At 38.9% G+C, this 88,391-nt stretch carries 92 protein-coding genes, 4 pseudogenes and 1 riboswitch; of the genes and pseudogenes, 51 read left to right on the top strand and 45 right to left on the bottom strand.

Features of this window, described 5'->3' with window-relative positions:
- The first annotated feature begins 305 nt into the window (after positions 1–305).
- The 9 genes from D0466_RS20365 to D0466_RS20325 all read left to right on the top strand — a co-directional run bounded on the left by D0466_RS20365 (position 306) and on the right by D0466_RS20325 (position 6,794).
- Positions 306–875 carry a DeoR family transcriptional regulator gene (locus D0466_RS20365; RefSeq protein WP_117324339.1) on the top strand — a complete coding sequence of 190 codons (570 nt, stop codon included), beginning with the start codon at positions 306–308 and terminating at the stop codon, positions 873–875.
- Between the two features lies 1 nt (position 876).
- Positions 877–2,568, top strand: a complete 1,692-nt coding sequence (locus D0466_RS20360) for a copper resistance protein CopC (RefSeq protein WP_158555979.1) — start codon at positions 877–879, stop codon at positions 2,566–2,568.
- Positions 2,569–2,590: 22 nt separating this feature from the next.
- The gene (locus tag D0466_RS20355; protein WP_117324348.1) at positions 2,591–3,235 is read left to right on the top strand and encodes a YcnI family copper-binding membrane protein; all 645 of its coding nucleotides are present in this window, start codon (positions 2,591–2,593) and stop codon (positions 3,233–3,235) included.
- Between the two features lie 173 nt (positions 3,236–3,408).
- On the top strand, positions 3,409–3,714 hold the full coding sequence (locus D0466_RS20350) for a hypothetical protein (RefSeq protein ID WP_117324337.1): 306 nt from the start codon (positions 3,409–3,411) through the stop codon (positions 3,712–3,714).
- A gap of 435 nt (positions 3,715–4,149) precedes the next feature.
- Positions 4,150–4,494: a PadR family transcriptional regulator gene (locus D0466_RS20345; protein ID WP_117324336.1), complete on the top strand. Its 345-nt coding sequence runs from the start codon at positions 4,150–4,152 to the stop codon at positions 4,492–4,494.
- Positions 4,491–4,832 carry a DUF1048 domain-containing protein gene (locus D0466_RS20340; protein ID WP_117324335.1) on the top strand — a complete coding sequence of 114 codons (342 nt, stop codon included), beginning with the start codon at positions 4,491–4,493 and terminating at the stop codon, positions 4,830–4,832. Before D0466_RS20345 ends, D0466_RS20340 begins: the two co-directional genes overlap by 4 nt.
- Positions 4,833–5,093: 261 nt before the next feature.
- The gene (locus D0466_RS20335) at positions 5,094–5,735 is read left to right on the top strand and encodes a DUF1835 domain-containing protein (RefSeq protein WP_117324334.1); all 642 of its coding nucleotides are present in this window, start codon (positions 5,094–5,096) and stop codon (positions 5,733–5,735) included.
- A complete protein-coding gene (locus tag D0466_RS20330) occupies positions 5,732–6,121 on the top strand; it encodes a DUF3658 domain-containing protein (protein WP_117324333.1) in 390 nt (129 codons plus the stop codon). Before D0466_RS20335 ends, D0466_RS20330 begins: the two co-directional genes overlap by 4 nt.
- Positions 6,122–6,392: 271 nt before the next feature.
- A complete protein-coding gene (locus D0466_RS20325) occupies positions 6,393–6,794 on the top strand; it encodes a hypothetical protein (protein ID WP_117324332.1) in 402 nt (133 codons plus the stop codon).
- A gap of 101 nt (positions 6,795–6,895) precedes the next feature.
- On the opposite strand, the gene D0466_RS20320 is transcribed toward D0466_RS20325, so the two are convergent.
- Both D0466_RS20320 and D0466_RS20310 read right to left on the bottom strand, forming a co-directional pair.
- Positions 6,896–7,723, bottom strand: a complete 828-nt coding sequence (locus tag D0466_RS20320; RefSeq protein WP_117324331.1) for a tyrosine-type recombinase/integrase — start codon at positions 7,721–7,723, stop codon at positions 6,896–6,898.
- A 662-nt stretch (positions 7,724–8,385) separates the two neighbouring features.
- The gene (locus D0466_RS20310) at positions 8,386–9,918 is read right to left on the bottom strand and encodes a multicopper oxidase family protein (protein WP_117324347.1); all 1,533 of its coding nucleotides are present in this window, start codon (positions 9,916–9,918) and stop codon (positions 8,386–8,388) included.
- Positions 9,919–10,625: 707 nt separating this feature from the next.
- Between D0466_RS20310 and D0466_RS23185 the strand changes: the two genes are divergently transcribed.
- Complete coding sequence (locus D0466_RS23185; RefSeq protein ID WP_233522762.1) at positions 10,626–11,207, top strand: pyridoxal phosphate-dependent decarboxylase family protein; 582 nt, start codon at positions 10,626–10,628, stop codon at positions 11,205–11,207.
- A gap of 614 nt (positions 11,208–11,821) precedes the next feature.
- Here the strand turns inward: D0466_RS23185 and D0466_RS20300 are convergent.
- Both D0466_RS20300 and D0466_RS20295 read right to left on the bottom strand, forming a co-directional pair.
- Positions 11,822–12,385 (bottom strand): cysteine hydrolase family protein, encoded by a 564-nt coding sequence (locus D0466_RS20300; RefSeq protein WP_117324329.1) that lies wholly within the window; start codon positions 12,383–12,385, stop codon positions 11,822–11,824.
- A gap of 387 nt (positions 12,386–12,772) precedes the next feature.
- Entirely contained in the window at positions 12,773–13,417 is a 645-nt protein-coding gene (locus tag D0466_RS20295) for a cupin domain-containing protein (protein ID WP_117324328.1), read from the bottom strand.
- Between the two features lie 802 nt (positions 13,418–14,219).
- Here D0466_RS20295 and D0466_RS20285 point away from each other — a divergent pair.
- The 7 genes from D0466_RS20285 to D0466_RS20265 all read left to right on the top strand — a co-directional run bounded on the left by D0466_RS20285 (position 14,220) and on the right by D0466_RS20265 (position 19,543).
- The gene (locus D0466_RS20285; RefSeq protein WP_117324326.1) at positions 14,220–15,083 is read left to right on the top strand and encodes a PhzF family phenazine biosynthesis protein; all 864 of its coding nucleotides are present in this window, start codon (positions 14,220–14,222) and stop codon (positions 15,081–15,083) included.
- A 395-nt stretch (positions 15,084–15,478) separates the two neighbouring features.
- Positions 15,479–16,459: a DNA/RNA non-specific endonuclease gene (locus D0466_RS20280; RefSeq protein WP_117324325.1), complete on the top strand. Its 981-nt coding sequence runs from the start codon at positions 15,479–15,481 to the stop codon at positions 16,457–16,459.
- A 161-nt stretch (positions 16,460–16,620) separates the two neighbouring features.
- Positions 16,621–16,779 (top strand): hypothetical protein, encoded by a 159-nt coding sequence (locus D0466_RS22395; RefSeq protein ID WP_158555978.1) that lies wholly within the window; start codon positions 16,621–16,623, stop codon positions 16,777–16,779.
- Between the two features lie 138 nt (positions 16,780–16,917).
- Positions 16,918–17,763: a methyl-accepting chemotaxis protein gene (locus tag D0466_RS20275; RefSeq protein WP_233522761.1), complete on the top strand. Its 846-nt coding sequence runs from the start codon at positions 16,918–16,920 to the stop codon at positions 17,761–17,763.
- A gap of 705 nt (positions 17,764–18,468) precedes the next feature.
- Positions 18,469–18,639 (top strand): hypothetical protein, encoded by a 171-nt coding sequence (locus D0466_RS22640; RefSeq protein ID WP_199484600.1) that lies wholly within the window; start codon positions 18,469–18,471, stop codon positions 18,637–18,639.
- Entirely contained in the window at positions 18,600–18,902 is a 303-nt protein-coding gene (locus D0466_RS23745; RefSeq protein WP_199484601.1) for a GNAT family N-acetyltransferase, read from the top strand. Before D0466_RS22640 ends, D0466_RS23745 begins: the two co-directional genes overlap by 40 nt.
- A gap of 203 nt (positions 18,903–19,105) precedes the next feature.
- Positions 19,106–19,543 (top strand): VOC family protein, encoded by a 438-nt coding sequence (locus D0466_RS20265; RefSeq protein ID WP_117324324.1) that lies wholly within the window; start codon positions 19,106–19,108, stop codon positions 19,541–19,543.
- Between the two features lie 202 nt (positions 19,544–19,745).
- Here D0466_RS20265 and D0466_RS20260 read toward each other — a convergent pair whose 3' ends face one another.
- Positions 19,746–20,240 carry an STAS domain-containing protein gene (locus tag D0466_RS20260; RefSeq protein WP_325048748.1) on the bottom strand — a complete coding sequence of 165 codons (495 nt, stop codon included), beginning with the start codon at positions 20,238–20,240 and terminating at the stop codon, positions 19,746–19,748.
- Between the two features lie 279 nt (positions 20,241–20,519).
- On the opposite strand from D0466_RS20260, the gene D0466_RS20255 reads away from it, so the two are divergent.
- The 11 genes and pseudogenes from D0466_RS20255 (at position 20,520) to D0466_RS20210 (ending at position 29,283) form a co-directional block, all read left to right on the top strand.
- A complete protein-coding gene (locus D0466_RS20255; RefSeq protein ID WP_117324322.1) occupies positions 20,520–21,092 on the top strand; it encodes an HNH endonuclease in 573 nt (190 codons plus the stop codon).
- Positions 21,093–21,097: 5 nt separating this feature from the next.
- The gene (locus tag D0466_RS20250) at positions 21,098–21,319 is read left to right on the top strand and encodes a hypothetical protein (protein ID WP_142919959.1); all 222 of its coding nucleotides are present in this window, start codon (positions 21,098–21,100) and stop codon (positions 21,317–21,319) included.
- 54 nt (positions 21,320–21,373) lie between these two features.
- Positions 21,374–22,057, top strand: a pseudogene (locus D0466_RS23740) (flavoprotein); the annotation flags it as partial.
- Positions 22,047–23,369 carry an MFS transporter gene (locus tag D0466_RS20240; RefSeq protein ID WP_233522758.1) on the top strand — a complete coding sequence of 441 codons (1,323 nt, stop codon included), beginning with the start codon at positions 22,047–22,049 and terminating at the stop codon, positions 23,367–23,369. The pseudogene D0466_RS23740 and the gene D0466_RS20240, both read left to right, overlap by 11 nt.
- A gap of 735 nt (positions 23,370–24,104) precedes the next feature.
- Positions 24,105–24,185, top strand: a pseudogene (locus D0466_RS23735) (YHYH domain-containing protein); the annotation flags it as partial.
- Positions 24,186–24,203: 18 nt separating this feature from the next.
- Positions 24,204–24,515 (top strand): hypothetical protein, encoded by a 312-nt coding sequence (locus tag D0466_RS20235; RefSeq protein ID WP_233522757.1) that lies wholly within the window; start codon positions 24,204–24,206, stop codon positions 24,513–24,515.
- A 6-nt stretch (positions 24,516–24,521) separates the two neighbouring features.
- Positions 24,522–24,902 (top strand): FliH/SctL family protein, encoded by a 381-nt coding sequence (locus tag D0466_RS20230; RefSeq protein ID WP_117324319.1) that lies wholly within the window; start codon positions 24,522–24,524, stop codon positions 24,900–24,902.
- Positions 24,903–25,478: 576 nt separating this feature from the next.
- The gene (locus D0466_RS20225; protein ID WP_117324318.1) at positions 25,479–27,170 is read left to right on the top strand and encodes a methyl-accepting chemotaxis protein; all 1,692 of its coding nucleotides are present in this window, start codon (positions 25,479–25,481) and stop codon (positions 27,168–27,170) included.
- Positions 27,171–27,841: 671 nt separating this feature from the next.
- Positions 27,842–28,285 (top strand): YaiI/YqxD family protein, encoded by a 444-nt coding sequence (locus D0466_RS20220; protein ID WP_117324317.1) that lies wholly within the window; start codon positions 27,842–27,844, stop codon positions 28,283–28,285.
- Positions 28,286–28,320: 35 nt separating this feature from the next.
- On the top strand, positions 28,321–28,512 hold the full coding sequence (locus tag D0466_RS20215) for a hypothetical protein (protein ID WP_048008527.1): 192 nt from the start codon (positions 28,321–28,323) through the stop codon (positions 28,510–28,512).
- Positions 28,513–28,914: 402 nt separating this feature from the next.
- Positions 28,915–29,283 (top strand): nuclease-related domain-containing protein, encoded by a 369-nt coding sequence (locus D0466_RS20210; RefSeq protein ID WP_117324316.1) that lies wholly within the window; start codon positions 28,915–28,917, stop codon positions 29,281–29,283.
- Here the strand turns inward: D0466_RS20210 and D0466_RS20205 are convergent.
- The 13 genes from D0466_RS20205 to D0466_RS20145 form a co-directional block, all read right to left on the bottom strand.
- The gene (locus tag D0466_RS20205) at positions 29,204–29,521 is read right to left on the bottom strand and encodes a site-specific integrase (RefSeq protein WP_117324315.1); all 318 of its coding nucleotides are present in this window, start codon (positions 29,519–29,521) and stop codon (positions 29,204–29,206) included. The two genes, D0466_RS20210 and D0466_RS20205, sit on opposite strands and share 80 nt — an antisense overlap.
- A 511-nt stretch (positions 29,522–30,032) precedes the next feature.
- Positions 30,033–31,040, bottom strand: a complete 1,008-nt coding sequence (locus tag D0466_RS20200) for an ABC transporter substrate-binding protein (protein WP_117324314.1) — start codon at positions 31,038–31,040, stop codon at positions 30,033–30,035.
- Positions 31,037–31,789 (bottom strand): ABC transporter permease, encoded by a 753-nt coding sequence (locus tag D0466_RS20195; RefSeq protein WP_117324313.1) that lies wholly within the window; start codon positions 31,787–31,789, stop codon positions 31,037–31,039. The genes D0466_RS20200 and D0466_RS20195 overlap by 4 nt, the downstream gene beginning before the upstream one ends.
- A complete protein-coding gene (locus D0466_RS20190; RefSeq protein WP_117324312.1) occupies positions 31,786–32,556 on the bottom strand; it encodes an ABC transporter ATP-binding protein in 771 nt (256 codons plus the stop codon). The genes D0466_RS20195 and D0466_RS20190 overlap by 4 nt, the downstream gene beginning before the upstream one ends.
- 63 nt (positions 32,557–32,619) lie before the next feature.
- Complete coding sequence (locus D0466_RS20185; protein ID WP_117324311.1) at positions 32,620–33,900, bottom strand: acetylornithine deacetylase; 1,281 nt, start codon at positions 33,898–33,900, stop codon at positions 32,620–32,622.
- Between the two features lie 101 nt (positions 33,901–34,001).
- A riboswitch (TPP riboswitch) is annotated at positions 34,002–34,106 on the bottom strand.
- A 91-nt stretch (positions 34,107–34,197) separates the two neighbouring features.
- Positions 34,198–35,337, bottom strand: coding sequence for an acyl-CoA dehydrogenase family protein (locus D0466_RS20180; RefSeq protein ID WP_117324310.1), 1,140 nt, complete (start codon positions 35,335–35,337; stop codon positions 34,198–34,200).
- 59 nt (positions 35,338–35,396) lie between these two features.
- The gene (locus tag D0466_RS20175; protein WP_117324309.1) at positions 35,397–36,317 is read right to left on the bottom strand and encodes an MBL fold metallo-hydrolase; all 921 of its coding nucleotides are present in this window, start codon (positions 36,315–36,317) and stop codon (positions 35,397–35,399) included.
- A 13-nt stretch (positions 36,318–36,330) separates the two neighbouring features.
- Complete coding sequence (locus tag D0466_RS20170; RefSeq protein ID WP_117324308.1) at positions 36,331–37,095, bottom strand: PadR family transcriptional regulator; 765 nt, start codon at positions 37,093–37,095, stop codon at positions 36,331–36,333.
- A 426-nt stretch (positions 37,096–37,521) separates the two neighbouring features.
- The gene (locus tag D0466_RS20165) at positions 37,522–37,872 is read right to left on the bottom strand and encodes a hypothetical protein (protein ID WP_142919957.1); all 351 of its coding nucleotides are present in this window, start codon (positions 37,870–37,872) and stop codon (positions 37,522–37,524) included.
- A gap of 593 nt (positions 37,873–38,465) precedes the next feature.
- Positions 38,466–39,212, bottom strand: coding sequence for a type I methionyl aminopeptidase (gene map / locus D0466_RS20160; RefSeq protein ID WP_117324306.1), 747 nt, complete (start codon positions 39,210–39,212; stop codon positions 38,466–38,468).
- Positions 39,213–39,771: 559 nt separating this feature from the next.
- On the bottom strand, positions 39,772–42,993 hold the full coding sequence (locus tag D0466_RS20155) for a DEAD/DEAH box helicase (RefSeq protein ID WP_407675657.1): 3,222 nt from the start codon (positions 42,991–42,993) through the stop codon (positions 39,772–39,774).
- Between the two features lie 294 nt (positions 42,994–43,287).
- Positions 43,288–44,052, bottom strand: a complete 765-nt coding sequence (locus tag D0466_RS20150; protein WP_117324305.1) for a SurA N-terminal domain-containing protein — start codon at positions 44,050–44,052, stop codon at positions 43,288–43,290.
- 438 nt (positions 44,053–44,490) lie between these two features.
- The gene (locus tag D0466_RS20145) at positions 44,491–45,492 is read right to left on the bottom strand and encodes an LLM class flavin-dependent oxidoreductase (RefSeq protein WP_117324304.1); all 1,002 of its coding nucleotides are present in this window, start codon (positions 45,490–45,492) and stop codon (positions 44,491–44,493) included.
- A gap of 206 nt (positions 45,493–45,698) precedes the next feature.
- On the opposite strand from D0466_RS20145, the gene D0466_RS23165 reads away from it, so the two are divergent.
- Complete coding sequence (locus D0466_RS23165; protein ID WP_233522755.1) at positions 45,699–45,899, top strand: hypothetical protein; 201 nt, start codon at positions 45,699–45,701, stop codon at positions 45,897–45,899.
- Between the two features lie 63 nt (positions 45,900–45,962).
- Here the strand turns inward: D0466_RS23165 and D0466_RS20135 are convergent, their stop codons facing one another.
- Positions 45,963–46,052, bottom strand: coding sequence for a DUF1572 family protein (locus D0466_RS20135; RefSeq protein ID WP_233522766.1), 90 nt, complete (start codon positions 46,050–46,052; stop codon positions 45,963–45,965).
- Between the two features lie 285 nt (positions 46,053–46,337).
- Here D0466_RS20135 and D0466_RS20130 point away from each other — a divergent pair, with 285 nt between their 5' ends.
- Positions 46,338–47,234: an oxidoreductase gene (locus D0466_RS20130; protein ID WP_117324303.1), complete on the top strand. Its 897-nt coding sequence runs from the start codon at positions 46,338–46,340 to the stop codon at positions 47,232–47,234.
- A 570-nt stretch (positions 47,235–47,804) separates the two neighbouring features.
- Here the strand turns inward: D0466_RS20130 and D0466_RS20125 are convergent.
- A complete protein-coding gene (locus D0466_RS20125; protein ID WP_117324302.1) occupies positions 47,805–48,638 on the bottom strand; it encodes a LysR family transcriptional regulator in 834 nt (277 codons plus the stop codon).
- Between the two features lie 116 nt (positions 48,639–48,754).
- Between D0466_RS20125 and D0466_RS20120 the strand changes: the two genes are divergently transcribed.
- The gene (locus D0466_RS20120; RefSeq protein ID WP_117324301.1) at positions 48,755–49,735 is read left to right on the top strand and encodes a threonine ammonia-lyase; all 981 of its coding nucleotides are present in this window, start codon (positions 48,755–48,757) and stop codon (positions 49,733–49,735) included.
- Positions 49,736–50,417: 682 nt separating this feature from the next.
- On the opposite strand, the gene D0466_RS20115 is transcribed toward D0466_RS20120, so the two are convergent.
- From D0466_RS20115 to D0466_RS20095, 6 genes are all read right to left on the bottom strand, one after another.
- Positions 50,418–50,696, bottom strand: coding sequence for a DUF2188 domain-containing protein (locus D0466_RS20115; protein WP_117324300.1), 279 nt, complete (start codon positions 50,694–50,696; stop codon positions 50,418–50,420).
- 195 nt (positions 50,697–50,891) lie between these two features.
- Complete coding sequence (locus D0466_RS20110; RefSeq protein WP_117324299.1) at positions 50,892–51,902, bottom strand: phosphotransferase enzyme family protein; 1,011 nt, start codon at positions 51,900–51,902, stop codon at positions 50,892–50,894.
- A gap of 256 nt (positions 51,903–52,158) precedes the next feature.
- Positions 52,159–52,809, bottom strand: coding sequence for an RNA polymerase sporulation sigma factor SigH (sigH, locus tag D0466_RS20105; protein ID WP_233522753.1), 651 nt, complete (start codon positions 52,807–52,809; stop codon positions 52,159–52,161).
- Between the two features lie 312 nt (positions 52,810–53,121).
- Entirely contained in the window at positions 53,122–53,931 is an 810-nt protein-coding gene (locus tag D0466_RS20100) for an Fpg/Nei family DNA glycosylase (protein WP_117324298.1), read from the bottom strand.
- A gap of 150 nt (positions 53,932–54,081) precedes the next feature.
- A complete protein-coding gene (locus D0466_RS23505) occupies positions 54,082–54,273 on the bottom strand; it encodes a hypothetical protein (RefSeq protein ID WP_325048747.1) in 192 nt (63 codons plus the stop codon).
- On the bottom strand, positions 54,270–55,565 hold the full coding sequence (locus D0466_RS20095) for an alkaline phosphatase family protein (RefSeq protein WP_325048746.1): 1,296 nt from the start codon (positions 55,563–55,565) through the stop codon (positions 54,270–54,272). Before D0466_RS20095 ends, D0466_RS23505 begins: the two co-directional genes overlap by 4 nt.
- A gap of 251 nt (positions 55,566–55,816) precedes the next feature.
- Between D0466_RS20095 and D0466_RS20090 the strand changes: the two genes are divergently transcribed.
- From D0466_RS20090 to D0466_RS20080, 3 genes are read left to right on the top strand one after another with little or no spacing between them, the layout of a single operon-like run.
- Positions 55,817–56,551, top strand: coding sequence for an endonuclease/exonuclease/phosphatase family protein (locus tag D0466_RS20090; protein WP_117324297.1), 735 nt, complete (start codon positions 55,817–55,819; stop codon positions 56,549–56,551).
- Positions 56,552–56,605: 54 nt separating this feature from the next.
- Positions 56,606–56,812, top strand: a complete 207-nt coding sequence (locus tag D0466_RS20085; RefSeq protein WP_117324296.1) for a hypothetical protein — start codon at positions 56,606–56,608, stop codon at positions 56,810–56,812.
- Positions 56,813–57,112 carry a glycosyltransferase family protein gene (locus D0466_RS20080; protein ID WP_117324295.1) on the top strand — a complete coding sequence of 100 codons (300 nt, stop codon included), beginning with the start codon at positions 56,813–56,815 and terminating at the stop codon, positions 57,110–57,112.
- A 1,590-nt stretch (positions 57,113–58,702) separates the two neighbouring features.
- On the opposite strand, the gene glsA is transcribed toward D0466_RS20080, so the two are convergent.
- The 4 genes from glsA to D0466_RS20055 form a co-directional block, all read right to left on the bottom strand.
- Positions 58,703–59,653, bottom strand: a complete 951-nt coding sequence (glsA, locus tag D0466_RS20075) for a glutaminase A (RefSeq protein WP_233522751.1) — start codon at positions 59,651–59,653, stop codon at positions 58,703–58,705.
- A gap of 415 nt (positions 59,654–60,068) precedes the next feature.
- Complete coding sequence (locus D0466_RS20065; RefSeq protein WP_117324292.1) at positions 60,069–60,281, bottom strand: hypothetical protein; 213 nt, start codon at positions 60,279–60,281, stop codon at positions 60,069–60,071.
- Between the two features lie 121 nt (positions 60,282–60,402).
- Positions 60,403–60,744, bottom strand: coding sequence for a hypothetical protein (locus D0466_RS20060; protein WP_117324291.1), 342 nt, complete (start codon positions 60,742–60,744; stop codon positions 60,403–60,405).
- A 315-nt stretch (positions 60,745–61,059) separates the two neighbouring features.
- Positions 61,060–62,241, bottom strand: coding sequence for an iron-containing alcohol dehydrogenase (locus D0466_RS20055; RefSeq protein WP_117324290.1), 1,182 nt, complete (start codon positions 62,239–62,241; stop codon positions 61,060–61,062).
- Positions 62,242–62,590: 349 nt separating this feature from the next.
- On the opposite strand from D0466_RS20055, the gene D0466_RS20050 reads away from it, so the two are divergent.
- Positions 62,591–63,217 (top strand): LysE family translocator, encoded by a 627-nt coding sequence (locus D0466_RS20050; protein ID WP_117324289.1) that lies wholly within the window; start codon positions 62,591–62,593, stop codon positions 63,215–63,217.
- A gap of 43 nt (positions 63,218–63,260) precedes the next feature.
- Here D0466_RS20050 and D0466_RS20045 read toward each other — a convergent pair whose 3' ends face one another.
- A complete protein-coding gene (locus D0466_RS20045; protein ID WP_117324288.1) occupies positions 63,261–64,598 on the bottom strand; it encodes an amino acid permease in 1,338 nt (445 codons plus the stop codon).
- Between the two features lie 306 nt (positions 64,599–64,904).
- Positions 64,905–65,402: a metallophosphoesterase family protein gene (locus D0466_RS20040; RefSeq protein WP_117324287.1), complete on the bottom strand. Its 498-nt coding sequence runs from the start codon at positions 65,400–65,402 to the stop codon at positions 64,905–64,907.
- Positions 65,403–65,544: 142 nt separating this feature from the next.
- Between D0466_RS20040 and D0466_RS20035 the strand changes: the two genes are divergently transcribed.
- The 4 genes and pseudogenes from D0466_RS20035 to D0466_RS20030 form a co-directional block, all read left to right on the top strand.
- Complete coding sequence (locus D0466_RS20035) at positions 65,545–66,615, top strand: DUF3900 domain-containing protein (RefSeq protein WP_117324286.1); 1,071 nt, start codon at positions 65,545–65,547, stop codon at positions 66,613–66,615.
- A gap of 152 nt (positions 66,616–66,767) precedes the next feature.
- A complete protein-coding gene (locus tag D0466_RS22635; protein WP_199484598.1) occupies positions 66,768–66,899 on the top strand; it encodes a WGxxGxxG-CTERM domain-containing protein in 132 nt (43 codons plus the stop codon).
- A 430-nt stretch (positions 66,900–67,329) separates the two neighbouring features.
- Positions 67,330–67,503, top strand: coding sequence for a hypothetical protein (locus D0466_RS22390; RefSeq protein WP_158555977.1), 174 nt, complete (start codon positions 67,330–67,332; stop codon positions 67,501–67,503).
- A gap of 16 nt (positions 67,504–67,519) precedes the next feature.
- Positions 67,520–67,938: pseudogene (locus tag D0466_RS20030) on the top strand (DUF2238 domain-containing protein); the annotation flags it as partial.
- A 7-nt stretch (positions 67,939–67,945) separates the two neighbouring features.
- On the opposite strand, the pseudogene D0466_RS23160 reads toward D0466_RS20030, so the two are convergent.
- Positions 67,946–68,195: pseudogene (locus tag D0466_RS23160) on the bottom strand (IS3 family transposase); the annotation flags it as partial.
- 292 nt (positions 68,196–68,487) lie between these two features.
- Here D0466_RS23160 and cspC point away from each other — a divergent pair.
- Positions 68,488–68,688: a cold shock protein CspC gene (gene cspC / locus D0466_RS20025; protein ID WP_092097212.1), complete on the top strand. Its 201-nt coding sequence runs from the start codon at positions 68,488–68,490 to the stop codon at positions 68,686–68,688.
- A 748-nt stretch (positions 68,689–69,436) separates the two neighbouring features.
- Here the strand turns inward: cspC and D0466_RS20020 are convergent.
- Positions 69,437–69,565: a DUF2187 family protein gene (locus tag D0466_RS20020; protein ID WP_117324285.1), complete on the bottom strand. Its 129-nt coding sequence runs from the start codon at positions 69,563–69,565 to the stop codon at positions 69,437–69,439.
- Between the two features lie 212 nt (positions 69,566–69,777).
- On the opposite strand from D0466_RS20020, the gene D0466_RS20015 reads away from it, so the two are divergent.
- From D0466_RS20015 to D0466_RS19995, 5 genes are all read left to right on the top strand, one after another.
- On the top strand, positions 69,778–70,032 hold the full coding sequence (locus D0466_RS20015; RefSeq protein WP_117324284.1) for a hypothetical protein: 255 nt from the start codon (positions 69,778–69,780) through the stop codon (positions 70,030–70,032).
- A 407-nt stretch (positions 70,033–70,439) separates the two neighbouring features.
- Entirely contained in the window at positions 70,440–70,616 is a 177-nt protein-coding gene (locus D0466_RS20010) for a DUF3900 domain-containing protein (RefSeq protein ID WP_117324283.1), read from the top strand.
- Between the two features lie 163 nt (positions 70,617–70,779).
- On the top strand, positions 70,780–71,973 hold the full coding sequence (locus D0466_RS20005; protein ID WP_117324282.1) for a nucleoside transporter C-terminal domain-containing protein: 1,194 nt from the start codon (positions 70,780–70,782) through the stop codon (positions 71,971–71,973).
- 340 nt (positions 71,974–72,313) lie between these two features.
- On the top strand, positions 72,314–72,514 hold the full coding sequence (locus D0466_RS20000) for a hypothetical protein (protein WP_117324281.1): 201 nt from the start codon (positions 72,314–72,316) through the stop codon (positions 72,512–72,514).
- Positions 72,511–72,864 carry a hypothetical protein gene (locus tag D0466_RS19995; RefSeq protein WP_117324280.1) on the top strand — a complete coding sequence of 118 codons (354 nt, stop codon included), beginning with the start codon at positions 72,511–72,513 and terminating at the stop codon, positions 72,862–72,864. The genes D0466_RS20000 and D0466_RS19995 overlap by 4 nt, the downstream gene beginning before the upstream one ends.
- A gap of 176 nt (positions 72,865–73,040) precedes the next feature.
- On the opposite strand, the gene D0466_RS19990 is transcribed toward D0466_RS19995, so the two are convergent.
- The 3 genes from D0466_RS19990 to D0466_RS19980 all read right to left on the bottom strand — a co-directional run bounded on the left by D0466_RS19990 (position 73,041) and on the right by D0466_RS19980 (position 74,967).
- On the bottom strand, positions 73,041–73,376 hold the full coding sequence (locus D0466_RS19990) for a L,D-transpeptidase (RefSeq protein ID WP_117324279.1): 336 nt from the start codon (positions 73,374–73,376) through the stop codon (positions 73,041–73,043).
- Positions 73,377–73,768: 392 nt separating this feature from the next.
- Positions 73,769–73,990, bottom strand: coding sequence for a hypothetical protein (locus D0466_RS19985; protein WP_117324278.1), 222 nt, complete (start codon positions 73,988–73,990; stop codon positions 73,769–73,771).
- A gap of 215 nt (positions 73,991–74,205) precedes the next feature.
- Entirely contained in the window at positions 74,206–74,967 is a 762-nt protein-coding gene (locus tag D0466_RS19980) for a hypothetical protein (RefSeq protein ID WP_117324277.1), read from the bottom strand.
- A 185-nt stretch (positions 74,968–75,152) separates the two neighbouring features.
- Here D0466_RS19980 and D0466_RS19975 point away from each other — a divergent pair, with 185 nt between their 5' ends.
- A complete protein-coding gene (locus tag D0466_RS19975; RefSeq protein WP_117324276.1) occupies positions 75,153–75,632 on the top strand; it encodes a YndM family protein in 480 nt (159 codons plus the stop codon).
- 587 nt (positions 75,633–76,219) lie between these two features.
- Here D0466_RS19975 and D0466_RS22630 read toward each other — a convergent pair.
- From D0466_RS22630 to D0466_RS22385, 5 genes are all read right to left on the bottom strand, one after another.
- Positions 76,220–76,393 (bottom strand): hypothetical protein, encoded by a 174-nt coding sequence (locus tag D0466_RS22630; protein WP_199484597.1) that lies wholly within the window; start codon positions 76,391–76,393, stop codon positions 76,220–76,222.
- A 267-nt stretch (positions 76,394–76,660) separates the two neighbouring features.
- The gene (locus tag D0466_RS19960) at positions 76,661–78,748 is read right to left on the bottom strand and encodes a PQQ-dependent dehydrogenase, methanol/ethanol family (RefSeq protein ID WP_233522765.1); all 2,088 of its coding nucleotides are present in this window, start codon (positions 78,746–78,748) and stop codon (positions 76,661–76,663) included.
- 479 nt (positions 78,749–79,227) lie between these two features.
- The gene (locus D0466_RS19955; protein WP_117324341.1) at positions 79,228–79,983 is read right to left on the bottom strand and encodes an MBL fold metallo-hydrolase; all 756 of its coding nucleotides are present in this window, start codon (positions 79,981–79,983) and stop codon (positions 79,228–79,230) included.
- 192 nt (positions 79,984–80,175) lie between these two features.
- Positions 80,176–81,444, bottom strand: a complete 1,269-nt coding sequence (locus tag D0466_RS19950; protein ID WP_117324272.1) for a helix-turn-helix transcriptional regulator — start codon at positions 81,442–81,444, stop codon at positions 80,176–80,178.
- Positions 81,445–81,806: 362 nt separating this feature from the next.
- Complete coding sequence (locus tag D0466_RS22385; RefSeq protein WP_158555976.1) at positions 81,807–81,971, bottom strand: hypothetical protein; 165 nt, start codon at positions 81,969–81,971, stop codon at positions 81,807–81,809.
- Between the two features lie 535 nt (positions 81,972–82,506).
- On the opposite strand from D0466_RS22385, the gene D0466_RS19945 reads away from it, so the two are divergent.
- Positions 82,507–83,130: a TVP38/TMEM64 family protein gene (locus tag D0466_RS19945; RefSeq protein WP_117324271.1), complete on the top strand. Its 624-nt coding sequence runs from the start codon at positions 82,507–82,509 to the stop codon at positions 83,128–83,130.
- A 63-nt stretch (positions 83,131–83,193) separates the two neighbouring features.
- Here D0466_RS19945 and D0466_RS19940 read toward each other — a convergent pair whose 3' ends face one another.
- A complete protein-coding gene (locus D0466_RS19940; RefSeq protein ID WP_117324270.1) occupies positions 83,194–83,481 on the bottom strand; it encodes a DUF3219 family protein in 288 nt (95 codons plus the stop codon).
- A 217-nt stretch (positions 83,482–83,698) separates the two neighbouring features.
- Between D0466_RS19940 and D0466_RS22380 the strand changes: the two genes are divergently transcribed.
- From D0466_RS22380 to D0466_RS19925, 4 genes are all read left to right on the top strand, one after another.
- The gene (locus tag D0466_RS22380; protein ID WP_158555975.1) at positions 83,699–83,845 is read left to right on the top strand and encodes a hypothetical protein; all 147 of its coding nucleotides are present in this window, start codon (positions 83,699–83,701) and stop codon (positions 83,843–83,845) included.
- 202 nt (positions 83,846–84,047) lie between these two features.
- Entirely contained in the window at positions 84,048–84,287 is a 240-nt protein-coding gene (locus D0466_RS19935) for a hypothetical protein (protein WP_117324269.1), read from the top strand.
- Positions 84,288–84,317: 30 nt separating this feature from the next.
- Positions 84,318–84,587, top strand: a complete 270-nt coding sequence (locus D0466_RS19930) for a hypothetical protein (protein WP_117324268.1) — start codon at positions 84,318–84,320, stop codon at positions 84,585–84,587.
- 177 nt (positions 84,588–84,764) lie between these two features.
- Complete coding sequence (locus D0466_RS19925) at positions 84,765–86,681, top strand: AMP-binding protein (protein WP_117324340.1); 1,917 nt, start codon at positions 84,765–84,767, stop codon at positions 86,679–86,681.
- Positions 86,682–87,444: 763 nt separating this feature from the next.
- Here D0466_RS19925 and D0466_RS23730 read toward each other — a convergent pair.
- Both D0466_RS23730 and D0466_RS19915 read right to left on the bottom strand, forming a co-directional pair.
- Complete coding sequence (locus D0466_RS23730) at positions 87,445–87,678, bottom strand: tyrosine-type recombinase/integrase (RefSeq protein ID WP_407675658.1); 234 nt, start codon at positions 87,676–87,678, stop codon at positions 87,445–87,447.
- An 8-nt stretch (positions 87,679–87,686) separates the two neighbouring features.
- Positions 87,687–87,965 carry a tyrosine-type recombinase/integrase gene (locus tag D0466_RS19915; RefSeq protein WP_158555974.1) on the bottom strand — a complete coding sequence of 93 codons (279 nt, stop codon included), beginning with the start codon at positions 87,963–87,965 and terminating at the stop codon, positions 87,687–87,689.
- Positions 87,966–88,391 lie beyond the last annotated feature (426 nt).

The following is an 88,391-nucleotide window of genomic DNA, read 5'->3' as shown; positions in this document are numbered from 1 at the left end:
CAAGATACCTAAAATCGCTGCCAGAAAGACTAATACATTCATAATCCCGCCCTCTTTTGATTAATGAAGAAGATGGAGGTATAAAGGAACATGTACCTATTCCTGAATAAAAGTGTTGCGGGGATATTTGTTTTGTATCCAACCATGGTCAACTCAGAATCTATATTTCAAAGGCATGATGAATGTTAATAAATTGTTGTTGTTCACCATACTTTCACATTTTATAACATAATATATGTTGCATTGTGATCTTTAAGAGGAGTAAAATTAAGAGCAAAAGAGGAGGATGAGGAAGGAGGAAAAACATGCTTCCAATCGAAAGGCAGCAACTTATACAGACATGGATTGAAGAAGAAGGTTCCTTGCGGGTTTCGGAATTAAGCAAGCGTTTAAATGTATCCGAAATGACGGTGTACCGTGACATCAAACCTTTAGTGGAGCAAAATAAAATCATCAAGACGTCTAGTGGCATTATTCAAGCTCCGGTTAAAACGGCTTCGTTCAATGCGTGTGTGTACTGCATGAAAGAAGCCCATAGCCGTCATACGGTACAAATCATTGGTCTTGAGAAGACGGTGGAACAGGCGTGTTGTCTCCATTGCGGATTATTGTATTATGCTGAAAACGAGGCGAATGTAAGCCATCTTCTATGCAATGACTTTTTGTACGATACGACAATGAGTGCTACGACTGGCACTTTCCTCATAGGGGCGGATTTGCATATAAATTGCTGCCATCCCCAGGTGGTTGCTTTTAGCACAGTGGTACAGGCTGAGAAATTCCAGAAAGGATTCGGCGGAGACTTGTACACATTATCCGAAGCCATGAATGCCCTTCTGCGAAAAACGGATTGTGGCTGTTCCTGTTCTCTATAACATGGTAAAAGTAAATGATTCACTAAAGAAATTTGGTTTTGTTGTACTATTAGTGTACCTATTTACATTAGTTCCCAAAGTGGCATGGGCACATGCCTATCTTGTCAGTTCAAACCCTGCAGAAAATGAAACATTGACCGAGCCGCCATCCAAAGTAACCCTGCAATTCAGTGAGTCCATTCAATCCGGCTTCCATTCGATTGTACTGGTGGATTCATCAGGAGACCAAATCATGCTATCCGACTCGATTGGCAAGGATGCCTCCATCCTGGAAGCCCCCATCACAGAGGAATTGGCTGCTGGAATCTATTACATGCAATGGAAGGTGATTTCGGCCGATGGACACCCCATACATGGAGCGATTCCGTTCAATGTGGAAGCAGCACAAAAAGGAACAGATCCAGTTCCGGTGGAAGAACCAGGTTCAAATCCAGATTCCAATCCAGTTCCAGCAGCCACAGGTGGCGATAACCCAACGTTCGATGTAATTGCCCTTCGATGGTTGCTATACATGGGGTTGTCCTTGTTTATCGGGGTCATCGTTTGTAACCTGTTCATCATACAGGGTCCACCACAACAGCAAGCCAAAAGCATGCGGGTGATATGGGCATCCTTAATTGCTATAAGCATCGCCTTGCTCCTGAACTTGCCGCTCCAAACCACACTTTATGCGGGCGTATCGTGGTCAGAAGCCTTTACTCTTTCTTTGCTTAAGGAGACAGCCGAACAAACGACTGTTGGAACGGTGTGGGTCTTTCAGCTGCTCTTATTAGTGATCTTGTGGCTGTTTGCTTGGATGGCGACACTTATCCGCTCCGAAATATCGGTGCGGAATTGGAGCCTACCGCTTCTGGCATCGGTAGGCCTTCTTGTCAGCAAAGCGTTCACAAGCCATGCGGCAGGGTCGGAAAACCCAATCCTTGCGGTCACGATGGATTTCCTCCACTTATTGGCCAGTTCCGTTTGGGTGGGAGGATTGTTCACCGTGGTGTTCCTTTTGCCAAGAGGCGACCTGGATTCTACAAATGAAAGGCAGGATTACTGGAAGTCTTTACACCGATTCTCCTTATGGGCGATGATAGCAGTGGCAATCATCCTGTTAACAGGAATTTATGGAAGTCTGCTGTATGTTCCTACCTGGTATTCCCTGTTCCATTCCCCTTACGGGAAAGTCCTGCTGGGGAAAATCCTGCTATTTTCCCTTATGGTGATGCTCGGAGCCTTTCACTTTTTGAGAACCAGGAAAAAAGGCAACACAGGAATTCACCGTACGGCGTGGTTCGAACTGGCCTTAGGGATCAGTGTCCTGATTATCGTGACCATCCTTACCAATCTACCGACAGCCGCTTCGTCACCCGGCCCATTTAAGGTCACCCAAAAAGTACAGGGCGGTCATTCTGTAACGCTGGAAATAAGCCCGAATGTCGCAGGCCACAATACCTTTCAGATCGATGTAAGGAACACTGAGGGAGAAACGGTCACGGACATTGAACAGGTCACCCTGAGTTTGAATCATATGGACATGGAGATGGAGGAAAACACGGTTATTGTGACCAAGAAATCGCCTGGTCACTTTCAAACAGAAGGCTTGTATATGAACATGAATGGAAAGTGGAGACTATCTGTTCATGTGCTAACAAGTTCATTGGATAGTTATGGTGTTGAGTTCCACCCTACCGTGGGTACAAAATAATACATTAGAGGTGTTTTAAATGATGAAAATACTATGGAAGAAATGGTCTGTCGGCTTTACTGCAATTGCTGCCGCCCTATTCCTTTACGCAGGAGCTGCGAGTGCACACGTTACTGTCATTCCCGGAGAATCGGCACCTGGAGCCTGGGAAACGTATATGATGAAAGTGCCGGTTGAAAAAAATGTGAATACAGTCAAGGTAGCGTTGAAGGTGCCGGATGGTGTGGAGGTCATGTCTTACCAGCCTGTGCCAGGATGGGAAGTTACCCAGCAAAAAGATGGTTCTGGCAAGACTACCACAATCACCTGGACAGCAACCGGGGACGGAATTGCGGCAGGACAGTTTCAGCAATTTTCTTTTGTAGGGAAGAATCCTGAAAAGGAAACAGAGGCAGCATGGGATGCTTTTCAATACTATAAAGACGGTTCCATTGTAGAGTGGACTGGCGATGAAAGTTCGGATACACCTCATTCCATCACAAAGATCACTTCATCCACTGATAAACCTGAAGGTCAAACTCACAATGAACAAGAAACTACAGACAAGAACACAGAAACAAAGTCAGATTCAGGAGAATCTGGATCCAATGCGATGGTACTCACTACATCAATAGTAGCATTGGTTGTTTCCATTCTTGCTTTGATCTTGTCATTGAGGAAAAAGTAACATTAAACAACCCCTGTCTGATATTTTGTCTTATCAAGTAGGGGTTTTTTCTTGTTCCTCTAAAGGGGCAGGTTAGTTGAACAACTTAGCTCTGAAAAATCCAGATTTTTGAAACAAATAATAAGTATAAATCGTAAAATAATTATAGTATCTATGTTTTAGGAGGTCAGAAAATGCTTGTGATTTCCTTAGTTTTAATGGTTTTAGGTGTAGTAATTATATATGTTGGTTTTTCTGTCACTCGAAAAGGAAAGACATCATTCATTGCAGGAAATAATGAATTGTTTTTTCCGAAAAATGAAAAGAAATTAGCTGGGCGGATAGGATTAGTAATAATGTTATTTGGCGTGGAAACATTTTTATTCCCAGCCATATATCATTTTTTAGATGGAGTAGAGGGAGACCATTTTGCAGTATTAGCAGTTCTTCATATTTTGTGTGTGTTTATTTTAATGATAGCAGACCAAATGGAGAGGTAAAGTATAAGTTCTTATTCAACTATCAGGTGCGTTGACCTAGGAAGGATTAACGGACTTTTTTGTTGCTCTTATTGTGCTAATGGGCAGGTTAGCTTAAGTACATTTCTTCACAAACTTATTGATAAGCCTATCCCTAAAATAACAAACGCATCAAATTAATTGAGGCTCAATTCGAGACTGTTTGGATTACTAATCACCATCTTGGTCACTTTAATATGTAAATTAAGTCCACTAAAATTTAGCGAGGACTAAGCTGTCAAACACCTCTGAAGCAGTAAAAATGGGCTTTTTTTACAAAAAGTTTTATTGACAAGTGATGCTACTTAGCGATACTATATACCAGTATTCGGTAATAACGAATATCTGTATCACAAAACACCTGTGATACAGAGTACTGAAATAAATATAAGTGAAATACAAATGGAGGAAAAATACTTGGAAAATATCACGGAAATGCTGAAAGGGGTGCTTGAGGGTTGTGTACTTGAGATCATCAGCCGTGGCGAAACCTACGGCTATGAAATCACGCAACAGCTGCGAGAACTTGGCTTCACTGATGTGGTTGAAGGCACAGTTTATACGATTACGATGCGGCTTGAGAAAAACAATTTGGTGGACATTGAGAAAAAGCCATCCACTATGGGACCGCCTAGAAAATTTTACACCCTCAATGCGGCAGGTAAAGAGCAACTTAAAATCTTTTGGAAAAAGTGGGAATTCGTCTCAAGTAAAATTAACGAACTCAAAACTAATAAAATCAAAAGGAGAGAAGTAAAATGAATATTTTTGAAAAAATTATCGGAAGTCTGGATGACAAGCGGGAATGGAGGGAGATGGAGGCACGTGTGAAGGCACTTCCAAGTGAGTACTGCAATGCTTACAAAGCTATTCAAAAATATATGTGGACTGCTGGTGGTGGTCCCACCGACTGGAAGGACAGCAGCCGTATCTTTGTCGGCATTCTCGACCTCTTCGAGGAAGGAGCAGCAGAAGGCAAGAAAGTCACTGACCTTACGGGCGAGGACGTGGCTGCTTTCTGCGACGACCTAGTGAAGGATGAGCAAACTTGGAAGGACAAGTATCGCAAGAAGTTGAACGATACCATTGGTCGTGGTTAACGGCGAAATCCTAGTGAATTTTCGCCTAGCATCGACACTAACGATTTAACGAGTTGTTCGAAGCAACTATGTACTAACTTTTGTGAAAGAATGTACTTAAAGTAACGGGTACTTGAGTTTAAGAAGGATTGCTGCTGCAATCCATTTTTCTTATTCAACTAAAGGGCAGGTTAGTTTAAGAGTATTTGGAGAAAATATCTTCAAAAAGAACATTTTTTATTTATGATTAATACTTTTAAATGATTTAGAAGGAGTATTTAGATGGATATTCTCGACGATATAAAGAATAAAGTAAAGGACTTGCCAGAACAGGAAGTAAGGTCATACTTGCAATTTATTCTTTATAGGATTGCATTGTTAGAGGATAAAGAGAATTCTTTAGTTGAGTTGGCAAAAGATCTTAAAGAAATCTTTAATGAAATTCTCTATCCAAAAGTTACAGACCCAGATCCATTTGGAAAAGGTAATTACAAAAAAGTTCATATACAAGTTGGATACCCATTTTTAAGACAGCCATTAAAAGAATTAAACTTACTTGAAGAAGAGTTTATTATTGCTTTCCACGATAATTTTTCTATTGCTCCTATATACAGTTTAGATTCCGAAAAGGGTCAAACAGATAGAATCGATTGGTTAAAAAACAACCTTACTAATGAATATGAAGTTGAATTTTATAAAGAAAGTTTTCCGAGAGTAATTGCTCAATTATCATCAATTCCAGAAAATGTTCCAATTCACATATGGGTATCTGAAAATGCACATGAACATACAGCTCTTCTTTTTACAATGTATTTGTTGCGGGAACAAAAAATCAATATTTCAATCATTGATACTGCAAAATTGTATAGAGAATTGTATAAAAAAAGGCTAAGAGGTATGTACCCGTATTTTCGGGTGAAATAATTGAAGAAGAATTACAAACCATTTATAAATATAGCCAAGAAAACAAGCAGATTTTATCAGACATAGAGCGTAAGCATTTTGAAAAAGAGTGGTTAGACCTCTCAAACAATTTCGGTACTTTAAGAATATGGGAAAACGGAGAAATAAAAGTAGTAGCTGAAAACTACTACGATGATTTTATAATTGAAAAAGCTAAGAAGCTGATTGGGAAGAAAAAGGGGTTTCTTATGTGTGCAAGATTAGTCGGTGAAGTTTATGGACATATTCTTCAATATATCGGTGACAGCTTTTTGGAATATAGGGTTAGGAAATTAATTGAAAAGGGAATTTTTGAATATAAAGGTAGCCTAGAAGCAATGCGTTATTACAGTATTAAATTTAAGTAAATGTTCTGCTGGAGGGAAGCACTAAAAATGCTTCTCTTTTTTGTGGTAAATTCATAACAACTTAAAATAGTATGTGAAGAAATGTACTTAAACTAACGGGGGCGTTAGCTGAAGATATGAGCTGTCTATAAGGCAGCTTTTTCTTATGGCACTAACGTTGCAGTTTAGTGAAAGAAGACGTTAGGTGAACCATTAACATTGATATTATTCAAGGTGATACTTATGATGGGTGCTTTAATAAGAATATTGTATTTTTGAAAGGGATTTTTCAATGACAGCTCATTATTTTATCGCTACATTAAAACCAATTCCTGAATACCACACAAGTGAAAATAATTATCCATATCTAAATGGTGAAGCGTATAAGGAAAGTTTGTCGTTTACCCTCCCTTATGTTTATGAACTTGGAGGTGAAGATATTGAATTTATTACATTCTTAGATTCATTTATGGAAATAGGGGATGTTGTAGAACTATATATATTTGAGGAAGGACGACTGGGTTATCCCTTATCACATAATTATCCAGAAGAGGCCAGAACAATTAATCTCTTTAAAAAAACTTACAAAGATCAATACGGTGAATATCAATTAGACCCAAAGAAATGGAAAGAAGAGCTTCCCAGACGAACTATTGCATCCAAACAAAACGTTACCACATTCGTTAAATATTAGTGACCTGCTGCTCTCAAGGTTGTTATTGAACTAACAGGTGCAACAATCAAAGAAAAGCAATGCATTTTGCTGCACTGCTTTTCAGCGTGTTAAAAGTACTTTCAATAAAGTTCCTGTCTTAGGCTGCCGCTTAACTGTGCGTATATCCTGGTAGTCTCACTTTTCTCATGGCCCAGTAAACTTTGGATGACTTCCAGTGGTGCACCATTATTCAACAGGTGAGTAGCGTAGCTGTGCCTTAGCTGGTGCGGATGAATCGCTTTATTGATCATGGCACGGTCTGAAATCCGTCTTATAATGTATCTCATCTGGGCGATACTCATCCGATGCGGGTCCCTCTCGGTGACAAAAATGGCCGGATCCCCATCACGCCGTTCCTCAAGATACCGTTTAAGCCAGATTCCGCAACGTGTGCTGAAATACACTTCCCTCTCCTTATCACCTTTTCCCCTTACCACGGCGGACCGATTCTGCCAATTGATCCTGCTCTTTTCCAGGGAAACAATTTCACCTATCCGGCAGCCAGTGGAAAACATAAATTCAAACAGGGCCTTTTCCATTGGGGTGAAGCATGCTTCCCGTAAATGTTCGATTTCCGTCTCAGTCAAGAACTTCGGTATCCGTTTTCCCGGCCTTGGTTCCTTTATCTTGGCTGCGGGGTTTTTCGTGATATGCCCCTCTTCATGTGACCAGCGAAGTAATGATTTCATGAACCTAATCCGGTGAGCGAGGCTTGAAGGTTTGAGGCTTTCACTTGATTTTGCTAGGTATTCTTTTAACTGAGAGGTAGTAATGTCATCGAGTGGGATATTTTTGAAATATCGAATGAGCAATGCGGATTGTACTTGATACGCTTTCAAGGTTTGTGGCGAAAATCCTTGAATCCTTTTGTCAGATTCATAAGTTTCCCACGCTTTTGCTAATAACATAATATATCTCTCCCAAATTGCTTTTTAGCATTATCGACTTCAATCATATATTTGAAACGGGAGTGATTCCTCTAACTATTGGGTCAAGCTAGTGGAATTAGTTCATTGGTTTGTACCAGTAATGTTACAAAACCGCCATATACTCAATGAAATGCGACCTTCATTTTGTCTTATTATTGTTTTATGAAGGGAGGTTTTTACGTGTATATTGTCGAGTTTATCGCTAAACACATTGAGAGCACCTTTAGGAGAAAAACTTTCTCTTCCCCGCGGACAATGCACGATTTTATCTGTTGCTTTGAACTAAAAGAAGGAAAGGCTTATTCCTTTTATGACTCAAAGTTAGAAAGGTTTACAGCCTATTTTTGCCGGTTAAGTTATTTTTCAAAAAACGAGGATTTTGGATTTAAACTCTTTTTTGATATTGCTTCTTCCACTTTTAATAACGAGAAAGATTCCCAGAATCAGGTGTTTTAAAATTCGGAGCTGTTTTTGGGCAGCTTTTCTTGTTCCACTATAGTGGCAGGTTAGCTTAATAAAGTAAAAAACATTGGGTCCCAATGCTCTTTGTAGATTAATTTTGTACTTCAAGAAAATCTAAGGGATTATTTTAAATTATATAAAGGTGTTTAAGCTATTAATTTTTGACAGAACACAGTCTATTATCGGATAACTATAAACGGTCTCATCATCTCATAATCTTCGTGCTCCAAGATATGACAGTGCCATACATACAATCCGGTAAAAGGACCAAACTTCATGATAATTCTAGCAATCTGGTTAGGATTAACTCGAACGGTATCCTTCCATCCTCGTTCGTATGGTTCAGGAGGAATCGCCGGACCCGTATAATGGATCAATTTGTCCTTGTTAAACTTTTCTACATCGAAATTTCTCCTATCTAAGATTTGAAAATCAATTAAGTGAAGATGAATAGGGTGTGTATCCGTAGTTAAGTTAATGAGATACCATATTTCAGTTGATTCTAATTTTGGATTTTCAGTGATGGGGGCATCCCACTGTTTATTATCCAATAACATAAATTCACGACCGTACTTATCCATGTTATCATTTAGTGTTAGGTATCGTATCTTGGAAGCTGACTGTTCATTTATTTTGGGAACAGGCATTATATAAGCCGGAATAGCACTCGTATCCACACTAGACAATGGAAGAGTTACTCTAAACTGCATCACAGTGCCCGTATTTTCATCAACTGGATCTCCGGTTGGAAATGGAGCAGGGGCATCGTTTGTCATGATAATATTCTTACCCTCAAGATTGGTAAAATCAATGATCACCTCTGCTCGTTCTGCAGGTGCTAACATAATTTCTTTTACACCTATCGGGTGCTGTATAAAGCCTCCATCGGTTGCAATTTGATACATACGTTGTCCTGAGCCAAGTTTAATTCTAAAGAAACGGGTGTTGGATGCGTTTAGCAACCTAAATCGATACTTACGTGGTTCCACTTCTAAATAGGGATGTACTTTGCCATTCACTAATATCGTTTTTCCCACGAATTCAGGAATGATCGACGTTTCTAATTCCGGGATTGGTTTATCTGGCTGCTTTGGGTAATAAAGGGATCCATCTTTATTAAATGTCTTGTCTTGTATCATTATAGGGATTTCATACTTCCCACTTGGTAAATTTAATAAGCGTTCCTGTTGATGTCTGATTAAATAAAATCCCGCCAATCCAGCATAAACATTAAGCCTAGTAATACCTAAGGCATGGTCATGATACCAAAGTGTGGAATCATGACCGCAATTATCATATCGATAGATTTGCTTCCTAAAATATCGACCGACTTGTTTGAATCCTTTTGTAAACCAAGCCTCCGGATAGCCATCGCTTTCCCATTCAACACAAGCTCCATGTACATGTACCACCGTCCGTACTTCCGGTACGTCCATATGGGCACCATGCACAGTATGATCTACAGGAAACAGGTGCTTATCAGGAAGATTGTTGATCCATTTGATAAATACGATTTTACCTTTTTCTACTTCTATGGTAGGACCTGGATAGCTGCCTTCATAGCCCCATACCGTTGTATCATTTAACTCACTATGGAGAGATTGTTTAAATTCCGTCATATTCACTTCATAATACGTATATAACTGATCTTTCCATTGAGGTTTTAAAACAGGAGGGATTGGAAGTTCGTCTACAAATTTTGTGAGAATTATTTTTGGCGGATTTGCTTCCACACTGCCACATTGGTTATTGGGTGTGCATTTACATTGATCTCCACATTTACAATTTGGATTTTTGCAGTACGGGTTGGTACATTGTTTGGATAAGTTGTGCAAGTTATGTGAAATGCCATCATTAATACTCATTAAGATTCCCCCATTTTCGCATTTTTCGAATCCCGTCATACCCAACCTTTGCCCTTCCAATTGTAGAAAATGTATAATGCTTTTGCATTTCCATCAGAAACTACATTCATACTATAATACTCCTTGTTTTCTTGAACTATTATTAAGTAATGCATGTTGGGCTTAGGAGGTATCAAAAAAGAGTTCACTGTGAAAATATTTTAGTACTGCATATCTCCAAAACAATCGAAGGTCGGTGACCATTTTTTCCAAGTTATATTAAGACCAAATGAAAAAAGGGTCAACCAGTTAACGAGGGGTGATATTATCCCCTACAGGTAGACAGTAAAAAAAGAGAACATGATAATATGTTCTTAACAGTCTGCCTGGGAGGGGGAGGCACCGATCCAGTGTGTGTACATCAATTCTGGATATACAAATTGAGTGTGTATAATAACTATTAATGCACCCAAGAAGGTAAGGAAAATACCCAATTTCTTTCTTGAAATCATTTAACTCTAGTCCTTTCTTTCTAATTTTCCATCCTTATTTATTTTTAACAGTATTATAAATATTTGGAAGTTTTAATTAAGCAATCAAAAAACTGTAAAGGTGATATACAGTGGGTTATTTTAGTACCAGAAGCGAGCCATACTTCTCGTCATAAAGCAGCAATGTTATTAGGATTAGGTACCTCTAGTGTAATCTCTGTAAAAAGTAATCGTAATTCTCAGATGGATATCTCCGACTTAGAAAAAAAGATTATTAAATTGTTTGAAGACGGGAAAAAACCTTTTGCAGTTGTAGCAACGGCCGGAACAACTGTAACGGGTAGTATTGATCCCATCTTATCCATTGCAGAAACAGCAAAGAAGTATGGGCTCTGGTTACATGTAGATGATGCTTATGGTGGGGCATTAATATTTTCAGAGAAGTATCGTCAATTACTTTCTGGTATTGAAAGGGCAGATTCTATAACTTTTAACCCTCAAAAATGGATGTATGTTGCAAAAACATGTGCTATGGTTTTATTTAAGAATCGTGAATTGTTGGAAACGGATTTCCGAATTTCTGCTCCATATATGAATGATATAAATTTTACAAATTTAGGTGAAGTTAGTGTTCAAGGCACCCGTCATGCGGACATTTTAAAGTAATATTTGTCGCTTCAACACATTGGACTAAAAGGTTACGACCAACTATTGAAGGAAAGTTATTTATTAGTTGAGGAATTTGTAATGCAAGTTAAAAAACGCTCCTACATAGAATTAGCAAGTGAACCTGATACAAATTTATGTTGTTTTAGAGGAAGACCAAAATATCTCGATTCGAAACAATGGGACCAATGGAACTTAGAATTACAACAGTATCTGCTTAATGAAGAACGTTTTTTTTCTCCTTGCCAACTTATAGAGGAGACGTTGGTTAAGAGCAGTTCTATTAAATCCTTATACTCCAATCTCAACAATACAAAAAATATTTAGTAAGATAGATGAATTTTATATAAATCACCATAGTTATAAATCTAAATCCTATTAAATAAACTGGGTGCTCAAGTTCAATTAATAGGATTTAACTTAGAACAAACGTGCGGATTCTTGAATAAGAAATGTTTTTCTCAATGAACTAACGGGTGCTTTACTTAAATAACGAGAAAGGCTTTTTTCATGTTCAACTAAAGGGGCAGTTTAGTCATAGATGAGAACGAATCTAATATTCGAATATGAAATAAACAAAGCAGGGGAAATTCCCTGCTTATTAAGTGCTATTTTTAGCTTTCCCTATAAGAATCGTGAGTTGGACGAAATAAATCTTCCTCAGAATTTCTGACAATAGAAAAGTGATCAACATTATAATGACCGTGAAGTGTAGTATTATGATGCTTTATTATTTGTTGTGAATTTAAAACATCATTGCCCAATGTTGAATGCCCATCACCAACTAACGTTACATCAAAACCACTAATAGTTGCTGTTCTGACTGCACTATCTATACAATGCTGTGTTTCACAGCCCATAATCACAATATGTTCAATATGTTGTGATTTTAAATGTTCTAACAGGCCTGTCCCATAAAAGGAATTTGTTGCGGATTTATCGAAAACCTTTGCTTCAGTGGGTACATTAATTTCATTGTGAACTTGAAATCCATTACCTTTTCCTTCAGCAACATCAAGATCCCTTACAAACACAACTGGAACACCTGATTCTCTTGCTTTGTTAATCACTTTATTGATATTACTGATAAGTTGATTTTTATTGAAGATTGGACCTACTTCTTGATTTCCATCAATTAATTCTTGTTGTGCATCAATGACTAATAATGTTTGATTCAAATAAAATCCCCTTTCAAATGTGGGGAACGCTAAATGTTTGTTAGTTAGTCGTAATCCCCCTTACAAATTTTCAGCAATCTTTTATATCGTTTTTTATACTATCTACATCCAAAACAAATATTGTCTAAAATAGTGCATAATTATTAGACTATATGAATTGTAGCATAATTGCTTTACTGACAGTCGATACAAGTAAATTTTAACATTGGTTCTTCAACTAACGGGTGCTTTCTTCAATAAGGAGAAAGGCTTTTTCTTCTTCAACTAAAGGGCAGTTTTGTTTAATAAGAAGTATGAAATTGCATTTTACTTTTTCGTCTCATTGAAGGAAATTAACCACAAAGAAGACATGGATGTTCCATGCCTATGGTGTAATCCGTTCATCCGTTAGCCCCAATATTGCCGATACTGTTGAATGGGGGTATGTGGGTATTCTTGAATATATTGGGGTTGTTGATATTGTTGATTTATATTTTGATATGGTATGTTTTCCTTTACTCTGTTACAGTCCTTGTATGGACCTATATATGTTGTCGGTTTAACAGGTGCAATTGCTTGTTTCCATTGATTTTCGTCAAGACAATAAGTATGCGACATGATATTTGAAGGAGTAAATTTCAAAATATCAGAACCTAAAATAACTTCTGGAGTTGGTGCATTAAAAATTGCCAAAAGATGAGTGTTATCGACTAAGGCTATTTCATAATGCCACCAGCCTTGCGGGACATTTGCCACTTGCCCTGGAGTTATGATGTAAGTTTGGAGTTGTTTTGTAAAAGGATTCAGCATCGACACAGCGGCTGAACCAGAGATGCAATAGACGAGTTCGGCAGCATTCTGGTGATAGTGGGGTTCCACCACATTACTCTTGCTAAGGAAAATATCCAGCAGGGACACATCTTCAAGCGTATTCAGCTGCTGAACACCTAAAACGTTGATATAATTTTGGTTGTCTTTAATGAACAAAGGGCTTTTATTCACATCAAATGTATACTGAGTCGCAGGGGAAGTATAATCCATATACTTAACCATAAATTTTATTCACCTCTTTTTTTAAAATCATACTTATAGGCATGTTATTCACTTAAATCTAGTTCGGTGTAAATAATTTTAAAAAAGGTACTTGTTCAAATAACGGGGTGCTTTACTTCAATAAGGAGTAAGGCTTTTTCTTCTTCAACTAAAGAAGCAGTTTAGTGAAACATTTATTACTTCTTACAGTGGATAATATCCTGGAAATTGTGTAATTGATTTAAGCTAATTATAAAGAAAAAAGTCTTGTGTCTTTAATTACCACAAGACTTTTTTGTATTTAATATGGGGTAGGGATAGGAGGACAGGCAACAGCATCTATAAGTCTGGGGTCAATTCCAAAGAATTGCCAGAAGACGCCGTTCCACCTATATCCAGATAACTCACCATACTCCACACGAGTTGGATAAAACCAAAATTGACTCCCATTTCTAAGCCATACATAAGTGTATTGATATACACAGTCTACGATATAAGATACGGAAGGTTTTGGTGGTATAAATGTTGGAGGAGGAGATTGTGGGCTCATTGTCCCCTGGCGAGAGAAATATCCTATGTGATTTCACTCCTTTTAGTTAGGTTACATCATTATATGTTGAAAAGAAGTGAAAGGATTTATTTAATGCGAAAAACTAAAGATTGTGAAGTAATGTACTCTTAAACTAGTGGGTGCTTATGTTGAAGATCAGCTGCAGTACCTGGTGGCTTTTTCTTATTCTACTAAAGGGGCAGGTTACTTTAAGAAAAAACTATTTCAATATTACTGAAATGTTATAATAAGGATTAAAAGGAGAGAAACTTAATGAAATTTTTCATAGTTGATGTTTTTGCGGGAAAACCATATGAAGGAAATCAATTAGCTGTTTGTATACCTGATGAGGATATTACCCAAGAAAAAATGCAACAAATTGCGAAGGAAATAAACTTTTCAGAAACTACATTTATAATGTCTAGATTACAAAAAAACGGTGGCTACGATGTAAAGATTTTTACGCCTGATTCGGAGATACCATTTGCAGGACATCCTACACTTGGAACCGCATACATTATTCAACGTTTCATAGATGGTAATAATTCAAATGAAATTAAACTTAATCTTGAAGTTGGACAGATTCCTGTAATGTTTAATGGACAAGAGGGTTTAATGTTACAAAATCAGCCAATATTTAAAAATACAATAGATGTAGAAACTATCTCAAAAATTCTCCAAATTGACATTAAGGATATCAATGTTGAACTTCCTATCCAAGTAGTTTCAACTGGATTACCAAGCATTATTGTAAATTTAAAGACTTTAGATGCAGTAAACTGCTGTAAATTAAATCATCAACTTTATGACGAACTTTTAGAGGAAATAGGAGATGCAAATCTTCTTATCTTTACAAAAGAAACAGTAAATCCATCTAACGATTTACATGTAAGAGTCTTTATGTTTACGTCAGGTCATTTAGAAGACCCAGCTACGGGGAGTGCTAACGGAAATTTAGCTGGGTATTTATTAGGACATAACGTTTTTGATAGCCAAGATATAAGTTATTCAGTTGAACAAGGTTATTCGATTAATAGGAAATCATTATTAAAAGCAGTAGCTACTAAACATAATTCCAAGTACACAATACAAATAGGTGGTAGTGCTTTTGTTGTAGCAGAAGGCAAATGGTTATAATATGATATTCAACTAACGGGTGCTTTACTTCAATAAGGAGTAAGGCTTTTTCTTATGGAACTAAAGGGGCAGGATAGCTGAAAAAATAAAAAATAAATTAAACCAAGTAAAGTACCTCGATATGGTATAATATGACTAAGTTACTTCGCCGTTATTTGTCCAATTGATGGGGCTCTTATACGGCTTCTTTTATGTTAAGAATATCTTGTTTTAACTTAAATAACTTAGCTCTTAGCTGTCAGTCTTGGCAGCTTTTTCTTCTTGTACAGAAGGTGCAGATTAGTTGAATAAGGATTCAACACCAAAGATAGGTATATTCCAACAAAAGTTCAAAATGTGTTATTGCTTGTATACGAATTGTATGGTGGAGAAACATGTGAAAGGTGTGCAGAAATGTGAACAAAAGAGTAATTTCCGTTGTAGCGACAGTGGTTTTGCTATCCTTCCTTGCGGGTTGCGGAACCATTACCGAACAGGCTTCGCCAAAAAAAGTGCAATCCCAAACAAGTGCGGCCGCTAAGACTGTTAAAACTAATGACACGGAAAAACCAAAGAGTGACAGTGAACCCACCAAAGCGGCTCCTGCATCCAGCACGCCAAAGGCAACAGGCACAGCGGGCGGATTTGATGACAGCAAATATACCCTACTTAAAGTAGACGGCGGGGACATTTCAGGATATAGACAGCCAAATGCCAAAGTGGATGTCGGTTTCGGAGGACGGGAATATTGGGCGTATACAAATGACTTCGGTCAGCTCATTCGTGTTGAGGCGAAAAAAATAACACTCCAAAATCCGAATACTGAACATGTTTCATCATCTGGGAGATACTATTCCGATGAAGCAAACGTTCCCGGCACAGAGAGTCCAACGCTAGATGAAGGGCATGTAATTGCTGATTCACTTGGGGGAGTATCTAACACATATAACATTACACCTCAAGACAACATTCTCAATAGGCACGGCGATCAATCTTATATGGAAAAAGTAATTAGAGATGCTGGAGGTTGTACAGATTTCGTAGCAGTGATTCAATATCCAAATACTCAGACACAAATTCCTAACCATTATAAATTCACATACAAAATTCAGGGCAGAACCATTACAGATGAATTTGACAATGTAAACCCAGATGAAGTGAACAAAAATTTAGGGAAAACGACAGGTACGAGCAGTACGCCACCGAAAACAAACAATGTACCGGTAAACGAACCGGTAAGTAGCATCGAAGTTGTTAGTAAGGTGGATACCAATCATAATGGAAGTGTTACGATCTCTGAAGCCAAAGCTGCTGGCTTTAAAATGCCAATTACGCGAGATTCATGGCTCTATAAATATATGGATGATAGAGATGGTGATGGATTAGTAGGTGAATAAATGGGGTTATGCGGCGATTCTTTTCTTCTTATTGAAGTAACGGAGCAGTTTAGTAGCATAAAAAATATTAATTAAGTGCAACCAATCAATATGATAGATGGTAAAATTATGTATATAAAAATGTGTATTTTCTAAATAAATAGAATAGGGGCATGAATGAAATGACTGAAGAATTTTTTGTATGCGGAAACACGAACGAAGAAGACATTGAGTATAAAACGGTATTTCTTGACGACGGTTGGAAAGAAGTTAAGAAAAAAGTTTGGGTATGCAAAGATGAAGATGATTGTGGCATGAGAATGTTTGGAAACAAGAACTAGTTTTAGAAACTATACAGGAAAAAACTGATCAATCATTAATGAATAACCAGAATGTTCAATAATATATTACTTATTAAATAACAATTATTTTATAGAACTAACGGGTGCTTTACTAAACTAATTAAGAGGGATAGAAAAATGACGAACTATATGACACTTAACTCCAATGCTGTACATCCTATTTTAGAGAACTACTTAAAATTTATTCCTGTAGTTCATTCTATGTTACCGGATATCGCTATTGGGTTAACAGATACTAATGAATGGCTGTGTTATCACCCAGGGAAAAAAATTGATATAGGAGCACGGCGAGGCTTGAAAATAAACCCAGAAGAACCCTTGGCTGCCTGTATAAAATATAATAAATCTATTGAGGAAGAAGTCCCCGAGATGTTTTTTGGTATTCCATTTACTGGCTTAGCAACGCCTATTGTTGCAGAAGGAAAAGTGATTGGTTCAGTAGCTATTCAGCTCCAGAAACAAAATGAAAGAGCATTAAGAAGGATTTCAGAGGAGATTGTCCAATCACTTGAACAAGCAAATACTCGTGTCACTAACATTACAGAAGGTTCTGAAACTCTTGCTGGTATCAGTAACGTTCTTCTTGAACAAGCCAAAGAAGGTTCAGAAGAAGTAAAAAAAACCGATGAAGTCTTAAAATTTATAAAGAAAGTGGCGGATCAAACGAACCTATTGGGTTTAAATGCATCTATTGAGGCCGCAAGAGCTGGTCAGCAAGGGGCTGGATTTACAGTAGTTGCTAACGAGATTAGAAAACTTTCAGCTGAAACAATGTCCTCTACTGAAAAAATAAGGGAAACTCTTACAAATATCCAACAGTCAATGGACGATATCACTACATCCATCCAGAAAGTGGTTTCCGTTGGCAAGGAGCAAGCGATGTCCACAGAGGACATTTCAATGTTTATATCAAAAATCGAAACTATGAGTAAAGAATTAAACAAGTACGCCTCGGAATTATAATGCAAAAATGAAGTTGCATAGAATAGCAACTTCATTTAGTTTTGTTGTTGAACTAGAACAGATACAAGTTAAAGGGGAGTAAATATGTGCCTTAAAATTGCTCTTGGATGTTGTTGATGAATTGAAAGAAGCTAATAGGCTGATGAATTTTAGGGTGCTGGGTTTCCAGGACCTTTTTTTATGGTTCTTAAACGAAATTTCCCATTAACTGGTTTTTGTAAAATGAATTATTATTCCTTTAAAACAAATAAAACTCCCATGAAAATAAAAACTGAAAAAAGACATACAAAATAGACCCAGAAAAACCAGTTTTTAAAAAGAGGCTGGACCTCATAAAAGTTAGATATAAAATTAGTGGTACATGGCTTGGATTCAAACCTTTCTCGTTGGAGTAAAATAAGTGCAGCTGGAGCAACAACCAGAATTAGGATTAATCTCCCATGAGTGCTATCCATCAAGGGTGCGACAGTCGGTGGTACACCGTGGTAGTTGGAGTCAGACTAACGGATGGGCTCAATGGCACCATAGTGTATCGACCTTCCTCTCCGGCCATAGAAACAGCATGGACGGCTTAGGAGCATTTTCATTCTCTGTGGTGAATCGCTGTTTTTGTGATTTATAGGTGGCTAACGGGCAGTTAGTTTGAATAACAATCAAAGTTTCTTATAGGTATGAATATATTGATAAAATTGGAGAGTGGAATGGATGGGGATTAGAAAAGCCGATCTTGAGGATTGGAAGCAAATTTCTTCTTTATTAACCCAGTTAGAGTATCCAGATACGGAGCAATTTATAAAAGATAAAGTGGAAACACTTCTTATGGAAACCAATGAGGAATTATTAGTGTTGAAGAAGATGAAAAGGTTCTTGCTTTAATTTCCATTCATTTTATACCTCAATTAGCTGTAAGAGGATACTTCGCAAGGATAAGTTATTTTGCAGTTGATACAAACATTAGAAGTAAGGGGATAGGACGAAAGATTGAAGAATACTGTACTGATTTAGCAATACAAAGAAATTGCGATAGAATCGAAGTCCATTGCCATTCAAGGAGAAAAGCTGCACATAGGTTTTATATGCGACAGGGGTTTACTGAATCCCCAAAATACTTTATTAAAATGTTACCTCAATCTGACTAATATCTGTAATCTTCTTCAGCAAACGGGTGCGTTGATCCAGGAAGAATTAAAGGCCTTTTTTATTGAATTCCTCTTATTGAGCTAAAGGGGCAGGTTTGTTGAAAAAGGAAGGATATTTTCCTGTTTTAAGCCAATTAGAATTTAAAACAAACCTTACACAAATACAGGTATTGAAAATAACAAGAACATAGGAGGTATGAGATATGAAGATCGATAGAATAGATCATGTGAGTATAAACGTAAATGATCTTTCAGAGGCTAAAGCGTTTTTTCTTGATTTAGGACTTGAAGTGCAAGCGGAATGGGAATTGGATGGAGAACAATTGGACAGAATAGTTGGGCTTAATGATGTTAAAACGGCATGTGTAGGATTGGGGATGCCAGATGGTCAGGCATGGATAGAGCTAGTCAAATTTTATACGCCGTCAGATGAAAAAGATATTCAGCAACCTTTTGCAAATACGCTGGGTATCCGACATATTTGCTTTGCAGTTGAAGATATTGAAGCTATTGTTGCAAAATTGAAAAAGAAGGGCACGGAAATTTTTAGTGAGATACAGCAATATGAAGAAAGTTATAAGTTATGCTACGTTCGTGGTCCAGAGGGAATTATTTTAGAATTGGCGGAGAAAATCACATAAATATTGAATGGGACTTTAAATGATTTAGATCTCCAACTTTAATGATTTCTTCTTAAACTATCGGGGCTTTACTTCAATAAGGAGTAAGGCTTTTTCTTCTTCAACTAAAGGGGCAGGTTAGTTCAAGAAAGAATCTAGAGGATTCGATTATCTGATAAACAAAATTACGATTAAAAAAGAGTTGCCAAAGCAACTCTCCTCTCTAAAAATTGGATTTAATATCTAATTCCAAGTAACTTATGTGCTTATTCAATGCTTGTTGTAAAGATCCAAATGTTTCGGTGTCCTTTCCAAACCTGAAACCTAAATGGATCATTTTTCTAACGACCTCAGCTCTCAACCCAGTTATAACAGTCCGACATTCCATCATTGAACTGCCATCGATAATTTTCAATAAATGATCAATTACTTCATTATCCATCTCTGCAATCCCTGACAAATCCAAAATCAAAGTTTGAATACGTAATTTTCCTATTTCCTGTAAGACCTTTTCTTCCATCACATTTGTTCGGAAAGTATCGACCGTTCCAATTAACGGCAAAATACATATTGTTGGTGAAATTGGTATAATAGGTACGGACAGATTTTCGACCAATTCTCTTTGGGACTTTATTAAGGCATCCTTGTATGTACTAAAATTAATAAAGAAGGCATTTAAAAATGCATCCACTCCATTATTTATTTGTTTTTCAAACAAAAAAAAGTCCTCATTCAGGGGAAATAATCCTTTAACGACACCATTAATGACTGATTTTGTTATTCAACTAAAGGGGCAGCATGCCTGTAACAAAGAAAAGTTTGTGAAAAAATGTATTTAAACTATAGGGGGCGTTAATTGAAAAAGGTGTTGTGTCCTGTTTATTAAACCGTTCGCATTGTCATTTTTACTGGTTTCCGTATTTTCTCTTTGAGGTAATATCTATCCAATAGTCAATGTATTCAAATGTAAAAATGGTTATTAGAGAGGTGACTCATATTGGAGAAAGCAAATGTTATAAGTGAAGTGTGTAGTAATTTAATGAGCGGGAAGAGAGATAAAGGAGAAGCTCTTCTCACTAAGCACTATCCTTTTTATGGACTAGAATATGCTAAGCGATCCTACTCAAAATTACAGATGCTTAATATATTAATCCGGGACGGGTTTATCGATCGATACAGCGGTCAAAAACTTATTTTCCCTCCTGTATTAAGAGTTTTATCGGAAACTTACCCTAATCAATTTCCTTATCATCCAAATTGGAAGGTGAACGAATGCCATCCGGCTTATTGGGATCTTTCACCGACGATGGACCATATTGTACCCATAGTAAAAGGTGGAGAAAATAATAGTGAGAATTTAGTATCCACTTCTATGTTAAGAAACAGTGCCAAATCCAATTTTACTTTGGAGGAACTGGGTTGGAAATTGTATGAACCAGGAAAATTTTCCGAGTGGGATGGGATGATACACTGGTTTATGGAGTATGTTGAAAATCATCAGGAGTTGCTAACGATAACGATTATCAAACAATGGTATATGACAGTTCAGATGATTTACAAAAAAATCTAAAAAACATGGAAAGAAAAACAGAAAAGCTGGAAAAGAAACAAACAGTCAGTTTTGAAGAATTGTTTACTGACAATTTCATGAGTAAGTACACAAACAACTCATCCATCCAAGATTTCTTCGATAAAAGTCCTTTTGAATTTAAAAAGAACGATGACTTCGAAAAGATCAATAAAAAAGAATTAGATAAGTATGTGGCGAAACAAACGGAATTCTCAACCTGGGAATAGATGCTGGGTAAAGCTGGAGAAGAACACATAGTAAGGCAACTGGGGTTTATTTACAAGAAAAAAATAGCAGATGTATATGGTGGTCAAGAAAGCGATGGTTTGCCAGCGAGAGGGGAGCTAGGAATTAAGATTCAACAATTCGTGGAATCCGAAAATGTAAATATCCTGACACCATTTCATATCCATGAAGTTTCTTCCAAGAATGAGAAAATCATTATCACAGGGGACCTTAACGGAGAGCAAACCTCAATCGATGGCATCGATGAAATCGTGGTTAGCACGGGATTCAGACCCGATACATCATTCTTAAACGAAGTAAGATTAAGCCTGGATTCAGTTGTCGAAAGTGTAGAGGCTCTTGCTCCACTAATTGACCCAAACATTCACAGCTGTGGAACGGTGCGACCACATGGTGAAGAAGAACTCAGGCAGCCTGAAAAGGATTTCTAAATTGTCGGTATGAAAAGCTATGGTAGAGCACCAACATTCTTGCTCGCTACAGGTTATGAACAGGTAAGATCAGTAGTCGCATATTTAACGGGGGATCTTACAGGTGCAAAAGAAGTTCATCTAGAACTCCCTGAAACAAGCGTGTACAGTGTTAATTTAGCAAACTGCTGTGAAGACGATACTACCTCAGTCGATAATTGTGAGTCGGCGTCTTGCTCGGTAGAAAAGGAGCGTTTTGCAACAAATCCTTGTTGCGGAACCAGTGTCCCTGTAAAGATTGAGATTTAAATTAAATCCTGCTGTGGTTAAAACTAAAGGCCAGTCTCAGATTGGTCTTGTTTTGCAGGAACCGAGGGGTGACTCCACTATTGAACAAAATAAACAACCTGTTATAGCACTTGCCCTTATTACTGCCTTTTGTTTAGCGGGAGACTCTATGCTCTATATTGTACTCCCGACACACTGGAAAGAGGTTGGACTTACTTCATTGGTACAGGTAGGCATCCTTCTGTCTGTGAACCGATTTGTACGACTGCCTTTAAATCCTATCATCGGGTATATCTACAAAAAAATAAACTTCCGAACGGGAATCCTGATTGCCGTTTTGTTTAGCAGTATCACGACCATTAGTTACGGGGTTGTAGAGAATTTTAGTATCTGGATTATTCTACGCTCAGTTTGGGGATTCTCATGGTCAATGTTTAAGCTAGGTGCATATTTAATGGTTTTAGAACTCTCTTCTGATTCAAACCGTGGATATTTAATGGGAAGTTATAATGGGCTGTACCGTCTTGGAAGCCTAATTGGGATGTTATTAGGAGGGATATTTGCCGACTTATTTGGGGTGATGGTGATCAGTACCGCCCTCGGTTTGACCGCATTGATGACCATCCCATTTATCTTTAAATACATTCCTACATTCGCAAACAAAAAGGAAACAGCGGGAACACATCAATTATTGCTTCCCAATATAAAATCGATTTTTAATCAAAAGCTCATCATGATTATGATCACGGCATTTTTGTTAACTATGCTTTTTGAAGGGATGATTACAGCAACGCTAAGCCATCTTATTCATGTTAAATATTCCAATCACATTAACCTGTTTGAAGTGATTATTGGAGCTGCAACAGTCGCTGGACTTATACAGGCATTAAGATGGGGAATTGCACCTTTCGTAGTTCCGAAAGTAGGGAGGTTATTGGATAAAGTCCAATACAAAAATAGGACACTAGCTTTGTTCTTAGCGTTGGCTTTCCTCACCCTCTTGGTGTTACCCATCGACTTGCCAATATTAATTTGGTTACCGATACTATTAATTCATTTATTGGTGGCATCGTCACTTACAACCATAATGGATGGGCTTGTCACTGAACATACTGCAAGGGTTGCGAATAGAATTTTTATTATGACAACCTTTACAATTGTAGTCGATTTAGGGGCCGCCCTAGGACCTATTTTAGGTTACACGCTTGAAAATAAACTAGGACTTACAAATTTACTCTGGTTAGCGGGCTTGAAATGCTTTTTGCTATCGATTTCATGGTTATTCCTGCAATACAAACGAACTAATCAAACTACATTTTATCAGCATATGTAGTGCCTCTTTGTTTTAATCATAGCGAATTAAACAAAAGGTCCGACTTGAGGTGGACCTTTTGTCATCCTTTCTTGTTTATTTGACAGAGCAGTTTAAAAAAGTACCATAAAAAAGCATGCTGGGCTATTGTCACTCCTCCTATCGTCTGCAGCAATATCTTAAATCCGTTTGGAGCTTTCCTGTTGTAACTCATCAAAACCTTTCTTAAAGCATTTTCTGGCATTTATCCTTGCCCAATCCCTATATATTCTTCGTAAGGTGGTTGTTCGCTCTTATAGTGACAAGAACTTGAAAAACGGATTCATCATTTTCGCCAACAAGTATTCCGATGTTACGACGTTTCACATTGTGAAAAGTAATATGTTTTTCCCTTTTCAATTACGTGCATATTTATTCCTCCTTTATAACGGAAGGATACGACAACGGGGGATTGATACCTTGTGTATAGTTTGTAAATTGTGTGAATATTTGTTAGAAATGTTACACCATTCTTACTATGAACACCGGCAGCCGTCAGCCAAAATTATATTTTTACATCATTTGAAGTAAGAAATTATCAATTAATATTTGGAGAACACTGAAAATAGTTATTTACACTGTTGCCCCGCTATTAGAAAAATTTAGAAAAAGACAATTGTATAAAGGGAAAGGATTAATGAAAAGATGGATGATTTTTGTTCCGGTGTTTTTATTGATGATTGTCCTTGTTTTAATATTTGAAAGGATGCCCATGCTCACCCAGGGAGAACTGATTCAAGTGGCGGCCATACATGTAGGACTAATTGTGGAAGCTGGGGACTTCAAACAGGGCAATACCATACACATGGAGGAGCAATGGAACCCAGTACACCTTCATCCCAAAGTTCTTCAAGCCCGGATTCGTCAGCGAATTCAAATGATTCTTGGGATAAGGATTGCACCGATTTCTCCAGTTATGATGAAGTTGTTGAATATTTGAACAGTAAAGGATACAGCAAAACAAATGATCCAGAAAGATTGGATGGCTGGGGAAATTCTGTGGATGACGGGATACCCTGTGAGGCTCCCGGTGGCTATGATACTGCCAAAATTAACGGAAGTCCCGCTCAACTCGCAGAAAAGGCCGCAGTGCAGGACGAAGCTAAGGGTAAAAAGGCTGGATATTAAGCCGGGTTGATTGCTGGTCAAAAAGGTACCACTAGTAAAAATTCAATTACAAGCGGTTCAGATGCATACCAAGAGGGCTACGCCAGTGGATCTGATGAAGGATATCAAAAAGGAAGCGAGCAGCTAGAAAACCAACATATAACTGCCAAGAAAGAAGGATACTTACTTGGTAAAAAGCAAGATAAATTAGTTGTGCCGCATTACGCTTCGGTAAATTCCTTAAAATCTTCATATACTCAGGGTTTCAATAAGACAATTGCAAAAAAGGACGAAGTGAAAAAGAAAGAATACATAGCATTAGGGATTAAAGATGGTAAAGCGGGTAGTATGAACAAACCAAAAAATACAAAATTGAAATTTGTAAAACTTGAGAGTGTGATCCCATGATAGTATTAAGTTTATTTTTAGCTTACATAATATTTATACCTTGGTTGCACTTTTTCAATTATTGAATGTTCTCATAAATTATCGTAGAAAAGCTGATTATCCGTACAAATAATGATGATTATCGTTTAATTCATTATTGACTACTTCCCCATGATATATTCCTGAAACAAGCCATAATCGACAAGGTGGGGATTATGCGGTTCACATAGTAAATGTGAACAACAAGTATACGAAGCAATAAGTTATAATGACCTCAACTAAGAGGAAGGGTGTGTAGAGTGCGAATATTATCATATTCGCACTTTTTTCACGTTTTAATTTAAACGGCGGAACGGTTTACTCGCAGCTTTCTTGCCTTTTTAACAAAAATATGCAAAGTGAAAAGGATTTTGCAGTTTACTTATTTCAATATCTTTCAAGTTATTGCAAATAATTGAAATGAATATACGATAACGAACTTAGCCACATCAAAAAATTATACTCTCATACAATACTCGATAAATTTCTCGAATTTTATTAAATTCTGATGCAAATCTGTCGATGTTATCAATAATCACATAAAAGGGGAACGAGTTAATGAACTTATCAATCAGTAAAAAAATTGTTGGAAGTTTCATAGCAATTTCCATCATATTTGGAATTTCTGCTTTGTATTCATATCTTAATATGAAAGAAACGAATGATTCTTATAAATATTTGCTTGAAAATGCCACTGCATTAAGTGGTAAAGTACAAAACATAGAAACTGGACTTGCAAAGAAAATCGGTTACCTACATGGATACTTATTGTATAACGACCCTGAAATGCGGGAACGAATCGATGAAACACATAACGAGATCAACCAACTAATTGTAGAATCCAGGAAAATAGCAACAAGACAGGAATCTTTTGATACATTAGATAAGTTAGAAAAATTGAATGCAGATTGGCAAGCAGAGTCGGTAAAAGTAATGGAACATGCAGCTGTTAATAAAGAAGAAACTTTAAAGATGAATAGAGAAAACATTGTTCCTATTAGTTCAGAGATGGCCGAAACTGCTGCTTCTTTTAACGAGTGGCTTGAACAAGAAGTGGTAAAGAAACAAACAGAACAAACTTATGCAGTTTCTGAAAGAAATATGACATTACCATTGGTTATTAGCTCCATAGCTGCAATGATTGCAATAGCCACTGGTATTTGGATGTCAAAAAACATAAGTCGTTCTCTTGAGCAATTAGCATCTGCAGTAAAACAAGTTGCTTCTGGTGATTTAAACATTGAAAAAATAAAGTTAAAAAGCAAGGATGAAATTTATGAACTTAACCAATCTTTTGAACAAATGACAGATAACCTGAAAGAAGTAGTTACCGGTATTTCGTCAAATGCAGACCTTGTTGCTGCCTCAGCAGAACAATTGAATTCTAGTGCGGAACAATCAACTACAGCTTCAGAAACAGTTGCCACATCTATATCAGAGATTGCAAGCGTAGCTGAAAATGCAGGCCACGCTTTAGAGAAAAACTCAGACTCCTTAAAAGAAGTACTTCAAGGCGTATTAAGAATTAGTGAAAGTTCTGCAAGTGTTTCTGAATTAGCAAGAGAGACTACAAGTGAAGCTGAAGAAGGTAGTAAATTTGTTCAAGATAACCTCTCACAAATGCGTTTTATTCATAAATCTGTAAGTGAATCCAACGAAGTTATTACCCAGCTATCAGAACGATCTCAAGAAATTGGTAAGATTCTTGATGTAATAAGCGGAATTGCAGACCAGACAAATCTGTTGGCCCTTAACGCGGCGATTGAAGCTGCTAGAGCCGGGGAACATGGAAAAGGGTTTGCTGTAGTTGCCGATGAAGTAAGAAAGTTAGCCGAGCAATCACAATCATCAACAAAATTAATTGCTGATTTAATTGCGGTAATACAAAAAGATACAGAACAATCAGTTAAGATTATGAGAGAAGTAATGGAAAATGCAGAGAAGGGTGTACAAGTTTCAACAGATACTTCGAGCAAATTTGCGACGATTCTTGATAGTACGAGAAACATAACTCCGCAGATTGAAGAAATAACTGCAACAGTACAACAAATATCAGCGAGTGTAGAAGAAGTGGCAGAATCTGCTGAATTAATTACTCAAGCAGCAAAACAGAATAGTTCTATGTCAGGGGACGTAGCAGCAGCAACAGAAGAACAACTTGCATCTATGCAAGAGATTAATGCATCGTCAACTTCTCTTGCTTCAATGGCAGAGGAACTTCAAGATATGGTGAAAAGGTTCAAAATTTAAAGGTTTAAAACCGAATTTGTAAGGGTTAGCAACCAAAAATATCAATGTCGTTGCAACGGCATTAATGTTCACAGGGGAACATTCCAAAGGCCTTATCTAGAAATAGATAGGGCCTTTAAAATTTGTAAATCTATTATAGGATAAACCGAAAAAATTATATAAATAGTTTTTTTACTTTTCCTCTTCGAATCTAAAAATTACTGGGTAATAATGATTTACAAAACATATTTAGTATCTTTTTTTCGTTCCGGATACTATATATAGTGATTTGATAAAGTATTCAACCCAAGAAATGTGCTGTCTTTGAGATCAATGCTAAACACAATAAAAGTGTTTTCATTTTTTAAACAATATTGTTATTGTGGTAAATGAGGTCTTTGTTGTACAAAAAGGATAGATGTATACAGGTGATCATCCTGTACATTTATCCTTTTTCTTTTATACCTATAAAATGTATGACATTCTAATCAAGTATTTAGTTCTAAGGTATCTTGTGTTGGCAATTGAACGACCATTTGCCAACACAATTCTATAAAGTATAATATGAGGATAGAAAAATACAGCAAAAGGAAGAACTCTTTATTATTTTTAAACAAAAGTCACCAGTCCCTTTTATAGTTGAAAAAGATCAAGTTAAATAGTAATTCGAACTTCTTAACAGGAGGGGAAAGATGAAAATTTATGTGGATGCAGATGCTTGTCCGGTGAAAGATATTATTATTTCTGAAGCAAGCGATTTTGAAATTCAGGTTATCCTTGTTACAAGCTTTTCTCATTTTTCTAATGCAGAACAGCCATCAGGAGTGAAAACCATTTATGTTGATTCTGGAGCAGATGCTGCAGATTATCGGATTGTGAAGTTAGTGGAAAAAGGAGATATTATCGTTACGCAAGATTATGGTCTTGCGTCACTAGGTTTAGCAAAAGGAATTATCGTCCTCCACCATAAAGGATTTAGATATACAAATGAAAATATTGACCAATTATTACAAACACGTTATTTGAGTTCACTGGCTAGAAAAGGCGGACAGCGAACAAGACCAAAGCCTTTTACAGCAGAAGACCGGGAGCAATTTAGGGATCTTTTTAAACAGGTTATTTCTGTTAAAAATTAGGCTAAACTCAGAGATTTAGAAAGGAGATAAATATTTTGAAGTATTTAAAATCGCAAATGCAACAACTAATTAAGGAAAATAAAGAACTGCATACACGCTTTAAAGAACTAAAGGCTGAGCATGGTCTTGAAAAAAACAATGCCCTCAAGGCCTTGTATCATTCAGAAGTTGCGGATGGAGGAAAGTATCAGGTAGCTTACCAAGCACTTGATCAGCCCAAAAAGTAGACTCTTATATCTTATTTACACTTACTAAAAATTCTGTTATGAATGCTGGATGATATAAGTGGAATAAGTTAGTGACCAAAATATGAAGTAGGTTGCTGGTTAGTACAAGGTTATTATTCAATAGATAAACGATATTCTACAATCGGGCGCTTTCCCGTAAGAAGGATCGCACCCATTTTTACATTTAAGGGCCAGTTTGTGGAAGATCGAACTTTAAGTATTAAAGAGAATGTGAAGAAATATATTTATTGCAAAGATGAAATTAGTGAAAAAACAGTTGTTATTTGGAACATATTTATCACTTTGAAAGAATGATTTAGGTTTAATCAGACTAAACTATAAATAATTCTTCTGCTAGGTTAAGCAGCTGCTGTTTCTTATGAGGAGAAGGAGATAAAGGTCATGTTCTTTCAATTATTCAAAAAGAAAAAGAAATCAACTAATGAAGGCACTAAAGATGTAAAAACACCAGTTTCAAATAAACGTCAAAATGACCGGGTTGCGGTAAGAAAAGGAGAATTAGGAGAATATAAGATAGATAATCAATTGGATCAATTGCCAAAAGAGTTCAGACACTTATCGGATATAATGGTGCCTAACCGGAAATCCAGATCAGGATATTCTCAAATTGATCATATCGTTATCACTCCATATGACATATTTGTTATTGAAACTAAAAATTATCAGGGTACTATCTACGGCGCAAAGAATCGGAAAGAGTGGTCAGTGAACGCGGTTTTTGCTTGTGGGTTCCCAGTTGATGCTGGATAAAGCGACGGACATGGGTCTTGGTGATGGAAGCCAAATCAGTTGAACAGTCATGATCACGTAAAAATGTTAAAAATTGAAGTGAATCGTATTCATAACTGACAACTGTATGTGTGGAATAATTTTTTTCAACTTGAATGTACAGTATGAATTTGTCAATTGCAGCTTTTAATTGCAAACCAAAAACCTCCAATAAAAGTTGTTTAGACGATAATTCATTATCCGTACAAATACACAACATTATCGTTCAAAAGGAGGATTATCGTTCATATGAAAAACGTGAAAAATTATAAGGAATGTGCGGATGGAAGGTTCCAAAGTACAGATATTATAGGAACGTCAGCGGATAACCCCAATCACGGCGTAAAATTATCCTAGTTTACATAATATATATTATAAGAAGTTGTGGTAATACAAGCAAATGATATCTCATATGCAAAGAATACTTAAAACAATGAGACAAAATAGAGATTTTTGATTCACACAATTTATCAAGCCACTGATTGCATATTTACATCAATTTATATATAAACATTCGATCTGCTGGATAACTAGTTTTCTAAGAATATTCTCAAGCGCAATAATTTATTAATAACAGTGCGGCTATCAAAAAATATTATCTCCCAATATTTAGCGGTATTCTTGCCAATGCAAATCTGCCCAATACTTCCGAAAATTTGTTAAAAAAACCTCACACGGCCTTCCAAACATGTAGAAAATCGCATGAAGTTTACATAATATTATTATTCGCTTTATTCTTCTATATACATTTCTGTTAATTCTGGAACCTGTTTAATTAATCCGGTTTTTTTCATCCACTCAGATGTTTCCTTCCATGAATCTTGATCCTGTAACCCAAATCCATTTTCAGTCCTCATCTTAGGAAGCAAAATTTCAATGCTTTGCTGTTCGACTGATTTTACAAGTGGAAAGTTCGCTTCATCTTGATTAGTAAGCAGCAATTCAAGTGCGGCATCCGGATCCTTTTCCATATGTTCAAACCCTTTTTTGGCAGCCCGCCAGAACGCATCAATGCTATCTTTATCCTTTGCAAGGGTTTGTGCGCTTGTCACAGCTACCAGCTCATAATAATTGGGCACACCATGCTTGGTTGGGTCGAAATATCGCGTTTTATATCCTTTATGCTCAAGTACCGGCACTTCATGATTAATATATGCTCCGATAATCGCATCGACTTTTTTGCTCACTAGTGATGATTCCAGTTCAAAGCCTACATCAACCAGTTTGACTTTATCCGGATTTCCACCGTCTTCAGTGACCATCGTTTTCACAATTGCTTCATTCAATGGTGTTCCGGGATAACCAATTGTCTTTCCTTCCAGGTGTTTGGGTCTTTTTATCGTACTTTCATCAAGAAAAACAACATGATTTAATGGTGAGCGGACTATAGCTCCAACAGATTTGATTGGTACATCCTGATTCGCATGCGCGAGAATTACATCCGGTTGGTAAGTCAACCCTAGCGTGATCTTGCCTGCAGCTGCCAGATTTATTGGATCTGTCGGATTGGCGGGAAACTGGAAGTTCACATCCACCCCTTCTTCTTCAAAATATCCTTTCTCCTTTGCCGCATATAAGAAGGAATGTACTGCATTTGGATACCAATCCAGCATGACATTCACTTCCTTTAGTTGCTTTTCACCATTGTCTTTTGCATCTGATTTAATGGTGCTGTTATTGCAGGCGGCCAGCATGCAAAGCAATAGTACTCCCAGAGTGATTGCTAATATCCTTTTCATTCAGATTTCCTCCACATCAGTGTTTTATTTTCAACCCATTTCACCAGTAAAAACAACATGATTCCCATAGCAGAAAGAACGATTATCGGTGCGAAAACGCCCGCCCCGTCAAATTGGGTCATCATCCGCCTGCTAAAATAACCAAGTCCCGCCTGTGCTCCAAGCCATTCCCCAATAGCCGCCCCGATCACGCTTAAGGTAACCGCAACCTTTAGACCAGAGAAAAAGTGAGGCATGGCGGAAGGAACATTTACAAGCAAGAATACATCCTTTTTCTTTGCTCCCATTGTCAGCAGGAGTTCCTTTAAATCATTGCTCCCTGCACGTAAGCCATCATAAGTATTGATTGTGATCGGGAAAAAGGTTATCAAAACGGTAACAAGCACTTTACTCCAGATGGAATATCCAAACCAGAGGATGAAAATTGGTGCCAAAGCAATCGTAGGAATCATCTGGGAAAAAATGATTAACGGGTAAAACGCCTTTTCGATAATTTTGCTCGAATTCATGGATATGGCCAGGCCAACACCTAATATAATGGAGATGCCGAGTCCGATTAAAATGATGCACAATGTTGCTGGCAAATGCTCCAGCAATAAAACTTTTTTCAGTTCCCATAATTTCATTAATATGTCTGTTGGTGAAGGCAAAATAAAAGTCATTTTGATATTGAAGGCTATCGCTTCCCACAATACGAGAACGACTACCAGTAAAATGAAAGAATACGTATGCTCCCTCCACTTTTTCATGTTGTTGCCTTTGTTCTAAGCTGGTCAATCAAGCGGTCTTTTAGCACCATTATCTCTGGTATATCCAAGGCTTTAAGCGTTCTCGGCCTATCTAAAGGAACAGGTATATCTTCCATCCTTGAAACAGGCGGATCGGTTAACACAAAAATCCTTTCAGACAAAAACAGTGCCTCGTTCACGTCATGTGTAATAAACAATATCGTCTTTTTCCTTTTCTCCCATTGCTTCAACAGCCATTCTTGCATAGATAATCGGGTAATCGCGTCAAGAGCGCTGAAAGGCTCATCCAGCAGTAAAACCTGTGAACCAGTCAGAATCGTTCTTAAAAAGGAGACCCTCTGCCTCATCCCGCCGGAGAGCTCAGCTGGATACCGATCCTCGTGGCCTCCCAAGCCGAATTCCTTCAAAAGCTCTTCAACGGAAATTCGCATATCGGCTTGTTTGGAACCTTTAATTTGCAGTGGCAGTGCTGCATTTTCCCAAATGGTTCTCCATGGCATCAATAAGTCTTGCTGCGGCATATATCCCACATGTCCTAACCGGTTTGAAAAATATTCACCATTAAGGAGGATTTTGCCCCCAGTGGGCTGCTCCAGCCCTGTAATAAGCCGGAATAATGTGCTCTTTCCAGCACCGCTTGGTCCGAGTATGCTGACAAACTCTCCTTCTCGTACGGTAAATTTCATAGAATCATAAATTAAGGGTCCCTTTTCTTGTTTTGGATACCTGAATGATACTGAATCAAAGTGTAATACAGTCTTTATCATTAACACCCCACGGCTCCTATCGCCATTTTTTTATATATGAGAATTGCAATCTGTGACTCTAGCTCATCCGTTCTTTTTGGTTGTCATCCATTCACAAATAAACATAATGAGGACCTTCGTAAACTCTATTAATTGTGGAACCGAAACTTGTTCATTGACTGAGTGGGCGTACTTTAATTGTCCCGGTCCGTATATGGCTGAGGGAATTCCGGCATTACTTAGCCAGCCTCCATCAGTGACCGTTGGAGAAACGTCAATAACTGCTGTCTTGCCGGTAACTTTACTGTGAGTTTCACTCAGTAATTGAATTGCAGGGTGACCCGATTCAATTTCAAATGCGGGAAAAACCTCACCCCTGTCCTCAATCATCGAAGTGCCACCCCATTGGAAAGAAGGTAAATTTCCTCTTAACCACGGATCTCCTTTGGCAACATGGAGGATATGTCCTTCTATCTCATTGATAATCCCTTCATATGTTTCGTGCGGGTAGAAATGAACAGTGATCCAAAGCCTGCATTCATCCGCTGTAAAAGCTGCATGCCGTCCACCTTCAATTACAGCCGGATTAATGGTATTCGACCCCGGGGTAAATCCGGGATAGCTTTTTGTAACAGCCCAGTGCCGTTCAAGTTCCTGCAGTCCATTTATTATTTTCATCATTTTTTCAATTGCATTAGCAGCAAACATTTTCCCGCCGGCATGGATCATATCTTTTCTGGTGGCGTCATGGTGAGTTTCTCTGCTTTTGACAGTAATCCATCCGGTGATCACACCTCCCTGTCCTTGAATATAAAGATTACTTGTATCGGCAATGATTGCAAAATCCGCGGTATACCCGCGTTCACAGCATTGAAGTGTACCTGCTTCCCCTACTTCCTCACCTATAACGGATTGAAAAATAAGATCACCATGCAATTCCACCCCTCTTTCCCTTAATATTTGAACGGCAAATAGCGCAGCGGCCAACCCGCCCTTCATATCAGCCGCCCCTCTGCCGATCACCGTATGATCTTTTACTATTGGCTCAAAGGGAGAGGCTTCCCAGTTTTCATGTTCGTTTACTTCAGCAACATCGATATGGCCATTAATGATAAGGCTTCTAAACTGGTTGGAATCAGAGCCCTTTAAGACTCCAACAACATTTGGATCACCCGGATACACATCCCACATATCGATATCAAACCCATATTTTTTTAGGAAGTTGGCGATAAACAGCTGCGCGTCTCCTGTATTTCTTGCCGGCGGGGCGGGAGTCCGGTATGAAATCAGCTGCTTTACCAAATCAATTAATTCGTCTTTCCTTTGGTCTATCTCTTCGACCAGTTTTTCAGTATCGACATTCATGTTTTGCTCCTTTCCTTCATAAAAATGAAAAAACCGCTTCCCGTAAAAGGAAGCGGCTGTGGTTGTTGATTTTCATATGTACAAAAACCAAATAACTTACATATGTAACAGCACCGCTTCCCTACGCTGGTATTATCCAGTTCAGGTGATAAGGGTTAAGACGCTTGGCATCTCTCTCAGCTTTTGAAGCACCCCTAGTGGTGTAGGCGATATTAAATTGTTTATTTTCAAAAATATTTGTTTCTTTTCATTATTAGCATAAGGAAATATAAATAGCAATCGCTTTTTTTCTGTTTATCAATACAATGCTGACTGAGCAAGCAATTGTATCGTGGCATCATCCATTGGTGGATTGTGAAGTCCTGCACGAACATCGCGATAATAACGCTGTAGCGGGTTTGAGCGCTGCAGGCTTCTTGCGCCAACAATTCTCATGGCCTTGTCTACAATGGAAAGGGCATTATTCGTTACCCGTAGCTTGACAGCACCGAGGGATTTTACTAGTTCCTCACGTAATTCAGGTTTTGATTCCCACTTCTCTGCAACAGAATACAAAAAATGCCTTGCTTCAAGGATTTCAAGTTCGATTTCGCCAATCAACCGCTGTACATTTGGAAGATCTCTTATCGGCCCTTTCAGGCTGTTTGGGGAATAGGACTTGGCAAATGCCACTGCATAGTCTCTTGCTGCAACCGCAATTCCCAGATAGCATGCAGGAATATGCAGCAGCCATGCTGACTTCTGCTTAGGCCGGTCTTCTTGTTTTTCGATATAATATTTCTGCGGTACTTCTACATTCTCCAATACTAAGTCATGGCTTCCTGTTCCCTGCATCGCAATCATGTCCCATGTTTCTTCAATCCGAAGCCCGGAAACATTCCGGTGAATGAGAAACGAACCGATCGTTTCATCCTCCGGTACCCAGGCAGAGACGATAAATATATCCAATACGGGCGACAGGGTCGTGAACGTTTTTCTGCCATTAATGATCCATTTGCCGCCATTTCTAATCGCAGTCGTTTCTGGCCGTCCCCCTCTTGTAGGGCTGCCGGTCTGCGGTTCAGTGGCCGCACGGTTTACAAGTGCACCTTTCGATACTTCCTGAAAAAAGTCATGTAAAACTGCTTCGTCCCAATTACTGCTTTCCGCTAATTCCAGGATAACACCTGTATGCCACCCTATTGAGAGCGCAGTCGGGCCGTCTTCCCGGGCTATCCGTTCTTGTGCAAGAAGGTAATCATACAGGGTTCCGCCTTGCCCGCCATGCTCTCTTGGCAAAGTTAACGTATGATAGCCGAAGTCCTTCAACTCTTCAATGTTTTGAAAGGGAAATCCCCTCGATTCATCCAGCTCTTCTGCTCTTTCTGAAAAATGTTCAATCGCCTTGCCCAGATCTTCTATATACTGCTTTTGTTGCTCTGTTTGATAAAAAGGCACCTAATTCCATCCTTTCAAGACATTTCGACAAAATGAAAATGTTCTTTTATTTACAATTGCTACAACCACATAGTTTCCCCGATTTTTAACGTTTTGAGTTGTTCACCCGGCAGCTGGCGGCGTCCCCATTCTTTATTCAATCGCTCCAGTGCTTCCGGTCCGGTATCATCTGCAAGCCTATACGCTCCATAATGCATAGGGATAAAAAACTTCCCTTTTAATTCTAAAAATGCTTTTATGGCATCTTCAGGATTAATATGCGAAACCTTCATAAACCACTCCGGTTCGTATGCCCCGATTGGCATGAGTACATATTGCGGGCAAAACTTTTCAGATATATCTTTAAATCCGCGGAAATATCCTGTATCCCCGACAAAATAAACCGATTCACCGCCCTGTTCGTCCTCTATTACCCATCCTCCCCAGTGCGATGTATTGGTATCCCTTAGGCTGCGCCTTGTCCAATGCTGAGCCGGAACAAAGGAAAAATTGATGCCTTTATGGTCAAAGCTTTGCCACCAGCCAGCCTCAGCTACATTATTAAAGCCCTTGCGTTTAAAAAGGGTCCCTAAACCTTCCGGAACATAGAAGACCGGATTTCCTTGCAATTTTTTGATCGTCGGAAAATGCAGATGATCATAATGGCCATGCGAAATGCAAACAATATCGATTTCCGGGAGTTCCTGAATCGGAATCCCTGGAGGTGTCAATCTTTTTTGCATCCCCATCCTGCCAGCCCAAACTGGGTCAGTAATAATATTTAAGCCGCCTATTTGGATAAGGAATGTAGAATGGCCGATCCAGGTGATGGAATTCTTTGTCTTGTTTTCCATCAGGGCAGCAATTTCTATTTTTTCTGCCAAAGGAATCTGGCTTTTCAAATCTTTCTTTTTTGCACGTCTCTCTTTATTCCATTTCAGCATATCAGCAGCAGATTTTATGTTCGATATGCCGTCCAGGTTTTCATATCTTTTCTTCATTCTTGACCATCCCTTAAGTCGTGATGCTGTTCTTCTCTTCTAAAAATGATAACACACTATCTAAATATTTTTGTATTTCACGCACCTGGTAAGCGGCAGAATCTGCAATTTGCTTATAATGGTACCGGCCTTCTTCTGTGATCCGCAAATATCGTTTGGTTCTTTTCTCACTTTCCCATCTGCCGATAAGCAAACCATTCTCCTCCATTTCATGGGCAAGGTCATATAGATAACCATTGCTTGCTATCCAGCCAAAATTCGACTTGAGAATTTCCCCTACTTCTCCCATATAAATTTTCGTTCTCAATTGGGCGGTATTTAGGGTAATATACCGGACAAGGTCTTTAACAGAGATAATCTTTGAAAAGTAGGATCGAAATTCCTCGGGAAGCTCATGCTTCATCGGCGGATTATTTCCGGATCCTGTAAGGTCGAACATAAACCGGTCGATCACTAGCTTCACTTCCGTCATTCGCTCCTTGAAATTCGATTTATACCATGTAAATAATTCCTTTCCTTTTTCTGTAATTTTATAATAGTTTCTCCCTTTGTCCGTATATAAATCCAGATGCCGTGATTCGGCAAGCTGATTGCAAATTTTACATAAATAGTCATAGCTATGGATCTTGCCTGAAAAACGATTCTTCAAATCCTGGTGGATTGCTCTAGGGTAGTTGGATTTTTCCGAAAGCGTATACAGCAAATACAAGGTTAAAAATTCCCGTTGGCTCATTCCGACTGATTCAATAGTAACTGCCTGTTCAACGCTTTTCTTCACATTAAATCTCCTTTCGACTGAGAGAAGTTTACTTGATCATAGCACTCTGATAGAATATTCGTTCGCCATTTTCCCTTGGCTTTCCTGCAATTGATCTGGATTTTATGTTTTTAGGGCTATTTTCCTTTTATCACTATTTGTAAACTTTTCTCTGTAATTTTCGGGGGTTAATAATAATTAATATTCTAGCGAGGTTTTTGTTACAATAACACTTTCTAGTAATAAATTATTTAAGCGAACTTTCAGGAACAATAAAAAGGCCTGCAGCCTTCCTTATAAAAGGCTATCTGCAAGCTTGTATTGAATCAGAATTATTTTCTTTGCAGCTTGTTTAAGCTACAAAAACCAACCTAGTATAAAATACTATTTAAAGACTATCTTCTTAATAAGCATAATAAAAGAGGCTGACATTCAAGGATCAGCCCATTAACCATGACTCAAACCGGGGGTCTCATCAACTAATAATGAAGCATTCTCGTTGTCATCCGGAACAGCGTAAAGCCTTAGTTCATTGCCAATGCTCTCAAAAAACACTGGGTTACGGGTAATATCTAGCTTTGCAAGGGCGGTCCCGACAGCAAATGCACAAATAAGCAGCAAAGAAGTCATTGCCAAGACAAATTTTTTCATGTCGATGTTGACCTTTCTTGTCTGGTTATTTTCTTGCTCTTTGCCGTTAGTCAATTTTGCTCTTTCCCAAGCAGCGGAAAAGAATTTCCCTATAACTTTTACTGAAATCTTAAACCAGCTTAACAAAGGATTCTCATTAGTTAACAATTTTTATTCTTAAATAATGCTACCAGGTTATATAAATGTTCGCTGGTGATTTGTCTCTTAATCGCCTAAATAAATTTTTTACTTTGCGAAATATTTAAAAGATATTTTATATATTCTATCGAGGTTTTTTCTGAAATAACAAAACTCCCCCGTGCATCAAAATGATATGAAAAACAATTAAATACTATTATTTGAATGAATAAGTATTAGGGGAAGATTGTTTGAGTTTTGAAGATGCAGGTAGAACGGAGAAGCAAATACAGCCGCTTTTTAGCTAGCCCGGCACTCAGGCGAAACATTGGTGAATACTTTATACACTGCGACAAAGCTTTAAAAGCTCTGGATTATGGAATCAAGCTTCCTGGCATCATTCATCTGGTCTGCGATTCCCCTCAGAGTACCTGGCTGCTGATGCTAAGTTGCCTGACATGACAGAAAAAGACGCGGATGCACCCCTTGAGGAAATGTACACGAAAAGGCTTTATTGATCAAAAAAAAGCGTGTAGCGTTTTGAAATACATAAAAAAGTGGATAGAGAACGGATAAGTCCCTCTTCTCCATCCACTGTGTTTACTTATCATACCCGTGATTTCTTACTGCTCAGTTAAAATAAGCGGTGCATCTTTCGTGATGACAATCGTGTGTTCGTATTGGGCGGACAATTTTCGATCAGTGGTCCTGGCAGTCCAGCCGTTGGGATCCATCTTGGAATGCCAGGTTCCTGCATTGACCATCGGTTCAATCGTTATGACCATCCCTTCCTTAAGGCGTTGGCCTTTTCCAGGTTTACCGTAATGAAGTACAGTCGGATCTTCGTGCATCGTTTTTCCGATTCCATGGCCGGTGAAATCACGGACAACAGAAAATTTTTCCCCTTCTACATAGCCTTGAATAGCATGGCCGATATCACCCAGCCTGTTTCCGTCACGGGCCTGGTCAATGCCTTTATACAGTGCATTTTTTGTAACCTCAAGGAGACGCCTTGCTTCCTCTGAAATTTCACCAACCGCATAAGTCCAAGCGGAGTCAGCCAAACCCCCGTTTAAATTAACAACCATGTCAATCGTAACGATATCCCCTTCTTTAAGCGGCTTGTTGGAGGGGAATCCATGGCAAATTTCATCGTTAACCGATGCACAAGTTGCATATTTATAACCCTGATAACCTTTTTGTTCAGGCGTCGCGCCATGCTTTTCTAGATATTCTTCTACAAACGCATCGATTTCGTTTGACGTCACACCTGGTTTAATTAATTCGGCAATTTCTCTATGACAGTTTGCAAGCAGCATTCCCGCTTCATGCATTAGCTTGATTTCACGTTCACTCTTTAACATTATCATGGCAGAATCCTCTTTCTTTATCTTAAATCTGTGATCATACAGTATTCATTGTAAACTTATATTGAAAATTAATACAACAAAAAGCCGGCGGCACCGGGTCAACACCATTTTGTTAAGAATTTCCACAACTGGTTCCATTTCAGGCTGGCATCTTACCTCTAAAATCATCCAAACTCCTTAGTTCTTGTTAGATCTGAAATTTTTTTGTGCTTAAAGAAATGCTACAACCAATTTTCCAAATGTCTATCATTTATCACTTCAAATCTTCACTGAAGCAACTTTAGTAAATTACTAAGGGAACATTTAAATCTATGTAAATACTTTTACTAATGGCATAAAAATTGTTACTCAGTACCCTCTTTTACTAACTTTATTTGGCATCCCCCTTTAGTTTGCGTACCTTCAACCCTTAAATCTTTATTATTGAACAATACTTGGCTTTAATTCAGCGGGTTAATGTCCACCTTACATATCTTTTAATGGGAAAATACCCTTAAGTTTGTATTGAACAAAAAATAAAAGAGCAGCCTGGTTCTCTGCTCTTTGTTCAAATTGTACCTTAAATCATTAAAATCTCCCGAATATCCTCTTCTGTAAGCACCGATGTTGAATTTTTCTCTTTCGAACCGATAATTTCCTCAACCAAGTTTCTTTTCTTCTCCTGCAATTCATCCATTTTCTCTTCGATCGTGCCCCTTGCCACAAGCTTTATCACTTCTACAGATTTTGTCTGTCCTATGCGATAGGCCCTGTCTGCAGCCTGCTGGTCTACAGCGGGATTCCACCATATGTCATATAAAATTACAGTATCAGCACCAGTAAGATTAAGCCCTGTTCCTCCCGCTTTTAACGAAATCAAAAATAAATCCCGCTCACCGGAATTAAAACGATCGCAAATCTCAACCCGCTGTTCTGATGGTGTCAGGCCGTCAAGATAGAAATAGGACTGCCCCCTGTCAGCCAGCTCTCTGCCGATAAGCTCAAGCATTTTAGTGAATTGTGAAAAAATCAAAACTCTTCTGCCTGAAAGCTTCGCTTCTTCAAGAATCTGCATCAGCTGCTCAAACTTTGCCGAGCTCCCTTTATAGCCGTCCACAAACAATGCGGGATGACAGCAAATCTGGCGGAGCCGGGTTAATCCGGCGAGTATTTTTATCCGGTTTTTCCTTAGGGTATCTTTATCCAGATGCTTAAGAGTATCATGCCGGAGCTTGGCCAAATAACCAGCATACAGCTTCTTTTGATCTGGAAGCATCTCCGCCTTCTCTAATAATTCTACTTTTTCAGGAAGATCTAAAAGAACATCTTCCTTCATCCTTCGAAGCAAAAAGGGACGAATTCTGCGGACAATTGTTTTCCTTGATAAATTGCTATAATCCTTTAATCCCTTAAATAACTCAGGAAATACAATGTGAAAAATAGACCACAGCTCTTCAAGGGAATTTTCTACCGGAGTGCCGGTCAAAGCAAAACGATGGGTTGAATGTAATTGTTTGACCGCTCTGGCAGTCTGGGTCAAAGGATTTTTAAATGCTTGTGCTTCATCAAAAAACACGGTGTGAAACGTCTGTTTTTCAAACCATCTTATATCCCTGCGCAATAGTGGATAGGAAGTAATAACCACGTCTATATCCTGTAACTCCCCCTGAAGCTTCATTCTCTCTGTTTTTGCTCCATCCAATACTACGGCTTGTAATTCCGGAGCAAATTTCATGAATTCGCCAAGCCAGTTATACGTCAGGGATGATGGACAGATAATTAGAACCGGTTGCCTTTGATCACGGATGTCTGAAAGAACGGATAAAATGAAAGTTATGCTCTGGAGCGTTTTCCCGAGGCCCATATCATCCGCAAGTATGCCGCCGAATCCATATTGAGCAAGATTTTTCATCCAGTAATAGCCTTGTTTTTGGTATTCATGCAGGATGGAGTTGAGGCTCTCGGGCACCTTATATTCCAGGCTTTCCGGTTTACGGATTTGGTCTAAAAACATTTGGAATGAGTTATCTGAAACAAAAGTTTTACTGCTGTCTATAATATCCAGCATCTGGATGCCATGAACGAGTGGAACTTGTAGCTTTGATGCAGATTTATCAGTCTTAACCGGTAGGGCATTCAGAAATCGATGAACTTCTTTGAATTCCCTTGTCTCTAACGATAATAGTGATCCGTCCTTCAAGCGATAATACTTGCGCTTTTCCTCGAGAGCTTCAAGAATATCACGGATATGTTTTTCAGGAATGCCATCTATTTCAAATTTGAATTCCAGCCAATTGGTTCTTTCCTTTTTAATTCCTATTTTTAGCCTTGGGCGGGCGTTTCCCCTGAAGACCCTGTTTCGCACTGCAGTGGTGGCATATATCTGGACAAGCTTCTGAAGCTTTGGAACAATATCATATAAAAACCTGTATTCCAATTCCTCATTGTGCAAAAAATATCCCCCGTCTGTTTTCGTAAAGGAACTTTCCTCCATCAGCTGAAGGATAGCCTCCTCCTTTTCCACATCTCTAATAAGAACGGACCCTGCTGGCGGTTCCGGATTCTGGGCAGGATTGATCACAATATGTTCATAATGAAATTCCAGGCCGGCAAGCAGCCGGTTCTTCACTCGATCCAGATAAAGCTTTGCGGCTAAAGGTGTTTTTCCAAACTTTCCTGGAAGATTGCCAGATATCGTAACAGTGCCTATTTTATTCAACCCTGGAACCACCTTTTCCAGAAACAGCCCTAACTGTTCTTGTTGAATCGGGATTTGATTCGTACCTGAATTCTCGAGCATCCCCTTTAGATTTGCAAGCCGGCTACAGGCCTCGTCATTCAACTGGACAATTTTCCCTTCAAACATAACCGCCCTATATGCGTTCAGAATAATCAGCTGATCCATACCCTTTATCGACAATTGCCATCCCATGCCTGCTGAGTCCAAAAGCTCGAACCTCAACGGAGGAAGCTCTTCTTTCAGGTAAAAACCTTTGTATATGCTTCCTTCAATTTCAAGCTGCATGTTAGGCGCCTGACAGAGCAAGGGCTTCACCCTGTCCCATGCAGAAGGTGCGATGAGTATTCTTGTATCGTTTTTTTCGTAGTAATCTGGTGCGGGGAGATTTTCAACAAATATTTTTTCATCATGGACGACCCGTATAAGCTCCTGAATCACCTCATCGTTCAATTGATGAAAACAATGAAGCTGCGGATCAAATGTAAAGGAGCCGGATAGCGTGTGAGGTCTCCCTTCATATACATGCTCTAAAAAATTTCGTATATTGTTTACAAACAGCTCCCCTATTTTCAAACCTATACTTAACAACTGAAGTCCATTTTCCAATAAAACAGGTACACACAAGAATTCAGCATCAATCACCTGCCTTGCTTCAAAATGGAGCTGATGACCGCTTGGACGTCCAGATTGGCCGCTAAATAGATTGAATAAATTTTCAGTCAGTGGTGAATTAGGCGGATGTGATTTCTCATCATCTGAAGCAATAGCGGTGCTTCCTAATTGGTTGTTATTGCTGTATGCCAAAAGGACAGCCGCAACATGCTGGCATTCCTGTTGAAAGGAAGCAAGGGAAGGGCAGCTGCATGACGCCTGTATATTACCATTCGGCCCTATTTTTATTTCTATATGGAAGTCTTCCACACCTGAAACCGTTGCGGAACATCCATTTGATGAAAAATTTTCAAATACTACTTTATCTGCACGATAAAAAGCCTCCCCTCTTTTGAAGGAGACAGTACCGCACAATTGCATGATCTTTTTTCGATCTAAATTTAGTTTCAAATAAACTGCTCCTTTCTGGAAGGAACTTTACATCGGTATGAAGGATTTATATGAGCAGGATCATACTATGATAACATGAAATAGTTTATATAAAAAATACGAAAATAAACTCGGCAAAGTCAGTAATAATCATGTTAATAGAATTCTCTTTTAAAATGATCTCGTTTAACCATAAAGCCCATCATCAACTTTGTAGAAGCGGAAAATGTCATTCAAGTTGAATTTTTAATGCAAAAAAGCAGAAGGCCTGAGAGGTCCTTCTGCTTGTATAGATGGTTATCTTTTGCTCCACATTTAGACTCTCACATCAACGTTAGCTTTTTTCTTAAGCTCTTCTACCTGTTTGCCGATGTTTTGTTGCTTCTTTTGTTGCTCGAGTTGCTTTTTGATTTGTGGCTTTATTTCTTCTAGCTTTGGAGGCTTTTGACCACTGCCGCTTCCTTGCTTGGCAATTTGATTGTAATAATCTTTGATTTCTTTATCAGTGACTTCTTTTATCGCTATTTCTTTATCCACATACTGTTTGTATATAATATTTTGTGCAATTTGGCCCTTCAGTTCCGCCAAGTCAATTCCAGCTTTTTTCATGGCCGCCTTAAATTTCTTATCATCGTTAAACTGTTTTTTTGTTTCAGCTAGATCTTTTTCAATTTCCGAATCCGTTGCTTTATATCCTTTTTTATCGGCATCTTGAAGGAGAAGAGTCTGCCCGACCAGGGTATCGATTGTTTGTTTTTTTATTTGCTTTTCCGCTTCATTAGAGGTTGGATCTTGTCCCATTTGCTGCATCTGCAGTTGTGAAGAAGACAGTATGTCGTTATATTCACTGCCAAGAATTTTCTTATCGTTCACAACGGCAACCGTCTTCTTTTCATCTACCTTCTGCTTGTCCAGCTTCTTCTGCATTTCTTCCATTTTCTTTTTTTGATCCCGCTGTTCTGTTTGGGCTGCTTTTGTTTTATCCTCATCATTTGCTTTTTTGGGTTCATCATTTGATCCACAAGCTGTTAAAGCGGCAGCCATTAATCCTATTAAAAGGGGGTAAGTAAATTTCTTCATAATTTATCTCCTTTCGTGTCGTCACAGATAATTTCTAACCTTCTCAATGCAGTCCGCATTTATATAGTTTGTTGATTCGAAAATAAACTATCCTTGCCATGATCTACTACTGGATGATATAGAAAAAATGTAAAATACATTACTATCCATGTATTCTTCAAATCAACCAACGACTTCTGTCCTTTTTTACCTTCTCACAGCCTACCCCAAATTGAAAGTTTTAAGTACTTTCTTACAAGTACAATACCTGTCTTCATTATCGACCTTGGAAATTTCGACTTCTAGCGAAGAATATTATTTGTTGGATAATTTGAGTATTTATATTAAACCAACAATTCAGAAGCCTGACAACAGCATTAACTTGTGATTTTTAAATATCTAAAAAGAGGGCTATTAAAAAACCGACCTCTCTGAAGGAAGAAGGTCGGTTGCTGATATTCAATTTCCGTCCACAATATCCTTAAATATTTCATAAGACCGCTTTTGTTTATCTGCATTAAAAATGTAGGAAACAGCCATTATTTCATCTACATGATATTTGTCTTGGAATTTTGTTAACTGTGCTTTTACTGTTTCTTTACTTCCCATAAATGTCACACTCGACATTGAGGAAGCCATTTCTTTCTCTTGGTGGCTCCAAATGTTATCCATGCTGTCCACTGGCGGTTGCAATGGTGTTTGTGAACCTCGGACAACATTCAGGAAAAATTGCTGCATTGTTGTTGATTCTATGCTCGCTTCTTCATCTGTTTCAGCTGCAATTACATTTAAACACACCATCATATATGGAGAATCCAGATATTCAGAAGGTTGGAACCGATTGCGATAAATTGAAATGGCTTCCTCCATATATCTAGGGGCAAAGTGTGATGCGAACACATATGGCAGCCCTAATTTAGCCGCTAAATATGCTGAATCTGTGGATGATCCTAAAATATATACCGGGATATTTGTGCCAACACCTGGATGTGCTTTGACATAACCTTGCTTTTCTATAGGTCCGAAGTATGTAAGCAAGGAATTCACGTCGTCGGGAAAGGTATAGACAGAATCATTCTGTGAACGCCTTAATGCACTTGCCGTCATCATATCGGTACCAGGTGCCCTGCCAAGTCCTAGGTCCAAACGGCTTGGATAAATGGTTGCCATGGTTCCGAATTGTTCGGCCACGACTAATGGGGAATGATTGGGCAACATGACCCCACCAGATCCAACACGGATAGTCTTCGTATGCTCCAATGTATGCTTAATCAAAATGGAGGTAGCTGAACTTACAAGTGTAGGCGTATTATGATGTTCTGCAATCCAATACCGTTTATACCCCATTTCCTCCGTAGCTTGTGCTAAATCAACCATCGAATCAATCGCATCTTTAGGTTCCTGTCCTTGACGAATGGGGGCAAGGTTTAAGACTGAAACCGGAATATTTATATTTGTCATTTCTATTTTTTCCTTTCTAAGTCATATATCAGTATAGTATCAATTAACGGCTTAAAAACAAATTGATACGCTTAGAACGACTGTCGAACTTTGGGTCAGGATTCACACGGTATATTACCCTTTTATTACATTCTTCATTTATTTTCCAAACAAACACAAAATAATATTCCAATTTGTAAACATAAAAATCAGAAGATCTCTCCCATGTGATTAAATCAGCTGGAATTAAAAGGCCGTCCGATGACATGCTTAGGCTGCAAAGGATGATTGACAATGCTGATATTATGATTTCGGCTTGGGATCGCGATAAACTGGTTGGCATCGCAAGAGCTCTCACCGATTTCAGCTACTGCTGTTATTTATCAGACCTTGCCGCAGATAAAGTAATGGAATTGGTAAAAAGTTAGTCGGATTGTTGCACGAAAAAATTGGTGATGGGGTCGCCTTATTGCTTTTGTCGTCTCCTGCTGCTATGGAGTCCAGCGGGACATCGTATTTCCACTCATATGTTTCACAATAACGGCCACACTGTTGGAATGTTCATTAGGACACCATAAGATTTCTCTTCGGGATAATTGTACTATCGCTTTTTCAGCAGTTATTTTTATTTCTCTGAACCGCTAGGTCGCTTAATGAATAGATTTTTCCTGCTCCACTCCATCAATTCTTTGTTTCCTGCATGGATTATCCCCCTTATTTTTTTATAAGATAAATATTATCTTATAAAAAGTGTATTCTCCAAAGGAATCTAGTAAGCGAGAGTTAAATTGATTACATATTGGTTCATTTCAGCTTTGTCGCGTAAACTTTAATTAGTAAATAGTAAATTGAAAGGGTGTTTTTAAATGAAAACTGAAAATTTGAAAGGTAGGAAAATCATTGTTACAGGAGCAAATAGCGGCATCGGTTATGAAGCAGTCAAGGTACTTTCAAAAAAAGGTGCTCATATAATCTTAGCTGTGCGAGACGAACAAAAAGGACAAAAATCCGTTGAATCTATACATAAAGAAGTGGAGGAAGCATCTTTAACTTTGATGAAGCTCGACCTAGCGGATTTACAAAGCGTTCGTGATTTTGCAGAGACGTACACTAGTCGATATGAATCTCTAGATATCTTAATCAATAATGCTGGTGTTATGATTCCGCCGTATGAAAAAACAAAGGATGGATTCGAACTACAATTTGGGAGCAATCATTTAGGGCATTTTGCTTTAACTGGTTTATTGCTTCCTTTATTAAAGAAAACCCAAAATTCCCGAGTTGTGACACTTAGCAGCATCGCACATAGAGGAGCTTCTATTGATTTTTACAATTTAGATGGTTCCAATGGATACAAAGCCATGAAATTTTATGGCCAAAGTAAATTAGCAAATTTATTATTTGCTAAAGAATTAGACCAACGATTGAAACAGCATGGCATTTCAACTCTTAGCATCGCATGTCATCCAGGCATTTCCTCCACTAATTTGTTTAAGTTTAGGAAGTCAGAAGCTCCAGCTTTTGTAAAGAAATTGATGCAAATCCTTTTCCAACCGCCAGAAATGGGTGCGCTTCCGACATTGTTCGCAGCGACGGATGCCAGGCTAAATGGTGGAGAGTATATCGGTCCAAACGGAAGAGGCAACCGAAAAGGTCTACCAGCAATAGAGACTCCTGCATCAGGCGTATATAACCAAGAAACAATGAATAGGTTATGGGACGTTTCTGAGGCGTTAACCGGCGTAAAATACGATTTTTCATAAATACATTACAATAATGTTTTCCATCAGTCCTAAATAAAGCGTCATTTAAAAAGCAGTTATTGGATTGATTTTATTGGAATTATCGATAAATTCCGAGAAAAATGGACAATTCTTTCCAAAATTTATATTGCCAAATTTTTTTAAAACACCCTTTTTTAAAAAATTATTCCACAAGACGCGACAGATGGATAAAAACATTGTTTTAACCAACATGTCCTTTCTACCAGGCTCTCTGGCACATACTGCCTTGAAAACACATCGAGATGTTTGAAATGAATGTAACAGCTGACGAAGGCATTTTGTAATGTGAAAATTTTACGCAAAGATCCAGATGAATCGCATTTATAGGCTGCAATTAATTCCGGAAAAATGGAAGTTTTGTTCCTTTTCGTTTTTTTAAAAAAAGGTAATCACTCCCTTGCCATGGGAAAAATGGCTTTGCACGAAGAACAAGCGCACCATGGGAAGGGTGCGCTCAGAAAAACAGGGATATCAGCTATAGAGGAAATTCTGCAACGAATAACATAGAGAAATAATAGGAGGAAATTTTAATTTTCCAACTACTTATTACTAAATCCTTTCGATTAAAGCAAGTAATTTTTTTGAGTAAGAAAATAAAGAGATTTTTCTATTAAAATCCTTATTTTTAAGTGGTATAGCTTTAACACTTTCATCTAAGTTATGGATTGTCATTTTAGGAAGGATTGTTAAACCTACACCGATTTTGACGAGTGATAAAATCGAATCATTTTGACCGACTTCCATGATATTTTCCATAATAATTCCTTGTCGTTTTAAATAATGATCAAGAGATATCCGGATATCACAAGAAAGTGTGGGGAGAATCATATTTTGATTGGTTAAATCACTTAGTGAAACTGATTTAGCCTTTGTTAATGGATTTAAATTAGGAACAATCACATAATAAGGTTCAATAAAAAGTGTATTTACGTAGTCCCTTTCTTCCTCATCTTGTCCAAATCCCACATCAATTTTCCTATCATATAATAAGCTTTTAATTTCATTGCTCGTGTCTGCAACATGAATATTGATTCTATACCCTAAATTATTCAGTTTTTGGACAAGGGCAGGCAAGAAATGGGTAGCTATGCTTGGCAACGCCCCTATATTTACTATTTTCTTCTCTTTTTTTTCTATAAATTTTTGTTTTAATGAGTCTATTTGATTAAGTATTAATTCAGCCTCATTAACAAAAAGCTCCCCATCTTCCGTTAACTTGCAACCGCTTTTATTTCTTTCAAATAACGAAGCTCCAAGTTCATCCTCCAATAATTTTAGTTGTTTTGTTAACGCTGGTTGGGAGATATGGAGAGCTGCTGAAGCTTTATTGATACTTTTTGTTTCGGCAATTTTCATCACATAACTCATTTGTTGCAGATTCAATAGCCGCCCTCCTTATAACTCAATATTATAACGTTATGACTAATATGTATTATCCAACAACAAGGCTTTAAAGTAAAATCCAAAATAAATGTTAATTAAAATAAGGAGTTGATCATTTGAATCTAAGCGAAATTACCTTGCAGGAGATTATTCATGCCCATAAACGGATTAAGCCTTACATACGTCATACACCATTGGAATATAGCGAGAATTTTAGCCGAATTTACAAATCTGATATTCATTTAAAATTGGAAAACCTTCAGGTTACAGGAAGCTTTAAATCGCGGGGATCCTTAAACCGGCTTTTGACTTTAAATGAGAAGGAACGTAAGCGCGGCATTATAGCACCTTCAGCCGGTAATCATGGAATAGGATTAGCTTATGCTGCCAGTAAGTTGAGTGTTCCGGCACATGTTTTTTTACCGAAGGATGCGGATCCAGGCAAGGTGCAAGCATTGGAGGGATATGGCGCCGAATTAACCTTCTTTGATTCTATTGAAGAAGCTAGAATAACCGCTTTATCAGTTGCAAAAGAAAAAGGTTATATCTTTCTATCTGCATATAATGATCCAGCGGTAATTTCGGCCGGTGGCACTGTTGCATTGGAAATTTTAGATGATTTAGCAGACGTGGATACCGTTATTACCTGTATGGGTGGAGGCGGACTAACCGCCGGTATGTGTTTAGCTTTAAAATCAGTCAATCCGAAAATTGAAGTTTGGGGCGTCCAATGTAAAAACAGTCCCACTTTAGCTGTCTGGTATAAAAATGGACAGGGAACCCCAGTCAAATTACATCCATCCATAGCTGAAGGGTTAAGCGGGCCGATTGATCCTGAAACTATTACTTTTCCAATCATCCAAAAACATATCGACCGAATTTTAACGGTGACTGAAGAACAGATTATTGACGCCATCAAGAACATGTTAGCTGTTCAATACATAGTAGAACCCTCCGGAGCTGCAGGGGTTGCCGCTTTAACGCAATGCGGCGAAGAATTAAGCGGGCGTAAAGTGGCCATTGTAGTTACCGGACGGAACATTTCATGGTCACGGTTAAATTCCTTAGTTGGCGATACTCATACTGTAATCCAATAATGAAAAGAAACGGTGTTCAAAAGTCCTCTTTCCAAAAATATCGGGATTGAGGACTTTTAATTATGTCACGTATCTCTTCCCAAAGAGTAGAGTTACATTCAAGGAAATGATCGATTATTTATAAAAAGTAATCAGCAAAAACGCCTGCACATTCTGCAAACATCACGCCTAAATCTAAAACGGTCGTCATCACGCCGCCTTCGTTCATTATCAATTCTTCTTAAAAGGTTATTCCTTCTGAATCGGGCTTCATCTTCGAGCAAGTCCTCTTCGAACAGGTCATCTTCCAACCTAATCCGGCGTCTAAAACGGTTATCTTCGAAGCGGTCTTGATCATCTTCAAAGCAATCATCTTCAAATCTCCTTCTGAAACAACATGCACACACTTCGCTTCTTCGCTTCTTCCCCCCTTTCACCTGAATAACTACAGTGTACGAAGGAAGAGACATGCCTGAAACGGCTATAATCTAATAGTAAATACCTATTTCTGTCATAAAACGATAGCTATAAACTTATTTTTATAGTTTCTCCCTCCGGGTTAATAAAAGGTTGTTAAACGACCTGCGGCTGAATGGCTTGGCACTATATGTTAGCTTTTGATTATTAGCATTCTCGATAGAATGGCAGGACCTTTTCAATAAAAAAATAACCCGGAAAGAAAATTTTTCCGGGTTACTTTTTATTATTCCTGATAATTGTGTTGTTCCTCGATCTTTCCATCTTCATCATGGATAATGGCCATCGTTTCTGCTTCCTCTGCCATTCTTTTTGCTTCCTTTACAGCTTCGGACTTTGAATCACTGGTATAGCCGGGTTCATCCTCACCTTCGGTCTTGACAGCCCAGCCTTCCTCATCATGAGGGACAACATGGAATCTGGCATCGTCTGTGCCTGCGCGTTCTTTAAAATATTCGTCGCGTTCACCGTGATTGCTTCCATTGTCGTTCTTCTTTTTCTCCATTAGAATACCTCCCCTGTTTCTTCATAAAATCGGATACTTATCATTACCCGATTACTAGGGAGGGAAACATTAAGACGGTTCCTATGAATTCTGTATTTTATTGTATCTGAAGGAAGGTCTGTTGGTACTGATTTTGATTGAACTTCTCGTTTTCTTTAGGGGAAGGTTAGTTCACAATTGGCAGGATCCAGGAATTTACACTTTAAATGTTTTCAAATAATCCTGCGCAATTTTTACTGTTTCCATCGTATATGCCCTGCCCATTTTTTGGGTTGTTTCATTATTTCGGCTGCCTATCCAGGAAATCAGCATCAATCTTCTCATCATAATAAATGTAGGTATTTCCTGCTGTTCTTGTTTAGAAAGTGGGCGTACCTTACGATATCCCCGTAACCAGGAATGGATTAGTCCCGGAACGAAGGCTTTATGTTCAATAAAACTTAATGAAGCAGCAAGATCAAATAGATACCAGCCAAACCCGCAATCATCAAAGTCAATCACCTTGATTCTTTGGCCTTCTATAATGAAGTTAGCCAGGCGTATGTCAGCATGGATCATGCCAAATTTGTTTCGTCCCTTGCCGAACCTTTCCAATCTTTGCTTGATGGTATCTGACACTTGTTGAAATAGAGCTGCCCGTTCTTGAGTGATTCCTATGCCATCCTGCCATCTTCCCCACTTGGGATTTTGCCCCAATATTGTTTCAAAATCCCAGAAAGGGCGTTGAAAGCCTTCCGTTTTGCTCCAATTTATACTATGTTCATGCAGTTGGGCAGTTATTTCCCCTAGCTTTTCAAAATGCCTGATTAATTCGCTTTCTGTTTCTTCATCCGGGGGGTCGCCTTTTAAAAAGGTAAACATTGTACAGTAATATTCTTGGGGATCATTTTCAAATGTAATGGTTTGAATATATTCCCCTTTTTTATTAGGAACAGGTAAATGAACTTCGATGGATGTGTTGGCATGGATTGTATTCAGCCAGACAAGTTCACTTTCGATTTCAGGCTTAGTATGGTACCCCGGTCGGCTTGCCCTCAGTATATATTTATTGCTGCAATCCTCGACTAAATATGTAGCATTTTCGGAATAATTAAGCAAACGGAGCTTCGGTGCTGATAAACCAGGGTAGAATTCCAGTGCCTGAATGGCAATTCGGTCATACAAGTTCAAAAAGCCTTTCCAATCAGCTTTGTTTGGTATGCTCATAAAATCCCCCCTATCATCTTTAATCAGCAGGTCTAATCTTATTTAATCATTTCGCACAGCTATTCGGATACCATAAATTTACCGAAGGACTATTTAAATCCTGAAAAGGAGCAACTGTCAGCAATTCCTCGCTTTTTGGTATATTTAGTACGGCTATATATCTACCCCTCCCATTTGGCTTCTCAGGACAAGTAAAATAAGCCCAGTCCATCAACTGGGCTCTTTCTCTTATGATCAATCTTTTCTGTTTACCAACTCAGTACACAATCTCCCGCATCTCGAGATACCGTTCCAATTTCCTTTTCACCCGCTGAAGGGCATTGTCAATCGACTTTACATGCTTGTCAAGTTTTTCGGAAATTTCTACATAGGACTGTCCATCCATGTAAAGGGACAATACTTTTCTTTCTAAATCACTCAGCATCTCTGCCATTTTCAACTGTACATAGTCGGAATTCTCCTGGTTAATAAGCAAAGAAATGGGATCCGTAACTTTTGTACAGGATATCACATCCATAAGCGTATGGTCGGAATCGTCTTCAAATAGTGGCTTGTCCAGGGAAATGTAGGAATTCAGAGGGGTATGCTTTTGACGGGTTGCTGTTTTGATCGCGGTTATGATTTGCCTGGTAATGCAAAGCTCGGCAAAAGCCTTAAAAGAGGTTAGTTTATCCTCTCTAAAATCCCGGATCGCTTTATACAGTCCAATCATCCCTTCCTGGACAATATCCTCCCTATCTCCACCTATTATAAAATATCTGCTCGCTTTCGACTTGACAAAATTCCTATATTTGTTGATCAATAAGTTTGCTGCTTCATGGTCCCCTTGGCGGACCAATTCTACCAACTGCTCATCTTCTACTATCGCGCGGTTTTCCAACTTTTCTATCCACAAGCTTACACTCACTTAAAATCCCCCCGCTTGTTTAGGCTAAGTTTTGCCGTTTAGTCTTTAGCCACCATATGTTTTTCTATTAAGTGATTATCAGAGATACTTATTATATTACCTTAGATTTCACATTTAAGATATTCGCAAATATCGACTTTTGTTTACATATCATTCTAAAATTCTCAAAAAATCAACGTGGTTTTTTGAGAATTTTGACTCAAAGGCACCTCGAAAACGAGATTTTTGTCGTTTTTCCTTCTTTTTTCTTTTCCGCAAAGTAAAAAAATTATTCGTGGGGATATAGTTTTTTGGTATTGACTTTAGCCTAAGCTATTCCTGGCAGCCTGGGCAAAAAAAGGATTTACGCGAAGAAAGGTCCTTTCTTTGGATGACGTTTCGGCATCTTTTGCATGGCTGGTTTTCTCGCAAGTAAACGAGAAAATGGTCATTATATGCCCCGGTTTTTCTATCATTCGCATACAAGGGATAATCCATATACCCCCCTATATGAATGGCGTTTTCCAATACGGGTTTAATTGCTTCAAATAACCTATGTATCTGCTCCCCTGTTAATTGTTGTACCTTATTCTCGGGCTTCAACTGAGCTTTAAAGCATATTTCGTCTGAATAACAGCTGCCAATTCCTGCAATAAATTTAGGGTCTATTAAAACGGATTTCAGAATTCCCCTTTTTTTGCTGATTCTTCCTTGAAAATCCTCAAATCCAAAGGCTGGATCAAGCGGTTCAGGGCCCAACTCTCCCAGTTTCTTATTCAGTTCCTCCGTTGATAGTATGTGTAGATAGCCGAGACGGAGGCCAAGAAAGAATAGTTGCATTTCTCCGAACGAAAGGATTATCTGCTTTTTACGGTTAGGATTAATCTTTTCATTTCCGATAAATAGCCAGCCCCCAATCATTAAGTGAAGCAGCAGGTTTTCTCCAGAAGCTAATTGAAAAATTAAAAATTTCCCCCTTCTGGTTATCCCGGTAATACGATTTCCCTGCAGGCGGGAAGCGAATTCATGTACAGGCAAATTGATCGATTTCTGCCTATGAATTTCGACTAATGTAATTTCCTTACTGACCAGATGGGGGCTTAACACTAAACGGTACCTTTCCAGCTCGGGAAGTTCTGCCATTCCAAAGCTCCTCCTTATTGTTGGATTCATGATTAATATGATTGCCATTAAGAAATAGCCGATTGGCCTGATGAAATGGATGTAAGGCTGCCGGGTTCAGTTTCCAGCAGCCTTCGTGATTGTCTGGAGACTTCACCTAAAATAAATGCTTTAATATACTAATGACAATATCCAGCTTTTTAAGTCGACCATACGCAAGTGTTCTGGAACTGTCTTAGTCCCGGTTATAATGATCGGCACTAACGTATCTTGTTCATGCAAACCCCCATGACCTGCCCCGCCAAGATGTACGGGAGAGCCTTCTCCGATTATTTCATGACCTGGTTTTGCGCTCGCAATCAAAAATTCGCCTTTATGCGAAAATATACAGCTATAAAGCCTCGCCAGCGCATCCGGATAAGCGCCATATTTAATCTCTTTTCCGCACACTGTAAGATCCAATAATTTTCATCGCCTTGAAGAAACCATGATTGCTCGTATTGATCATAGTACTCTCCTTCTGGCCCAAAACGGAGCTCACCCCCAGTCTCCCCTGACCTAACCTCGATATGCCGGCCTTCTTTCCAGGCAATCACATCAATCCGATTGTCTTTCTGCAATAGCACCGCAAGCTCATGCAGAGGCACATTCTCTCTATTCATTGTGTATATATAGGCCATCCTGTCATTTACAGCGAGGACTATCTCGTCTGTAGGCTGCAACCCTTTGGACAGTTGCATAATACGATACCTTTCCAATAATTTACGTAAATCAATGATAGCTTCCCTTCGTTCGGAACCTACCCAGGCCTGTCCATTATCTCCTAAAATGATCCACGTATTTTGTTGCAACGCTTTTTCCCAAGACCCATATAAATTAAGTATCTTTTGCAGGTGTTTGTCAGCCTTTTCTATTCCCTTTATATCCATCCGCCCACTTTTATGGATTCTTTGATCAAGTTCAGGCAGGTAAACGATTGAAAATGCAGGAAGGGAATTGTGATTGATTAAATGTGTTAGTTGTAAAATAGATGAAGCATCATTAACCCCTAGCTTTTTCCAGAAATGTTGATAACGGTTCGAAGGGTGTAATTTCGAAAACCGTCCAAAGGAGAAAAATTTAGAAGCCTTTGCTGGATGGTTTTTATCAATGTTCGTAAATGTTGTTAATATCATTGGCAAGTTTAGCGGATGGGCTGTAGGGCCGCGATAAACAAGAGCATTGATCGAGGCTGATTGCCTGCCTCTTTTCTCCAGTTCCTCATGTATGGTTACCACTTTATTGCTTATGTGCTTCTCATTCAAATTGAACAAGAAATCCTCTATTGCTTGCACCATCCCAAGCTTGAATAGTTCACGGTAATGGGTGCCATAATTAATGAGCCGGTTTTCTTCACTGCTGAACCAGACTAATCCGGGAATGCCGTGCTGATTGCAATAAGTTCCCGTTAGAAGGGTCGTTTCCACATTTACGGACATCGTTGGAAAGGGAGCGACGAGATTACGGAAGTATTGGCCATTTTCCATTAAGAATTTCAATGCTGGTGCCTTGCCGGTTTTTATTGCTTCCTGTAATGGTGAATGCATTAAAGTATCGATGACAAGCATGACCACAGGTTTCCCATGTGACTCATTTTGTTTGAATACATTTGCCAATTTCGGTTCACCCTTCTCTATTTGGTTATACCTTTAATATTTTCTTAAAACCGGAATCTAATGACCCTCTCTATCTATTTTCTTTATCTCCCCAATAACCGGTAAGAGTTTTAATTCCCGGAAGTCCGGGCAACATTTAGATTAGAAAATAGAGACGGAACTCTATATAAAGTTTCCCTGATAGGAAAAGATATTAAAGAATTTTATTAGCCGGGAATCTGTTTCCGGTCATTCAACAGGGGTGTGGAAAAATGCAGGTAAAGGTTATGACGTTTAATATACACCAGGGCAGAGGTGCAGAGGGAAAACTCAATTTACAGAGGATCAGCAATATCATAAGAACTACTGACGCGGATATAATTGGCCTAAATGAGGTAGATAGATATTTCTCGGAACGAAGTGAATTTCTGGATCAGGCTCGTTATCTGGCAGCAGAGCTTCAAATGGAATATGTATACGGCCCTGCAATTACAATTGAAACTCCTGGAGCAAGGAAGCAACGCGAATTTGGAAATGCATTGCTTACGCGCTTTCCCATTGTCCATTCCCATAATCATCCGTTTGATTTTTTACCAAGTTTGGTGGAAGACCGGGCAATGCTGGAAGTCAAACTGAACGCAGGACATATTGAAGTATCAGCCTTTGTCACCCATCTAAGCCTTGCACCTTTTCTTCACAAAAAACAATCAGCTTTTATCCTTGATGTAATAGATAAACAGGCTGGGCCTGCCTTCATAATGGGCGATTGGAATATGACCCCCTCTTCAAGGACCTGGAGGAACGTAACGAAACGATTGACGGATGTTTGGACAGAAAACCTCGAAGATTCAGGTGGATACACTTTTCCATCTAAACGTCCTTTCAGAAGGCTGGACTATATTTTTACTACGAAAGAAATCGGAGTCATTGAATCAAAAGTAGTTACTTTAGACAAGCTGGCTTCAGACCATTTGCCTTTATTGGCAACATTAAAAATTGGGTTGTAATGTATGTTTCTGGTTTCTTTACTCTTTTTACCTAGCGCAAAGGAAGGAGAACTCATGAGACCGTTAATTCTATCGATCAATTTGCTAAGAATCAGACTACATATCGTTACGAAAATAGGTAACAATAAAAATTTTCATTTTTATGTGTTATGCGGAACAAATCAAACATTATATCAACGGATTGCAAAGCTCAAGAAAAACAACATCACTGCGATGGGGTATATAGATTCCAGGGAAAAAATGAATGCCCTTTACGACTAGATGGATGGAATTGTGACAAAACCCGGAGGAGTCACAATCAGTGAATGTCTATTCAAGCGAAAACCAATTTTCATTTATCATTCGTTACCGGGGCAGGAAGAAATTAATATACAAAAGCTTGAAAAATCAGGGCTAATCATTTCACTCCAACATTGGAGAGAAGACGAACTATCATTAGAAGCGCAATTAAGTAAATTTTATATGGATAACACCCATTTCAAAAGATATAAGGGGATTATTAATGATTACCATAAAGATATTATTGAGAAAACTCCCACACAAATTTTGGAAGAAATCTAAAAAAAGAAACAATCGTATTTGGAGACGAATTGGTGATTGTTACGATACGCTTGAAGCTTCATTCAATAAAATATACAAATATGGCTGCTATTATTTAAAAAAGAGAATTTGACTTATTACTTGCGAAAGGAAACTGTGCTGGAAATCCCCGTTTTGTATGTTGCCCTGGGAGATTCGCTCACATCGGAGTAAGGGCTTCCACCCATGACCAATCATTAACAGCCAACTTTTCAATAAAACGCAAAACACTGCCGGTATTCTAGGGTTAAGCAGCGGGGATTTATCTCATTTTCTTAGCGATTTCAAAACACCGATTTATTAACTAGAGCCACTGGTGTTGAAGGCTGGTGATACGGTTATAACTCGATAAATTATGCCAATTTATATTTATCCAAAAATACATATTTAATGAGATGGTCCTCACTTTGCAGGCTCACTCATGAATAGAAATCGTAAAGTAAAGTGGAAAAAGAGTAGCTAAGAATACAAGACGGTAATGATACCTAGGATAAGAAAGATTATTTAAGCTCCATATTAAGATAGAATTGTAATAAAGGAAGTAGCAATGCAAAAGGAATGCTAACAGGGTATAGGTAGAGGATGAAAAAAACTTAGGGGATAGTATAATCGCAGCTGGATTTGGGGCACTAAAGAACACTCGTTTAAAGGTAGTGACATATTAAACCTTAATAACATGAACACAATGCAAATTTCTGCGTTTTTCGATGGATTAAACTGTTTGCTGAAGATCTGTTTTTATACCTGGCTTATCCTTGCGGCCTTGACCCTTAAAGGGTTTAGTTCTTGGATCTCGTCATCTTTTTGAACCCTTAAAGAAATTGGATATTGGAAACGCACCTTCAAGTCACCAGGAAAAATTTCATTTTCTGCGAATGCCTTGAATATCCGTCCAGTGGGAAGGAAAAGTTTCGGCCGCTATATGCCTCCTTAGTTGATATACATCGAGAAGGAAAGAAAATATTCTTGTCTTTAATTGAACCTTCAACTTTAATAGTTTTTTACAACTAGTGTGATGAGGATATCATATCCCCTGGAAAAAAATCTGTTCATATTGCTTAGTTGCCTAGTAGTTCTTACATAATCCAGAAATATTACTCCTCTTCCTTTATGTTAGTATAGTGAACCTAGATGTCTGTTACTTAAATCTATGAGAAGGAGCTTAATCTTTTATCCATAGGCCTAAAAAGCCCAGCCAAGTAACATAACTATTTGAATGTAATCTGCAAAGTCATCATGATCGGATTATGGGCCATCATTATTTCCACATTTGTAGCCCGATACTCTTGTTTCAATCATTGTCCAAAAGCTATCCCTTCTGTTTCATCTCCATCGATGCCCTGCAGATTAAACTCCTTAATCAAAATTGCTGTTTCTTGAAAGATACTCCCTGCCTTGACCAGTCAAGTAATCATAAGAAGATGAAACAACTGACCAACAATCGGCACAATAACTGTTTTCGGTGGTTGCATACTCTATTTCCTTAGGCCTCTTGCAAATCGAACAGATCATTGGCGTGCTCCTTACACTTTTTTTAGAAGTATACCCAGTTTAGGCATTAATATACTTCACTCATGTATTAAACATGCTTAATGAATATTTTTTTGCCATCATTTCCAAGAGTTTGATGCCTGCAATGCTGTTTCCCTTATCGTCCAGCGCGGCGCCGTATATACCGATGCCGCATTTTCCGGGTACAGCTCCCAAAATCCCTCCTGATACGCCGCTTTTGGCAGGAATGCCAACATTAATGGCAAATTCGCCTGACGCATTATACATTCCGCAGGTAACCATGAAGGTTTTGCAGATACGTGCAATATCTTCGGGTATGATTTGTTTCTCTGTCATAACGTCTTTGCCGTTCATGGCAAAGATACAGCCAATCCTCGCCAAATCTTTGCAGTCCATCTCGATCGCGCATTGTTTTGTGTAAAGCTCCATCAAGTCTTCCACATCTTCATTAATCACTCCATGCTGCTTTAAGAAGTAACTCAACGAGCGATTCAAGTCTGCTGAATCATACTCAGAGCGGGCGATTTCTTCATTAACACCGATATCCTGATTTTGTGCCATGTCCCGTACAAACTGTAAGATCCGGCTAAAACGTTCATCCACACTTTTGCCGACAATCATATGGGTTACCGTTAAAGCCCCTGCATTGATCATAGGGTTTAATGGCTTGGAAGGCGTGTTTGTTTCCAGCTTTGCAATAGAATTAAACGGATCGCCTGTCGGTTCCTTCCCTACATAGGAAAATACATGCTCCTCACCCTTTTCCAATAACGCCATAGCCAATGTCAGAACCTTGGAAATACTTTGGAGGGTTAGTTTATCGCTGACGTCACCGGCGCAATAGCCCTTTCCGTCCGGATAGGAAATCGCTACTGACAAATCATCCCTCCTGGCCTGTTTGAGTGCCGGGATATAGTCAGCCACTTTTCCCTGTTTTGTGTATGTTTTCGCTACATCAACTAATTCCTGCAATTCTTCATTTGATTTGCAATGGCTTACCAAACCGCTCACCCTTTGCTATTTTTACATTAATTCCCGCTTGGACCTTCAGAAGCAGTCCCTTTATATATTTACCATTTCCTAGGGGAGTTATTTGCAATGCATCAAATAAAGAAAATAAATAAAAATTTGAGAAGGATTTTATGCCTACTTCAAAGTACTTGTCCACATGATCGTGAAGATGAACGTAATGGCAACCAGACAAAGAGTATAGCAATGATTATTGAAGAACTTTTTTACATCAAGCATATCGGGAGCCTCCTATCGGTTATACTCATAGGTATGTCCACTCATGCGAGAATATGAAAAAAAAACACCTTTCTGGACGCGCAGAGCTGTCCGAATGATGTTTTTTGAATTCGACCTATTTAATTGTTTACCCGAAACCTAATCTTTACCCTTCCACTTCTTGTGATAAACGCTGAAACTATAATTTATCTTCAATTGTTTCGATAATCTCGTCAATCGTATCTGACACATCATTTGTCCGTCTTGCAATGGCAATGCTAAACTCAAGCAATTCTTTATATGAGGCGACCGGGATCATCGTATTTGTTTTTTCATAATCATTCAGCTGGAGACCAATGTTCTGTAGAATCATTAGGACCTCTTCCAAAGACCCTTTTTCTATTTTATACATTTAATTTCCCCCTAATAATGTATTACTTATATTTATCGGGGATTTAGCCAAATAATGCAATGGAAATTTTTACCGAAATATGTGTATATTTCCGAAAATGTTTTTTGAGTATCTTGATCCCTTACTCCTTCGCGCGAATTTCGGTTATTGTACCATCATCGAATTGAATGAATGCTTTCTCCCCAATTTCGAAGTCCAGGTATCTTTCGCAATCTACAACAAGTATCCGGTCATTACTGAACTTCATTGCACAAGTCGGCCCATCAGCTTTGGCATTCACGTTTTCGACCTCCTGCGTTTTAACTCCGGTCACCTTTCCTGAACCATCTGCAGAGTAATATTTTTCGATGATCGTCACTTCCTGCTGAATGCTTCCCGATCTCCCCAGCCAAATGAATAACAATATGGCCAACACTGCAAGCAAGAAGAGCAAGGTGAAGATTTTTGATTTTATTGTAACCACATTGGCCTCTCCTTTATATGTAGTTTTACTATCCAAGTATGTATGTATGGAAAGGGTGATATATGACAAATATGCTATATATCCAAGTTTGCCAGCTCCACATTTCAACAAATCAAAATTATAACAACCCTCTCCACCGACGTGCAAACGAGCAGGCAGCAATTCACGAAAAACACTAAAATATTCACAAGCAGCCGATTTCTTGCTAGTTCTTTATACACCTTATTTTCTTTAGATTAACCTAAAAAGCCCCGAATAAGGCCTAATAGGTATGTCTAATAATCGGGTGATGTCAGGTATAAGTATGTCAGTGAATTATATGGGTTCTGCAATATTGCCTTCAAAAGCTGATTGATAAATCGCCCTGATATCTTCAATTTCAAGCTTTAATGGGCTTCTTGCCAAAAGTCTTGTTTGTTTTATTGCATCCCCTGCCAGTCTTTCCAAGGCAGCTTGCGGAATATCGAATCCCCCTAATGTGCCAGGTATGCCCACATCCGCCACAAGCCTTTTTAATTCAGCTACACATCTTAAACTTGCCTCTTTCTGAGAAAAATAAGCAGAATTGCCGCCAAGCGCATTCAAAATATCTGCCATCTTTTTTGTGCAGCTTTTGCGGATGTAGCCCATAACATAGGGCAGGAGAACTGCATTTGAATCACCATGAGCCAGGTGGAATTGCCCTCCCAGTGGGTAAGCGAGTGCATGAACACCCGCGACCCCAGCATTAAAAAAGGCTAGTCCAGCAATATAGCTTCCCTGGCTCATATCTATACGGGCTTCTTTATCTTTTCCGTCGTGGACCGCCCTGCGGATAGATCGGCTGATTAACCTGATCGCCTGAAGTGCCAGGCCATCTGTGATTGGGCTCGCATTCACAGATACATATGCTTCAATGGCATGTGTCAAAGCATCGATTCCCGTAGCCGCTGTTACTTTCGGGGGAACAGAAACTGTAAGCTCCGGGTCTACAATGGCCGCGTCAGCCAATAAATAATCATGTGCTATAACATCCTTCGTGTTCTCCAATGAAAGAACGGAAATGTTGGTCACTTCCGATCCGGTTCCTGATGTGGTTGGAATCAATAATTTGGGCAGCCCTTTATGTATGATCCTTTTGGTTCCGGTCAAATTTAAGTAATCCGACACATTTCCGTCATGGGCCGCCAATACTGCCGCCAGCTTTGCCAAATCAAGCGCGCTTCCTCCACCCAGACCGACAACTAAATCATAGTTTTTCTGCTTTATAAAGGATACCAGCTTCTCTGCGATTTCAATGGGCGGCTCAGGAATGACCTCGGTATAAACTTCAACCGTATATCCTCCTTCCAAAAGCGGATTCTTCACTTTTTCAGTCAGCCCAATGTCTTCCAGGGCTGGGTCGGTCACAACCAAAATGCGGGAAACATCATATTTTTTCACTTCTGGAACGAGCTGTTTTAAAGAACCCCAACCTACATGGGTTAATGGGTTGAAAACGATTGTATTAATAGGCATTTCACAAATCCTCCTGTTAGTAATGAAAAGTAACCTATTATATTAATTCGTTTATTTTATTGAAAATCCTGTTATGCCCAGAAAAAACAAAAAGACGCCTGGCAAAAATACCGGCGTCTTTGATGCGTACCTGCGGCGAAGGACCATTTGGCCACATCCAAACGTTTAGCATGAAAGCTTGTCTTTCGTCTTATGCAAGTTAGCTCATCGCTATATGAATATAACATCTTTCAAGCACAAAAACAACCCTTTTTTCCGTTTGTCCATTTCGCCCATATTTTTGTAGTACAGGCAATGGTCAGTGAATAAAATGGTACGAGCAACATTCCAAATGAGGTGAAAATAAGATATGCACATTTTAATCGGTTATATTTTTTTAGGATTATCCCTGGCCGCCCCGATTGGCCCAATCAATGCAGCACAACTTGACCGCGGCATTAAAAATGGATTCTGGAATGCCTGGGTATTGGGACTTGGAGCTGCCCTTGCGGACGGAATTTATATGATCCTCGTTTATCTCGGCGTAGTCCATTTTCTTGAAACGCCTTTTATGAAGACCTTTCTGTGGCTATTTGGTTTTTTCGTCCTCACCTACACCGGAATCGAAAGCATGATTAGTGCCGGCAAAATAGCAGCGGATGAAAGACGAAATAAAGAATCTTTACTTAAATCCTTTTTTTCCGGGTTTTTCATGTCAATTTCAAACCCTTTGACGATTTTGTTTTGGCTAGGCATTTTTGGGTCGGTTTTGGCTAATGCCTCTGCCAAATATGATTTCAACCAACTGCTGCTCTTTAGCGGCGCAATTTTCCTAGGCATATTTATTTGGGATTTTTCAATGGCTTTCATGGCAAGCACTGCAAGAAGGTTTTTAACCCCTTCCATTTTAAAAATCATTTCCATGGTTTCGGGATTATCACTGATCGGATTCGGCATCTATTTCGGAATCCAGGCAGCAAAGGTATTCCTGTCGTGAAACAGGTCCAGTCATTTATTGGTGCGTATGAATCGTTGGGGATTTAGGATTCATTTGTTTTCCATTTTCGCCTCATAATTAGAGTCGCAATAGCTATCGCACTAAGAAAGCCCAAAGATATAAAAAAACCTGGCCTGCTGGATTTTTCTAGCAAAGTCCCTGAGATGGCGAGCAAAATGAACAAGAGCCCAATCCACCGCTTGAATTTATCCCATGATTTAAGCTTCATTAGTTTATTAAAGGAAAAAAGAATGAACATCCATGTATATAAAAGCATTAATCCAGCGGCTGTGGTTATGTGTTCATAGATTTTATCAGGCAATAGCAGGGACAGCACAATTGATACAGCAAGGCCGCCTGCAGTCACCCCCAGCGATGGCACTGATACTTTGAATTTTGTTTTTTTGGAGAAAAAAATAGGGGCATCGCCATTTTCCGAAAGCGTAGCCAATATGTTGGTTACCGCGAACAAGGAAGCTACCATCGTCGAAAAGCCTGCGATGATGAGTATTCCGTTAAAAACATGCGGCACAAAAGCAAGGTGGTAATCACTCAGAGCAATCACAAAAGGGCTTTCCTTTGTATTGAATGTAGTCCACGATACCAAGAGAATCGCCAGCCCCACGGAAATTACATATATGATTGCCAATAACATAAGCATGATCTTTCCGGCTTTGGGGCCGTCTTTTGGCTCTTTAAGATTCGTGGCCATCAAACCCATGATTTCAATTCCGCCAAATGTGTAAAATGCATAAATCAAAGATGCCCAGAGTCCCGTCATGCCCGTAGGAAAGAGCGATTGGTAGTCCATCGTTACATCCGGTCTTTTTCCATGATTGCCGAATACTCCGAATAGAGCTAAGGCCGCAATCACGATAAACATAAGAATCCCAAGTATTTTAATTACCGCCATCACATTTTCCACTTTTTCGAAGCCTTTCGTTCCCAAGAAAACGACCAAAAGCCCAAGCACTGCATAAATCGTTGCCATAAGCCATAAGGGCATGTGCGGAAGCCAGTATCGGGTAAACAAACCAAGGGCGGTCAACTGGCTGCCCATGATCAAAGTTTCTGAAGACCAATATACCCAGCCGTTGCTGAAACCTGCCCAATTGCCGTAGGCATGTTTGGCATAGACGAAAAAGGAGCCTTTCTCCGGATGCTCGGCCGTAAGCCTTGCAAGGGCGTCAAACACTACATATGTTGCGAAGGCAGCCACAAGGAAAGCAAGCAATATCGAAGGTCCGGCTTTTTTTAAGCCGATTCCGGATCCAAGGAAAAATCCGGTTCCAATTATACAGCCGACTCCCAAAAGTGAAAGCTGCCACCATTTTAAGTTGCCTTTATCAGACCCGCAGGCCTGGTCTTTTTCCGAAGCCATGAAAAATAATCCCCCTACAACATGATTTTCGGTTAGTTTAAGGAGAATGGAACCCTATTATGTATGGGCTGAAAGGTACAATTTTCCTTGCCTGCACCAAGTATCTGATGAGTAAAACGGGGAAATATTTATGTATAACTTAGGTTTTCGCGAAGAAATCTCCCCCCTCCAAACAAACCCATTATATTGGAAGAGGAATCAGATTGTTCTCTTTTAGAGTCATGGTCATACTCGTCAATTTATCCTTTTAAAAAATACCGCCTCTGACAGGCGGCTTTAATCTTTGTTGTTCTTTAATCAAACGTATTACTCTTTGCTGTCAAAAAACACATGCTCGGCTTGTAAGTCGCCATCTACGGAAATTACGCCATATGAGAACTTAGGCTGCCTCCTTTTGTCCGTTGGCGAACCCGGGTTGAATAATAGCACGCCGTTTATTTCCTTCTTTACCGGGATGTGCGAGTGTCCAAAGATGATCATATCGACACTTTCATCAGCAAATGCGGTGATTGCCCGTTTTTCAGTCGTCCCCTTCTGTCCGTGGCCGTGGACAATTCCAATTCTCTTACCCTTTATTTCTAAAAGCCGCTTTTCTGAAAATCTTTGTTTAATTTCCTCCCCGTCCACGTTACCGAATACTCCTTCAACCGGAGCGTAATGCACAAGCTGCTCATAGACCTCCAATTTCTGCCAGTCTCCTGCATGGATAATCAATTCTGCGTCTCTTAGCCCCTCAATCAATTTCTCAGGAAGATTCATTCCACGCTTGGGCATATGTGTATCAGCTATTACAATGATTTTCATTGAAGGCTCCTTTATTTGTTGGTTTTATCTAAATTTTATCCACAATTCCAGCCGTAAAACAATTATGTAAAAAAATCGGTTTGACGATTCATTTTTCCTTTCCTATACTAGAAAAGTTGAATATGAAGAAACAGGTGATTCCATGGATTTTTCAATTACATTTCTATCCTTTTATGTCATTCAAGTAGAGGGCAAGGGTGACCAAGCCGATAAAAGATACAAGCATTTCCAAACGTTGGACACGGAAGATTATGAAAACAGCCCTTTAAGGAATTTCCTGGACGGGGAACTTATGAAAATATCAAAACGGAAAGTTGACCGCCACCCGAAAGCCGAACAGGTACCAACGAAAATCGGCCATTTTATAGTTGAAGAAGGCCATGAGCTGGACTCCAACCCAAATTACAACCTCTTCAATCGGGTCCGGCTCTCTGAAACAAAGGAAGCGTTCCAGGAAGAAAGTGAACAATTCGTGCGTGCGTACATCGACACAAGTGCTGTTCGGGGCGGAGTCTTTTTAGTTGCCACTGCAAAGCTGACTAAGTATTTCGATGAGCCGTTCGTGTTTATCATGAAATGCGATTTTGAACCAAAGGTGGCTTCCATATCTGATGAATCCACGTTGATCCGCAACGTGGAAATGGCCATCACGACCAAAAATATGAAGTCGATTCAATATCCCTACATGCCTGAAGAAGGCATGGTTGAAGAAGCTGATCTGAAAATCCATCAGGCCTCCCACGCACGTTACTTTGAGGACTTTTTGAAGTTTGTAGAGTATGGCGAATCCATGCCTGAAATCATGAAGGCTCAAGTCATGAACATGGTCCAGGAGCATGTATATGAAACATTCGAAGACAATAGTGAAGAGCTGAAGCAATTTGAGGAAGATTTGGAGATATGGGAAGCAAGCGAAAAAAGGGAAATCCGTGAACAGTTGGATACCCATCAAGTAGTGGAAGCGGCCGCCCAGATCATTGAGCATTCCCCCGAAGCCCAATTGCAGATGAAGATGGGTGAAACAACCGTCAAAGGTTTACTGGCCGACTTTGGCCACAACCTGCATTTAGGAAAAGTGAACGGCCGATATGTGCTGGTGGTCGAGGCTGAATCTATTACGTTTGAAAAAGGCGTATCCCCGATTGAGTTTCATCGGCCGGATGACCTTAATGAAATCATAGAAAAGATAAAGGGCAAGAGATTTGAAAATTGATGGGATTAGCGGTCAAAATTGGTTCCTAAAACTGATGTCATTTTGTTTACTAAAGAAATCTCACTCACCTGGTATTTATGGAATAAATCAAATAACGTAAAAAATGGCGGGTAATTACATAGCCCACCTATAGTTTTATTATCGGTTATTAAATGACTATTGAATTTGAAAAGCGACTAATCGATTGGGGTTGGGTCGGGCTTCTTGGTTTACCCGGGTTGTTGGGAATGAGGAAAAACAAAAACAACCAAGGCAATAACAACCAAGGAAATAAAAACAGCTAATCTCTTAACAGAATTAGTTTGACATTGATTAAAGAGCAGCCAGTACTTTGGCTGCCTATGGTATTTTTCAAATGGCATATTCAATAATTTACTTAATTAAAAAAGTGCCTTAATCCTTCCTAGATCAATGAACTCGTTAATTTTAAAATGTAAAAATGGTATCTTTAACAATCCGGCCTTCGTGAAATTCCTCAATTTGGCCTCGCACTTTAGCTCCGGCCTGAAGTAAATAAAATCCCTGCCTCATCCACAGTTATGGGTTTAGATTTCCGATATTCTTCCTTGTGAGCTTCAGGTGAAACAAACTCCATGACCTCCATAGGTTTCACCCTACCGTTATCCTCCATTCCCAATCTATACTGTGAAGACCCAGATAGAGAATAAAGACTAAATTTTTGGGACATAGATATGGCAAGGAGTTGAAATTTCGATGCAAGAAATTAATCAATTTTTAAGTGGTTTTCAAAATAACTATTTCCTTATAGCGGTTGCCGCTGCTTTGTTTTTCTTGGCAAAAGCAATTACAGGTTACATAACATACCGACACTATGAAAGAAAGTTTAAACAGATTGATAAGAAACTGGATGAATTACTACAAAAGTAAGCTATATAGATTATGAATATACATTGTTCTGGCAATCATGATGTTTATCGGCGGTCATTACACATACTCAAGGGTTCCTCTATTTAATTGGATAAAACACACTTTTGATTTAAACCGAAATCACTATGATCGCTTTGGTCATTTGTTAACGGGGAAGTTTTATTAAGGCAAACACCGTTAATTAGAGGACCTTGGTTATTTACCATTATTATTAGTATTTCTCTGGCAACCGGTTCCCTCTATGAAATAATTGAATGGTTATTTTGTTTAAAAACAAAGGGTGGAAAAGAATCTAGAAATTTTTCAGGTACACAAGGAAGTATGTGGGATGCACAAAGGGATCTGTCGTTAACTTTAATTGGTTCATTTCTCGCACTTAATTTCCTATCAAAACTTCATAACAAGCAGCTTAACAAGCAACAAAAAAAAGACTGATTATTACAACTGTCATCGTTGCCTTTAGTTCCTCCACCAGATTTACTGCTGCTTCTGGAACCACTTCCCTTCCAATTCCTTGTACTTTTTTAAAACTTCAATCTGTTGCTTTAAGAATCGATTTTCTAATACAAGTCATCAATTGTGTTTTGTTTTAATATTCAATCGTTCCATGATTTGTTTAAAGGAATCCCTGCCAGTCTCATTTTAACTGCCTGATATTTTACTTCTGCCGGATAACTGACTCTTGTGCCCAAAGTAAAAACACCTCCAAGTTGTTTTTAAGGTTCAATACCCGTTTTTCAACGTAAAGGTGTTTTTGTTTTGTCTCATGTTATGGGGTCAGTTCTCTACGGGGGCAATGGTTTCTTTCTTCGTTATTTTCTTCCATAACAATGGACTTGCAATTTTATCTATTTCCTGTTATTCTTAATAAGAATTATTTTTGTTCGGTGTAAAGGATAGTATAAGTATCGACTTTTCGTCTTGATGATCACTTTGGGCAGGGATAGTAATACATTGTGCGTTATGCACTAGGAGGAAACACATATGGAACAAGGTACAGTTAAATGGTTTAATGCAGAAAAAGGCTTCGGATTTATCGAACGTGAAGGTGGAGACGATGTATTCGTTCACTTCTCTGCTATCCAAAGTGATGGTTTCAAATCATTAGACGAAGGTCAAAAAGTTACGTTTGATGTTGAGCAAGGTGCTCGTGGAGCTCAAGCTGCTAACGTTCAAAAAGCTTAATTTTGATAAAACAAAAAAAACAGACTCCATCAAGGAGCCTGTTTTTTTTGTTTTTATAAACTTAAATAAAAAACCCTACTCAACAAGCAAGTAGGGTGATGGTACAGGTAAAATAAAAAGTTTAAAACTTCAAAGGTTATTTACAGTTTAACATACTTATTGCAGATATGGGTAATTTATAACAATTTTTTTCTTGTTAGTTCTTTTTAACTAATTCATATTCGAAGTAAAAAGTTGATGGATGCTCTTTTATAGTATAAGTATACTGCTTCATGTTTTTGATAAAAAGCCATGTATTTATTGTTACAAATTCATCAGATGTTTTTATTGTTACCTTGTCTCCAGATTGATACTTGTTTTTGTTCGCCACATTTACACCTCTTTTTCAGTCCCCCGCTTATCTGTGTTTGTAAGTCGTCATTTAATTTCCTATGATCTGTATTCCATTTAATAATTGAGTGGTGTGACGGGGAAGAAAGTGAATATCGTTAGTTTTGGATCCAAGTAAGAAATCTCGACTGTATTTTCAGGATTGAGTCGTTGATGGGTCTTGTGTTATTTGCTGATTTTACGATCCAATTCCTTTTGGTTATTGGCAAAAGTGATTGTAGTCATTATGGAATTCCTTTTTATGTCTAGTTAGACAAAAGTGACACCCTTCCTCCAATTCACTTTTGGAAATTTCGAGGGCTTGTCCTCTAAATTTATCTACTATGACATAGGTTTTGTATTATTGTAAGATATAGTTTTAATAGTTAATTACCGTTACATCTCCATTAAAATGTAAATCCGTTTCATTTTTGGTGATTTTAATAATTACAGAATTGTCATTAACTTTCTGCACGACTCCTTCAATACCTTCTCGAAAAACTTTCATCTACTATTTTCGCTACTGAAGTCAAAGCTCCCGCTGACGGTATGGATTTTGATGGCGTAGATGATTATGTCCAATTCCTCGCCCCCATTCAAAAGACACTTGTTTCACTACAGGAAAAACCAAACTTTTGTCTTATTTTGTCAAATTAGTGTTTAAATCTGTAATATTAAGGAAATTTTTAAAAAATAGAGGAAACGAAAGGAGGTGCCCCATTGAATGAACAATTTGATCGTGTATTAAAAAGACTTGACTTTACAAATGTCCAATATAGTGGCACTCATGAATTTTTCGATGGCACGAAACATGTGTATTTTGTGGGAGAAATTGCTGGAACAACTTATGAAATCGATATTAAAATGGTTGCTCCCGACAAAATCGAGATTTGGGACAAGACATGGTTTGAAAAAGATGTTAACTATTTAGCTGAAGCAAAAAAGGGTTCTAGAGGTTGGCAGTTTTCCGGATAAGCAGGGTTTTTGTTTCACTAAGCAATCAAACTTTCCATTTTCAATCCGACAAAAAAGCATGGTATGAAAATTTATAATCATTGCAAGCCCTTCTAAACTGATATTATCCCCGTTAAGTAGACAGTGTAAAACCCTCCATATTGTATGGGTGTTACACTATACTTGAAGGGGATTTTATTATGGCATTCGTGGCCGTTCAAACACAAGATAGCTTTAAGTTTTTGTAACGTCCTTAAATTCCGTTTTCCTTAAAATAACCCATTATGCGTAAACATGGCATAGTAACTTCATCTCCTACTAATATTATGATTAAAATTATGATTAAAATTTAAGAAAAAACTATCATGGATGAACCAGCATAGCCAGCTCAGCGATTAGTTCTTCATTTTTATGTGACCGACAATTTCATGATAGCTATAAACTTCGAGTATCTATCCCCCTTCTACCCCTACCATCCCGAAGAACTAGAACTAAAAATCCATCAGGCCTCCCACGTCCGTTACTTTGAGGTCTTTCTGAACTTTGTCGAATATGGCGAAACCAAGCCTGAAATCATGAAGGCTCACGTCATGAACGAGGTTTAGCATGTATATAAAACATTTCCACCACTAAAAGGAATTCCAAAAAGAATTCTTACCCTATAGAAAATCCCATGCTTGCTGTCACTCGGCTGAACTTGGGGAAAATAAGGGGTTTGTATGTATACAAAAATACAACAGGGCATAATAACCAGAGGAGGTCATGACCATGTATTTGCTTTTGAATACAATTGGAGTATTAGTTGTAATTGGTCTCGTTTACTTATGTTCACCCAATAAAAAACATGTAAAATGGAAATTCATATTGATCTTATTGGTGGTTGAATTCCTAATTACCTGGTTTATGTTATCGACTAAAATAGGTACTTGGGTCATCAATCAAATCGCTGCTTTCTTTACATGGCTTATTTCATGTGCGAATGAAGGCATTTCTTTCGTCTTTCCTTCTGCCATGGCTAACGAACAGGTCGATTTCTTTTTTAGCGCCTTGATGCCCATCATTTTCATTATTACCTTCTTTGATATTCTATCGTACTTCGGCATACTAACTTGGATTATTGACAAAGTGGGTTGGGTAATTGCAAAAGTGTCAGGGTTGCCAAAACTTGAGAGCTTTTTTTCCATCCAAATGATGTTTTTAGGAAATACGGAAGCACTTGCCGTTCTCCGTCAGCAGCTCAGTGTCTTAAATCAACAGCGTTTACTGACGTTCGGAATCATGAGTATGAGCAGTATCAGCGGGTCCATCATTGGAGCCTACCTATCAATGGTTCCAGCGACCTATGTATTTATAGCAATCCCCTTAAATTGTTTAAATGCTTTATTAATTGCGAATATGTTAAATCCTGTTGAGGTTGGCAAAGAGGAAGATATTGTTTATGTGCCGGAAAAAGGGGAGCGCAAAGATTTCTTTTCCACAATCTCGAACAGTATGCTCGTTGGAATCCGGATGGTAATTGTCATCGCGGCAATGGTAATCGGATATGTTGCCCTGACAGCTAGTTTGAATGGAATTTTAGGATTCTTTGTTAACGGTTTGACCATTCAGAAAATTTTCTCCATTATTTTTAGCCCGTTCGCGTACTTGCTCGGTTTGTCCGGGCATGATGCCATGTATGTCGCTCAATTAATGGGAATAAAACTTGCTACAAATGAATTTGTGGCGATGCTGGACTTAAAGGATAAAATTGAAGCATTGGCCCCGCATACAGTGGCGGTTGCGGTCACCTTCCTGACCTCATTTGCGAATTTTAGTACGGTTGGTATGATTTATGGAACGTTTAATTCCGTCGTTGATGAAGAAAAATCGCAAATTATAGGAAAAAATGTTTGGAAACTACTTGTGAGCGGAATGGCTGTTTCACTTTTAAGTGCAATGGTTGTCGGATTATTCATCTGGTAGGAAAATGTATGAATGAATGTGAGGCAACTCTTTTATCTTGAAAAAGAATCAATGCAGGAAAAAAGTGATTGGTTAATGTACAGTGCACCTATTTTCTTCCCCCATTTTGTAACCGGATAACTGGATTCTTTTATATACCGAAAAAAGACACTTTAACAGGTGTCTTTTTTTCAGTTTGCTTTTAAACATATTGAATATAATTATTAAAAATTTTGCAACAATAACAACTTCATTAATATCTTAACAATTCTTTATCACCTGTTTTATCTCGAGTACATCGGGTAATTGCATTATGTGCCGAATTTAAGGCACAAATTTTACACAACAAGGGGTGCTGACAATGAACGTAAACAAGCTTAAGAAGTTCACTGCAGGAATTGCCATGGCAACTTTGATCGGATCATCAGTTCCTACTTTGGCCTGTGCACATTCGGACTCTCATAAGGAAGAGAATCAATATATCAGCGGCACAAACCGTGGGAACATCAATATGATAGGCACCAACAATTCAATCACAAGGACAATAAAAGTGATTTTTTGAATCGTTTAGATAAAGGTGACAAGATTGGCCCGTTGATAGTGGAATCAGTAAAAAAAGATAATGCCGCCACTACATTTACCTTCACTGGAGATTTGAAAAATGTAAAAGGGTTCTATGATTTACAGACAGGTCAATTCTTTTATAAACAATATGGTTTCAAAGATTTTAAAAACGGAAAAGCTATTCTAGTAAAAAATCAATCTCAACTTAATGAATTGTTGCAAGGACAGAATGGTAAGTTAACCGGTACTTTATCCAGTATTCAAGTAACGACTTCAGGAAACAACTTCACAGTTCAAGCAGATTTAAATAACGTGCAATTGATGACTGAACAGTTAGAAAAAAGATGATCAAATAAAAAACACACTCCAACAAACCTGACACGGCAAGCGGAGTGTGTTTTTATTCAGAATTCTGCTGATGAGCAAGGGCCAGTACAACGGGGGATCTTTTAATTTTCCTAATAAGCTTTTTGCTATACGTATAGTTTTTTTTCCAGGTAACGCTCAACGGTGAAAAAAACAACTCACTTATGAATATAAACATTTGTTCCTATAGGAACCATCGATGAAAGTTCTACAACATGATGATTATGCATTCGAATACAGCCATGTGACACATTTTTCCCAATAGATGAAGGATTGTTTGTGCCGTGTATACCGTAATGAGGTCTTGACAAACCCATCCAAAGCACTCCGAAGGGACCGCCGGGATTAGGTTGCTTATTGATTATTTTATAGTTTCCAGCAGGTGTTGGAGTTAAAATTTTTCCAACAGCAATTGGGTATGTCTTTATCAACCTGCTGGCATCAAAAAGTTTTAGTTGATGTTTACTTGTGGAAACATCAATCCACTTCACCATACGTTCATCCCCATATCACTAGCTTATTTATGGTATGAAGTATATGTGTTTTGATTTAGAAGCGTGCTCAGGTGACCGGGCAGATTCCAAAGTGGATTTTAGAGGCAGATAGCAGGGATAGCCGTTCTTTAGGGGTTTCCTCCAGTTTCATGTCATGTTGCTAAAACTGGAGGATATTTTTGTTCTGGATACGCAGCGACGTTGTTCACCATTCGTTAACAATCCCTATCTGTACCCATTATCAATGTTGAAATGATTATTTAATGCAGCGAAAACAACTTAACAATATTGTGAGGATTGGGATACTGCACGCGGTAACAAAGTTTCTGATTGTATGATTTTGCCTTTTTCCTTGCTATCCATCGAATTGGATTTTCGCTTATAATGCATTGTTATATGCTGCCGTTGCCGCCCCTTCCAATCAGATTGTTACGGCTTAAACTAATGTTATCTGATCCAATGCGGCTTATCAGCCCGTTTCTGCGTAAGTGGTTGCTTTCAAATGCAGCGGACTTGTTTTTGCCGGGACTCCAATCAAAACCAGCTTCAGTTGTGCCGGTTGTCATTAATGGTTGACCGGCGTCAATTGCTGACTTTTTTTGATCTCCACCCATAAAAACACCCCCAAATAGATGAGTTGTTTATATTGTTCCAATAGCAGGGCGATCTATGACGAAAAAACATGATTCAATATTTTAACGTTCCATGCTGATTAATTTTATCCCAGCGGGCATTACTGAGTTGCGTGCCACGCTGTTAATCAACCAAGGCCTTGGATATGTCAAAGGTATGTACATAATGTTTTGGCTTTTATCGCCCATTCCATCTATTAAGTAATACTGAACTTGGACAAAGCAAAAGAGCTCCAATCATTCATTTCCTTAGGCTTCATCGTTTTATCCGCGATTTTTTTCATGATGCCTAAAAAATCATCCATAAACTTTTTAGCAGTGGGATAATTTTGGAAATAACTTTTTTCACCAAATTTCCGAGTGATCAGCAGGATATTCTTCATAATCAAGTCCACTTCTTCTTTTCGGTCCCATATTACTCCTAGACCTTCTGTCATGCAATTTTTGCGTGGACAAAGAAGTCCATCGCTCTTGTAAAACGGATGATCATGTTCAACCCAACTGAATCCCCATTGGCCATTTTGATTGTTAAAGCCAAGGCGGAAATCAAGTTTTAAAAAATTGATACTCTCAGCAGGCTGGTCATGCAGAAATATAAAGTTTGAATAGTTTGCTTCCAGTAATTCTCTGTCTTTTTTTGTGTTAAACTGCCCGGTGGTCAAAATAAAGGAAAATTCCCCTAGCCAATCAGCTTCCTCTGTATGATTTATGATTCCTTTATAAAAAGTCTGGTTGTGTGGGGACCCTTTTACTACCTCATAAAAATACAAATTGTTACCATGCATAGGCAAATCGATTTTTTCATTCTCTTTCAACAAAATATACCTTTTATCAAGGATTGACGTTGCGACAATCAAATGCTTACCGCCCTGCTGCCAATCGAAATGGGCTGCCAATTTACTTGAATAAATTTTCCCTTTGGAAATAAACGTCTGTAACAAAGCATCTAGGCTGTTCATGAAATTTTTCTCCTTTTGGGGTCAGTCCCCCACTAGTTTAACGCTTTAAAGAACTGGGGGTCAGTCCCCCAGGGTAGTAACGCTTTAAAGCATTGGGGGACTGACCCCATTCTTAAGATTCTTTTTTTTGTATATGAATTTTCTCCTAAGTGTTGGTGCAAATTAGATGAAAAGGAGATGAGCAAATGAGGCATGTGATTGCTTTTTTTATTAAGTTTTTGTCGACTTTGGTTGTTCTTGGTATTATTCTTGGTCTATTTTTTAATTACTCCATAATGGATGTTTTGACTATTTCTATCGTTTTAAGTGCTGTCGGCTATATGTTGGGGGATCTGTTCCTGTATCGCCGGACGAATAATATGACTGCTACCATTTCGGATTTTGGTTTGGCGTTTCTAGTTGTTTGGTTTATGAGCCTGAATATAACATTTGAAGATGATCTCTTGACTGCATCAATACTTGCCGCTGCCGGTGTAGCGATTTACGAGTATTTCTACCATCGCGTTGTGCCTAGAGCACGAGGAAGAAGACGGGAAACAAACGAGAATCGAAACCAGAGGCAAACGAATGCCAGATATCGTACAGAAGCATCGGAAGATCTGACGATAGCAAGGCCGGATGTTCGCAGTCCAAAAGGAAAAGAAAACAACCAAAACGAGAAGTAACTATATCTCTCCTAATAAGCGTCAAACATGAGAATCCTCACCGCATGGCGAGCTTTGTTAAAGGCTTAAGACACAGACATAGTTGCACCACTTATACAGATAAAAATGTTTTATCCAAGAAGACAAGCCATCAATTATAGATTCAGGTCCAGAACCAAACACGATCGCAAGTCCCGGCATTACCGATCAGGTTATAACAGTGGGGCATTAGACGACAAAAAAACCGCCAATACAAGAGATGATGTCCCGAAACGGCTGGGGATTACTGCTTAATGACATACCAACAAAGCAGCCCTTTTCAAATTCAATGATAAGGGAAAAGCGTTTTTCTCCTTTAAATAAATCCTTCGAAAAGATTATACAAAACACACGGTGTGCATTTGAACGGTTTATATAGGATTTCTTCACGTAAAGGCTATTCCAGCTTGTCCGTAAAAGTACGGACCATTTAAACCATTGAAAAACCAAACAACCATATCTCTTCCTTTCATGGCTTTTATATAAGTTATGAAAGGAAGAGATATGGTAACAGTGTTTGTCCATCCTTAAAAAAGGGGTATTAACTTAGTACTTTAACAAGCTTTCCTTCATTTTTTCAGCAACGAGAAACTTCTGATCATCGAGCCTACAAACATAATCCCCGATCCGCCCAAAAGCATAATCAGGCACGTAGTTTTATTAATAACATCCAAGGGATAAAGCACACTCCCTATTATCATCAAGGCGCCAATCCCGGTTAAAATCCACGCAAACTTTTTCATGAGGTTCCATCCTTTAAAGAGTTTTTTGCTTTACCCTCATTTTAACATGAAATCTTCCAGTAAAACTGCTTGATTCTCGTTCAAGTGAAATAATGGCATAACACATTTCAAAAATAAAAAGGTTTTTTCCATACATTTGATGAAATTGCAATGCGTATCGACAGATTCGATCGCCATACCGGGATATTTCCAAACAGAGAATATAACTAAAATACCCATTACATGTAAAAGAAACCCAGCCGTTACTGGGTTTCCTCCTAACGATTTTTATTCCTTTTTCTTTGCTACCACCTCTGTGATGTAAGCGGCTACATTATTTATCTCTTCTTCTGACAGTTCTTCCCCAAAGGCAGGCATTGTGGTTCCGCCGGATTTTACTTTTTCGATTACTTTTGAAGCTTCTTTGGCAATTTCACTGTTTTGCAGGTTAGGGCCATTATGGCCGTCTGCCCCCGCAGTACCGTGGCACGCCAGGCAATTTCCTTCATATACCTTCAGGCCCTCATTGGCGCTAGCGACAGTTTCTTTCTCCTCTTCTTTCTCTTCCTCCGGATTATCGGCTTTTGCCTTTTCTTTTAACGGCTCCATTTTACCATCGAGCGCGAATGTCCATAGTGAATCGCCATGCTTTGATCCTGCTAAAGAATTACCAGCCGCCAGGACTGTGATATATTGGACGCCGTCTATTTCGTAAGTGACAGGAGGTGCGTTTACCCCGGCATCGGTTTGGAACTCCCACAGCTGCTTGCCGTTTTTTGCATCATAGGCTATAAACCTGCCGTCATTATGCCCGACAAACAAGAGGCCGCCCTTTGTGGTTAAGACGCCGCTGTATGCGGTTGAATCCCATTTTTGCTGCCAGGCAATTTTATTGGTTTTCACATCAATGGCAGTGACTGTTCCTCTGACTGGTGCTTCGATAACCGGTGCGATGATGCTTCCCCAGTATGCAGTCCCTTCTTTATATTCTTGCTCACTTCTTGTAAAGGACATATAAGTGTCATTCCCGAGCACATAAAAATATTCTGTTTCCGGATTATAAGCAGATGGCGGCCAGTTGGCTCCTCCAAATGCGGAAGGTTTCACAAGAAGCGGATCCTCCCAATACGGATCAAAAATTTTGCCGAATTTACCTTTATATCCGGGAGCATCCTTTTTGATATCATCTTTGGTAACTTCCTGGGGCACAAATGGATCTCCTTTTGGTATCGGCTGGGTTGGTGAAGTTGCCTGCCTTTTGTCTTGCGGGACAGGTACTTCATCGATTCCTACTAACGGCTTTCCATTGGTACGGTCCAGAATGTATACCCATCCGGTCTTGCCGGCCTGCGCAAGTCCCTTTTTCATAACCCCGTCCATTTCCACATCAAAAAGCACAACCGGATTCGGTGAATCCAAATCCCAAATATCATGGTGGACTTCCTGGAAGTTCCATTTATAATTGCCTGTTTCGGCATCGATGGCCACAATGGAAGCTGCAAATAAATTATCCCCTTTTCGCTTGCTTCCGTCTAAATCCGGTGCTGCGTTTCCTGTTGAAAAGTAAAGGGTGCCTAATTCCGGATCAACAGCCGGCGTTTGCCATACCGGAGCTCCTCCCCTTTTCCAGGAATCGTTGTCGCTAGGCCAGGTTTCATGTCCGGTTTCACCAGGTCCTGGAATGGTATAGAAGCGCCACAATTCTTCACCCTTTTCCGCATCAAATGCCGTCACCCGGCCCCTGATGCCGTACTCACCTCCGGATATCCCTGTGTAAATTTTACCCTTATAATACAAGGGAGCGCTTGTAATCGTATAGCCTTTTTTCCAATCATCAACCTTAGTACTCCAGACCTCTTTTCCTGTCTTTTGATCAAGTGCAACAAGTGTAGCATCTAATTTAGCGACAAAAACTTTCCCTTCTCCAATGGCGACGCCCCGGCTGGTCCATCCGCAGCAAACCGTAGTCAAATCGTCAGGCAGATTACCTTCATACTTCCACAATATTTTGCCAGTTTTCGCATCCACAGCAGAAACGTCATTGGCACCGGTAATAACATACATTACTCCATTATAGACAACTGGCGAAGCTTCCCCTGAATATTTGAATTCAAGCCCGGATCCCAGGTGAGTCATCCACTTTCCTTTTAAATTTCCAACATTTGATGCATTTATTTTATCTAATGTAGAATACCGCTGATTATAAATATTTCCGCCATTTGTAATCCAATCCTCATTTGGAATCGCTTTCAATTCTTCTGTTGTAAAAGTAGGTACTGTTTGATCTTTTTCTTTCTTTTGTTCTGTTGTTACCTCCACCGGTTTTTTACCTGGTTTTTTCTCATCCTCCCCGCCGCTCCACCATGTCAGTACCACTAGTAACAAAAAAACAATGCCAAACAGCCCAGAAAAAAACATCCCCTTATTTCTTCGTTCCCTCACATCACACCTACTTTCCTGGTTATTTAGACCCTTGTTAAAGTATATTAACGTATCATTCAGTTCATGATGATGAAAAAAATCCTAAGGAAAATGTCTCCCTTAGGATGGTGGAAGTGTATAAGATTTTGTCCTTGCTTATGTAGAACCAAAAATAAGGTGTTAGGAACCCATGCCTTATTTTCTTACTTCTTGAGTGGTAAGTCCCTTGACTGTATCCATCACGACTTCCGGATGAAGTTCAGAGGATTTTATGGCCGATTTTGGGTTAAACGTTGAGTCTTAACCCATGATGCCTACCCCTCTTTCTTAGTTTATTTACTGTTCCCTATCACCCTTAAATCCGTTTATTTCTACAAATTGGGCTCGGTCGGACCTGATAACTCTTAATGTTAAGGGGAGCTGCTCCTTAAAAATCAAAATTTCCCGCTGGACACAGATTTCCAATTAACGGCTACCTCGAGGAGCTGTTCTTTTACCCCTTTATCCACAAGTCCGCCGTGATAACATACGATGTGATCAATGTCATAGTCCAAATACTTTTTGATGGACTCTTTCGCGGTTGCCATATCAGGAGTGGTCTGTTCGACAGGTCCGAATAATGTACCGTTTACACAAACCATTGAATCACCGGCAATCATTGTTTTCGTTTTGTGCAAATAAAGGCTTATATGACCCGGCGTATGCCCCGGTGTATGGAGTATTTCTATTCCTCCGCAAACGGGCAATTCCTCCCCATGAGACAGTATTTTATCCACCGATGCGCTTGGAGGATTGGCATAGAAGGCCCTGGCGGGTTCGGGAAGCGCTTCCCATTGTTCTTTGCTCATCCTTTTCGGGTCCGTTTTGATCAATGGCAGCGCCCCTTCAATATAGGGTTTATCCAATTCATGTGCATAGACCGGTATCGTTTTGCCCACTTCCTTTAGTAGTGCTGGAAGGCTGCCGATATGGTCAAGGTCTTGATGGGTTATGACCACACCCGTCAATCTTTCCAGGGACACTCCGGCTTGTTCCATGGCAGAGCGGATGTCCCCAAGCTGGCCTGGCATTCCGCAATCGATTAGAATCGCGGAATTCTCATCCCATACTAAAACAGGGTTTAATACGGTCCTGGTTCCAAACGCCTCTATTTTTAATTCTAGTATCTCTACTCCCTTAGCTATTTCCATCCGGTTTTCCTCCATCCTTTTTCCATCCATAAGGTAAGGATAACCCTGAATGAATGTAATATATAAGACGTAAAATTGAGGCGGATTTTCGCTTTATAACATTAACTTTTTCTTTATCATTTTACTATCTAACACTCCTGCCGATTAACTAATTAACAAACGTCAGGCACCGCTACTAATCAGCATTGTATACTACCCTTTCCCTGCAGCCATTCGATAATATTCAGCCGCCTTTCTAAAAGACTTTCTTTCATAGTAGTAATCCGCAAGCTCGCAAGCTATCTTGTTGCGTATCCCAGTCTGTTTTTTTTCATTACAATACTCGAGGATATTCTTTATATCTTTTTCATAGTTCGACCAATCGCCCGTCATTTCTTTATTTACATGAACTTTCAAACAGCCCATCTCTATAAAACTAACGTGAAGCTCTTGCTCCATTGTCAGAAGGATTCCTTTTTCCAGGTAGCTGCGGGCTGTAAACCATTCTTTTCTTTCCTTATACGCCTCCGCCAGGCTTAAATAACAATCTGCCAGGTTCTTTCCCGGTCTAATTTTTTCATTTATTCTTTCAGATGTTACAAAATATTCAATGGCCTTATCATATTTTTGGACATCCCTGCAGCCAATTCCTAAATGATAATAAATCAACGCCTCGGATTCTTGATCATGGATTTTTCTTGCGATTTCCAGCCCTTCTGTCAAACATTGTTTTGCCTTTGTATACTGCTTCAAAGCTAAATGAAGGATTCCTTTATGGACAAGAACATCCATTTTTAACATTACATCATCCAATTCCATGACAAACTCATATGCTTTTTCAGCATAGTGCAGGGCTATCGTCATATCATCATGAATAAAGCGTTTTGCCTGGCTGAGCTTATGATAATATTTCGCCATGTCCGCCCTGTCCACAAGATCTATAAAAGCTTCACACAGCAAGTAATATTGATGTGCCTTTCCATAATCCTGTGCCTGGAAACAAACCATGCCACAGGACATATAGTAATGAAAAATACTTGCATGGGAAATTTGATCAACATATTCAGGGATGTGGATTTTTGACTTTTCAACTATTTCCCTTGCTTTCGAAAAATCATGTTTCTGGTCAAGATAATATTTTAGCAAGAGCCAGTAAATTTTAATGTAATCGATCACTTCATGAACTTCCTGGGCTTCCAGCTGCAGGAATAATAATTCCTCTTCAGTAAATTCCTGCTGCATGCCTTTTTCTATCAATCTATCGATTTCTTTCAAACAAAGGTCTGAATTTGCATTCACAATTAAATTCACAGGAACCTGCAGCCTTTCCGACACCCATTGTATAAAGTTATCGGACGGTTTTATCCGTTGATTTTCAACCCGGCTTAAATAGGTTAAGGAAAAATGTCCATTTACCAATTCTGCCTGGTTCATTTTTTTGACGAGCCTGATCGTTCTAATTCTTTTTCCGATTTCTATCATTACAGGGCCCCTTTTTGTTCGGCTTTACTCCCTATTTATTCTCTCCTTCGACAATGGACTCCTTTATCCTATAAAACAAAAGTTGGCAGGCTTCATATTAATGGGAAGTGTTTTTGGAATAATTGATGTCATCCTCTATTATTAAATTCCATAGCTGGGGGTTTATTTGTACACTATCAAATGATCGGGGATAAATCACCCTGTCATTCGTCAAAAAATCTTCCGTTAACTCACAAACCCGAAAACAGGATCCGGTACTGGAAATGGCGATCCCATCCCTTTTTCTTTGGATGTGATAAAACCGAATTTTGGATAGAAATCCGGATGTCCACTGAACTGCCACATGTTGAAACCCCACTTCTTTATAGATCTCCAAACCTTTCATTACGAGAGCGGACCTTTTTTTGCCAGGCAGGGATGGCAAAAAGAGGCGCTAGCCCCTGCGTTGATTTGATTCCTTCATCGGTTTCAATAATCATACTGAAAAGGATATGTCCAATAATCTTGCCATCATCTGTTGCTGCCACTAGGGCAAGTTCCGTGATAAATTCATTTAAATTACGGATTGATTCTATTAATTGGATTCAGTTTCCTGGCCGAATGGCTGGTCATTTACTCCTTTATAAAAATATTCATCATTTGGCTGCTCTGCTTTTATGGTATAGTTGAAATTTTGTCCTGATTTCTTCATTAAAGTACTGCTGAGATGAATGATAATCAATTCTTGACAGGAATCGGAATTCGACATGGCACCATAATAATCAAAAATTGATTACTTAATAAAGTTAGATCTTCGTCTCAGAATTCCGGTTTCTGGCCTGACGATACCATTATCCACTTTTGGAGTAAAAACGAATAGTCAATAAGACAAAAAGGAGGGCATTACCCAGGATTGTTTATTAAGATGTATTTTCGACTTCAACTGATAGATACTAATCATATTGTAAAAATTTTTTTTATTCATATTAACGCTTATTTTATTTTTTTGGGAGAATAAAGGCTTTTACATATGGATTGTACCCAAACTTAGGTGTGAAATATTAAAGCTCGGAGAGGGTTTTCATGAAAAAATGGATGATTTTACTCGGATATGTGATAGTTATTACAGTCGGTTTTATCAATCGAGAACACATTTTAATTTGGATCCAGGATAGTGATAATTCCCATCTTCCGCTTATGTTTCTTTTGTCTGCTCTTATTGCAACAATCCCGATTATCCCCTTTACTTTTTTTGCAGGGATTATGGGCGCGAAACATGGAGTTGTTATCGGGGCGATGGTCAACTGGTTTGGAAGTGTCGTTTCTTCTGCTATCTATTTTTTGTTGGCACGATTTTTTTTCACCGGTTACTTTAGGCATTATCTGAAACGATTTACAGGAATTAATAAATTCCAGAAAATGATTCAAAAAAATGCGCTTGTTGCGATTTTTATCGCAAGGACAATCCCATTTATCCCTCCTCCTGTTGTAAATATCTATTCGGGCATAGCAGGCATAGCCTTTATGACATACATATCTGCAATTGCAATTGGAAAGGTCCCACCGACTCTTTTTGTAGCATACACTGGGGGGCAAATTTTGTCTTCATTCCCTAAAGTAATCATGGGCTGTGTCTTATATTTGATATTCCTCCTCATCATTATTCTTTTCTATAAAAATTGGTTTAAAAAACATTCGCAAAATTAACAGCTGCATGGCTACAACATCAAAAAAAGAGAACTTCACCGTGAAGTTCTCCCCGATATTGCGCTACATTTTTTCAATCAGCTCCAAATGAAAGCTGCCTACTTCATTTTCTTTATACAGATCTGTCACTGAAGTATAATAATTTGAAATCGACCCTCTGAATTCCAGCGACCTTTCCGGAACTTTCACATCAAAAGATCCTTCATAAAGCAACGTAGTAATCGCGTGATATTCACTGCTTTTCACTTGAAAATCAAAGCTGATCCGGTGTGCACCATTCCCCTCGGCAATTTGTTCTTTATAGCCTGTCACGTTAAGCACTGTGCCATTTAAAATTACTTCATTTGCCATGTTAAAGCCCTCCCGTTGCCAATATTTTATCCGTCTCCATCCGATATTATAGTACTTCGTTTATCTGTGCGAAATTTTTTTGCCTGAACCGCTTTTCTATTTATTACAAAAACATCTAATACTAACCGTTAGTTTCCTGTCAAAAGGCATGTATAATGGAGTAAAAAAATGAAAGAAGCGATCCTCATCTTAGTAATGGCAATGGTTTTTCCTGCTTTTGAAACTCAAGGGCAAGAATCCATTCAAGCTGCGTTTATTCGGAACGGCAACCTTTGATAATTTCAATAATGTTTGTTTGGGGGTGGACGATTATGAATGGCTGCCGGACGGAAAGGGATTTATCGCCTCCGCTTCAGCAGACTAGCATCCTGATGGTGGACAAACCCTGTTCTTTACAAAATACCGGCCCAGCAGAATTCCGTCCTTCCGGGTAAGAAATTTTTTAAAATCCCTAACAGCCTTTCTAAAAACGAAAAAGAAATCATTTCAATAAATGCAAAAAGCTTTGCCTTTTCTCCTGATCATAAATGGATTTCTTTTATTGTGCACCAACGGCCTCCTGGTCAATGGACAGCAATATGTTATGCGTCATCGAGTACAGGCAAGTATTTTTCCGTATGGACGAGATCATTACACATGTAACACCGCCTGTGTGGCCCCCTGCTAAAAATACACTCGGATATATTGCAGGAGGCGGCAGGATTGTCTTTGGTATCAAAAACAAAAAATTGAAAGCAGCCGATGTTCCTGCTTATCAGACAGCGGAATTGACTCCACCGGGATTTCCGGATTTAGACTCTGCCTGATTTGACGACAATCATTTAGCAGCTTCAAGAGTGAAAGAAGCCGACTGGTTCAATGAACCAGAGAAGACACCTTCAGCATCACTATATAAAATAACGGCAGCGAATGCTGACCAGAAAAAAATCACCAATCACCCAGAAGGATTCAGTGATGAGAATCCGATTTATAATGCGAATCTACTCACATGGCTAAGGAAGAGTAAAGGCTTAACAAATAGCGACGTCTGGACGGCCGACACAGAATGCAATGACGCAAAACCTTGGATTCAGGAGACGAAAAGCTATGCCATTTTTCATAAATAGCAAGAATTCGAGCCCTAGCCTCGTACAGTGCCTCTCTAATTTTAGACAGTGAGTTATTTTTCATTCTTTTCTGATTATTATATAATGAACTTAACTTAACTGTATGAATCTATTACATTCGGGGAGGTCTATCGTTTGTCATCTGCTAAAGCCGTCTGGTTTCCTAAAGAGGAACATATGAAAGAAACACGCATGTACAAATGGATCAAAAAGCTTGGTTTGCCAGATTATAATTCATTGTACATGAAGTCTATTGATGATATATCCTGGTTTTGGGACGAAGTTGTGAAAGAGCTTGATATCGTTTGGACACAAAGCTATGAAAAAACAGTTGATCTATCAAAAGGCATTAAATATCCAGAGTGGTTTACCAGCGGTAAAATGAACATTGTACAAAATGCAGTCGATAAATGGGCGGACAGGGATGAAACTAAACACTCCAGAGCGCTAATCTGGGAAGGCGAGGATGGAACGAACATTTCCTATACATTTGAACAATTGAGCAAGGAAATATCGAAAGCAGCAGTAGGCTTACATTCATTAGGAATTAATAAAGGCGATGTGGTTACGTTATACTTGCCAATGATTCCTGAAACTGTAATAGCGTTATTGGCCATCGCCAAAATCGGTGCAATTTTTTCCCCGGCTTTTTCCGGTTACGGTGCCGATGCAGTCGCGACCAGGATTACTGCTTCCGGTTCAAAAGTGTTGATTACTGCCGATGGCTATTATCGCCGCGGAAAAATCATCCCCATGAAAGAGGAAGCAGACCGCGCAGCAGCCCTGTCCCCGACAATCGAAAAAGTTATTGTGATCGAACGTACAGGCAGGCAAGTACCGTGGATTAACGGGCGGGATATGAAATGGGCGGAACTGCCCAAAAATGAAAGCTCTTTCAAAACTGTTGAGACAAATGCCAATGATCCATTCATGTTAATCTACACTTCAGGCACTACAGGCAAACCTAAGGGAGCCGTACATACACATGCTGGGTTTCCGATAAAATCAGCTTTTGATGCAGGAATATGTATGGACGTAAAACGTGGGGACACCTTGTTCTGGTTCACCGATATGGGCTGGATGATGGGGCCGTTCCTGGTGTTCGGCGGACTCGTCAATGGAGCAAGCATTCTCCTGTATGAAGGAACCCCGGATTTTCCTGAACCGGATCGCATTTGGCAGCTCATAAGCAACCATAAAGTTACACAATTAGGCATCTCCCCTACACTCGTGCGCAGTTTAATGAAATACGGAACCGAATGGGTAAACAAACATGATTTATCCTGCTTAAGGGCAATTGGTTCAACCGGTGAACCGTGGAATCCGGAACCGTGGATGTGGCTATTTGAAAAAGTAGGTAAAAGGCTAATACCAATCATGAACTACTCGGGAGGAACGGAAATTTCCGGAGGGATATTAGGAAATGTATTACTGAAGCCAATTTCACCAATTACATTCAATTCACCGATTCCTGGAATGGATGTGCATGTGTATGATGAAAACGGTTCCTCCGTAATCAATCAAGTGGGCGAACTGGTAATCTTAAAGCCATTTGTCGGGATGACAAACGGTTTCTGGAATGAAAATGACCGATATGAAAGTACCTATTGGGAGAGATGGCCAGATACTTGGGTACATGGGGACTGGGTTATCAAGGATGAACAAGGATTTTGGACGATTACCGGCAGGTCGGACGATATCCTTAACGTTGCCGGGAAACGACTCGGACCAGCTGAGCTGGAATCAGCCCTGGTTGAGCACCCACTGGTGATTGAAGCCGCGACAATCGGGATACCTGATAATGTGAAAGGTGAAACGGGCGTATGTTTTGTCGTTTTGACGCCGGGATCAAACGGGAATGAATCATTAAAAAAAGAGCTTTATCAGCTTGTTGTAAAGCATCTTGGCAAATCACTGCAGCCGCAGGAAATATACTTCATCTCCGAGCTTCCAAAGACAAGGAATGGCAAAGTCATGCGCCGCGTTATTAAGTCCGCTTATCTAAACCAACCGTCCGGAGATGTTTCATCTCTGGAAAACCCAGATTCGGTTGAAGCCATCAGGGCGCTTCAGGAAGGAAAGGCTTCGTGGTAATCGCAAAGAAACAAATTAGGAAACCTGATTATCTTATACATTTCATTTGATAGTGCAGCTCATGTGACTGCACTATTTTTTTTATTTTGTTACAAAGTAATATTCCGATTTTTTTGATAAACATATACTCATGCACAGTTGTATAATCTAATCAAACTCGGAGTACCCATTTTTCTTCATCAATGCACCACCATAGTCACATAAAGAGCAGCCTACCCGGCCGGTTATCTATGTATGATTTGCGACGTCTTACTCTTACGCCCTTGCAAAGAAAGATATACTCACATCGACTTCTTGTCGCCAAACGGAGGATATGGCAGTTTTAGCAATCGGTTAAACCGGGACGTCCGAATTCCGGATGCACAAAATGCATTCCCATAGGTGTTCCCGCAGCCTTTTTTGCCGGCTTGCCTTTTCTTTACCCACACCTTAAGTTATGTACATCACCCAATCCCTAACTCGTGAGCTAATACTTTCTAATTTTGTGATCCATTATATTATCTTTGTGATCCATTATATTATCACTGGTTTTTATTTAAATTCTTGTATAACGTGTTTCCCTTTTTTTTTGTCTAAATACCCCCCCTTCTGGTACATTCTTTCCTCCATGGTATCATGAAGGTTTTTTTGAATGTCCGCTTAAAGGGGTTAATTTCATTTATCCGATTTTTATGTCCATATTTGACATTATCAAAGGTATTTTGGATTGCCCAATCTGTTTTTTGTCGGTATCCCTTACATACCGTTTTGTTACATTTAATTCTTAGTGCCCCGCTAATTTTGATACAGTTTCGATATGGATTCTGTTATCAAATAGATTTTGGCAAAATGTGTGTCTCAATTTATGGGGATGTACATCATATTTATTAAGCATGTATTCCACGGTTCTTGGTGTCACGCGCTGATTAACACTTGAAACAAACAATGCTTCTGAATTTTTTTTCAAAGATTCCCTATAAATACTGATGCTTTTACTTGCAGCCTTTGATAGCGGAATAACCCTGTCTATTCTCCTCTTGAATTCCGAACAATGACAAACTGTCTGCCTTCCTCTTCTTGAATATCACTGATATTCAAATTACATAGCTCAGAAAAACGGATCCCTATATGCAGCAGTGTATAGACAATAGCTATATTTCTCAGATTGCCTTCATCCTCTACTTCCTTTACAAGAGCTTCCTGTTGCGATTTTCCAAGTGATTCCGGAATTTCATCCTTCTTTTCTTTTAATTTTCGGTCAATGTTTAAAACAATATCTCGATTTCCAAGAAACCTTGAGAGCATTGTAATTGCAACATAGTGTTTTTCATTGTGCCCGCACTCTTTTTGATCTATCCAAAAAGTCCATATAAGCTTGCACATCTCTTGAGTCAATCTCACTTATATCAACATTTAGCCATTGTAAAACTGAGAAAGTATACATACATATGTTTTAGTGGTGTTATCGGACTTATTTTGACCTAGTATCCAGTTACCAAAAGAATGAGAATGATTTCGTTTTTTGAATTTCTCTTACCTTTCGTCATGTCTATTCCTCCCACTAAAACTAGCTTTTTAAAGTATCCACTCGTTCTAAAAATCAGCAAAAAACCTTAGGAACAATCCTAAGGTTTTGATTCGGTCATAGGATTTGTTCCTATGACCTTCTACTATAAAAATGAGTGGCTTGGCGATGTCCTACTCTCACAGGGGGAGAACCCCCAACTACCA

It is taken from the genome of Peribacillus glennii, from assembly GCF_003429105.1.
Taxonomy (GTDB): Bacteria; Bacillota; Bacilli; order Bacillales; family DSM-1321; genus Peribacillus; species Peribacillus glennii.
The sequence above is the reverse complement of the archived record's forward strand: the minus strand, read 5'-3'. Positions and strand labels throughout refer to the sequence as shown.

Excerpts from the sequence above, each read along its gene's own strand:
- D0466_RS20145 (WP_117324304.1), bottom strand. The coding sequence starts at position 45,492 with ATGACAAATATAAATATTCCGGTTTCAGTCTTAAACCTTGCCCCCATT.
- D0466_RS20295 (WP_117324328.1), bottom strand. The coding sequence starts at position 13,417 with ATGGTTAAGTATATGGATTATACTTCCCCTGCGACTCAGTATACATTT.
- D0466_RS20365 (WP_117324339.1), top strand. The coding sequence starts at position 306 with ATGCTTCCAATCGAAAGGCAGCAACTTATACAGACATGGATTGAAGAA.
- D0466_RS20045 (WP_117324288.1), bottom strand. The coding sequence starts at position 64,598 with ATGGCTTCGGAAAAAGACCAGGCCTGCGGGTCTGATAAAGGCAACTTA.
- D0466_RS19955 (WP_117324341.1), bottom strand. The coding sequence starts at position 79,983 with ATGGAAATAGCTAAGGGAGTAGAGATACTAGAATTAAAAATAGAGGCG.
- D0466_RS20100 (WP_117324298.1), bottom strand. The coding sequence starts at position 53,931 with ATGGCAGAACTTCCCGAGCTGGAAAGGTACCGTTTAGTGTTAAGCCCC.
- D0466_RS20035 (WP_117324286.1), top strand. The coding sequence starts at position 65,545 with ATGGATTTTTCAATTACATTTCTATCCTTTTATGTCATTCAAGTAGAG.
- D0466_RS20320 (WP_117324331.1), bottom strand. The coding sequence starts at position 7,723 with ATGTTATTAGCAAAAGCGTGGGAAACTTATGAATCTGACAAAAGGATT.
- D0466_RS19925 (WP_117324340.1), top strand. The coding sequence starts at position 84,765 with ATGAAAGAAACACGCATGTACAAATGGATCAAAAAGCTTGGTTTGCCA.
- D0466_RS19985 (WP_117324278.1), bottom strand. The coding sequence starts at position 73,990 with ATGGGTGGAGATCAAAAAAAGTCAGCAATTGACGCCGGTCAACCATTA.
- D0466_RS20360 (WP_158555979.1), top strand. The coding sequence starts at position 877 with ATGGTAAAAGTAAATGATTCACTAAAGAAATTTGGTTTTGTTGTACTA.
- D0466_RS20055 (WP_117324290.1), bottom strand. The coding sequence starts at position 62,241 with ATGCCTATTAATACAATCGTTTTCAACCCATTAACCCATGTAGGTTGG.
- D0466_RS20210 (WP_117324316.1), top strand. The coding sequence starts at position 28,915 with ATGTTCTTTCAATTATTCAAAAAGAAAAAGAAATCAACTAATGAAGGC.
- D0466_RS20010 (WP_117324283.1), top strand. The coding sequence starts at position 70,440 with ATGATAGCTATAAACTTCGAGTATCTATCCCCCTTCTACCCCTACCAT.
- D0466_RS22390 (WP_158555977.1), top strand. The coding sequence starts at position 67,330 with ATGCAAGAAATTAATCAATTTTTAAGTGGTTTTCAAAATAACTATTTC.
- D0466_RS20325 (WP_117324332.1), top strand. The coding sequence starts at position 6,393 with ATGACAGCTCATTATTTTATCGCTACATTAAAACCAATTCCTGAATAC.
- D0466_RS19935 (WP_117324269.1), top strand. The coding sequence starts at position 84,048 with ATGGACAGCAATATGTTATGCGTCATCGAGTACAGGCAAGTATTTTTC.
- D0466_RS20080 (WP_117324295.1), top strand. The coding sequence starts at position 56,813 with ATGGATGGAATTGTGACAAAACCCGGAGGAGTCACAATCAGTGAATGT.
- D0466_RS22635 (WP_199484598.1), top strand. The coding sequence starts at position 66,768 with ATGACTATTGAATTTGAAAAGCGACTAATCGATTGGGGTTGGGTCGGG.
- D0466_RS20285 (WP_117324326.1), top strand. The coding sequence starts at position 14,220 with ATGAAATTTTTCATAGTTGATGTTTTTGCGGGAAAACCATATGAAGGA.
- D0466_RS20050 (WP_117324289.1), top strand. The coding sequence starts at position 62,591 with ATGCACATTTTAATCGGTTATATTTTTTTAGGATTATCCCTGGCCGCC.
- D0466_RS20205 (WP_117324315.1), bottom strand. The coding sequence starts at position 29,521 with ATGTTGTGTATTTGTACGGATAATGAATTATCGTCTAAACAACTTTTA.
- D0466_RS20195 (WP_117324313.1), bottom strand. The coding sequence starts at position 31,789 with ATGAAAAAGTGGAGGGAGCATACGTATTCTTTCATTTTACTGGTAGTC.
- D0466_RS20040 (WP_117324287.1), bottom strand. The coding sequence starts at position 65,402 with ATGAAAATCATTGTAATAGCTGATACACATATGCCCAAGCGTGGAATG.
- cspC (WP_092097212.1), top strand. The coding sequence starts at position 68,488 with ATGGAACAAGGTACAGTTAAATGGTTTAATGCAGAAAAAGGCTTCGGA.
- D0466_RS20065 (WP_117324292.1), bottom strand. The coding sequence starts at position 60,281 with ATGTATAAAATAGAAAAAGGGTCTTTGGAAGAGGTCCTAATGATTCTA.
- D0466_RS20350 (WP_117324337.1), top strand. The coding sequence starts at position 3,409 with ATGCTTGTGATTTCCTTAGTTTTAATGGTTTTAGGTGTAGTAATTATA.
- D0466_RS20225 (WP_117324318.1), top strand. The coding sequence starts at position 25,479 with ATGAACTTATCAATCAGTAAAAAAATTGTTGGAAGTTTCATAGCAATT.
- D0466_RS20020 (WP_117324285.1), bottom strand. The coding sequence starts at position 69,565 with ATGAAAGTTTTTCGAGAAGGTATTGAAGGAGTCGTGCAGAAAGTTAAT.
- D0466_RS20335 (WP_117324334.1), top strand. The coding sequence starts at position 5,094 with ATGGATATTCTCGACGATATAAAGAATAAAGTAAAGGACTTGCCAGAA.
- D0466_RS20005 (WP_117324282.1), top strand. The coding sequence starts at position 70,780 with ATGTATTTGCTTTTGAATACAATTGGAGTATTAGTTGTAATTGGTCTC.
- D0466_RS22395 (WP_158555978.1), top strand. The coding sequence starts at position 16,621 with ATGACTGAAGAATTTTTTGTATGCGGAAACACGAACGAAGAAGACATT.
- D0466_RS20220 (WP_117324317.1), top strand. The coding sequence starts at position 27,842 with ATGAAAATTTATGTGGATGCAGATGCTTGTCCGGTGAAAGATATTATT.
- D0466_RS20085 (WP_117324296.1), top strand. The coding sequence starts at position 56,606 with ATGAGACCGTTAATTCTATCGATCAATTTGCTAAGAATCAGACTACAT.
- D0466_RS19990 (WP_117324279.1), bottom strand. The coding sequence starts at position 73,376 with ATGGTGAAGTGGATTGATGTTTCCACAAGTAAACATCAACTAAAACTT.
- D0466_RS19945 (WP_117324271.1), top strand. The coding sequence starts at position 82,507 with ATGAAAAAATGGATGATTTTACTCGGATATGTGATAGTTATTACAGTC.
- D0466_RS20235 (WP_233522757.1), top strand. The coding sequence starts at position 24,204 with ATGGAACCCAGTACACCTTCATCCCAAAGTTCTTCAAGCCCGGATTCG.
- D0466_RS20340 (WP_117324335.1), top strand. The coding sequence starts at position 4,491 with ATGAATATTTTTGAAAAAATTATCGGAAGTCTGGATGACAAGCGGGAA.
- D0466_RS20090 (WP_117324297.1), top strand. The coding sequence starts at position 55,817 with ATGCAGGTAAAGGTTATGACGTTTAATATACACCAGGGCAGAGGTGCA.
- D0466_RS20265 (WP_117324324.1), top strand. The coding sequence starts at position 19,106 with ATGAAGATCGATAGAATAGATCATGTGAGTATAAACGTAAATGATCTT.
- D0466_RS22630 (WP_199484597.1), bottom strand. The coding sequence starts at position 76,393 with ATGAAAAAGTTTGCGTGGATTTTAACCGGGATTGGCGCCTTGATGATA.
- D0466_RS20275 (WP_233522761.1), top strand. The coding sequence starts at position 16,918 with ATGACGAACTATATGACACTTAACTCCAATGCTGTACATCCTATTTTA.
- D0466_RS19940 (WP_117324270.1), bottom strand. The coding sequence starts at position 83,481 with ATGGCAAATGAAGTAATTTTAAATGGCACAGTGCTTAACGTGACAGGC.
- D0466_RS20200 (WP_117324314.1), bottom strand. The coding sequence starts at position 31,040 with ATGAAAAGGATATTAGCAATCACTCTGGGAGTACTATTGCTTTGCATG.
- D0466_RS20000 (WP_117324281.1), top strand. The coding sequence starts at position 72,314 with ATGAACGTAAACAAGCTTAAGAAGTTCACTGCAGGAATTGCCATGGCA.
- D0466_RS20190 (WP_117324312.1), bottom strand. The coding sequence starts at position 32,556 with ATGATAAAGACTGTATTACACTTTGATTCAGTATCATTCAGGTATCCA.
- D0466_RS19950 (WP_117324272.1), bottom strand. The coding sequence starts at position 81,444 with ATGATAGAAATCGGAAAAAGAATTAGAACGATCAGGCTCGTCAAAAAA.
- D0466_RS20150 (WP_117324305.1), bottom strand. The coding sequence starts at position 44,052 with ATGAAGAAATTTACTTACCCCCTTTTAATAGGATTAATGGCTGCCGCT.
- D0466_RS22640 (WP_199484600.1), top strand. The coding sequence starts at position 18,469 with ATGGGGATTAGAAAAGCCGATCTTGAGGATTGGAAGCAAATTTCTTCT.
- D0466_RS19915 (WP_158555974.1), bottom strand. The coding sequence starts at position 87,965 with ATGCTCTCAAGGTTTCTTGGAAATCGAGATATTGTTTTAAACATTGAC.
- D0466_RS19980 (WP_117324277.1), bottom strand. The coding sequence starts at position 74,967 with ATGAACAGCCTAGATGCTTTGTTACAGACGTTTATTTCCAAAGGGAAA.
- D0466_RS20185 (WP_117324311.1), bottom strand. The coding sequence starts at position 33,900 with ATGAATGTCGATACTGAAAAACTGGTCGAAGAGATAGACCAAAGGAAA.
- D0466_RS20110 (WP_117324299.1), bottom strand. The coding sequence starts at position 51,902 with ATGAGCATACCAAACAAAGCTGATTGGAAAGGCTTTTTGAACTTGTAT.
- D0466_RS20355 (WP_117324348.1), top strand. The coding sequence starts at position 2,591 with ATGAAAATACTATGGAAGAAATGGTCTGTCGGCTTTACTGCAATTGCT.
- D0466_RS20250 (WP_142919959.1), top strand. The coding sequence starts at position 21,098 with ATGGAAAGAAAAACAGAAAAGCTGGAAAAGAAACAAACAGTCAGTTTT.
- D0466_RS20175 (WP_117324309.1), bottom strand. The coding sequence starts at position 36,317 with ATGAAGAAAAGATATGAAAACCTGGACGGCATATCGAACATAAAATCT.
- D0466_RS20115 (WP_117324300.1), bottom strand. The coding sequence starts at position 50,696 with ATGGAGAAAAAGAAGAACGACAATGGAAGCAATCACGGTGAACGCGAC.
- D0466_RS20130 (WP_117324303.1), top strand. The coding sequence starts at position 46,338 with ATGAAAACTGAAAATTTGAAAGGTAGGAAAATCATTGTTACAGGAGCA.
- map (WP_117324306.1), bottom strand. The coding sequence starts at position 39,212 with ATGATAATGTTAAAGAGTGAACGTGAAATCAAGCTAATGCATGAAGCG.
- D0466_RS19975 (WP_117324276.1), top strand. The coding sequence starts at position 75,153 with ATGAGGCATGTGATTGCTTTTTTTATTAAGTTTTTGTCGACTTTGGTT.